The sequence below is a fragment of the Nocardioides proteolyticus genome (assembly GCF_051280635.3).
Taxonomy (GTDB): Bacteria; Actinomycetota; Actinomycetes; order Propionibacteriales; family Nocardioidaceae; genus Nocardioides.
The window spans coordinates 1-111,681 of the sequence record NZ_JBNBPO030000001.1; the positions used below are offsets into that span (position 1 = coordinate 1).

Sequence of the window (111,681 nt, forward strand, 5' to 3'; positions counted from 1 at the left end):
CCCCTCGCGGCCCCTGCCGCGGCCGGCCCGGCTCCCGCAGTCCCCGCCGTCGTACCCGCCGCTCCGGCGCCGGCCCCGGCCCCGGATGCGTCCCCGGCCGCGGCCGCCGCACCCCCTGCCCCGGCCGCGACGCCGAGGGAGCGCATCGAGGCGGCATGGGACGACGCCACCGTCGACTTCGACGCGCTCGTCCTCGGCGTCGCCGAGAGCGACCTCAACGCTCTCGCGGGCGACGCCACCTTCTGGTCGGCGATCCCCGGCTCGGCGGCCGCCGGGCGGATCGCCCTCGTCGCGGCGGCAGCGGTCCTGAACTCCAGCCACACCCCCGCGGCTCGCCCCGAGGCGCTCCGGATCCTGCGCACCCAGATGGCCAACCGTGAGGTGGCGCTCACGCTGATCCGCCGCCAGGTCCGCGTGGTGATCGTCCCGCGTGCCGTGCGGATGACCGACCTTCCGGAGTTCATGAGCCTGCGCACCGACGACTCCGGCGCCGGACCCGGCAAGACGTTCGACGGCCGGTGGTGGGCGCACGTCCGCGGCGTGGGCGACGTGACGGTGGGGGCATACCACTACCTCGCGATGACGGAGGAGAACCTGTTGGGCGGCAGCCCCGATCCGGCCATCTTCGAGGCGACCGCCTACGGCGTCCCGGCCCGGACCGCCGAGGGCGGGTACGCGGCGGGCTACTCGACGTCCTCGCACGAGTTCGCGCACATCCTCTTCCGCCAGGGCATCGACGCTGCGGACAAGGCCACGATCAACGGCGCCTACGCGACCAAGTCGGGTGGCGACTGGAGGACGACCGAGTGGACCGACGGCTTCACCTGCACGCCCACCGTGCCCCAGAGCTGGGCCGCCATCGGGTGGACGCAGCAGAATTACGAGGACCACATCAACGGACTGGCGGACCGCAAGTCGCTGCAGAACTACGCCTCCCAGTCCGCCGACGAGTACTGGGCACAGATGTCGAACTCCTACCTGGGCACGAACGCGGGCACCGACCCGGCCACCGGCCAGCCGCGGCGCAACGGCCGCGACTGGATCGCCGCCCACGAGCCCGCCGACGTCGTGGCGGTGCTCGACAAGGTCTACGACCGGGGCACCCTCAACCAGGTGACCAACGGAGTGATCACCGGCTGCACCACCAACCCCGCTCCACCTCCGGCACCTCCCATGCCGGCGGGCGGCGCGGCAAGGACGACGACGTGAGCGGGGGCATCGCCCGCCGACAGGTGGCGGTACGACGAGGCGGGCAGCTGGTCCTCCTCGCCAGTGACGCTCCCGGCGCCCTGCGCTCCACCGCCGGGCCACCGCCCGACGCCGGCCCTCCGCCGCCGCCCCCGCCACCGGGATCGCCCCCGGGATCGCCTTCGGGCTCGCCGGGTGGTGATGCTGCTCCGGCGCCCGGCACCCATCCCTTCCTGAGCGGGCAGGCCTTCGACCCGAGCAGCGAGGCGACGCTGGGGCGGCTGCTCGGGGAGTCGTCCTCGTTCGACGACTACCTCCGGCGTCTGGTCACGGCCGGCTTCGACATCGAGCTGACCGAGGAGGCTGCTCCCCCGTTCGAGCACGTCGGCGGCGGTCGGATCCGTTCCGGCCCGGAGGTCGTCGGCGTCTACTGGCTCGCGCCCGGCCTGGTCGGCGACCTCCCGGGCGACGCCGCCCGGCCGCATCCGTTCGCCACCGCGACGGCGTACGCCGCTGAGTCCGCGACGAGGCTGGTGGCGTCGATCGGGGCCGCGCAGTCCGCCGGCGAGCTGCCGGGCCGGCTCGAGGACGCCGGCTTCGCCGTGGAGGAGTTCCGCGCGGGCGCGTGACCGGCGCGGACGACGCCTCACACGGCGTACGCCGACAGCTCTCCTGCGAGCGCCTCGGTGGCGCGACCGGTCACCCGCGTGCCCTCGGCGGTGTGCTCGAGGGTGCCGATCTCGCCGTCCCGGTGGATCCGGTCGATCAGGTCGCCGCGCGCGTAGGGCACCAGCGCGGTGAACTCCACGCGGGGCCGCGGCAGGTCGGCCTCGATCGCCGCGATCGCCTCGGCGATGCCCTCGCCGGTGCGGGCGGAGACTGCCACGGAGTGCGGCTCGCGGCGCCGGATCCGGTCGACCACGAGCGGGTCGGCGGCGTCGATCTTGTTGATGATCACCAGCTCGGGGATGTCCCCGGCCTCGATGTCGGCGAGCACCTCGCGCACCGCGGTCAGCTGGCCCTCCGGGTCGGGGTGCGACCCGTCGACGACGTGGACGATGAGGTCGGAGTCGGCGACCTCTTCCAGCGTCGAGCGGAACGCCTCGACCAGCTGGTGCGGCAGGTGCCGGACGAAGCCGACGGTGTCGCTCATCGTGTAGACGCGGCCGTCGGCTGTCTCCGTGCGCCGCGTGGTCGGGTCCAGGGTCGCGAACAGCGCGTCCTCGACGAGCACGCCCGCACCGGTGAGCCGGTTGAGCAGCGAGGACTTGCCGGCGTTGGTGTAGCCGGCGATCGCGACCGACGGGATCTCGTTGCGCCGCCGCTCCTGCCGCTTGGTCTGCCGGGTGCCGCGCATCGTCTTCAGGTCACGGCGCAGCTTGGCGATCTTGTCGTTGATCCGCCGCCGGTCGGTCTCGATCTTGGTCTCACCGGGGCCGCGGCCACCGATGCCGCCGCCGTCGGCGCCGACCCGGCCACCGGCCTGACGCGACAGGTTGCCGCCCCAGCCGCGCAGCCGCTGCTTCATGTAGTTGAGCTGCGCCAGCTCGACCTGCGCCTGGCCTTCCTTCGACTTCGCGTGCTGGGCGAAGATGTCGAGGATCAGCGCGGTCCGGTCGACCACCTTGACCTTGACGCGGTCCTCGAGGTTGCGCAGCTGGGAGGGCGCGAGCTCGCCGTCGCAGATCACCGTGTCGGCGCCGGTCGCCTGCACGATCTCGCGGAGCGCGTCCACCTTGCCGCGCCCGATGTACGTCGCCGGGTCGGGCGACTGCCGCCGCTGGTAGATCGCGTCGAGCACCTCCGAGCCGGCCGTCTCGGCCAGCAGGGCGAGCTCGGCGAGCGAGTTCTCGGCGTCGGAGACGGTGCCCTCGGTCCACACCCCGACGAGCACGACCCGCTCCAGGCGGAGCTGGCGGTACTCGACCTCGGTGATGTCCTCGAGCTCGGTCCGCAGCCCGGCCACCCGGCGCAGGTCGTGGCGGGCGGCGAGGTCGAGGTCGCCGGTGGTGGGGTCGTCGGCGTACCCGGACACGAAGCCCTCGACGCCCTCCTCGCCGGTGTCGACCACGAGGTCCCTCGCGGCGGGATCGGCCGGGTCGAGCCCGTCCGGCCCGTCGGAGTAGTCGGGGTCGTCCCAGCCCTCGGTGGCCCGGAGCGCGGCGGCGAGGGTGAAGTCGGAGGAGAGGTCTTCGGCGCGGTTCGTCATGTGGCTCTCAAGCCTAGGTGTCTGCATACGAGAGTCGAAACGCGTTTTCGGCTCCGGGTGTTCCCCGGTGGAGACTCTGACCCGTGTCCCGACCCTCGACCGAGCCCCCCGCAGCCTCCCGGCGATGGCCACGACGCGGTCGAGGAGGCGCGGCCGGCGTCGTTCTGGCCGTCGCGATCGTCGTGCTCGCGCTGTCGCTGCGGTCGGCGATCGGCAGCCTGGGGGTGCTGCTGCCGACCGTCCGGGAGGCCCTGGGCCTGTCGGTCGCCGGCGTCAGCGTGCTGACCACCCTCCCGCCGCTGTGCTTCGCCCTCGTCGGGCTCGGCACCGGCCGCCTGGTCCTGCGGTACGGCGTCCACCGGGTCACCGTCGGCCTGCTGGTCGCGATCGTGATCGGCCTGGCCGGCCGGGCGGTGACCGACTCCTGGCTGGTCTTCGTGCTGCTGACCGTGCTGATCATGGGCGGCGCGGCGATCGGCAACGTGGTGCTCCCGCCGCTGGCGCGGCACCACTTCCCGACCCGGGTCGCGCTCATCAGCGCGCTGTACGGCGCCGCCGTGGTCGGTGGCGGCACGCTGTCCTCGGCCCTGACGGTGCCCATCAGCGATGCGGCGGACAGCTGGCGCCTCGGCCTCGGCATCTGGGCGGTGACGGCGCTCGTGGGCATCGCGCTCTGGCTGCCGACCGCCTTCCGCGAGGAGCGCCCGGTCGAGGATCCCGAGACCGCACCGGACACGGTGACGCTCGCCGACGTGGCGCGCACCCGCCTGGGCGTCGCCTTCGTGGTCTGCTTCGGCGCCCAGTCGTCGCAGGCCTACGTGCAGTTCGGCTGGTGGGGCGAGATCCTCACCGGGGCCGGTGCTGACGCCGCCCACGCCGGAGCCCTGCTCGGCCTGATCACCGGCATCGGCATCCCGGTGACGCTGTCGCTCCCGGCGCTGATCCGGCTCACCCGCGGCGGCATCGCGCTCCCGCTGCTGTTCGCGGCGTTCACCGTCGCGGGGTGGACCGGCGTGATCGTCGCCCCGCTCGCCCTCGGCGGCTGGCTCTGGGCGGTGTTCCTGGGCCTCGGCGGCGGGGCCTTCACGTGGGTGCTGGCGATGATCGCCTCGCGCAGCCGCACCCGTGCCGGCACCTCGCAGCTGTCGGCCCTGACCCAGGGCATCGGCTACCTGGTCGCCGCCGCAGCCACCTTCGGCACCGGCCTCGCCCACGAGCTCACCGGCAGCTGGCGGCCGCCGCTCGTCGGCGTCGCCCTGCTCGCCGTACTGATCGGCGTGAGCGGCGCGGTCATCGCCCGGTCGGCGCCGCTCGAGGAGCACCTGGCTCCCCGACCGGCGACCTGACGACCGCTACTTCGGAGGCATCCGGATGCCGCCGTCGACCCGGATCACCTCGGCGTTCATGTAGGGGTTGGTGATGCACTCGACGACCATGCTCGCGAGCTCGTCGGGCTTGCCGAGGCGCTTGGGGAACAGCACGCTCTCGCCGAGCTTGGCCTTGAACGCCTCGGCCTGCTCGCCCTCGCCGTAGATCGGGGTGTCGATCAGGCCGGGGGCGACGGTGTTGAGACGGATGCCGGCTGCCGAGAGGTCCCGGGCCACCGGCAGCGTCATCCCGACCACCCCGCCCTTGGACGCGGAGTACGACGCCTGGCCGATCTGGCCGTCGAACGCCGCCACGCTCGCCAGGTTGACGATCGCGCCGCGGCAGCCGTCCTCGTCGGCGTCGTTCTGGCTCATCACCGTGGCGGCCTGCCGCACCATGTCGAAGGTGCCGATCAGGTTGATCTGGATGACCTTGGTGAAGGCCTCCAGCGAGTGCGCGGACTCCAGCGTCCCGTCGCGGCCGATGGTGCGCTGGGCCCAGCCGATGCCCGCCGAGTTCACGACCGCGCGCAGCGGCGCGATGTCGGCTGCCGCCTTGACCGCGGCCGCGATCTGCTCGGTGTTGGTGACGTCGACCTGGGCGAAGACGCCCTTGATCTCGGCGGCGAGGGCCTCGCCCTTGTCGGCCTGCAGGTCGGCGACGACGACGGTCGCACCCTTGGCGGCGAGCTGGCGGGCCGCGGCGGCGCCGATGCCCGACGCCCCACCCGTGACGATGGCGGAAGATCCGGTGAGTTCCATGCTGCGGACTCTAGCGAGGCCCACCCCTCCCCCGAGTTGGGGCTTCCGCCCCGCGAGTTGGGGGTTCCGTCCGCCGAGTTGGGGCTTTCGCCCGCCGAGTGGTGGGTTCGGTCCCACAGCCGGGACTCAAGGCCCAAGTCGCGGGGCCGAAACCCCAACTCGGCGGGGGTCAGAGGGTGGTGGTGCCCTCGGCGACGAGGACGGCCGGGCCGGTCATCAGGATCCGGTCGTCGGAGGTCCAGGCGATCCGGAGGGTGCCGCCGGGGAGGTCGACGCGGTAGCGGGTGTCGCGGGGCGCCCGGTCGGCCAGCGCCGTGGCGACCATGACCGCACACGCGCCGGTGCCGCAGGAGCGGGTCTCCCCCGAGCCGCGCTCGTGGACCCGCATCGCGACGTGCCCCGCGCCGCGTCGTACGACGAACTCGACGTTGACGCCGTTGGGGTAGGCGGCCGGGTCGTGCACCGGCGGGTCGAGCAACGGCCCCACGTCGGCGAGGTCGGCGCCCTCGTCGAGGAACACCACCGCGTGCGGGTTGCCCATGTCGACGTGCAGGGCCGGCCAGGTCCGCTCGCCGACGGACACGGCGGTCTCCTCGAGCACCTTGGGCGTGCCCATGTCGACGGTGATCTCGCCGTCGGCGGCGCCACCGGCGAAGGTCAGCATTTTCAGCCCGGCGCGGGTGCCGACGGGTACCGGCGCGGCGGGGTCGGCGAGGCCGTGCTCGACGAGGTAGCGACCGAAGACCCGGACCCCGTTGCCGCACATCTCCGAGAGCGAGCCGTCGGAGTTGCGGTAGTCCATGAACCAGGTCGCGTCCTGGCCGCCGCCGTCGGGCACGAACGCGGTCCGGATGACGCGCAGCACGCCGTCGCCGCCGATGCCGGCGCGCCGGTCGCAGAGCGCCCGCACCCGCTCGGCGGTGAGGTCGCCGTGCAGCGAGCCGTCGTAGTCGGGCAGCACGACGAAGTCGTTCTCGGTGCCGTGCCCCTTCAGGAAGGGGTACGGCGCCGCGTGGTCAGCGCTGGACATAGAGCCCCTCCTGATAGCTGGGCCCGTAGTAGGCGTCCAGCTCCTCCACCGGGGTCTCCGGGCGCTCGAGCCGGTGCGCGATCACCGCGCGACGCGGCACCCGCGCCTCCGGCTCCCACGACCCCGGCTGCCACAGCCGCGAGCGCAGGAATGCCTTGGCGCAGTGGAAGAACACCGTCTCGATCTCCACGACGACAGCCAGCAGGGGCCTGTGCTCCTTAACCACCATCACATCGAAGAACGGCGCGTCGCTCACCAGCCGGGCCCGGCCGTTGATTCGCAGCGTGTCGCCGCGGCCCGGGATCAGGAAGTTCAGGCCGACGTGGGGGTTGGCCAGGATGTTGCGGTAGCCGTCGGCACGCCGGTTGCCGGGGCGCTCGGCGATCGCGATCGTGCGGTCGTCGATCACGTGGACCAGCTGCCCGGCCGGGTCGCCCTTCGGGGAGACGTCGCACCGGCCCTCGGCGTCAGCGGTGGCGAGGGCGCAGAACGGCGAGGCCGCCAGCCAGGCGCGGTCGACCTCGGTCAGCGCGGAGCGCTCCTTGGCCGCGGCAGCCGCGGTGGGCTCGCCGAGCAGCGCGGTCAGCTCCTCGGCCGTGGAGATCTCGGTCCAGTCCGGTGCGGTCACCCGACCAGCGTAGGTGTCACCGTGGATCGACGACCATCGCGGAGCCCCCGCCGCGCCGCCGTGGCTCGGCGACCGCGGTGAGCACGCCGTCGGGTCCGATCTCGATCGCGGCGACGGCGCCGATCTCCGAGGCACTGGTGCCCGGCGGCCCGGCCACGGAGAAGCGGTGCCCGTAGCCGGTCAGCGCCGCGCCGTGGGCGTCGACGAACGCCTGCTCCGCCGTGACCGCTGCCGTGTTGCGCTGTGACGCGCGCGGTGCGGCGACGGCCTCCGGCAGCGCCATGCCCCGGTCGAGCCGGTTGAGCAGCACCTGCAGGACGGTGGTGATGATCGTGGAGCCGCCGGGCGAGCCGAGCGCGAGCACCGGGTCGCCGTCGTGCAGCACGATCGTCGGCGACATCGAGCTGCGCGGCCGCTTGCCGGGCTGGATGCGGTTGGGGTCGGCCGGGTCGTAGACGGTCGAGAAGTCGGTCAGCTCGTTGTTGAGGATGAACCCGCGGTCGGGCACCACGATCCCGGAGCCGCCGGTCTGCTCGATGGTCAGCGTGTAGGACACGACGTTGCCCCACCGGTCGGCCGTGCTGAGGTGGGTGGTCGAGATGCCCTTGGTGTCCGTCTCCTGCGCGTCCGCGCCAGCGGCGTCGCACATGCCGTCGTACGACGTCACGTCGCCGGGCGGCACCGGCTTGGCGGCCGCCGAGTCCGGGTCGATCTCGCAGGCACGCTCCTTGGCGAAGGTGTCGTCGAGCAGCGCCTCGGTCGGTACGTCGACGTAGGCCGGGTCGCCGACGTACCGCCCGCGGTCGGCGAAGGCCAGGGCCGTCGACTCGAGGTAGTGGTGCAGTGCCTGGGCCGGCGTCATCGCGGACAGGTCGTACTGCTCGAGGATGTTGAGGGACTCGCCGACGGTGGTGCCGCCGGACGAGGACGGCGCCATGCCGTAGACGGCGTAGCCGCGGTAGCCGACCCGGGTGGGCGCCTGGATGAGCGCCTCGTAGCCGGCGAGGTCGGCCGGCGTCATGCTGCCCGGCGGGACCGGGAGATCGGTGTCGCCGCTCAGCGGCGGCTCCTGGACGGTGGCGGCGATCTCCTCGGCGAGGCGGCCGTCGTAGAACCAGTCGACGCCCTTGGCACCCAGCTGACGGTAGGTGCGGGCCAGGTCCTTGTTGCGGAACGTCGTGCCGACCGCCGGCAGACCTTCGTCGAGGAACAGCTCGCTGGTGCTGGTGAAGGTGCGGAAGCGCTCCGCGTTCTCGCTGGTCTGCAGCCGGAAGGTCTCGTCGACGACGAACCCCCGCTGCGCCAGCCGGGCCGCCGGCGCGAGGGCGTCGGACAGCGACAGCGTGCCCCAGCGGTCGAGCGCCTCGTCCCAGGTGGCCGGAGTGCCGGGGACGCCGACCGACACGCCGCTGGTGACCAGGTCGGGGCTGAAGGGGTACGGGCGCCCGGTGGCCGGGTCGATGAACGCGTCCGGCTCGATGCCGGCCGGCGCCGTCTCGCGGCCGTCGATCGTGGTCACCTCACCCGTCGCCGCGTCGTAGTGGACGAAGTAGCCGCCCCCGCCGATCCCGGCGCTGTAGGGCTCGGTGACCCCGAGCGCCGCCGCGGTCGCGACCGCCGCGTCCACCGCGTTGCCGCCCCGCTCGAGCACCGCCAGGCCGATCGCCGAGGCGTAGGGGTCCACCGAGCTCACCGCTCCCCCGGTGCCGACCGCCGTCGGCGTCTTCGGCGGCGAGGGGTTGGGCGGGTCGGCGCTCGCCGGAGCGCCCGCGCCCGCCAGGGCGAGAGCGGCGGCAGTGGCGGTGGCGCTGGCCGTCAGCGCGGCGAGGGTACGACGCATGGTGACCTCCCGAGATCGAAGTCGTCACCTCCACCATGCCGCGGTTGTCAAGGTGCGGGAGGGTCCGCGAGGCCTTGCGCCGGGAGGTGACCGTCAGGTGGCTGCGGTTGCGTAGGTGGTACAGGTCCGAAAGGCAGCGAGAGCGGGACGGTTGGATCTGTGGCTGGGTTGGGTTGCCGGCCTCCGTTGCGTAGGGCGCGGGGGCGGGTGCCGTGGGGCCGCGATCGCTGCTGCGGCGACCCGGTTTGCGCCACCTTTCGTCCACAGCGCTGGATGGGGAATCGCCTGTCCCCAGGCGGGTTTCGGGCTCGGGGTTGTGTCGGTGGCTGGTGGTTGGATGGGTGTCATGGAACAGCGGATGGGCACCGACGAGGGAGGGCAGTACGACCGCTGCTCGACCGTCGAGCTGCTCGCCCACGCGGCGAGTGAGGTCCGGGCCCGACGCGCCTCGCTGATCCGGGAGTGGCAGGTGATCACCGCCTGGGCCGACCAGAACATCGTGGACTGCGAGGAGGGTGCCGCGACCCTGGTCGAGGGGTATGTGGACACCGGGATCCCGATCGCCGGTCCGGGTGCACCGCTGGTGTCGGAGTTCGCGTTGATGGAGCTGATCGCCACCCTGGAACGCACCCCCGACGGTGGCCGCGCCTACGTCGGCCGGGTCATCGGGTGTGCGTGGCGGCTCAAGCACATCTACGCCGCCGTCCTCGCCGGACGCTGTGCGCCGTGGAAGGCCGAACGGGTCGCCGACCTCACCCACGACCTCAGCCCCGAGGCCGCTGCGCACGTCGACCGCAAGCTCGCCCCACACATCCGGTCCTGCTCGTGGCGGGAGGTCGAGCACCACATCGACGAAGCCATCACCCTCTACGACCCCGAGGCCGCCGAGGCCCGGCGTGAGGCGTCGTCGGACTCCCGGCGGTTCGACGTCCACCTCGACCACGTCACCGACGGCGTCGTGCACGTCGACGGGGTCCTCGACGCCGCCGACGGTGCCGACCTCGACACCGCCGTCAACCGCCGCGCCGTGCTGCTGGGGAAGCTCGGCCACGACGGGTCCCTCGACGTCCGGCGGGCCGTCGCCGTCGGCGACCTCGCCCGCAACGACCTCACCCTCGACCTCGAGACCGTCGACGAGTCCACCGGCGAGATCACCACCGCATCCCGCGGCCGGCGAGCCGTCCTCAACGTGCACGTCTCGGACACCGCCATCACCAGCGAAGCGGCTGGCGGTGGTGATGAGACTGCTGCGCCGGTGGGGCGGTGGGAGGACCAGCAACGCCCGATCACCGTCGCGCAGATCAAGGAGTGGCTGTCCGCGGCCGGGACGACGGTGGTCGTGCGGCCGGTGATCGACCTCGCCGGGCACATCCCGGTGGACTCCTACGAGATCCCCGACCGCCACCGCCAGCAGGTCGAGCTGCGCGACCACCACTGTGCGTTCCCCTGGTGCGGCCGCCGCGCCAGTCGCTGCGACCTCGACCACGCCCTCCCGCACAACCGGGGTGGGGTGACGTGTCCGTGCAACCTCGTCCCCGCCTGCCGCGCCCACCATCGGGCGAAGACCTTCTCCGCCTGGCGCTACGTCATCGTCCAACCCGGCACCTACCTGTGGATCACCCCCAACGGGCGGCACTTCCTCGTCGACCACACCGGCACCCGCACCCTCGACCCACCCGTCACCGTCGACCAGGCCGTGCACGGCCCGCCGCCCGACCACGACACCCGGCCCTGGCCCATCCAGACCGGCCCACCCTGCCCCAGCTAGGCACCACGCCCCACACCCCACCGCCAGGTGGGGCCGAAGGCATGCCATCAGGCCTCGACCGCGAGGCCACGGCGCCCGCGGGCTACGCCGGAGCCTTGTCCCGGTCCTCCTTCAAGACCCCGACCACCTTGTAGCGAGCGGCGACGAACGCCTTGTTCTGCGTCGCCTCGACCAGCTCGAGGTCCAGGCGTCGCGGCAGCAGGGGGCGGCCGGCACCGAGGGTGACCGGAGCGATGTAGGTGATCACCTCGTCGAGGAGCCCCGCGTCGGCGAACTGACCGGCGAGGTCTCCCCCGCCGACCACCCAGACGTCCTTGTCACCGGCGGCGGCGACGAGGTCGTCGTACACGGTCGTGACGTCACCCTTCGCGAACCGCACGTCGGCACCCTCGACGACGGGCAGCTCGCGCGAGGTCATCACCCAGGTCGGCTGGGAGTAGAACCACGCCTCGCCGGAGCTCCGGATGTGGTCGAGGACCCACTCGTAGGTCGTCGAGCCCATCACGAGCGAGCCGACGTCCTTGATGAAGTCGTCGTAGTTGAGCGCCCCGTCGGCGTCCTGGTCCTGGCGCATCAGCCAGTCGAGCCGGTCGTCGGGGTCGGCGATGAAGCCGTCGAGCGTGGTGGCGGTGTAGAACCGGACCTTGGTCATGGACGTCCTCCAGGGATCTCGCCGCGTCGTGCGCGGAACCAGTTGATGGGGTCGCCGTCGTCGACCTCGACGCCGGCCAGGCGGAGCAGGTGGCGTGCGAGCTGGCGGCGATGGGCGCCGAAGCTGAGCACGTGGGCGACGACGCTGCTGAGCACGAAGCTCTCCGGCGGGTCGCAGAGCGCGTCGATGAGCCGGTCCTCCCAGCCGCCGCGGCGGTCGATGTCGCGGACGGTCGCCAGCCAGCGCGGCGCCACCGCGTCGTGCACCTCGAGCAGGTCGGCGGGTCCGGCGTGCTCCGCGCGCACGGGTAGGTCGGCGCCCTCGATGGCGGCGAGCCACACCTCCTTCGTGTGCACGTGGTGCTGGAGCACGGCGGCGATCGACGCCTCCTCACCGTCCCAGCTGGTCACGCTGAGACCGGTCAGCCGATCCCGGCGCAGCTCCTCGGCGGGCAGACCCTTCGCCAGCTCGATCAGGTGCCGGGTGTCGTCGAGGTCGTGCTCCACGAGCTGCTCGGTCACCGGGTTCATGCGCTGCTCCTGGGCGTGCACCCACAGGTTCATGGGCGGGTGGAAGTGGATGCCGTTCGGCGCGGGGAGCCAGTGGCCGGTGCCCGTGTCGGTGGCCGCGGCGCTCGGCGGCCTGCCGAAGGCCCGGGTGAACGCGCGGCTGAACCCCTCGACCGACTCGTATCCCGCCTCCCAGGCGGCGTCGGTGACGCTCGAGCCGTTGCGGATCTGCCAGGCGGCGCGCTCCAGCATCACCCGGCGCCGCATCGCGACGGGTGCCTCACGGGCGTCGCGCGAGAGCACCCGTGTGAAGTGGTACGGCGACGCGTAGGCGTCGTCCGCCATCTGCTCGAGCGTGCGGTTGTCCTCGTCGAGCACCGCGTCGAGCAGCTCGCGGAGTCGGTCGCGACCGGGTCGGGTCATGGACCCAGTGTGTCTGCGATCAGCCGGCCGCTGCTTGACCGATCTTGCTCTCGACCGCCTCGAGGGCCTTCGCGACCCGGTCGGGGTCGTCGTGGCGCACCCAGTGGATGCGCGGGTCGTCCTTCCACCAGGCCAGCTGCCGCCGGGCGAACCTACGGGTGGCGACCACCGTCCGCTCCTGGGCCTCCTCCAGCGACATGACCCCGTCCAGGTGGGCGATCACCTGCCGGTAGCCGATGGCCGCGGAGGCCGTTCGTCCCTCGGTGAGTCCCTCGTCCAGCAGCCGCCGCACCTCCTCGACCAGACCGGCGTCGAACATCTGCTGCACGCGCGCCTCGATCCGCCGCTCGAGCGTCTCCCTCTCGATCGCGACGCCGATCTGCACGGTGAGCGGGTCGTCGTACTCACGCACCGGAAGGCGGGCGCTGAAGGGCTCGCCGGTGAGCTCGATGACCTCGAGTGCGCGTACGACGCGGCGGCCGTTCTCCACCTCGATCCGCTCGGCGGCGGCGGGGTCCAGACGGCTCAGCCGCTCGTGCAGCGCGCGCGAGCCCGCGGCCGCCAGCTCCGCCTCAAGCCTCGCGCGGACGTCCGGGTCGGTGCCCGGGAAGTCGAAGCGGTCGAGGATCGCCCGGGTGTAGAGCGCCGATCCCCCGACCAGCACCGGCGTCACGCCGCGCACCCGCAGCGCCGAGATCGCCTCCCTCGCCCACCCCTGGAACTCCGCGACCGTCGACGGGTCGCGGACCGACAGGGTGTCGAGCAGGTGGTGCGGGATGCCACGTCGCTCCTGGACCGGCAGCTTCGCCGTACCGATGTCCATGCCGCGGTAGACCTGCATCGCGTCGGTGTTGACCACCTCGCCGCCCAGCGCCTCGGCCAGGTCCAGCGACAGGCCGGTCTTGCCGCTGGCGGTCGGGCCGACGATGGCCACGATCGGCGGCACGCTCGGCGGCGTGCCCGGCGTCGGGGCGGGCATGGCACCAGTGTGGCGGGTACGACGCGGATAGGGTGCGGCGGTGACCGTGCACGACCCCGCGACCGGCAAGGAGCGCTTCGTCGTCGTCCCTGCCGCCTACGTGTTCCTCCTGCGCGCGTCGGCGTCCGGCGGCATCGAGGTGCTGCTCCAGCTGCGCCAGGGCACCGGCTACATGGACGACCACTGGGCGGCCGCCGCGGCCGGTCACGTCGAGCGCGGCGAGACCGCGGAGGTGGCCGCCCGCCGGGAGGCGCGCGAGGAGATCGCCGTCGACGGGCTGGCACTCGAGTTCGCGACCGCGCTCCAGCGCACGGCCCGCGACCTCCCGATCGACGAGCGGATCGACTTCTTCTTCACCGCCCGGTCGTGGCGCGGTGAACCCCGCATCGTGGAGGAAGCCAAGTGCGCGGCCCTGCGCTGGTTCGCGCTCGACGCGCTGCCGGAGCCCGTGGTGCCGCACGAGCTGTTCGTGCTCGACGGCCTGCGTCGCGGTGACCTCCCGCCGCTCACTCACTTCGGCTTCTGACGCGTCACCGCCGCCGCCAGCGCGCCGTCTCCGCCCCTCGCGACCGGATGAAACCGGCGGTGGCGGATACCACCTCTTCAGGTGCTCCAGGCGTCCGACCGCGCCACACCGGGTCGAGAGGGAGGAACGAGCAGAAGATGACGGAGCAGACCGAACGACCCACTGGGCAGGCGGAGCAGCCTGACGCGTCGGGCCGGATCGACCCCAACGAGGACACGGGCCAGAAGCTCCCGCCCCCGCCCGAGCCGACCGCCGAGCCGCAGGCGCCGCCGCCAGGAGGCCCGCACGCGGTGCCCGGCGTGGGCGGCGAGGGTGCGTACTCGACCGCGGCGCGCGACCTCGACCCGGACCGCAACCCGGCCACCGACCACGAGCTGCCGCAGGAGGCCAAGGAGCCGGAGGACACCGACACCGAGGCGACCAAGGGCGGGGACGGCGTCGACCCCGCCGACGAGTCACCCGCCTGACGGCTCCCCGCTGTCCCGGTGACCGCCGTCAGCGGAGGAGGCGGACATCGAGCCGGGTCTCCACCACCGCGCCGTCGGCGCCGCGCTCCACGAAGTAGGCGGCCTTGCCCTCCTCCTCGGTGAGCGCCTCGACGAGCTCGGTGCCGCGATAGAGCAGGCCGACCCCGTCGTCGGTTGCGTAGCCGGGCGGCAGCTGCCCCGAGCCCACCAGGGACTGGAACAGCGGCCGGCGCTGCTCCTCGCTGTCGTAGTGGACGCCGTTGGAGAACGGCAGCAGCCCGAGACCGTTGGTCACCGGCCGCAACTCGGGACCGAACGAGTCCGTCGTGCCGCCGACGTGCCAGCAGAGGGAGCCGGCGGAGACGCCCGTCAGCACGACACCCGCCTCCCACGCCTCGCGCATCAGCTCGCCGACGCCGTGCAGCTCCCACATGGCGAGCAGCCCGGCGACGCTGCCGCCCCACACCCAGATCACGTCCTGCGCCAGCAGGTGCTCGCGCATGTCGTCGACGTTGGGCATCGGGAACAGCTGGAGGTGGTTGCCGTGGAAGCCCGCCTCCTGCGCCATGTCGTAGAAGTCGCGCACCACCGCCGGCTGGTCGCCGCACGCGGTGGCGAGGAAGCAGACCCTCGGCGCGCGTCTGTCGACCCCGGCCAGCTCGACGGCATGGTGGGTCAGCGGACCGACGGACCACCGGTTGCGAGCACTGGGTACGACGCCACCGGACGTGGCGAGGATGGTGGGAGCGTCTGCGGGCACGGCCCCGATGATCCCAGTCGGCGTGAAACCGTCAGCCGCAGACCGGGGCGTCCGGCAGCGGCGCCGGCACGCCGACCGTCGGCATGCCGAGGGTCACCCCCTGCGGGGCGGAGGCGTCCGCCGGCGCCGTCGTGCGCCGCTCCCAGGCGTCGCCGGCCCGGGTGCGTCGTACTGCGAGCAGGTCGCCGTCGGCCTCGAGGTAGTGGGGCGCGCCGCGGGTGACCCGGACCGTGACCACGTCGCCGGGCCGCAGCGGCCCGGTGACGCCCGCCGGCAGGGCGGTGCCGTTGAAGTGGACCAGCCGGTTGTCGGGCGCGCGGCCGGACATGCGGCCGGTGCCGGTGTCCTTGCGCCCCTCGCCCTCGGAGACCATCAGCTCGAGCTCCCGGCCCTCGAGGCGCTGGTTCTCCTCCCAGCTGATCTGGTTCTGCAGCTCCACCAGCCGCTGGTAGCGGTCCTTGACCACCTCGGGCGGCACCTGGTCGGGCAGCTCGGCGGCGGGAGTGCCGGGACGCTTGGAGTACTGGAACGTGTAGGCGTTGGCGAACCGCGCCTCCCGCACGACGTGGAGCGTCTCGAGGAAGTCCTCCTCGGTCTCACCCGGGAAGCCGACGATGATGTCGGTGCTGATCGCGGCGTCCGGGATGGCGGCGCGGACCTTGGTGATGATGTCGAGGAACTTCTGCTGCCGGTAGGAGCGGCGCATGTCCTTGAGCACCTTCGACGACCCCGACTGCAGCGGCATGTGCAGCTGCGGCATCACGTTGGGGGTCTCGGCCATCGCCTCGATCACGTCGTCGGTGAACTCGGCCGGGTGGGGCGAGGTGAACCGCACTCGCTCCAGGCCCTCGATGTCGCCGCACGCCCGCAGCAGCTTGGAGAACGCCTGCCGGTCGCCGAACTCGACGCCGTAGGCGTTGACGTTCTGGCCGAGCAGGGTGACCTCCGAGACGCCCTCGGCGACGAGCGCCTCCACCTCGGCCAGGATCTCGCCGGGGCGCCGGTCCTTCTCCTTGCCGCGCAACGACGGGACGATGCAGAACGTGCAGGTGTTGTTGCACCCGACGCTGATCGAGACCCAGGCCGCGTAGGCGGAGTCGCGCTTGGTCGGCAGCGTGGAGGGAAACACCTCGAGCGACTCGAGGATCTCGACCTGCGCCTCCTCCTGCACGCGGGCCCGCTCCAGCAGGACCGGCAGCGAGCCGATGTTGTGGGTGCCGAAGACGACGTCGACCCACGGCGCCTTCTGGGTGATCGTCGCCCGGTCCTTCTGCGCCAGGCAGCCACCGACGGCGATCTGCATGCCCGGCCGCTTCGCCTTGACCGGCGCGAGGTGGCCCAGGTTCCCGTAGAGCCGGTTGTCCGCGTTCTCACGCACGGCGCAGGTGTTGAACACGACGACGTCGGCCTGCTCACCATCCGGGGCGACGACGTACCCCGCGCCCTCCAGCAGCCCGGAGAGCCGCTCGGAGTCGTGCACGTTCATCTGGCACCCGTAGGTGCGGACCTCGTAGGTGCGGGGCCGGTGCTCGGCGGCCGTCTGGGCAGTGCTCATGACCGGTCAAGAGTACGGCGACCGCTGGGCGCCGCCCGAATCCGAGCCCGCCGCCCGGGGCGGGCGCGGCGCCGCGCGAGTAGTCTGCGTGACCATGGCCGACAGCGCTCCCGTGGAGCACGACCCGCAGCAGGGGTTCCTCGCGCGCAACAACGAGGTCGTCGGCAGCGTGCTGAGCCTCGTGGGACTCGCCGTCGCCATCGCGCTCGGCGCCCTCATCATGCTCGGCACCGGCACCCGCGGCATCTCCGCGATCCTGACCGTCGTACTGATCGCCGGTGGCACCTTCACCCTGCTGCTGCTGGCCATCGCGGCGTGCCTGAAGGCGGTGACGCCGGCAGACGCCTGGGACCGTCAGGAGCTGGAGTGGCGGGAGGGCATGGGGTTCGATGCACCCACCCCCGAGTCGGAGGCCCGGTCGCGGCGCCACCGCTCGCTGGTCGCGGCCGCGGCCGTGGTCGCGATCCTGGTCGGACTGTCCCTCAGCGTGCTGCCCGCCTCGCTCTGACAGGGGTCGGCTCCGGCGGCCGAGGCGATTGAAGCGTTTCAGGAATTAACGGCGTGGGCCCTGCCGTCACCGGAGCCGGCGCCGACGGCAACACCGGCGTAACGGGCGGCAACGAGGCTTCGGGGCGCCGGGTCGCGCTCTGCGACCACTCGGGCGGCAGTCCTTCCGCTGAGAAGAAAGCGCCTCATGTCACCACTCTCCCGCCGCGCCCGGCGGACAGCGGCGGCCACAGTGCTCGCACTGCCGCTGTCGCTCGCCGCCCTGGTTCCCGTCGGCACGCTCCTCCCCTCCGCGTCCGCTGCCGAGCCCGTCGCCGAGGGCGACGACTGGTCGGTCGCCGTGGCGCCCGGTGGCTACGAAGTCACCCTCGAGCTGGACAAGCGCCTGCCGGTCGTGTCCGACGCTCCCACGCTCGAGGTCGACGGCGAGCCCATCGGCATCGCGACCGAGTCCGCCGACGGACGGACGCTCACCGTCTTCACCTCCGAGCGCTCCGTCGCGCGAGCGGCGAGCGTCGAGCAGGGCTGGGCCAGCCGCTCCTCCGCGTCCGCCTCGTCCGCCACCGAGGAGGTTCTGCCGGAGGCCAGCGCGGCAGAGCCCCTGGACACCGACCCGGCGAGCCTCGGGACCTACGAGTGGACCGAGTCGATCTACAAGTTCGGCGACCAGGCGATCGACCTGGCCGCCATCGGCGGCATCCGCGGTGAGCTCGAGGGCAAGCTGTACCTGCCCGAGACCGGCGGCGAGCGACCGGTCGTGCTGCTGCTGCACGGCCGCCACAGCTACTGCTACGGCACCGGCCCGGCCAACCCGCTGCGGTGGCCGTGCTCAGCCACCCAGCTGTCGATCCCGAGCTACCTGGGCTACGACGGCACCGCCCGCGCACTGGCCAGCCACGGCTACTCCGTCGTGTCGATCTCCGCCAACGCCATCAACGCCAACGACAACCAGCTCGCGGCCGACCAGGGAGCCCAGGCGCGCGGCCAGCTGATCCTGGACACCCTCGACATGCTCGCGGCCGCCAACGCCGGCGAGCACGTCGAGGTCCATGACCAGGCCACCGACCAGGACGTCGACCTCGACGAGGCGCTCGCCGCCGGCACCGCCGCGCTCGCCGAGCGCGCCGGTGGCTTCACCACGCCGCCCGAGCCGCTCGACGCGGTGTCGGCGACCGACCTGGTCGGGAGGTTCGACCTCAACCACGTCGGGATGATGGGCCACTCCCGCGGCGGCGAGGGCGTCACCTACGCCGCGACGCTCAACACCATGCGCGAGGAGCCGTTCGGCCTCGAGACCATCCTGCCGCTCGCTCCCGTCGACTTCGCGCGGATGACGGTGCCGGACGTCGCGATGAACGTCGTCCTGCCGTACTGCGACGGCGACGTCTCCAACCAGCAGGGCCAGCACATGCTGGACGACAGCAGGTACGCCTTCGGCGACGACTCGCTGCGCTCCGGCACCTGGGTGATGGGCGCCAACCACAACTTCTACAACACGGTCTGGACGCCGGGTCAGTACCTGTACTCGGTCAGCGACGACTGGAGCGGCTCGACCGCTCGCCGTACCGAGCCGATCTGCGGGACGGATCCCTCCGTGGCGGAGACGTCGATCCGGATGACCGCCCAAGAGCAGTACGACCAGGGCACCGCCTACATGGCGGGCTGGTTCCGCCTGACCCTCGGCGGAGAGGAGCAGTTCCTCCCGATGTTCGACGGCACCGGCTCGGTCCCCGAGGCCCTCGGTGACGAGGACATCCGCACCCAGGCGACCGCGCCGTCGTCGGCACGGTCGACCATCGCCACCTTCGAGTCCGGCAGCTCCCTGATCCGGCCCTCGGGCACGATGTCGGCCACGGTGTGTGCGAGCCTGGCCGGCCGGACGGTCTCCCAGACGCTGCCCGCCTGCGCGTCCAGCGCGATGCCGTCCTCGACGGTGCCGCACTGGACCCCCGCCAGCAACGGGGGGAACGTGCCGGCCACCCCGGTGACCCAGCTGGCGTGGACCGACACGACCGGCGAGCTGCGGGTCGCGGTGCCCACGGCGCAGCGCAACGCCGCGTCCTACGACCACCTCGCGGTGAAGATGGCGGCTGCCGAGTCGGTCGCGGTCGACACCGACCTGCAGCTCACCGTCCTCGACGGCAAGGGCGGCTCGTGGACCTCGCCGGCCTCGACGGTCAACCCGCAGGCCCTGCGCCGGCTGCCGTCGTCGGAGACCGCCGCCAGTGCCTCCGCGCTGAAGAAGCTGGTGCTGCAGCAGGTCGTCGTGCCGACCGCCGACCTCGCCGCGGCCGGCGTGGACCTCACCGACGTGCGCGAGATCCGGTTCACCGGTGGCGTCGGGAGCGACGGCACCACCACGGGCGCCGCCTACCTGTCCGACCTCGCCTTCGAGCGGTCGGCCGTGGGCACCCCCGCCGCCGGCCCGGAGCCGGTGCTGGGCGTCTACGCGCCGTACGTCGACGAGGGCAACGGCCCGGGCACCTACGACCTCGCCGTGGTGCTGGACGAGCCGGCGGACCGGCCGGTCACCGGCTACGTCTCCCTGCTGGGCTCGACCACCAGCCGGGCCGGGGCGGCGATGGAGAAGGTCACCTTCGCGCCCGGCGAGACCTGCAAGGTGGTCACCGCGACGCTCAACGGCGACACGCTTGCGAGTGCGACGAACGGCACGACCCTCAAGGCCAGCGTGATCAACACGCGGGGTGCCGTGATGGGGCGGTCGGCCGTCGTGTTCACGACCGTGCGCGAGGACGACGGCGTCACCAGCGGTCAGCCGCTGCCGCCGTACGGCGTGCCGGGCGACGTCTGTGCGGAGTTCGCCGCGCTCGACGAGGTCGGGGCCGTCACGGCCAGCGACGCGACTCCCCTGCCCGGCGACACGATCACCCTGTCGGCCGGCGGCTTCCGTCCCGGCGAGTCGGTGACCTTCACCGCGAAGGGGCTCGACCCCGTCGCCGGCGTCGCCGACGCCGCCGGCCTGGCCAGCGCCCCGCTGCCGGTGCCGGCCGGGATCACTCGTGGCACCACCGCGGTGCGGGCGGTGGGCGCCGCCACGAGGAGGACCGCCGAGGGCGAGTTCGCGGCGCTCGACGCGACCACCACCAGCCTGGGCTGGTCACCGGACCAGATCGAGATCGGCAAGCCGGTCGAGCTGATCGCCACGGTGGCGGGTCCCGACGTCGACGGCGAGGTCGAGTTCCTCGACGGCGAGACGTCGCTCGGCAGCGCGCCGACGGTCGACGGCGTCGCGACACTGACGGTCCCGGCGTTCAAGGCCGGCACGCACCACCTGTCGGCGGTGTTCGGCCGGACCGAGACCGCGCAGGCCTCGACCTCGAACGTCGTCACCTTCGTCCTCAGCCGGGCCGAGTCCTCGATGGCGCTGTCGCTGTCGTCGGGAAGCGCGTCCTACGGCACCCGGTCGTCGGTGACGGTGCTGGTGCCGGGCGGTGAGGGCGGCACCGTCACGGTCGGCATCGACGGCAGCGCGGCGTCGTACCCGGTGCCCGCTGACGGCAAGGTCGCGGTCGACCTGCCGCCGACGCTCGCGGTCGGCAGCCACGAGGTGACCGCGGAGTTCTCGGGCACCGACGAACTGGCACCGAGCGCGCCGGTCACGGCGACCTACACGGTGACCAAGGCCGCGCTCCGCATCAAGGCACACGCGCGGTCGGCCGTTCGCCGAGGCGCGGCGCTGCCCGTCCTGGTGAAGGTCGGCGGCACCGTCGCCGGCACACCCGCCACGGGCAGGGTCGCGATCCAGGTGGCCGTGGGCAACGGGAGGTTCACCACCGTCGAGCGGGTCCCACTCCGCGGGGGCAAGGTGCGGGTGACCGTGCGCGCCACGACCAGCAGGAAGGCTTCGTTCCTGCGGGTGAGGGCGGTGCTGCCCTCGGGCGCGGTCTACGCGAAGGCCGTGTCGTCGGTGGACGTGGTGGGCCTGCGCTGACCAGACACGGGTGAACCGTCGCCGGGCGGGCGTGGCTCTCGGGCCACGCCCGCCCGTGCTCGTGGCCCCCGGCGGTCCCGTCCGCCCTGGCCCGATCGGGTGGCCCCGCGCTAGTCACAGAATGGTCTCGGGAGGTATGTCGCTCTAGCCGCAGCGGGCCATCCCCGGCTAGCGTCCAGCGACATGACGGCCTACGAGGAGTACCAGACCGGCAGCCGTGGGGGCACCGCGACGTCGGAAGCGCTGGTCTCCTTGCAGGGCGTGCAGAAGTGGTTCGGCCAGCTCCACGTGCTGCAGGACATCGACCTGCAGGTCGACCGGGGCGAGGTCGTCGTCGTGATCGGTCCCTCCGGCTCCGGCAAGTCGACGCTGTGCCGGACGATCAACCGGCTGGAGCCGATCGACGAGGGCACGATCCTGATCGACGGGGATCCGCTGCCGGCCGAGGGCAAGGCGCTCGCCCGCCACCGGGCGGACGTCGGCATGGTGTTCCAGAGCTTCAACCTCTTCGCGCACAAGACGATCCTCGAGAACGTCACGCTCGGCCCGATCAAGGTGCGAAAGACCCCGAAGGCCGAGGCCACCGACCGGGCCATGCAGCTGCTCGACCGGGTCGGCGTCGCCCATCAGGCCGAGAAGTACCCCGCCCAGCTGTCCGGTGGCCAGCAGCAGCGGGTCGCGATCGCCCGGGCGCTCGCGATGGAGCCGAAGGTGATGCTCTTCGACGAGCCCACCTCCGCGCTCGACCCGGAGATGATCAAGGAGGTCCTCGACGTCATGGTCGACCTCGCCGAGCGCGGGATGACGATGATCGTGGTGACCCACGAGATGGGCTTCGCCCGTACCGCCGCCAACCGGGTGGTGTTCATGTCCGACGGTCGGATCGTCGAGACGGCGGACCCCGAGACCTTCTTCACCAACCCAGAGAGCGATCGCGCCAAGGAGTTCCTCGGCAAGATCCTCAAGCACTAAGAAGGAGAGACGCATGCGTTCGATCAGGTTCAAGGCCGCAGCCGCGGCCGTCATGCTCGCTTCCGCTCTTGCCGCCTGCGGCGACGCAGGCGACGAGGGCGGCGAGGGCATCGACGTCGACGTCCAGGAGAACGCCGCGGAGGACTTCGAGGAGGGCACGCGGATGCGTGAGCTGGCCGAGGCCGGCTCCATCAAGATCGGCGTGAAGTTCGACCAGCCCGGCATCGGCTTCAAGGGTGCGACCGACGACGCGCCGGTCGGCTTCGACCCCGAGATCGGCAAGATCCTCGCCGCCGACCTGGGCATCGCCCCGGAGGACATCGACTGGGTGGAGACCATCTCCGCGAACAGGGAGGCCTTCCTGCAGGAGGGCGAGGTCGACCTCGTCATCGCGTCGTACTCCATCACCGACGACCGCCGCAAGGTGGTCGGCCAGGCCGGGCCCTACTACGTCACCGGTCAGCAGCTGCTCGTCCGCTCCGACAGCGACATCGAGACGCTCGCGGACGTCGAGGGCACCGAGGTCTGCTCGGTGACCGGCTCGACCTCCCTGGACAACATCGAGGCGGAGGGAGCCACGCCGCGCGGCTTCGACACCTATTCCGAGTGCGTCGACCAGGTGCTCAACGGCACGGTCGACGCGATGACCACGGACGGCGCCATCCTGCTCGGTTACGCAGCCGACCACCCGGACGAGCTGAAGGTCGTCGTCGAGCCGTTCTCCGAGGAGCGGTACGGCGTCGGCTACCCCAAGGACCAGCCGGAGATGTGCGAGTGGATCGTCGAGACGCTCGAGGAGGCGCAGGAGGACGGCAAGTGGGCCGAGGCCTTCGAGGTGACGCTGGGCAAGTCAGGCGTCGAGACGCCGGAGCCCCCGACCATGGACCCCTGCTCCTGAGCTGACCCAACTGCAGGACCCGGCACGGGCACACCCGCCCGTGCCGGGCCTGCATGTCCAGCCGTCGATCATCCCTGAGCCGGAGAGGAGGAACCGTGCGTGGATGACGTGCTTGCCAACTTCGACCTGGTCCTGAAGGCGTTCTGGGTCACCATCCAGCTGGCCCTCTACTCCGGGATCGCGTCGCTGGTCCTCGGCACCGTGCTCGCCGCGATGAGGGTCGGCCCGATCGCGGTCGCCCGCAGCGTCGCCGCCCTCTACGTGACGCTCGTCCGCAACACCCCGCTGCTGATCGTCGCCGTGTTCATCTTCTTCGCGGCGCCCAACGTCGGGCTGTTCGTCGACACGCCGTACCTCCTCAAGGGCGTCATCGCGGTCAGCTTCTACACGTCTCCGTTCGTCGCCGAGGCGCTGCGCTCGGGCATCAACGCCGTCGACCTCGGCCAGGCCGAGGCGGCCCGTGGGATCGGCATGACCTTCGGTCAGAACATGCGATACGTCGTGCTGCCGCAGGCGTTCCGAGCCTCGGTGCCGCCGCTCGCCAGCACGCTCATCGCGATGACCAAGAACACCTCCGTAGTCGCGGTGTTTGGGCTCACCGAGGCCACGTTCCGAATGCGGTACTTCGTGAACCGCAACTCCGACGAGACCATTCCGCTCTTCATCATCTTCGCGATCGGCTACATCATCCTCGTGGAGCTGATCTCGCTCGGCGCCTTCCGCCTCGAGCGGCACTGGAAGGCGGCCCGCCGATGACTGGATCCGTCCTCTTCGACACCCCCGGTCCCAAGACCGTCGTCCGGCACCGGATCTACACCGCGGCCGTCACCGCCGCCGTGGTCGCCGCGCTCGCGGGAATCGCGCTGTTCCTTGAGTCCGAGGGCGAGCTGGCGTACGAGAAGTGGGAGCAGTTCGTCACCCCCAAGTACGTCGAGGCGCTCCTCGTCGACGGGTTGCTCAGGACCCTGCAGATGGCGGCCACCTCGGTGCTCTTCGCGGTGGTCTTCGGTGTGATCTTCGGCGTCGGCAAGCTGTCGGACCACGGCTGGGTCCGCTGGCCTGCGGCTCTCGTCGTCGAGTTCTTCCGGGCGGTCCCGGTGCTGCTGCTGATGATCTTCGTCTTCTTCACCTGGGGCGTGGGCGACGGCTTCGGCGCCTACTGGTCCGTCGTCATCGCCCTCACCCTCTACAACGGATCCGTCCTCGCCGAGGTGTTCCGCGCCGGGATCCTCGCGGTGCCTCCGGGCCAGGCCGAGGCGGCGTACGCCATCGGCATGCGCAAGAGCCAGGTAATGACCACCATCCTGCTGCCGCAGGCGGTCAAGATCATGCTGCCGGCGATCATCAGCCAGTGCGTCGTGGCCCTGAAGGACACCAGCCTCGGCTACTACATCACCGCGCCGGGCCTGACCTACATCGGCAAGGCGATGTGGACGGAGTTCCCCGGCACACACCTCCAGACAGCGATCGTCCTGGCCGCGCTCTACATCATCGTCAACCTCATCCTCACCTGGCTGGCGACCTGGGCGCAGAAGAAGTTCGTCGGAGAGAAGAACCCGATCGAGTCCGCCGGGATCGGCAACCTCGACGGCGGCCGCAACGCCTGAGCGACGCGGTCACCGCTTCTTCGTCGTCACCCACAGGTTGATGGTGCCCTCGATCACGACGGTGCCGTCGTCGCGGACGCCCTTGACCCGGACCGGCAGGTCTCCCTCGGCGGTGTCCCACTGCTCCTGGTCGGTCTCCGCCGAGCAGGTGATGTCGCTGGTCGCCTTGGCGGTGTAGGCGACCTCCATCCCCTTCGGGATCCACCGCTTGTCACCGGGCACGGTGGCCTCCGCGAGGGCGCCCATCGCCATCTCCAGCCCGTTGCAGAGCGCGATGGCGTGCACCGTGCCGATGTGGTTGTGCACCCGGCGGCGCTTGGGGATCACGACCTCGGCGTAGTTGGGGCGGAGCTCGGTGACCCGCGGGCGGATCGTGGCGAAGTACGGCGCCTTCTGGCTGAACGCGACGGAGAACAGCCGCTTGCCCAGGGTGCTGCCGATCACGGGCAGTCCGGTGGTGGTCTTCCAGAGGCTGTGGACCTGGCTCATGGGCTCGAGATTACTGGTCGGTAACCCTCGGCGCCGAGTCGGCTCAGCCCTCGGTGAGTGCCAGCCGGGCCCACACGGCGCGGTGGTCGCTGCCCGGCACGGCTGCCGAGCCGGACTCGACGGGCGCCAGGCCGCGGGCGAGGACGTGGTCGATCCCGACGAACCGGGGCAGCCAGCCCTCCTCGGGCCAGGTCCGCGACGCCACACCCGGCGACACGGTGAACCCGTCGGCCACCTCCCGGAAGGCCGGGTGCACCCGCGCGGAGTTGAGGTCGCCGGCGAGGACCAGGGCGGTGTCGGCGGGCACCCGGTCGACCCACGCGTCCAGCGACCGCAGCTCGGCGCGCCAGGTGGGGCCGGGGATCGGGGCCGGCGGCACCGGGTGCGCTGCCCGTACGACGACCTCGCGCCCGCCGAGGTCCAGCCGGACGACCGGCATGTCGAAGCGGTAGTCGGTCGGGTCCGGCCACCGCGTCTCCTCCTCGTGCGGCGAGCGGGTGAGGATCGTCGTACCGCCGGCGCCGCCGGCGACCGGGCGCTGCCAGCCGTGGGGCAGCTCGTCGGCCACGCCCGCGCCGCGCAGCCGCTGGAGGTAGGGTTGATCGACCTCGAGCAGCACCAGCACGTCGGCGTCGACGTCACGGACCAGGTCGGCGACGGCGGCCGGGTCGCCCTGGCTGTACTCCACGTTGGCGGCCACCACGGTGAGCGTCTCGTCGGACGCACCGGGCTCGGCTCCGCTCCCGGTCAGCACGATGGGGAGCAGGCCGGCGACCACGGCGACGACCAGCACGGCCGCGGCCGCCCACTGGCGCAGGCCCAGCCACACGACGAGGGTCACCACCGCGACCAGCAGCCAGACACCCCACAGCGCCTGGACCACCGGCAGCAGCGAGTGGAACGAAAGGTCGGCGAGCGGCAGCAGGAGCAGCAGCGACACGGCCGTGGTCCAGAGCAGGACGGCAGCGCGGAGCCATCGATTTCGCACGCGCGGAAGTCAAGCAGCCCGGCGGGCGACGACGAACACGCGGCGGAACGGCAGCACGACGCCGTGGCCGTCGTCGGGGTACGCCGCCCGCAGCCGCGCCTTGAGCTCCTCCTCGAACCGCGGCCGCAGGTCGTCCGGAAGCGCCTGGAGCGTCGGGCGGGCACCGGTGCCGGAGATCCAGCCGAACACCGGATCGGGTCCGCGCAGGACATGGAGGTAGGTCGTCTCCCACGCGTCGACGTCGCAGCCCAGGCCCTGGAGGGCGCGCAGGTAGGTCGCCGCGTCGTGGGCGTCGGGCGCGGCGACGCCCGCCGTGTGCGCGTCGTACGGCGGCTCCGCGGCGAGCCGGGCGCGGAGGGTGTGGCTTGGCTCGCCGAAGTTGCCGGGCACCTGGAAGGCGAGCCAGCCGCCGGGCGCGACGGCCTCGACCAGCGACGGCATCAGGTCGAGGTGGCCGGGGACCCACTGCAGGGCGGCGTTGGAGACCACCACGTCCACCGGCTCGGCGCGCGTGGCGAGCCACTCCCGCAGGTCGGCCCTGTGGAAGACGACCCGCTCGGACGCCGAACTGTCGGTGGCCGCCTCGATCATGGCAGCACTGGAGTCGACACCGGCGACCGCGGCGTCCGGCCAGCGGTCGGCGAGAAGGGAGGTGAGGTTGCCGGGGCCACAGCCCAGGTCGACGACGGTGCGTGGCTGCTCGGCCCTGATCCGCGCGACGAGCTCGACGAACGGCCGGCCGCGTTCGTCGGCGTAGGCGAGGTAGTGCTGGGCGTCCCAGGTGTGGCTCACGCATGTGCTCCCACGTGGTCGAGGATCCGCTGGTTCACGACGTCGGGCCGCTCGAGCTGGAGGAAGTGCCCGGCGCCCTCGACGACCGCGACCACGCTGCCCGCGGGCAGTCGGCCGCCGATCCGTCCGGCCCACCGGGGGTCGAGGCAGCCGTCGTCGGCGCCCTGGAGGTAGAGCAGCGGGACCTTCGGCTCGGCGACCCAGTCGTGGGCGAACGGCTGGTAGCGGCCCGGGAGCCGGCGCTGCCGGGGCTGGGCGCGGTAGTAGCCGATCGCGGCCGCCTTGTGCGCCTCGTCGGGCAGGGCCGCGGCCAGGTGAGCGAGGTCGGTGCGCGCGTCGTAGCCGGGCGACCAGGTGCGCCACAGGTGGGCGACCAGGCGGTCGAAGCTGCGCTCGGGCAGCGTCGGCAGCTGGTTGAAGACGGTGTACCAACTCATCGCGGCCTGGCGCGGCAGGATCCGCAGCCAGCGGGTCAGGTCGTCGCGGCGCGGGTTCATCACGGAGAACGGCGGCACCGCCATCGTCACGATCGCGCCGAACGGGTTGGCGTCGGAGGCGGCGATGCCGTTGGCCGTGATCGCGCCCCAGTCGTGGCCGACGAGAAGGGCGCGGTCGTCGCCGTCGTACGCCCGGTGGAGGGCGAGCGCGTCGTCCATCAGCGCCGGCACGTGATAGCTGCCGTCGCTGGGGATGGTGCTGGGCGCGTAGCCGCGGGTGAACGGCGCCACGACGCGGTAGCCGGCGTCGGCCAGCGCCGGGCCCAGGTGGCGCCAGGTGTGGGCGGTGTCGGGGAACCCGTGCAGCAGCACGGCGAGCGGGCGGCCCGCGTCGTCGACGTCGCCCCAGACGAGGCTGGTGAGGCTGACCCGGTCGAGGTGCGTCACGCGCTGGTCCACGGCGCGACCCTAACGCCCCCTCTATCTTGACATCAAGATTCTCGACCGGTCCGATAGGCTGCCTCCATGCGCGACGAGGTCGACGAGCTGCTCGAGGCGTGGGCCCGCGAGCGCAGCGACCTCGACCTGGCGCCGGTCGCGGTCTTCAGCCGCATCTCCCGGCTCGGGCACCACGTCGACCGGGCGCGCCGCCAGGCCTTCACCGCGCACGACATCGAGCCGTGGGAGTTCGACGTGCTGGCCGCACTGCGCCGGGCCGGGACGCCGTACGAGCTGTCGCCGGGCCGGCTGCTGCGCGAGACGCTGGTGACCAGCGGGACGATGACCAACCGGGTCGACCGGCTGGCGGCGCGCAACCTGGTCGAGCGCCATCCCGACCCGATGGACCGTCGTGGCGTGCTCGTGCGGCTCACCCCCGAGGGCAAGCAGGCGGTGGACGGCGCGTTCGGAGCGCTGCTCGACGCGGAGAAGGAGCTGCTGGTGGGCATGTCGGCCGCGGAGCAGCGCCAGCTCGCCGAGCTGCTGCGGCGGCTGCTGGTGCCGTTCGGCACCTGACCGACGCTCACTCGAGGAGCTCGGCGGCCTCCAGCCACTCCAGCTCGGCGGCGTCCTTCTCCTCCTGCAGCGCGGTCAGCTCGGCCGCGACCTCGGTCAGCCGCTCGGGGTCGCTGGCGTGCTCGGCCAAGGCCGCCGTCAACTCCGCCTCCCGTGCCGCGAGCCGCGCCAGCTGCTTGTCCAGCCGCGCCACCGTCTTCTTCGCCGCCCGCTCCTCCGCGGACCCGGCCCGCGCCGCTCGTCGATCCTCGGGTTCCGGCGCGTCGACCTGACGGGCCTCCGGCCTGGACTCGCTGGCCAGGGCCGTACGACGCCGCTCGAGGTACTCGTCGACGCCGCGGGGCAGCATGGAGATCTGGCCGTCGCCGAGCAGCGCCCACACGGAGTCGCAGACGCGCTCGAGGAAGTAGCGGTCGTGGGAGACGACCACCAGTGTGCCGGGCCAGCCGTCGAGGAAGTCCTCCAGCACGTTGAGGGTCTCGATGTCGAGGTCGTTGGTGGGCTCGTCGAGCAGCAGCACGTTGGGCTCGGTCAGCAGCAGCCGGAGCAGCTGGAACCGGCGCCGCTCGCCGCCGGAGAGGTCGCCGATCCGGGCGGTCAGCCGGTCGCCGGTGAAGCCGAAGCGCTCGAGCAGCGACGTCGCCGACAGCTCCCCGTCGAGGGTCTTCGCGACCCGCCTGATCGACTCCACGGTCGCGAGCACCCGCGCCTCCGGGTCGTCGACCTCGACGCTCTGCGAGAGGTGCTGCAGCGCCACCGTGCGCCCGTGCCGGACCCTGCCCGCACTGAGGTGCGCCTCGCCGGCCAGCAGCGAGAGCACCGACGTCTTGCCGGCGCCGTTGACCCCGACGAGACCGACCCGGTCGCCGGGCCCGAGCCGCCAGGTGGCGTGCTTCAGGAGCACCCGGTCGCCGCGGGCGAAGTCGACGTCCTCGAGGTCGACGACGTCCTTGCCGAGCCGCTGCGTCGCGAACCGCTCCAGCTCGAGCCGGTCGCGCGGAGGCGGCACGTCCTCGATGAGCGCGTTGGCGGCGTCGATCCGGAACTTCGGCTTCGAGGTGCGAGCCGGAGCGCCGCGCCGCAGCCAGGCCAGCTCCTTGCGGACCAGGTTCTGCCGCCGGGCCTCGGACGCCGCGGCCTGTCGCTGACGCTCGGCCTTCGCCAGCACGAAGGCGGCGTAGCCGCCCTCGTAGGTGTCGACCACCCCGTCGTGCACCTCCCAGGTCTGCTGGCACACCGCATCGAGGAACCACCGGTCGTGGGTGACCACCACGAGCGCGGACTGGCGGTTGGCGAGGTGGCCGGCCAGCCAGGCGACCGCCTCCACGTCGAGATGGTTGGTCGGCTCGTCCAGGACCACCAGGTCGTGCTCGTTGAGCAGCAGGCCGGCCAGCGCGCACCGGCGGCGCTCGCCGCCGGAGAGACCTAGCACCGCGCGGTCGAGGTCGACGCCCGCCAGCAGCACCTCGACGATCTCGCGCAGCCGCGAGTCCGCCGCCCACTCGTGGTCGGCCTTCCCCTGCAGCACCACCTCGCGGACCGTGTGGGTGTCCTCGAAGTCGTCCTGCTGCGCCAGCACGCCGACGAGCAGCCCCCGCTGGCGCGACACGCGCCCCGCGTCGGGCTCCTCGGCACCCGTCATGATCCGCAGCAGCGTGGTCTTGCCGTCGCCGTTGCGACCGACGATGCCGATCCGCTCACCGGCGCCCACGCCGAGCGACACGTCGGTGAGGAGCGGGCGGACGCCGTACGACTTGGAGACGCGCTCGAGGTTGAGCAGGCTGCCGCCCTGGCGCGGGTCAGGCATAGGTCACCACGTGCGCGCCGGCCACCGGCCCCGGCGCGAGGGTGCAGCGGTGGCCTCGGGCGGTCAGCTCGGCCGCCGCCCGGCGTGCCGCCTCCACCGTGTCGTGCAGCATCAGCAACGTCGGGCCGGAACCGGAGAGCAGCACGCCCTCGGCGCCGATGCCGCGGAGCTCGGCCTCCACCTGCACCAGGTCCGGCCGCAGGTCGCGCGCGGCGTCCCACAGGTCGTTGTCGAGGAGGTCGCCGACCTCGCCGGTGTAGCCGTCGGCGAGCGCGTCGAGCAGGTCCTCCGGCACCGGCGGCTGCACCGGCGCGTCCGGCGAGAGCTCGTCGAAGTGGCGGTAGACCGCCGGCGTGGACAGCCCCTCGTCGGAGAGCACGACGACCCACCACACCGAGGTCTCGTCGGTCACCGCGCTGACGAGCTGGCCGTGGCCGGTGCCCATCGCCGTACCGCCGAGCAGTGCGAACGGGACGTCGCTGCCGAGCGTGCCGGCGATCCGGAGCAGCTCGTCGTCGGGGGTCTGCAGGTCCCAGAGCCGGTCGAGTGCGAGCAGCGTGGCCGCCGCGTCGGCCGAGCCGCCGGCCATCCCGCCCATCACCGGGATCCCCTTCGCGATGGTGATCCGAGCGGCGCGGTCGATGTCGTGGTGGGCGACCAGCGCCCGGCCAGCCCGGATCGCGATGTTGGTGTCGTCGAGGGGCACGCCGTCGATGGGGGCGGTCAGCCCGACCGACCAGTCCGGGGCGTCAGTGACCGTGACGTCGTCGTACAGCCCGACGGCCTGGTAGACCGTCGACAGCGGGTGCAGGCCGTCGGGGCGCGGGCGGCCGACGCCCAGGTGCAGGTTGATCTTCGCTGGCGCGCGGACGGTGACGCGCGGCGCCGGCGCAACCCTCGCCTCAGACATCGTGCGGCTCCCCCTCCCGCTCGGACGTTCCCGAGTCTGACAGGGCGACCGTGACGGCCACGAACTCGTCGATCCCCAGGGACTCCCCGCGTGCCAGCGGATCGACGCCCGCGCGCCGCAGCGCGGCCTCGGCGGCCTCGGCACTTCCGGCGAGCCCGCGCAGCACGCCGCGGAGCGCCTTGCGGCGCTGGGCGAACGCCGCGTCGATCACGGCGAACACCTGCTGCCGCGTCACCGCGGTCGTCGGCGGCTCGCGGCGGGTCCACGCGACCAGCCCGGAGTCGACGTTGGGCGCGGGCCAGAACACGTTGCGGCCGATCGCCCCGGCGCGTCGTACGTCGGCGTACCAGGCGGCCTTCGCCGACGGGACGCCGTAGGTGCGCGAGCCCGGAGGGGCAGCCAGCCGGTCGGCGACCTCGGACTGCACCATCACCAGGCCGTGCTCCAGCGACGGCAGCAGCGCCATCAGGTGCAGCAGCACCGGCACCGAGACGTTGTAGGGGAGGTTGGCGACCAGCGCCTGCGGCGCCGGTCCGGGGAGCTCGGTGACGGTCATCGCGTCGGCGAGCACCACGCGGAGACGGTCGGCGTGGCCGGGCGCGAACGCGCGGACGGTCGCCGGCAGCTCCTCGGCGAGCAGCGGGTCGACCTCGACCGCAGTCACCTCCGCGCCCACCTCGAGCAGCGCGAGGGTCAGCGACCCGAGCCCGGGACCGACCTCGAGCACCACCTCGCCGTCCACCACGCCGGACTCGCGGACGATCCGCCGTACGGTGTTGGCGTCGATGACGAAGTTCTGCCCCCGCTGCTTGGTCGGGCGCAGGTCGAGCCGCGCGGCGATCTCCCGAACCTCCGCCGGGCCCAGCAGCCGCGGCGCGGAGGTGTCAGCCATGCGCCCACCCTAGTGATGCACGAGGTGGCAGGTTCTGGCGCACGAAGTGGGTGGTTTCGGCGCGGCGAGCCGGCCGGCCCGGCGCGCGAGGTGTCAGACCTGCCACCTCGCGCGCCAGAACCTGCCACCTCGCGCGCCGGAACCTGCCACTTCGCGCGCCGGAACCTGCCACTTCGTGGGGTGGGTCAGCGGAGGCCGAGCTGGGCGGAGCAGTGGGGCCACTGGCCCCAACCGGCGCGGGACTGGAGGATCTGGCCGCGCCTGATCTGCTCCTCGCGGCTGTGCTGGTGCGGGAGGCCGGAGCCGCCGACCGAGCGCCAGGTGGCGGCGCTGAACTGCAGGCCGCCGTAGTAGCCGTTGCCCGTGTTGGTGGCCCAGTTGCCGCCCGACTCGCACTGCGCGAGGCGGTCCCAGACGGTGCCGCCGCCGGCGTAGTTGGGTGCCGGCTCGGGAGCGGGCTCCTTGGTGCCGACCCGCACGACGCGGGCCTGCGGCTGCTTCGTGACGTCCTGGCGGACCACGACGCGGCGTACGACGTCGCCGTTGCGGACGGTCAGCCGGTAGGTCACGTCGCGGCGACCGTCGGCACCCTCCTCGACCACCTCGGAGCGGCCCTCGAGCATGGAGTCGTCCTCGACCCGGCGGACGGGAGCCTCGACGGCCTCGCCCTCGACGTCGCGCTTCTTCACCTCGATGTCGGTGAAGACGATGCGGTCGCCGTCGGCGACGGTCTTCCCCGGCTTCGGCCGTACGACGTCGTGCCGGTCGAGCTCGACGCCGACCTGGTCGAGCGCCTCCTCGACGGTCAGGGCGGTGACCTCGCGCTTGACCGGCTTCTTGCCGGCGAGGCGGAAGGTCAGCTTCTTCGGGGTGACGACCTCGATCGACGCGCCGTCGCGGCTCAGCGTCATGCCGCGGCTGGTCGAGAGGCGGCTGTCGCGGTGGACGGTGCCGATCTGGGCGAGCGCGCCCTGGACGTCGGTCGCGGTGACCCAGTGGGTGCTGGTCTCGCCGTCGACGGTCAGCTCGATCGGCTTGGCGAAGACCACGGCGATCTTGTCGCCCTCGTCGATCTCCTCGTCGAGCTCGGGCTGCACGAGGTCGCGCTCGCCGACGTCGACGCCCTCGTCGCGGAGCACGTCCTCGACGGTGTCGCCCATCGTGGTCACCGAGCGCTCCTCACCGTCGACGGCGAGGGTGACCTCGTTGCTCATCGAGGTGTAGCCGTAGGTCACTCCGGAGACGGCCAGCAGGATCGCGGCCAGGGTCGCGACGATCGCGACGCGGCTGCGGGTCAGCTTGTGGAACAGGGAAAGGGTCGGGTGTGCAAGTCGCACGATTCTCCGATGGTCGTACTCCCCGGGCCTCGGGAGACCAGCGTGCGCCCAGGACGCAGCGCACTGTCCAGCACACCTCCCCCAGGCCCCGGGGAACCCGCGACGGGCTCCCGGAGCTGGTCGGAATCAACCCCCGATCCCGGCCTTCTGGTCTCTACCAGAACCGACGCCGGCACCGAATTGCAAACCGTCGGCGCTGCTGACGCGGGCGACGTGACCGGACTCACCACGAGCCGCCGAACGCCTCCTCGGTGTTCCGGTCGATCGCCGCGCACAGCTCGGCGAGGTCCTCGCCGCGCTCCTCGGCCATCGCCCGCACGGTCAGCGGGACCAGGTACGACGCGTTGGTGCGGCCCCGGTGCGGGTGCGGCGTGAGGTACGGCGCGTCTGTCTCGACCAGGATCCGGTCGCGCGGCGCCAGGCGCAGCGCCTCCCGCAGCGGCGCGGCGTTCTTGAAGGTGACGGTGCCGGCGAAGGACAGCCACGCCCCGCGGTCCAGGCAGGCCCGGGCGAAGGCGGCGTCGCCGGAGAAGCAGTGCATCACCCACCGGTCCGGGGCGCCCTCGGCGTCGATCACCTCGAGCACCTCGTCGTGGGTGTCCCGGTCGTGGATCACCAGGGCCCGGTCGAGCCGCTTGGCGAGGTCGACGTGCCACCGGAACGACTCGACCTGGACCGCGCGCCCCTCCGGCCCGGTGCGGAAGGCGTCGAGGCCGGTCTCGCCGACCGCGCGCACCTTGTCGTGCGCCGCAGCCAGCTCCTCGATCTCGGCCCACGCCGCCTCCAGCTCGCCCCGCTCGGCCAGCCGCGGCGCCTCGTTGGGGTGCAGCGCGACTCCCGCCACGAGCTCCGGCCGGGCCGCGGCCGCCTCCACCGCCCACCGGGCCGCCTCCCGGTCGCAGCCGATCTGCACGATCCGGGTGACGCCGACGGACGCGGCGGCAGCGATGGCCTCGTCGACGTCCCACGGCTCGCCGTCGCGTCCCACGTCGAGGTGGCAGTGGTTGTCCACGACCGGGTGCGGCAGCGGCTCGGGGACGGGCGGACGGTCAGTCATCGACGTGCACCACCTGGTAGACCTCCCGTTTCGGCAGTCCTGCTTGCGCGGCGACCGCGGCGATCGCCTCCTTGCGCCGCATCCCGGTCGCCTCCAGCTCGGCGACCGCGGCGCGCAGGCTGGCGGGGTCGCTCGCCACGCCGGCTCCTGCCTCCGCGCCGGACACGACGACCGTCACCTCGCCGCGCACGCCGGCGGCGGCCCAGCCGGCGAGCTCGGCCAGCGGCCCGCGGCGTACCTCCTCGTGGGTCTTGGTCAGCTCGCGGCACACCGCCGCGGGACGGTCGTCGCCGAACGCGGCCCGCATCGCCTCGAGCGCCGCGAGCGTGCGGTGCGGCGCCTCGAAGAACACCATGGTCCGCTCCTCGGCCGCCAGCGCGGCGAGCCGGCGCGAGCGCTCCCCCGCCTTGCGGGGCAGGAAGCCCTCGAAGCAGAACCGGTCGACCGGCAGGCCGGACACGGCCAGCGCGGTGAGCACCGCGGACGGGCCGGGTACGGCGGTCACCCGCACTCCCGCGTCCACGCAGGCCGCGACCAGGCGGTAGCCGGGGTCGGAGACGCTGGGCATGCCGGCGTCGGTCACCAGCACCACCCGCTCGCCGGCCAGCAGCGACTCCAGGAGCGCCGGCGTGCGGGCGGCCTCGTTGCCCTCGAAGTAGGACACCACCCGCCCGGCGAGCTCGATGCCGAGGTCGCCCACGAGCCGGCGCAGCCGCCGGGTGTCCTCGGCCGCGACGACGTGGGCGGACGCCAGCTCGGCCGCCAGCCGGGGCGGTGCGTCGCCCACCTGCCCGATGGGCGTGCCCGCCAGCACCAGCACTCCGCTCACGTCCCGATCCTCGCATCCCGACGGGGATGCTCTCCTGACGGGCGCCGCCTTGCGTAGGCTTCCCGATCGTGACCGCGGTGGAGGAGGGGACGGGGCGGCCCGAGCGCCTCACCACCCTCTCGACCACCGCGACGGGACGCCGCGTGCCTCCCGCCGCCGAGCGCGCGCTGGGCCCGCTGCGCCGGCTGGGGCGCCGCCGGCGGCTGCTCGGCTGGCTCGGACCCCTCGGCGTGACCCTGCTCGCCCTCGGGCTGCGGCTGGTGGGGCTGGGCAACCCGAACCGGTTCGCCTTCGACGAGACCTACTACGCCAAGGACGCGTGGTCGCTGCTCAACAACGGCTACATCCAGACCTACCTCAAGGACGTCGACGGCAACCCCGACAACGAGATCAACGACGACATCCTCGCCGGCCGGACCGACGGGCTGTGGACCGGCGACCCGTCCCTGGCGGTCCACCCCGACGTCGGCAAGTGGCTGATCGCGGGCGGTGAGCACCTGTTCGGCATGGACCCGTTCGGCTGGCGGATCGCCTCCGCGGTGGCGGGCGCGCTGATGGTGCTGGTGATGTGCCGGCTGGTACGACGGATGACCGGCTCCACGCTCCTGGGCTGCGTCGCGGGCGTGCTGCTGATGCTCGACGGGCTGCACTTCGTGCTGTCCCGGTTGGCGCTGCTCGACATCTTCCTGGCCCTGTTCCTGCTGTGCGGGGTCGCCTGCCTGGTCGCCGACCGGGACTGGCACCGGGCCCGGCTGGCGGCGCGGTGGGGCGGGTCCCACCGGCGCTGGGGACCGCGGATCCTGTTCCGGCCGTGGCTGCTCGCCGCGGGCGTGTGCTTCGGTCTCGCCGTCGGCACGAAGTGGACCGCGCTCTACCCGCTGGCGGCGTTCGGCCTGCTGTGCTGGATCTGGAGCGCGGGCGCCCGGCGGTCGCACGGCATCCGGTGGCCGGTGCTGAAGGGCGCGGTCGCCGACGGCATCCCCGCCTTCGTGCACCTGGTCGTGGTCGCGGCGCTGGTCTACATCGCCACCTGGGGAGGCTGGCTGGCGCACGCCGACGAGTACGAGGAGCACCTCAGCGCCACCCAGTACCGCCAGTACACCGGCCAGGGGCACTGCGCCGAGGACGACGACTCCTACGTCGCCACCGACCTCGACGAGGACCGGCGCTGGCCCACCGCCACCGAGAAGGACGCGGACGGGCCGGGCGAGATCGTCCAGTCCCTGCGGTCGCTCTGGTACTACCACCAGGACGTCTACACCTTCCACACGCACTTCCTGAACTGCTCCGAGCACTTCTACGCGTCCAAGCCCTCGGGCTGGCTGCTGGTCAACCGCCCCGTCGGCGTGGCCGTCACCAACGACATCCCGCCCGACAAGCCGGGCTGCGACGCGCCCGCGGACAGCCACTGCATCAAGCAGGTGCTGCTGGTGCCCACGCCGGTGCTGTGGTGGGGCGGCGCGCTCGCGCTCATGTTCGCGGTGCTGATGTGGCTCGGCGCCCGGGACTGGAGGTACGGCGTCGCCGTGGTCGGCGCCCTCTCGACCTGGCTGCCCTGGCTGCTGTACGACGACCGCCCGATCTTCCTCTTCTACGCCGTCGCGATCCTGCCCTTCACGGTGATCGCGACGACGCTGACGATCGGCACCTTGATCGGGCCCTCCCGGCTCCCGTCGGCCCGCCGCACCGCGGGGGTGGTGGTCGGCGGCGCGTTCGTGATCCTGACCCTGGTGAACTTCGCCTGGTTCTGGCCGATCTGGACCAACCAGATGCTCACGCACAGCGAGTGGCTCGACCGGGTCTGGTTCTCCCGCTGGGTCTAGCGGACCCGCTCGTCGGCGCGGAGCGCCGCGCGAGCCGCGCGGAGCACGTCGTCGACGCCGATCCGCAGCAGCCGCTCGTCGGTCTCGGCGCCGTGCGGGTCGCCGAGCTCGCCCGGTTCGGCGTGCCAGAGCGCGACGTGCGGCCCGGAGGCCGGCGGACCCCACCAGTCGGGCGGGATCGGGCCGAAGAGGACGACCGACGGGGTCGCGAAGGCGGACGCGAGATGCGCGATGCCGGTGTCGCCGCTGACGACCAGCCGCGCCCCGGCCACCACAGCCGCCAGGCCCGCCAGGTCGGTCCGCCCGGCCAGGACCGCGTCGGCCGGCAGGCCGGCCTGGCGTCGTACCGCCTCGGCGAGGGGCAGCTCCGCAGTGGAGCCGGTGACCACGACCGGTGCATGGGTGGCGAGCTCGGCGGCGACCGCGGCGAAGCGTTCGACGGGCCAGCACCTGCTCGGGAACGCCGCGCCGGGGTGGATCACGACCGGGCCGGCGGCCGGGTCGGTCGCCGGGGAGGGGCGGGCCAGCAGCAGGTCGTCGGGATCGGCCGGAACGCCCAGCCCCTCGCCGACCAGCCGGCACCACCGCACCCGCTCGTGCTCGTCGCGCCGCCACTGCGGCCCGTCCACCGCGAGCCCGCCGCGGCCGGGGCCGGCGAAGGCGAGCAGCCGCGTGGGACCGAGCTCCTGCAGCGGGATCTTGCTCGCCGGCCCGTTGCCGTGCAGGTCGACGGCGAGGTCGGGCGGCGGCCCGTCCCAGGCGATCGGGCCGAGGTCCGGCGTCGTCAGCAGCCGGTCGACGGCCCCGGACAGCGCCACGAGCGGCGAGAGCGCCGCCGGTGCGGCCAGGGTGATCTCGGCGCCGGGCAGCGCCCGCCGCAGCGCGCGCAGCGCCGGCACGCCGGTGAGGAAGTCGCCCAGGCCGATCGCGCGCAGCACCAGGCAGCGGCGCACGGGCGCGCCGGTCACCCGACCGCGGCCGCCACGCGCGACACGATGCCGGTCGTGGACCGCCCCTCCAGGTAGGGCAGCACCACGGCGACGCCGCCCCAGCGCTCGAGCACCGGCGCCTCGGGGAGCGCCGTGCCGGAGTAGTCGCCACCCTTCGCCCAGACCGCGGGCTGCAGCTCCTCGAGGGTCGGGATCGGGGTGTCGTCGTCGAAGAGCACCACCGCGTCGACGCAGTCGAGGGCCGCGAGCACCTGCACCCGGTCGGCCTCGGGCACCACCGGGCGGCTCGGCCCCTTGAGCCGGCGCACCGACGCGTCGGAGTTGACCAGCACGACCAGGCAGTCGCCCAGGGCCCGGGCCGCGCGCAGGGTCGCGACGTGGCCGGCGTGCAGCAGGTCGAAGCAGCCGCCCGTCGCGACCACGGTGCCGCCGCCCTGCCCCACCCGGGTCGCGACCGCACGGGCGGCGTCGAGACCGGTCGCCGCGCCGGCGGCCCGGACCGCCTCCTCCTCGGCGGAGCCGTGCACGCCGCCGGAGCGCACGAACGCCGACGCCGCGGCGACAGCCCGCTCGACGGCCTCGGAGACCAGGGCGCCGTCGGCCAGCGCGAGCGCCGCCGCACCGGCGAAGCAGTCACCCGCGCCGCACGGGTCCACGGGACCGGCCGCCCCACCCGGCGGCGGTGGTACGACGCTCGGCGGGCCGCCCGCGCTCAGCAGGGCACCGCGGCTGCCGAGCGTGACCGTGACGGCCCGCGCCTGCCAGCGCTCGCGCAGCAGGTCGGCGCGCGTGGCGACCGCCCGCAGGCCGGTGCCCTCGACCCCGGCACCGAACGCGGTGGCCTCCTTGTCGTTGGGTGTCGCCAGGTCGACGCCGGCCACGGGCGCGGCACCCCGCGGGTGGGGGTCCCACACCATCCGGCCGCGGACCCCGGCGAGCGCGTCCCGGACCTCCGGCGACGCCGTGGTGCCCTGCCCGTAGTCGGCCACGAGCACGGCATCGGCCGCGGCCAGCGCTCGCGCGGCGTCGGCCGGAAGCGGACCGGCGCAGGCACCGCCACCCTCGTCGAGCCGCAGCAGGGGGCGACCGTCCTGGGCCAGCACCCGCCGCTTGACGGTGGTGCGGCCGGAGTGGGGCAGCGCCACGACGGTCACGCCGGCCTCGGCCAGCAGGTCGCGCAGCCGCTGCCCGGCCTCGTCGTCGGCCAGTGGCGCGACCAGCACCACCTCGCGCCGGTCCCCGGCGAGCCGCGCCGCGAGCACGGCTGCGAGCCCGGCGCCTCCGGGGCGCTCGGACTGGCCGGCGACGTCGACGACGGGCACGGGGGCGTCGGGCGCCAACCGCTCGGCGCTGCCGCGGACGTCGACGTCGAGGAGCGCGTCACCGACCACCACGAGGGGACCGGTCATCCGTGGGCCCCGATCACGCCGAGCTCGCGGTCGACCGCCGCGCACATCATGTGCACGGCCACCAGGTGCAGCTCCTGGACGGTCGCGGTGTAGTCGGAGTCGACCGCGCAGACCTCGTCGGCGACGTCGGCCAGCGGGTTCGGGGCGGGGCCGGTCAGCGCCCACACCTTCGCCCCGACCTCCCGGCCCCGCTCGGCGGCCGCGACGACGTTGGGGCTGCGGCCGCTGGTCGACAGCAGCACCAGCACGTCGCCGGGGCGGGCGTGCGCCTCCACCTGGCGGGCGAAGAGCTCCTCGGGCGGGTAGTCGTTGATGATCGCGGTGAGGCTCGAGGTCTCGGCGCTGAGACACAGCGCGGACAGCGGTCGGCGGTCCTCGCGGAACCGGCCCACCAGCTCCGCGGTCAGGTGCTGCGCCTGGGCGGCGCTGCCGCCGTTGCCGGCCGCGAGCAGCCGCCCACCGGAGCGCAGCACGGGCGTGAGCCGGACGCCCCAGTCGTCGACGACGTCGACGCAGCGGCCGAACGCCGGCAGGGCGGCGGACAGGCTGGCGAGGTGCTCGTGGGCGCAGCGGGTCCCGGGACGGGAGGCGAGCATGCTCATCGGCGCACCCCCCGCTGTTCGCGCACCGCCATGGTGGCGGCCGGACGGGGAGCCCCGTGCGCCGCTCGATAGACCACTTCCGTGCGTTCCACCACGGTCCTCCAGTCGTAGAGCTCCTCGGCACGGCGCCGACCGGCGGCGCCGTACTCCTTGCGTTCGCGGTCGTCGGCCAGCAGGCCGCGCAGCGCGGCGGCCATCGCCGCCGGGTCCTTGGGCGGCACCAGCTCGCCGGTCGTCCCGGGGACGACGGTGTCGCGGTGTCCGCCGACGTCGGTGGCCACGACCGGCAGGCCGCACGCCATCGCCTCGACCGGCACGATGCCGAACGGCTCGTACCACGCGCCGGTCACCGCGACGTCGCTGGACGCGAGCACCCGCGGCATGTCCTCCGGCGGCAGGGCGCCGACGAAGCGGACGCGGTCGGTGACGCCGCAGGAGGCGGCCACCTCGGCCAGCCGGCGGACCTCGGGGTCGGTGTCGAGCAGCTCGGCCGGCGGCCCGCCCACGACCAGCAGCTCGGCGTCGGGCACGCCGGCCAGCGCCTCGATCACGGTGGCGAAGCCCTTGCGTGGGACCAGCCGGCCGACGGCGACCAGGCGGGGGCGCCGGCCGCGTCGCCGGGAGCCCGACCCGGAGGCGGGCAGGAAGCGCCGGGTGTCCACACCGCACGGGATGACGCTCGCCCGCCCGGCCGGCAGACCGAGCTCGCGCAGCTCGCGGACCTCGTCGGAGCAGGTCGCGATCACGTGCTGGGTGTCGTGCAGGAGGCGGCGCTCCATCTCGATCCGGCACGGGGGGCTGGTGTCGGCGGCCCCCTGGTGGCGGCGCTTGACCACGCCCAGCGCGTGGAAGGTCTGCAGCACCGGCACCGGGCGGCCGAGCGACCGGGCGACCGACCCGGCCGCCTCCACCGACGCCACGCCGCTCATCCAGAAGTGCGCGTGCACGACGTCGGGCGGCCGTGCCGTCCACCGGTCCGCCAGCCCGGCGGCCAGCTCGTCGAGGTGGTGGGCGATCTCGTCCTTGGGGATCGGCACCGCGGGTCCGGCGGCGACGTGGTCGACGACGTAGCCGCCCGGCGCGCGGACCCGGTCGGGTCCGTCCGCGCGGTCGCGGCGGGTGTGCACGACGACCTCGTGCCCCCGCGCGGCGAGGCCGGCGGCGAGCTGGGCGACGTGCACGTTCTGCCCGCCGGCGTCCTCCCCGCCCAGCGCAGCGAGCGGGTTCGCGTGCTCGGAGACCAGTGAGATCCTCATGAGGCAACCCCTTCCGCGGGTCGGAGGTCCTCGGCGCCGAGCCGGAGCCGGTGGACCGCATCCACCACGTCGGCCGCGGTGACCGACGAGAGACAGGGGTGGCCGGGGACCGGGCACGAGGTGGCGCGGGTCCCGGCGCACGGGGCGTCCTGGTCACCGAGGAGCACCAGCGGCACGCCGTACGGCGCCCAGCGGGTCGGGGGGACGGTCGGCGCGAACAGGGAGACCACTGGGGTCCCGACGGCCGCGGCGAGGTGGGCGGGGCCGGTGTTGCCGACCACGACGACGTCGGCTCCGGCGAGCACCGCACCGAGCCCCGCGAGGTCGGTGCGCCCGCCGAGGTCGACGACGCCGGGCGTGCCGGAGGCGACCTCGGCCGTGAGCTCCGCCTCGTCCGGTGCGCCGGTGACCACCACCAGGAAGCCGTCGGCCACGAGCGCCTGCGCCGCCTCGCGGAACCGCTCGACCGGCCATGCGCGGGCGGCCACCGACGTGCCCGGGTGCAGGACGACGTACGACGCCGAGCGGACCTGCTCCGGGAGGACGCCGGGGTCGATCCGCACCTGCAGGCCGCCGTCGTCGCCCTCGGGGAGCCGGCCGCCGCACGCGACCGCCAGCCGCAGCTGCGCCTCGGCCTCCGGGATCACGTCGGGCTCGCGGAGCCGCAGGTCGAGCAGCGACCCGGGGTAGTCGCGGCTGACGGCGCCGACCCACGGCACGCCCGCCAGGCGCAGCACGAGCGCGGTCGGCAGCGCGGACTGGTGGAAGGAGGTGAAGACCACGGCCCGGTCGACGCCGAGGCCGGCCACGTGGGAGCGCAGCGCCTCGACGTGCTCGGGGTCGACCGCGTCGGGCTCGGGGTCGATCCAGGGAGCCTCCCAGCAGACCACCTCGTCGACGCCGGGGAGCAGCTCGGCGGCCGCCCGGCCGCGGGGACCGCAGAGCAGGGTGAGCCGGTCGCAGGTCTCGCGCAGGGCGCGGATCGCCGGGCCGGTGACGAGGACGTCACCGAGGCTGTCGAGCCGGACCGCGAGGCAATGGGTCACCACTGCCCCCCGAGGATCAGATCGGCCGCCTGGCGCAGGTCGTCGGCGACGATCGGGGCCTCGAGGACCTCGTCGCCGAGGGTCACCGGCGTGGGGACCAGCACGGCGGCCGCGCCCGCCGCCTGCGCCGCCCGGACGTCGGAGCCGATGTCGCCCACGACGACGACCCGGGACGGGTCGACGCCGAGGTCGGCGCAGGCCTTGAGCACCATGCCCGGCGCCGGCTTGCGGCACTCACAGTCGTCCTGCGGACCGTGCGGACAGACGTAGAAGCCCTCGAGCGGGCCGAGCAGCTCCTCGACACGGCGGTTGACGCTCTCGACCTGCGCGGGCTCGAGCATCCCGCGGGCGATGCCGGACTGGTTGGTGACCACCGCGACGCGGACGCCCTCGTCGCGCAGCCGGTCGAGCACCTCCCGCGCCTGCTCCATCGGACGCACGCGCGCCGGGTCGCCGTTGTAGGGGACGTCGTGGACGAGGGTGCCGTCGCGGTCGAACAGCACGGCGTCCGGGGCGCCCTTCCACGGCGTCTGGTGGCGGTGCTGCACGCGCCCGCGGACCGCGTGCCAGACCGCGACCGGAGGGATCACGGCGCTGGTCAGCGTCATCCGGGCGAGCTCGGTGGCGTCGCGGGGACCCGGAAGCACCCGCACGGCGGTGAACTCGGCCGTGCCGGCGAGCCAGCCGAGACCGGTGAGCGCAGCGATGCGACGGTGACCCGTGGCCGTGGCGACGCCGGCGGCGAGGCCCAGGGCGGTGACCGCGACATGGCGGCCGAAGCGGCCCTTCGGCGATCGACCGCGCTGCCACCAGTCGCGGCCGTGCAGCCGACGCATCAGCTGGTCGTCGGCGTTGCCGCGCTGGCGCTTCACGCTGGCCCAGAAGCCGTCCTGCCGGACCGGGTGGACCGTCTGCCGCGCGCCATAGCCGATCGTGCCGCGATCGGCGCCCAGCCGCAGGGCGATGTCGGTGTCCTCCCGGAACGCCCGTCCGAACCGCTCGTCGAAGCCACCGACCTCGGCCAGGGCGTCCCGGCGGAACGACATGTCGGCGGTGATCCACGCGGCGTCCGCGAGGCCGAGCGTCGAGCGCTCGTCGTCGGTGGGCCGGCGGCCCTCCGGCCGCGGCACCACGATCCGTGCCTGGCTGCCGACGAGGGCGCCGGCCTCGGCACGCTCGAGGTCCACCAGCAGCCTGCCGAACCAGTCGGGCGGGACGACGACGTCGTCGTCGAGGAAGCTCACCCACGGCGTGCGGGCCCGGCGCCAACCGAGGTTGCGGGCGCGGGCGGGGCCGCCTCCTCCCGACCGGGCGACGCGGACGTCGAGGGTGCCGGTGGGGTCGAGCTCGGCCGGGTCGAGCGGCGGGCCGGACGGCCGGTCGTCGACGACCACGACCGGCGCAGTGACCGGCTGGTCCTGGTGCGCCAGCGCGGCCAGGAGGTGGTGCAGGCTCGCCCGCCCGATGGTCGGCACCACGATCGTCGTCGACGACGTCATGCGAGCGCCTTGCGTCGTACGACGAAGGGGCCGATCGCAAGCATCGCGATCGGAGCGCTGCCGAACACCTCGAGCGCGTCGTGCGGTGTGTCGACCATCGGCCGGCCGGCGGTGTTGAAGCTGGTGTTGACCACGACCGGCAGGCCGGTGCGGCGCTCGAACGACGCGAGCATCCGGTCGAGGAGCGGGTCCTTCTCGGGATCGACGGTCTGCGCACGGGCGGTGCCGTCGACGTGCACCACGGCGGGGATGCGGTCGCGCCACTCGGGCTTGACGTCGTGGACGAAGAGCATGTGCGGCGACGGGATGGGGCCGCGCTCGAGGATCTGCGGGGCCCGCTCGAGACGCACCATCGGCGCCACGGGGCGGAACTCCTCGCGGCCCTTGACGTCGTTGAGCCGCTCGACGTTGTGGGCGTGGCCGGCGTGCGCGAGCAGCGAGCGCCGGCCCAGGGCGCGCGGGCCGTACTCGCTGCGGCCCTGGAACCACCCGACGACCCCGTCGTCGGCGAGCACCTCCGCCACCGCCTCCGCCACGTCGTCGGGCCGCTCGTAGGGCAGCTGCGCGTTGCGCAGGACCGCCTCGATCTCCTCGTCGCTCCAGCCGCGGCCGAGGTCGGCGCCCGGCATCGGGTGCACGCTGTCGCCGCGGTCGGCGACGAGGTGGAGCGCCGCGCCGAGCGCGGTCCCGGCGTCGCCCGCGGCCGGCTGCACCCACACGTCGGAGTAGCCGCTGCGCTCGAAGACGCGCGTGTTGGCCACGCAGTTGAGCGCGACGCCGCCGGCCATCGTCAGCCGGTCGCCGCCGGTGCGGTCGCGCAACCAGCGCGCGAGGTCGACCAGGACCTCCTCCAGCCGCGCCTGCACCGACGCGGCGAGGTCCGCGTGCTCGGAGGACCACGGGTCGCTGGACTCGCGCCGCTTCACCAGGGCGCCCCACTCGATCGGGTCGATTCGGAACCCGCCGTCCTCACCGGCGGCGACGGCCTCGCGCAGCTCCGGCAGGAACCGCGGCGTGCCGTACGACGCCAACGCCATCACCTTGTACTCGTCGCTCGACCGCTTGAACCCGAGGTGTGCGGTGACGTCCTCGTAGAGCAGACCGAGCGAGTGCGGGAGGCGCTGGCCCGCGTGGACGGTGAGCCGTCCGCCGTCGTACCGCCCGGCGAGGTGGCTGCCGCACTCCCCTCGTCCGTCGAGGACGAGCACGTCGGCGTCCGGCACGGGGGCCGCGAGGGCGGCGGAGCCCGCGTGGGCCATGTGGTGCGGCACGAAGACCACGTTGGCGGGGTCGAGCCCGGGCAATTCCTCGGCGAGCATCGTGGGCGCGTGCCGGGCGTAGGTCTGGCGCAGGTGGTCCCACGGGTCGTGGACGCCCAGCGCCTCCGGCGGCTCCGCCAGCGACGGGTCGTAGGAGTAGGCCACGGCGTCGAGGTCGGACGCGGCGAGGCCCGCCGTCGCGAGGCACCAGCGCGCGGCCTCCCCGGGCAGCTCCCAGCCGGCGAAGGCGACGTTGGCGTGCCCGTGCTTGCGGCGGGTGAACCGCTCCTCCTCGGCGGCCGCGACGCACCGGCCGTCCACCACCAGCGCGGCCGCGGGGTCGTGGAACAGCGCGTTGATGCCGAGGACCTTCACGAAACCTCCCGAGGTGGAGCAACATTGAGGAAACCAAGCAACATCCACTGCGGTGCCCTAAAGCACTTCCGACAAACGGTTCTCCGACAGATCGTTTGCGCGGGCGCATGGAACGGGCGCTGGTGGGCACTGACCGAGGCATGCGCGTCCTGCTCTGGCACGTCCACGGCTCCTGGGCGACCGCCTTCGTCCAGGGCCCGCACGAGTACGTCGTACCGGTCACGCCGGACCGTGGACCGGACGGCCTCGGTCGGGCACGGACCTGGGACTGGCCCGCCAGCGTCGTCGAGGTCCCTCCCGAGCAGCTGGCCGAGGAGCCGATCGACGTCGTGCTCCTCCAGCGCCCGCACGAGGTCGAGCTGGCCGCGCGCTGGCTGGGCCGGCGCCCGGGCATCGACGTGCCGGCCGTCTTCGTGGAGCACAACACGCCGGTCGGCGACGTGCCGTGCACCCGCCACGTCCTGGCCGACCAGCGGGCCATCCCGATCGTCCACGTCACCGCCTTCAACGAGCTGATGTGGGACTGCGGCGACGCCCGCACCACGGTCATCGAGCACGGGGTGATCGACCCCGGCGACCGCTACACCGGCGAGGTGCCGCGCGCCGGCGTCGTCGTCAACGAGCCCGTGCGGCGCGGCCGGTTCGTCGGCACCGACCTGATCCGCGAGGTCTCCCGCCAGCACGGGATCGACCTGTTCGGCATGAAGGTCGACGAGCTGGCGACCGGCGGCGAGGACGAGCGCTCCCCCGGCATCCGGACCTACGAGGACCTGCCGCAGTCCCGGCTCCACGAGGAGCTCCCCCAGCGAGCCGTCTACCTGCACACGCCGCGGTGGACGTCGCTGGGGCTGTCGCTGATCGAAGCGATGATGCTCGGCATGCCGGTCGTCGCGGTGGGCACCACCGAGGCGCCGGTCGCCGTGCCCACAGACGCGGGGGCGTTGGCCTCGCGCGCCCAGGACCTGTCCCGGGAGGTACGCCGCTTCCTCCGCGACCCCGAGCTCGCCCGGGCCAGCGGCAAGGCCGCCCGGGCACACGCGCTCGAGCGCTACGGCGTCGACCGGTTCCTCCGCGACTGGGACGAGCTGCTCGCCGACGCCACCCGATGATCCTCAACCTGACTGGAGGTCTCGCATGACTGAAGAGATGAACGGCCGTACCGCCCTGGTGACCGGCGGAGGCAGCGGCCTCGGCCGCGCCACCTGCCTCGACTTCGCCGCCGCTGGCGCCCACGTGCTCGTCGCCGACATCGACAAGGCCGGTGCCGACGAGACCGTGGAGCAGGTGAAGGGCCGCGGTGGCAGCGCCGAGGCGGTGTCGCTCGACGTGACCGACCGCGGGCAGGTCGACTCGGTGGTCGAGGCGGCGTTCGACCAGCACGGCGCCGCCTTCGACTGCCTGGTCAACAACGCCGGCACCGACCGGGGAGCCGACCTCGTCGACATCGACGACGACCAGTGGCACTCGGTGTTCGGCGTCAACCTGCACGGCCCGATGTATCTCAGCCGCGCGTTCGTCCGCGGCCGGCTCGCCGTCGACGCACCGGCCGACACCGTCGCGGACCTCGTCTTCGTCGTGTCGATCAGCGCCGTCACGGTCGGCTCCGGAGCCGCCGCCTACAACGCGTCCAAGGCCGCGGTCGGCAAGTTCGCCGAGATCGTCCAGACCGAGTGCCGCGAGCGTGGCTGGCCGGTCCGCGTCACGTCCATCCACCCGGCCGCGATGGCCACGCCGATGATGGACCAGTGGAGCCTCCCGCCCGAGCGGATGATGGATCCCGCCATCGTCGCCGGGTTCATCCGCCACGGCGTCACGCTTCCGCCCGAGGCCGTGCTGCAGAACGTCGTACCGACGCTGCGAAACGAGTACTACCCGCGCTGATCGCTTCTCTGGCGGTGGGTGGGTGTCCGTTGGCTGCGGTTGCGTAGGGGGTGCCGGGCCGTAGGGCTTTTACGGCCGGGGCGGTTCTGGTTGGGGTCGGGTTGCGTTGCCGGCCTCCGTTGCGTAGGGCGCGGGGGCGGGTGCCGTAGGGGTCGCGATCGCTGCTGCGGCGACCCGGTTGCGCCACCTTTCGTCCACAGTCGCGGATAGAGAATCGTCAGTCCACAGGCGGGTTTCCGGCTCGTGGATGTGTCGGTGGCTGGTGCTTTGATGAGTGTCATGGAACAGCGGACCGGCACCGACGAGGGAGGGCAGTACGACGGCTGCTCGACCGCGGAGCTGCTCGCCCACATCGCAGGTGGAGTCCGTGCTCGCCGGTCGCTGATGATCCAGGAATGGGTCGCCATCGTGGCCTGGGCCGACCAGAACATCGTGGACTGCGAGGAAGGCGCCGCCACCCTCATCGAGGACTATGTCGACACCGGGATCCCGATCGCCGGCCCAGGTGCACCACTGGTGTCGGAGTTCGCGCTGATGGAGCTGATCGCGACCCTGGAACGCACCCCCGATGGTGGCCGCGCCTACGTCGGCCGGGTCATCGGATGTGCGTGGCGGCTCAAGCAGATCTACGCCGCCGTCCTCGCCGGCCGCTGTTTGCCGTGGAAGGCGGAGCGGGTCGCCGACCTCACCCACGACCTCAGCCTCGAGGCCGCTGCGCACGTCGACCGGAAGCTCGCCCCGCACATCCGGTCGTGTTCGTGGCGGGAGGTCGAGCACCACATCGACGAAGCCATGACCCTCTACGACCCGGAGGCGGCTGAGGCCCGGCGTGAGGCGTCGTCGGACTCCCGGCGGTTCGACGTCCACCTCGACGACGTCACCGACGGCGTCGTGCAGGTCGACGGGGTCCTCGACGCCGCTGATGGTGCCGACCTCGACACCGCCGTCAACCGCCGCGCGGTGCTGTTGGGCAAGCTGGGGCACGACGGGACGCTCGATGTGCGGCGGGCGGTCGCCGTCGGCGACTTGGCCCGCAACGACCTCACCCTCGACCTCGAGACCGTCGACGAGTCCACCGGCGAGGTCACCACCGCATCCCGCGGCCGGAAGGCCGTGCTCAACGTCCACGTCTCGGATGCCGCCATCACCAGCGCGACTGGTGAGACTGCTGCGCCGGTGGGGCGGTGGGAGGACCAGCAACGCCCCATCACCGTCGCACAGATCAAGGAGTGGCTCGCCACTTCTGGGACGACGGTGGTCGTGCGTCCGGTGATCGACCTCGCCGGACACATCCCGGTCGACTCCTACGAGATCCCCGACCGCCACCGCCACCAGGTCGAGCTGCGCGACCACCACTGCGCGTTCCCGTGGTGCGGCCGCAGGGCGTCGCGCTGCGACCTCGACCATGCCCTCCCGCACAACCGGGGCGGGGTGACGTGTCCGTGCAACCTCGTCCCCGCCTGCCGGTCCCATCACCGGGCGAAGACGTTCTCCACCTGGCGCTACGTCATCGTCCAACCCGGCACGTACCTGTGGATCACCGCGAACGGGCGACACTTCCTCGTCGACCACACCGGCACCCGCACCCTCGACCCACCAGTCCACGTCGACACCGACGTGCACGGCCCGCCGCCCGACCACGACACCCGACCCTGGCCCATCCAGACCGGCCCACCCTGCCCCGGCTGACTCCCCCGCCCCACACCCCACCGCCAGGTGGGGCCAGCGGCATGCCCGGCGCCGGTCAGAGGAACTGGGCCGGGTCGAACTCGTCGATCGGGATGATCCGGACGCGGGGCAGGCGCTCGTTGAACGCCTGCACGTCGTACTCGAGGTCGAAGAACTCCAAGCCGTCCTCGACGAGCTGCTGAAAGCCCTGATTGCGGTACTCGACGAAGCCGACCACGCCCACGCGGCGGCCGTCGAGCAGCTCGCCGACCTGGTCGAGGAAGTCGCCGTCGTTGCTGACCAGCACCACGTCGGCCTCGCGCGACCGGAGCTCCTCGAGGGTGCGCTGGATGGCGATGTCGACGACCTTCTCGCCGGAGCCGCCGGAGAGGGGCACGGGGCGGTAGCCGATGGCGATCAGGGCCTGCACGAACGACATGGGGAGCTCGTTGTTCGCGGCCAGGAAGAACAGCCCGCGGGGCTCGTTGCCCCACCGCTCGCGCGCGAACTGCAGCAGCCGCTCCCAGCGCGGGCGCTCCTCCGGGCGCGGGCGGCGGCCCAGGATGCCGGTGCCGAGGGTGGCGTCGATGTTCTCGCCGTCGACCAGGACGTACGTCGGACGCGATGCCTCGGCCATGTCGGAAGACTACGGGGCCAATGCGGTCGGCGCGCGGCGGAGCCGGCCTCGGCCGGCCTGCTTGGCCTCGTAGAGGGCGGCGTCGGCGGCGGAGTAAAGCGCGCGGAGGTCCGTCGCGTGGGTGGGCAGGTGCGCGCATCCCATGCTGACCGACACCGCGAGCAGCTCGCCGTCGGCGAGCCGGAACGGCCGGGCCAGGACCGCGGCGAGGATCTCCTCGGCCCGAGCGAGCGCGACGTCCTCGGCGCAGGCGGTCATCAGCACCGCGATCTCGTCGCCACCCAGCCGGCACACCACGTCGCTCTCCCGGCTGTGCTCCCGGAGCAGCCGGGCGATCTGGATCAGCACCTCGTCGCCGGCCGGATGCCCGTGACGGTCGTTGATGGCCTTGAAGTGGTCGACGTCCATCAGCAGCAGTGCGGTGCCGGCCTCGCTGCCCGCACCCATCAACGCGGAGCTCGCCGCCTCGTCGAGCACGCGGCGCGTCGCCAGGCCCGTCAGCGGGTCCACGGCGGCCAGCTGCTCCAGTCTCGACACCAGGCGTGCGTGCCGCTCGCTGGCGACGGTCAGCAGCACGCTGGTCGTCACCAGCGCCGCGGTGACGTAGCCCGCCTCGACGACCGCCTGACGGAGCGGCAGCTGCGTGCCGACGACGACGATCTCACCGGCGACCGCGGCCGCCGCGACCACCGCGGCGCCTGCGGGGCGCAGCTGGGAGGCGCCGTAGAGCACCGGGAAGAGGAAGAAGATCTGCGCGGAGACCGACGCGTCGTCGGTGAGCAGGTCGATGGCGGTCACCGCGACCACACCCAGCAGCGGCCCCAGGGCCCAGGCCACCCGGTGCTCGGCAGTGAAGCGCCGCGACACGATGCTGAGCGCGACCACTCCGCCGACGAGCGCCGCCGCGGCGACCAGCCCGGGGGCGGCGACCGCGTCGCTGCCGTGCTGCAGCGGTGCGGCGACGATGGTGACCGCCGCGGCCACGGCGGCCAGGACCGACACCGAGCGGGCCGCGGGACGCGGGTCACGCGGCTGCATGCACGAGAGGAGCTCCATCGCAGACCTGGGTGGTGAGAGGTGGCGCCTCACACGGAGGAGGCCCGACTCGTCGACGATAGGACCGCCGGCGCGGGCCTCCGGGCCGAACCGGCGGAGCGAGCCCTCCTGCGGCCGGATCCGGGACGGTCGCTCGGGCGGCGTGGTCCGCAATGACCAGCACCTGGGACCCGAACGGTTCCCGGCTGGCCGGGGACCGCGGCGGCGGTCGCTGGCTGGGCGTCGTTCACCGATCGCGGCTCCTCTCGGAGAGGGGCACCGCGCCCCACAGGCCGGCGAACGCCAGCGCGACCGCCGCCGCGGCGATCGATGCCCCGGTCGGCCCGAGGACGATGTCGAAGACGAGGTAGATCACCGAGACCGAGACCACGGCCAGCCCGGCGAGGCCGGTCAGCATGCAGGTGTGCGCCGCGGCGACCAGCCACTCCCGTCGCCCCTGCCGGAACAGCAGCCGGTGGTAGCAGACGGGAGCGACGATCACGAGCGTCGTCAGCACGGCGACGACCAGGATCGCCAGGTAGATCTTGCGCTGGTGGTCGGCGAGGTCGTCGAACCGGGCGCTGAACGGCACCGTCAGGAGGAACCCGGTGAGGATCTGCACGCCGGTCTGCATGACCCGCAGCTCCTGCAGCAGCTCGTTGAGGTTGCGGGTGATCTGCTGCGGGGGCCGGTCGTGCGTGTCCTCGGAGCCGGACGGCTCCTGCTCAGGCGCCGCCCCGGCGGTGGTCACGCCGGACCTCCTGGACCCAGCGGCGGCAGCAGTCGGTCACCGCGGCTCCTTGTCGGTGTCCTGGTTGCCGGTCCGGGCGTCGGGCCCGGTCGCGCCCTCGTCGACGCTGTCCTCGCCCTGGTCGGTGGGGTGACCCGCCACGGAGTCGCCCGGCGTGATCGTCCCGCCAGCGTCGTCGAGACCGCTCACCTCGGAGACCTGGCCGCCCTCGTCGCTGTCCTTGTCCTTGCTGTCACCGATGTCCACGATCATCCCTCCTGGTCGGCAGTCACGGACTGCCACGACGGCGTGGTCCGGCCAGTGCCGGGCCACGTGCTCCTTGACCTGCGTCAGCTGCGCCTCGTCGCCGATCTGCACCAGCAGGTGCCCGCCGGCGGCGAGGTGGCCGAGGCCGACGTCGATGCAGGCGCGGATCAGCTCGCAGCCGTCCGCTCCCCCGTCGACCGCGCTGTGCGGGTCCTCGGGGAACAGGACGACGTCCTTGCTGCGCAGCCACGGCGGGTCGGCGATCACGATCCCGAAGACCTCGCCCTCGGCGAGCGCGGAGGCCAGCGGTCCGCAGCGGACCTCGGCGTCCACTCCGGCAGCCTCGGCGTTGCGGCGCGCGTAGGCCACGGCCACCGGGTTCCGGTCGACCTGCACCAGCGGACGGCCGGCATCGCGCGCGGCGAGGATGCCGATGTGGCCGGCCCCGGAGCAGAGCTCCAGGATCGGTCCCTCCGGTGCGGTGGCCGCCAGCTCGGCGGCCCACCGGCCCTGCTCGGCCGTCCACGGACGCGGGCGCAGCACCCGGTCGTCCCACTCGATGGTCAGTCCCGCGAAGTCGGCGTGCTCGGTCTGGGCGTCGAGCCCCGTCACAACGCTCATGGCCCGCTCAGTACCCGCCGGACCGGCGGGCATCCGGTCCGGCCGCGGGGTGCACCGCCGACCGAGGTCAGAAGACCGGCTTGCCCCCCGTCACCCCGAGCACCGTCCCGGAGACGTACGACGCCTCGGCGGGCGAGGCCAGGAACACGAAGGCCGGCGCCACCTCGGCCGGCTGACCGGCCCGGCCCAGCGGGGTGTCGAGGCCGAACTTCTCGATCTTCTCCACCTCCTGGGTCGCGGGCTGCAGCGGCGTCCAGATCGGACCGGGCGCGACGGCGTTCACCCGGATGCCGTCCGCCCCGAGGGACGCCGCCAGGTTGACCGTCATGTTGTTGATCGCGGCCTTCGTGGCGGCGTAGTCGATCAGCGTTGTGGAGGGCTCGAACGCCTGGATGGAGGTGTTGTTGACGATGCAGCCGGGCCGCCGGCGCAGGTGCGGCACGGCGGCGCGCACCAGCCACAGCAACGCGTAGAGGTTGGTCTTGAACGTGCGGTCGATGCGGTCGTCGTTGAGGTCGTCGACCGCGTGGTCCCGCGCCATCTGGAAGCCGGCGTTGTTGACCAGGACGTCGAGCGCGCCCAGCTCCTCGACGGTGCGGGTCACCGCCTCGTCGCACGCCGGGCGGTCCGTCAGGTCGAGCGCCAGCGGTAGCGCCCGGCGGCCCTCCGCCTCGACGAGGCGGGTCGTCTCGTCGGCGTCGGGCTGCTCCTCCGGCAGGTAGGTGAAGGCGACGTCGGCGCCCTCACGGGCGTAGGCGATCGCCACCGCGCGCCCGATCCCGGAGTCGGCACCGGTGACGAGGGCCACCTGGCCCTCGAGCCGGCCGTGCCCGACATAGCTGTCCTCGCCGTGGTCGGGCTGCGGTTCCATCTCGCCCGTCAGGCCGGGCGGCGTCTGCTGCTGCGGGGGGAACTGGGTGTCGTCGCTCATGCCCGGTGCGTTACCCGGATGCCGGCCGGCGACCCGGGTAACGCCTCGGGTGAGCCGGACGGGACGTCCGGAGGAAGGCGGGCTGACATGAACGACCGACTGCACACCGACTCGAGCGTCGAGGAGACCCCGAAGTCGAGCCGACTCCCGTTCGTGATCGGCTTCCTGGTGCTTCTCGGGATCGTGCTCCTCACGATGCTGGTCATCGGAGGCGCCGTCCTCTGAGGGCCTACTCGGTGCGACCGGCGGTGAGGTCGTCGAGCAGCGCGTCCAGCAGGCGGCGCAGCCCCGGGTGGCTCACGTGTCCCTCACGGGCCACCTGGATCAGCCGGTCGGCGATCTCGCGCACCTTCACGTTGCGGTTGCGCGACCACCACTTCAGCATCGCGAACGCCGCGTCGGCGTCGAGGCCGTAGCCCAGCATCAGGATGCCCTTGGCCTGCTCGATCGTGTCGCGGGCGGCCGCGGAGGCCGCGACGGCGGCGTCGGCGGCCGCAGCGGTCTCGGCCTGCATCTCGGGCGTCAGGTTGAGGTAGTAGCCCACGAGGCGGTCGACCTTGCCCTCGGGGAGCCGGCCGGCGTCGTACTCGCCCTCGCCGACGAGGACCACCCGCCGCTCCTCGGCACCCACCACGATGCGGTAGTAGATGTTGAACGGCGCGCCGCCCTCCACCGCCTCGCGCAGGGTCTCCTCCACCCGCTCACGGTCGTGCTCGTGCTTGTGCCGCATCACCAGCTCGGTGGTGGGCTCCACCTCGCCGGGCCGGTAGCCGTGGATGACGTAGACGTCGTCGTCCCACTCCCAGGACTGGCCGGCGACGTGGTAGACGAACCGACCGGTCTGACGGGGCAGGGACGGATCGAACTCCGGGCCGTCGTGGTCGAGCGGTGCCTCGGTCACCAGTTCCCCCTCTTCGTCGGCGTGCCGAGTGGACGGCACCGGGCCCGTGCGGCCCGTATGCCGGCTGACACCTCGGGTACCGCCGCAACCACCGGAGGAGGTCGCACATGAACCGTCAGGACATCCGCGCTGGTCATTATTCCGAACCGCGCGGCCGTCACACAATCTCGCGTCCGTTCCACGTGCTGGTCCGCGACGCGCTGGCCCGCCTGATCCTGGGCGACCTCCGCGGAGGCACCGCCTGATGCGACTGCCTGAACCCTGCGGCCCCCTCAGCGAGGGAGTCGTCCGGGCACTCACGGCCCAGCCCGACGGCCCCCACCCCGTGCCGCAGTCGCGGGCGATGGGCGAGGTCACCGACCCGCTGACCGACCGCGACTTCCAGCTCGCGCTGTGGATCCTCTACGAGCTGCACTACCGCGGCTTCGAGGGCGTCGCTCCCGACGCCGAGTGGGACCCCCTGCTCCTGGTGAGCCGTGCCGCGCTCGAGCGCACGTTCGAGCACGCCGTCCGCGCGCTCGTCGGCGAGCGGACGGAGGCCGACGAGCTCGGCCACCTCGGTGAGGACGCCGCGGACCGCGTGACCACGGCCCTGATCCGGATGACGATCGCCGACGGCGGCTCCGGCGTGTCCGGGTTCCTCCAGCGCAAGGCCACCCGCGACGAGTACTGCGAGTACCTCGCCGAGCGGGCCGTCTACCACCTGCGCGAGTCGGACCCGCAGAGCTTCGTGCTTCCCCGCCTCGGCGGGGCGGCGAAGGTGGCCCTCGCCGAGCTGCAGTACGACGAGTACGGCGGCGGCCGCCCCGACCGGCTGCACCAGGCGCTCTTCGCCCGGGCGCTCGAGTCGCTCGACATGCCGACCAACCTGGCGTCGTACATCCCGGAGGCGGAGGGCGCCACCCTCGCCTCGGTGAACGTGATGAGCCTGTTCGCGCTGAACCGCCGGTTGCGGGGCGCGGCGATGGGCCACCTGGCCGCGTTCGAGGCGACCAGCTCGCTGCCGTGCGACCGGATCCTGCGCGGGGCGCGGCGGCTGAGGCTGCCCGAGGCGGTGCAGGACTACTACGACGAGCACGTGGAGGCGGACGCCGTCCACGAGCAGCTGGCGATCCGCAACATCTGCGGCAGCCTGGTCGCCGAGGAGCCCGAGCTCGCCGACGACGTGCTGTTCGGGGCGATGGCCTGCCTCGCCGTCGACGGCCTCGCCGCCGAGACGATGCTGCGTCGCTGGGAGGAGCGCCGGGCGGGCAGGCCGAGCGCCGACCGGCGGCCGACGAAGGCGGCGGGATGAGCAAGCGCAGGGTCACCGTGCAGGAGTGCCCGGGAGGTCCGCTGCTCGTCCGGGGCGCCGACGAGGTGGTCGGCGCGGACGGCTCCGTCGCCGAGGCGACGCGCTCCGTGGTGGCGGTCTGCCGCTGCGGCCGGTCCGCGCGGATGCCGTTCTGCGACGCCAGCCATCGCGCGCGGCGGCAGAAGAAGCGGGACGACTGACCCGACTGACCCGACTGGCCGCCCGGTCGACTGCGCCGACTGCGAAGCGGTCGGGCACACGACAACGGTCCACCGACTTGGTCCCTCTGAGCGTATCGAGGGGACCGATATCGGTGGACCGTCGTCGTGACCGTGGTGGCGGGCCGTCCGCCGGGTCGGGCCGGCCCGCCACGGTCACGGGTGGCTCCGGCCGCAGCCGGAGCCCGTCTCTGTCAGGCCGCCTTGACGGGCTTGTGCTGCTCGGCGCCGATGGACCTGCGCAGATCGGTGAGGATCCGCTGGAGCAGGCGCGAGACCTGCACCTGGGTCACGCCGAGCTCGTCGGCGATCTCCTGCTGGGTCATCTGGTCGTAGAACCGCATCCGGAGGATCCAGCGGTCCCGCCGCTTGAGGCGGCGGCACGCCGGGCCCAGGATCGCCACAGCCTCGCTGTGGTCGAAGCCGGACTCGGTGTCGGGGAGCAGCTCGGCGAGCGTGCCGCCCGACTCGGCGACGGGCTCGTCGAGGGACGAGGAGCGGGCGAGGTCGCCACAGGCCATGGCCTCCTCGATCTCGCTCTTGGGGCAACCGAGATGCGCGGCGAGCTCGTCGGGGCTCGGCGCGCGGCCGAGCTCCTGGGTCAGCTCCTCGTCAGCCTCGGCCAGCCGCGGGCGCAGCTCCTGCACGCGGCGGGGCGGACGGACGGACCAGCTGGCGTCACGGAAGTGACGCTTCAGCTCGCCGAGGATGCTCGGCACGGCGAAGACGAGCAGGTCGTCGCCCCGTTCGGGGTTGAACGCCTGCACCGAACGGGTCAGTGCGAGGCAGGCGACCTGCTCGAGCTCCTCCAGCGACTGGCCGCGGTTGCGATACCGCGCAGCCAGGGAGCGGGCGACCGGAATGTTGACGACGATCACCTGCTCCAGCAGGGCGTCGCGCTCGGGGCCGGAGACCTCCTGCGCACGAGCCAGCAGCTCGGCGGTCGTGGCCTTCCGGTCCTCAGAGGAGAGGACCGGGTGAGAGCCAACAGGGCCTGCGGTCGAGACGGACGGTGTGGATGGTGGTACTGCAGTTGCAAGGGACACGGACAACACAACTCCCGAGTTCGAGAGCGACGTGGCGGTTGGCTGGGCCACGGGGTCAAGCGTCTGACGCGTCTGTACCCACGCTACTCCAGATCCATACCGCTTGGCTACCCGGACTAGCCATGCGATCTAGTCCAGAATGACTAGAGCCAAATCGGGACGTCGTCCCGGTAACCGGAGCCACCCGATCGAGTTGTAACAGCAGCACGTCCTTCGGACATGTGCAAGCAGTAGATCCCCCCAAGGAGCAGTCGTGGAGCAGATCCAAGCAGGGCTCAGCCCGTTCACCCGGCGCAGCCGCTCGCTCGCCGTGAGCCACGTCGAGCAGGGCCTGAGCCGCGGGCTGGAGCCGGGCGAGCACGTGCTGGTCCACGACCCGGTCGCCGACGAGCACTTCACCGCGGTCGTCGCCGACATCCACTTCGAGCTCCACGACACCGGCTACCGGCTCGAGCTCGGCACCCGGATCACCGCGGGCGAGGCCGCCGAGTGGCTCGAGCCGCGGCCGGCGGCGGACGAGGACCGGCCCACCACCCGCGACATCGTCGACCTCCTCGCCGAGCTTCGGCGCAGCGAGCGGGACGTCTCCGCAGCGATGGCCGACCTCAAGGCCCGCTGAGGCACGTCGTCGCACGAGGCCCCAAGCACCGTTCGGCCACCGGTCCCTAGTCCGTTCGGGCCATGCCCACCTGACCACCGTCCATTGCTGGGTGAATCGTCAACAAACGCACTGTAAAGACATCCAGAATCTCCGCGTGGCCAATGAGAACCTGATCCGCGTCTACCTCGTCGACGACCACGAGGTCGTCCGCCGTGGCGTCGCCAGCCTCCTCGGGGGCGACCCGTCGATCCAGGTCGTCGGCCAGTCCGGCAGCGCCACGGTCGCCCTGCGCGAGATCCTCGCCCTGCGCCCCGACGTCGTCGTCCTCGACAACCACCTCCCCGACGGCAGCGGCATCGACGTCTGCCGCGAGATGCGCGCCACCGACCCCGCCATCAAGGCCCTCATCCTCACCACCTACGACGACCCCGAAGCCATCTCCGCCGCCATCCTCGCCGGCGCCTCGGGCTACGTCCTCAAACGCATCGAGGGCAACTCCCTGGTCAGCGGCATCCGCCTCGTCGCCGGCGGCCACTCCCTCATCGACCCCACCGTCGCCAGCCGCGTCGTGGAGCAGATGGAGATGCAGAAGAAGTCCCTCGACGTCATCACCGAGCTCACCCCCCAACAACGCAAGATCTTCTTCCTCATCGCCGAAGGCATGACCAACCGCCAGATCGCCGAACAGCTCTACCTCGCCGAGAAGACCGTCAAGAACCACGTCACCGGCCTCCTCGCCCGCCTCGGCCTCCAACACCGCACCCAGGCCGCCCTCCTCGCCGTCCGCCTCAAGGGCGCCGAGCGCGCATCGGCACCGATCCCGGTGCCCGCCACCGGCAGCACCTCCGGTCGCGTCCCGGGCAACCCCGAGACCGAGCGCCTCGCCATCCGGCACGCCGCAGGCGGCCGGCGCGCGGGCTGACCCGCCGACCCACGACGAAGGCCACGCAGCGCGACGAAGGCCCCGCAGCCGGGAGGACTGCGGGGCCTTCGTCGTTCCTGCGTCGGGTTCCCTCAGAGCGAGAACCTGCCGACGAGGTCCTTGAGCTCGGCGGCCACGCCGGTGACGCCGGTGGCCGAGCCGAGGGTCTCGCGCGCGCCCTCGCTGGTGGCGGCCGCGGCGGCAGCGACCTGCGTGACGTCCTCCGCGATGCCGTTGGCGCCGGCCGCGGCCTCGGTCACCGACCGCGCGATCTCGTTGGTGGTCGCGGTCTGCTCCTCCACCGCGGAGGCGATCGTGGACTGGATGTCGTTGATCTTCGCGATGACGTCGGTGATCCGGCTGATGGCCGAGACCGCGCCGTGCGTGTCGCTCTGGATGGCCTCGATCCGCTGACCGATCTCCTCCGTCGCCTTCGCGGTCTCCTTGGCCAGCTCCTTCACCTCGTTGGCCACCACCGCGAAGCCCTTGCCGGCGTCGCCCGCACGGGCCGCCTCGATCGTGGCGTTGAGTGCGAGGAGGTTGGTCTGCTGGGCGATGGAGGTGATCACCTTGATCACCTGGCCGATCTCGGCGCTGGACTCGCCGAGGGACGCGACGGTGCCCTGCGCCTCGGAGGCCACGCCCACCGCCTCGGTGGCCACGGTCGCCGCCTCGGTCGCGTTCTTGGCGATCTCGCGGATGGAGGCGGTCATCTCCTCGGCCGCGGTGGCGACGGTCTGGATCGAGGCGGAGACCTCCACCGACGCGCTGGATGCGGACGCGGCGCGGTCGGAGGTCGTCGCCGCCCCCTCGCCCATCCCCTGGGCAAGGGACGTGAGCTGGTCGGCGGCGGCGGACAGCGTGTCGGCCGTGCCGCCGATCTCGCCCATGCTCGTGCGCAGCGTCGCGATGAGGCTGCGCAGGGCCTCGGCGACGCGGCCGACCGCGTCGTCCCCCTCGACGGTGAGCTGGCGGGTCAGGTCGCCACGGGCGGCGGCGGAGACCACCTCGAGGATCTGGTCGACCTTGGTGGCCACCAGCGCTGCCGCCTCGCGGTCGGCGGCGTCGCGCGCCTCCTTCTCCTCGGCCATCCGGATCTTCTCGGTGACGATGTCCCAGGTCGCCATCGCACCGACGTAGCTGCCGTCGGCGTCGCGGATCGGCGAGACCAGCAGGTCCAGCACCTCGGGGCCGACGTTGATGTTGGCGCGACGCGGCAGGTTCTTGTCGTCGGCGAGGATCCCCCGCTGGTAGCCGGGGTTCTTGTGGAAGATGTCGAGGCTGGAGCCGACCACCTGGTCGGCCCGCACCGGGAGATGCTGCTCGAGCCGGCTCAGCGTCTGCAGCGACGCGGGGTTCATGTAGCGGATGACGAACTCCCGGTCCGCGAACATCATGTTCGTCGGGCTGTTCTCCATCATGGAGGTGATCCGAGCCGCCTCCCGCTCCGCGGCCACCCGCTCGGTCACGTTCACCACGACGACCAGCGCCCCGATATAGGCGCCGTGGTCGTCGTACACCGCGGTGGTGGTCGACTCGAGGACGTCGCCACCCACCTCGACGTGCGCGTTGTGCGGCAGGAAGGTGGCGTCGCGCACCAGGTCACGGCCGAGCTCGGGGTGGCTGTAGAGCAGCTCGAACGACTCCCCGACCAGCTTCTCCCCACCCTCGACGCCGAGCCGGGCCATGCCCTCGAGCGCCGCCTTGTTGACGTGGCGCACGACGTAGTCGGGCGAGAGGAAGAACGCCGTCAGCGGCAGCGCGTCGACGAAGGCGTACGACGGCGCGGCGGGCTCGCTGTCGGGCGCAGGAATGGGCCCGCTGTTGGGTGCCGTGGTGGGCGCGGACAGGGTCTCGGTCACGAGGGTCCTCCGGTTCGGGGCGCCGCCGAGACGTCGACGGCGCGGTCTGCATCGAGCACGAGCAGGATGGCTTCGGGAAGCGGGCGGACGCCGCGCACGACGTCCTTGACCCGCAGGGGCATGTTGGAGGGCGGCGGCTGGACCTCCACGCCGGCGGCGTCGATGACGTCGCCGATGTCGTCCACGAGGAGGCTGACCACCTCGCCGCGACTGCGCACGATGACGTTCATCGGCAGCTGACCCTCGGCGCGCGGCGGCAGGCCCAGGCGCACCCGCAGGTCGACCGCGGTGACGATCTGCCCGCGCAGGTTGATCAGGCCGGTCACCGCGTCGTCCGCCTGCGGAACCGGCGTCATCGGCTGGTGCCGCAGCACCTCCTGCACCTCGGCGACGGCGACCCCGAAGAAGAGGTCGGCGACCCAGAACGTGCAGTACTGCTCCGCGGTCAGCTGGACCTCGGACTCGGCGACGGTGCTCATGCGGGGACTCCTGACCTGGCGACGACGACATCCAGGTCCACCAGGTCGGTGACCCGGTCTTGGACCACGGTGCTGCCGGTGACGCCGGCGCGGCCGCCCACGTCGCTCGCGGTGATCGCCACCTCGACCACGTCGAGGACCCGGTCGATCACGATGCCCACGGCGCGGCCGGAGCCGGCCTTCTCGTGCACGACCACGCTCACCTGGGTGCCGCGGTCGCTGGTGTCCGGGAGGCCGATCGCCGGGGCCAGTCGCACCAGCGGCAGGATCCCGTCGCGGTACTGCACCACCTCGGTGGGGCCGCTGCGCTCGATCCGGCTCCGCTCGAACTCCTCGAGCCGGGCGACGGCGTCGAGCGGCAGCGCCGCCCGCCGGCCGTCGGCGATCTCCAGCACCAGGAGCTGGGTCGCGTCGCCCTGGGAGCCCGCGCGCGAGTCGGCGAGCTCCTGCTGCACGGCGTCGATCCGCTGGCTCGCGGCGACTCCGGCGACGTCGAGGATCAGCGCGACGCGGCCGTCGCCCATGATCGTGGCGCCGGCGTACATGGCCAGCCCCTTGAGCTGCCGGCCGATCGGCTTCACCACGATCTCCTGGGTGTCGTGCACGGTCGAGACGCACAGCCCGAAGCGCACGTCGTCGGACTGGAGCACGACCACGGTGAGCGCCTCGCTCTCGGGCGCGGCCCCTCCGAGCGCCTCCGCGAGCGAGACCAGCGGCAGGAGCCGGCCGCGGAGCCGGAGCACCGGGCCGTCGGCCAGGTTCTCGACCTGCCGCCGGAGGTCCTCGCCCTCGATCCGCACGAGCTCGACGAGGTTGGCCTGGGGGATGGCGTAGCGCTCGCCACCCTCGCCCACGACGAGCGCCGGGATGATCGCGAGGGTCAGCGGGATCCGCACGCGTGTCGTCGTCCCGCGGCCGACCTCGGAGGCGACATCGACGCTGCCGCCGATGCGCTCGATGTTGGTGCGCACGACGTCCATGCCGACCCCGCGCCCCGAGATGTTGGACACGGCGGCCGCGGTCGAGAAGCCCGGCCGGAAGATCAGGCCGAGCACCTCGCGGGAGTCCATCCGGGCGAGCTGGTCGCGGGTGACGACGCCGCGCTCGACGGCGACCGCACCGATCTTGTCCGGGTCGATCCCCTTGCCGTCGTCGGCGATCTCGACGACGACCTGTCCGGACTCGTGGTAGGCGCGGAGGGTCAGCGTGCCCTTGGCCGGCTTGCCGGCGCCGACGCGGTCCTCCGGCCGCTCGATCCCGTGGTCCATCGAGTTGCGCACGAGGTGGGTCAGCGGGTCCTTGACCGCCTCCAGCAGGCTGCGGTCGAGCTCGGTGTCGTGTCCCTCCATCACCAGCTCCACCTCGCGGCCGAGCTGGTGACCGAGGTCGCGGACGACCCGCGGCATCTTGGACCAGACCTGCCCGATGGGCTGCATGCGGGTCTGCATCACCGACTCCTGCAGCTCGCTGGCGACGAGGTCGAGCCGCTGGCTGGCGCGCACGAGCTCGATGTCGTCGGCAGCGCCGGTCCGCTGGAGGATCTGGTTGCGGGTGAGCACCAGCTCGCCCACGAGGTCGACCAGGTTGTCCAGGAGGTCGACGTCCACGCGGACGGACGAGTCGACGACGGTACGGCGCTCGGCGCCGTCCGACGCCTCGGCCGGCGCCTCGGCGGCCGGCTCCGCCCGGGGGGCGGGTGCCGGCGCGGCCTTCGCCTCGACGGGCGGCACCACCTTCTCCTCGGTCTTCGGGGCGGACTTCGGGGCCGCCTTCGACCGAGGCTTGGGCTTCGCCCGCGGCTTGGCCCTCGGCTCGGCAGGGGCCTCGACAGCGGGCTCCGCCGGGGCCTCGTCGGCCGCGACGCGTGCCGCGGCGGGCTCGGCAGGCTCGACGGGCGTCGGCTCCGCGGCAGGCGGCTCGACCGGCGCCGGCTCGACAGGTGCCGGCTCGGCGGCGGACCCGGTGGCCAGCAGCCCCTCGATGACCGCGACCACCGGCGCCACGTCGACCGACGGGTCCACGTCCTTGCCGGTGCGCTCGATCACCTCGAGCAGCGCCCGGGTGGTGTCCACCATCGTCAGCAGCGCCTCGGCGACGGTCGGCGTCATCACCGCCTCGCCGTCCCGCAGCCGGGACAGCAGGGTCTCCCCCACGTGGGTCAGCTGCTCGAGGCGGTTGAAGGCCAGGAAGCCGCTGGTGCCCTTGATCGTGTGGATCGTGCGGAAGATGCTGGACAGGCGCTCGCGCGAGTCCGGCTGCTGCTCCAGCTCCACGAGGTCCCGGTCGAGCTGGTCGAGGTTCTCGTGGGACTCCACGAGGAACTCGGCGATGATCTCTGCGTCGTCGTCCACGCATCCCCCTTCAGGTTCGTCCCGACTATCGGCGGGCGAGGGGAAGGGATGAGCGGCGGAGGGTGATCTGGGACCAGGTCCCGGGTGACCCTAGTACATCTAGCCCTTGCGGGAGCGCAGCGCCTCGGTCAGCGAGGCGACGGCGTTCTCGGGCGGGGAGGCGGCGTCGGCGTTGGCGTCGGCGAGCTGCGCCAACAGCTCCGCCCGGTGCACGGCGACCGAGCGGGGAGCGTCGATGCCTATCCGGACGACGTCACCGCGGACCTCGAGGACGGTGACCGTCACCTTGTCGGAGCTGTCGCCGATCACGATCGACTCGCCGACACGGCGGGAGAGAACCAGCACGCGAGCGAGGCTACAGGCTCGGCCGCGGGAGGGGCCGCCGCACTCCGCCGGTCACACCAGCGGAGCGGCGAGCGGCAGGTCGGCGTCGTCGAGGATGACCTGGCTCGCGCGCCGGGTGGCGGTGTTGACCACCAGCGGAGCCCGCAGGTTGACCGTGGTGTCGGCGAGCGACTGCCCGGCGCGGACCACGAGCAGCACGAGCACGTCCTCGATGGAGTCGATGCCGAGCTCGCCGACGACGTCGTCCCCGATCTCCGGCGTGTAGTCGGGGTAGAACGGGGCCGGCGGCACCACCACGAACTGCAGCCCGTCGCTGTCGAGCGACTTGAAGCCGTGGAGGACGCCGTCGTCGTCGAGGCGCACGAGGGCGAACCGCTCGTCCTCGGGGAACCCTGGCATCGGGTGGACGAGCTCGATCACGGGGATGTCGACGGTGGCCATGTTCACCGCTCGATCATCGCAGGAAGTCCAGCAGGCTCGGCTGCATGACCCGTGACGTCGCGGCCAGCGCCGCCTTGTAGGCGACCTCCTGGAGCTGGAGGTCGACCGTGGTCGCGGCCAGGTCGGCGTTCTCGATGGTGCTGAGGTTGTTCTTGAGCGACATCTGGGTGTCCGCCGCGGCGAGGTCGGCCTGCTCGATCCGCTGGAACCGGGTGCCGGCGGCGGTGCGGGCCGCGGTGACGGTGTCGGTCCTGGTGCGGAGCGCGTCGACCGAGGCCCGCATCGCCGTGGCGTCCCCGGCGCGGAGCGCGGCCGCCAGGGCGTCGAGCTCGGCAAAGACCGAGGTCGGCCCGTCGCCGAACACGTCGCGGCCGTCGAGGTCCACCTTCACCACCACGCCGTCGGCGATCCTCCGGTTCACATCACCCGGCGTGCCGATCCAGGTGCCCGTGGCGTCGTACGCCTTGGCGCCCGCGGTGACGCCGCCGAAGACGGGGCGCTCCAGGTAGGTCGAGTTGGCCTGGGAGATCAGCGCCTCCCGGATGCCCTCCACCTCGATCGCCAGCGCCTCGCGGGCGACCGGCCCCATGGACCCGGTGTTGGCGCCCTGGAGGGCGAGGTCCCGCGCCCGACCCACGGTCGTCGTCACCGACGCGAGCGTGCTGTCGATCTGGGTGAGCCAGCCGAGCCCGTCCTGGGCGTTCCGGCCGAACTGCGCCTGGTCGGCCATCGAGCTGCGCAGCCGCATGGCGGCCGTGGTGCCGGTCGGGTTGTCGGAGGGCCGGTTGATGACGCGGCCGGTGGACAGCTGCTCCTGCACCCGGGCGAGGCGACCGAGGCCTCGCTGGAGGTTGTCCAGCGACCCCTCGGTCAGCATGCGCTGGGTGACGCGTCCGATGCTCATCGTTGCTCTCCTCAGCGGCCGACGAGGCCGGTCCGGTTGATCAGGGTGTCGAGGACCTCGTCCAGCGTGGTCAGCAGCCGCGCGGCGGCTTCGTAGGCCCGCTGGGCGGTGACCATGTTGACCGTCTCCTCGTCGAGGTTCACGCCGGCCTGCTGCTCCCAGGCGGTGGCGAGCGAGCCGGCGAGCGAAGCCTGGTTGGCGGTCTGCCGCTGGAGGGCCGCCACCTGGGTGCCGAACCCGTTGACCAGCCGCTGGTAGGCCCCGGTGTAGCTGCCGGCCGTGCTGAGCGCGTCGGCGTTGCCACCGTCGCGGGCACCGCCGGGCACCGCCGACGCGGCGACCAGCGCCGGGTCGGTGATCGCCACCTGGAGGCTCGCCGCCCCGACCGCGGGGTCGTAGGAGAAGAACGCGCTGCCGGGGTTGCCGGCGGCGTCGTACCCGAGGGCATGCTGGGCGTTGACGTCGGCGGCGAGGTCGGCGGCGATCGCGTCCAGCCCGGCCTGGTAGGACGGCAGCGTGGTCGTGAGCAGCTCGGTGACCGCACCGAGCTCGCCACCGGGCCCGGCGGCGCCGGTGGGCAGCGTCGCGCTCCCCCAGCTCGCGTCGATCCGGAAGGTGATCGGCGCACCGTCGGCGTCGCCGGTCGGCGTCACACCGGAGGCGACCACGAAGGTGCCCGCCTCGCGGCCCTGGACCAGGCTCTCGCCGGCGACGGCCACGTCGAACTGGCCGTCGGGCCGGACCGTGGTGACGGCGCCGGCGAGCTCGGCGAGGCGCAGCGCGAGGGCGTCGCGGCGGTCCCGCAGGGTGCCCGCGTCGGTGCCGTTCTGCTCCGTCGTCAGGATCTGGTGGTTGAGGGCGGCCAGGTCGGTGGCGGCGGTGTTGACCTCGCTCGCGAGGTTGAGCACGTGCACCCGCTGGTCGGCCTCCTCACCGCTGATGTTGGCGACCTGCACCCGCAGCGCCTGCGCCAGCGTCTCGGCCCGGCCGAGCACCTGCTGGCGGGCCGCGTCACCGCCGGGGTTGTTGGAGAGGTCCGACCAGGCGTTCCTGAAGTCGAGCATGGCCTGGTAGGCGCCGTTGGCGCCGGGCTCGCCGATGCCCTCCTCGACCCGGCCCAGCACCACGGTGCTGGTCTGGAGATAGGCCAGGCCCGCGTGCTCCCGGCGCACCCGCGCGTCGAGGAGCGGGTCGACCATGCGGCGCACCTCGCCGACGCCGACGCCGTCGCCGTGACCGACGTAGCGGGACCACATCGCCGGAGCGGCGCTGCTCACCGACTCGCCAACGACGCGGCGGCGGACGTAGCCGTCGGTGCTGGCGTTGGCGATGTTGTTGCCGGCGATGTCGAGCGCGACCTGGTTGTAGCGCAGGCCCGAGAGTGCCGTGCTGATCGAGCCGAAGGAGCCGGCCACGTCACAGGCTCCTGTCCAGCAGGCGCCGCCGAGGCGCCTCGACCACAGCGCCGCCGGAGGGCGTGTAGCCCTCGGTGCTGCTGCCGCCGATGGCGAGCAGCGTCTCGCGGGCGGAGCGGTAGCCGGCCGTCAGCAGGCCCTTGGCGTCCTCGGAGGTCTCCGCGATCTCCCGCGCGATGGAGATCAGCGTGTCCCGGTGGTCGAGCAGGATGCCGCGCCACGGCTCGTCGGCGGCGTCGGCGAGCGCGGTCAGCGACGGGTTGGGCGTGAGGCCGGCCTGCTCGGCCGCCTCGTCGGCGGCGACGGCGCGGAGCACCTCCGTCTCGCGGAGCGACTCGAGCACGTCCTCGATCTCGCGCGTCGCGTTGACCAGCCACTTGGTGCGGCCGCTGGCGAGCACCAGCCGCTCGACCTCGAGCTTGTACGACAGCGTCTCGAGCAGCTCGCGCTCTCGCCACAGGATCTGCGACAGCTTGTCCATGTCGTCGTCTTGACCTTTCCGTCCACCGCGTGGGCATCCGCCCCGGAGTCGCGGCGTTCTCTCCGGTTCCCTTCGCCCGGAGCCGCGCGGATCTGAGGCATTGGTCCCGAATGGGCGAACCGGGGCCGGTCCAGACCACCTGACCGATCGGTCAGCGGACGATGACGCGGCGGGTGACGGTGACTAGTCACGAGGGGCCTGCGGGGACTAGGACCGCCAGGGACCCTGGTCCTGTATTCGGCCCGGTCAGGGGCCTGACTGGTCCCTGTTTCCAGCCGACACGCCGACATCCGGCACCAATCTCGTCCTCGTGAACGAGAACACCAGCACTCTCCGCGGCGAGGCCGACGAGCTGATCACCAGCCACATGCCCCTCGTCGGCCACATCGTCCGGGAGATGATGAGTCGGGTGCCATCGCACGTGAGTCGTGACGACCTGACCTCGGCGGGCCTGACCGCCCTGGTGCTCGCCGGGAGGGCGTACGACGCCGACCGCGGCGTCCCGTTCGACCGCTACGCCGCGACGCGGATCCGTGGCGCGCTCCTCGACGAGCTCCGCTCCGTCGACTGGGCGTCGCGGTCGGTGCGCCGCCGTGCACGGGACCTCGCGGAGACCCGCAGCCGGCTGGCGAACCTGCTGGGCCGCACGCCCACCGTCGCCGAGGTCGCGCAGGCCGCGGGCATGTCGGAGGAAGAGGTCGTCGCCAACGACGACGACGTCTCCCGGGCGCAGGTGCTCTCCCTCCAGGGCTCGACGACCACGCCGATCGACGAGCTGGTGCCGACCCGTGCTCCGTCCCCGGAGGACCTCGTCGAGCAGGCCGAGCGGCTCACCTACCTGCGTGAGGCGATCGAGGAGCTGCCCGAGCGGCTCCGCGTCGTCGTGCAGGACTACTTCTTCGCCGAGCGCCCGATGGCCGACATCGCGGCCGAGCTGGGCGTCACCGACTCCCGGATCTCGCAGATGCGGGCCGAGGCCCTCGCCCTCCTGCGTGACGCGCTCAACCACGCGCTCGAGCCGTCGCTGGTCAAGCAGACCGGCAAGGCGGGAGGCGTCGCCCAGCGCCGCCGCGAGACCTACTTCGCCGCCGTCGCGGCGCGCCACGCGGAGGGTGCCCGTCGCGGCGTCCTGCGCCCGCTCGACGCGGTCGGCTGACCGGGCCGCACGCGGCACCACAGCTCGGCGGAAATCTTCCGCCAAAACCCTTCGGTAGGTCGCCGACCCGGCCGAAGGACACTCCGACGGGCGACCACGGACGGACGCCCCGGAACACACACCCATAACTCCAGGAGGGAACCATCATGGGTCTTCGCATCAACCAGAACATCGAGGCCACCAACGCGTACCGCAACCTGTCGGTGACGCAGAACCAGCTCTCCAAGTCGATGGAGAAGCTGTCGTCGGGCTTCCGGATCAACCGGGCCGCCGACGACGCCGCCGGCCTCGCGATCTCCGAGGGCCTGCGCTCGCAGGTCGGTGGCCTCAAGGTCGCCGTCCGCAACGCGCAGGACGGCATCTCCGTCGTGCAGACCACGGAGGGTGCGCTCACCGAGGTCCACTCGATCCTGCAGCGCATGCGTGACCTCGCGGTCCAGGGCTCCAACGACAGCAACAACGCCGAGGCGCGGGCCAACATCCAGGCCGAGGCGGACCAGCTGGCGTCGGAGCTCACCCGGATCGGCAACTCGACCAACTTCAACGGCACCGCGCTGCTCGACGGCTCGGCGACGCTGAACTTCCAGGTCGGTGCCGACGGCGACGCCAACTCCGTCATCACCGTCGACCTGACCACGGTCGACGTGCTGGCGGTCGGCACCGCTGCCGCCGCGTTCGACGTGACCGACCACACCGCGGCGCAGACCACCATCGAGGCGCTCGACACCCAGATCGCGTCGGTCTCCACCGCTCGCGCGACCCTGGGTGCCTACCAGAACCGCCTCGAGCACACCATCTCGAACGTGAACGTCGCGATCGAGAACCTGTCGGCGTCGGAGTCGCGGATCCGCGACACCGACATGGCGCAGGAGATGATGAGCTTCACGCGCGCTCAGATCCTCTCCCAGGCCGGCACCGCGATGCTCGCCCAGGCGAACTCCGCGCCGAACGGCGTGCTGCAGCTGCTCCGCGGCTGATCCGCCGACACAGCAGGACACCAACCGAGTGCCGGGGGGGGGGGGGGGGCCCCCCGCCCGCCGGGCGTTGTCACCCCCGTTAACGGGGGGGGGTGGGCCCCCCACGCGCCCCCGCGCCCCCGCGGGCCCCCCCGCGGGGGGGGGGGCGCCCCCCCCCCCCCCCCCCCACTCGGGCATTTCACATCCGATTGAACGGCTGAGGGAGGACCACCATGGCGACCGCGAGCATCGGCGGCCTGGCGAGCGGGCTCGACACCGCGAGCATCATCAGCCAGCTCCTCGCCCTGGAGTCCCTCCCCCAGACCAAGCTCAAGACCCAGGTCAGCACCGAGCAGAGCAAGGTCACCGCGCTCCAGCAGCTGAACACCCGGCTGCAGACGCTGATGACCAACGCCGGCAAGATGGCCGGCACCACCGCGAGCACCGCGGCGACCAGTGTCTGGTCCAGCCTCTCGGCGACCTCCAGCAACTCCGGCGTCGCCGTGACCGCGTCGAGCACCGCCACGCCCGCGACGTACACCGTGACCGTGGGCGCGACCGCGCTGTCCCACCAGCTCGCCTTCACCGACGCCCACGCCCGGACCGACGTCGTCACCGGCGCGAGCAGCTCGGTGCTGCTCAAGCGCGACGGCCAGCCCGACGTCTCCATCGCGACCGCCGGCGGCACGCTCGAGGAGCTCGCCTCCGCCATCAACGCCGCCGACGCCGGCGTCCGCGCCACGCTCGTCAAGACCGGCACGAGCGGCGGCACCGACCAGTTCCGCCTGCTCGTGGAGTCCACCTCGACCGGTGCGGCACAGGGCTTCCAGCTCACCGACTCGGCCGGCGACCCGCTGCTCGGCGGCGCCACCGTCCGCGCCGGGCGCGACGCCAGCATCACGATCGGCGGGATCACCTCGACCTCCGCCAGCAACACGTTCACCGACGTCACCCCCGGGGTGACGCTCACGCTCGCGGCCTCGGCGACCGGCAGCGCCGACATCACGGTGAGCCGCGACGCCGGCGCCCGCAGCGCCGCGGTGAAGTCCTTCGTCGACGAGCTCAACGGGATCCTCACCCAGATCTCGACGCTGACCGCGACCGGCACCACCGCCAAGGGCGTCCTCGCCGGCGACGGTGCCGTCCGGCGCGTCGCGGGCGACCTCCAGCACACCCTCTACCCCACCGACGGCAGCTCCCTGGCCGCGTTCGGCGTGGAGATCGACCGGTTCGGCAAGTTCACCTTCGACGAGGCCGCGTTCGCCGAGGCGTACGCCGCCGACCCGGCCGCCGTCGCAGCGGCGTTCACCGGCGCGACCGGCTTCGCGGCGCGCGTGGAGGCTGCGGCCAAGCTGGCGAGCGACAAGTACGAAGGCACGATCACCAGCGCCATCACCGGCCGCACCAAGACGATCGAGCGGCTGAACAAGAACATCGAGGCCTGGGACGACCGGCTCGCGCTGCGCCGTACGACCCTGGAGCGCCAGTACACCGCCCTCGAGACCACCCTGTCCCAGCTCCAGGGCCAGTCGGCCTGGCTGTCCAGCCAGCTGGCGTCCCTGTCCGCCTCGAGCGAGTGAGGAACCTTCCATGCACACGACCAGTGCTCACGCCGCATACCGCGACAACGCGGTGGTCACCGCCTCCCCGGCCCGCCTCCTGGTGATGCTGGTGGAGCGTCTCGTCCTCGACGTCGAGCGCGGTCTGGCCGCCCAGCGGCGCTCCGACTGGTCGGAGGCGCACAACCACCTCGTGCACGCACAGGACATCGTCATCGAGCTCGAGTCGAGCCTCGACGTCGACCGGATGCCCGGCGGACGCGAGCTGGCCTCGCTCTACGAGTACCTGCGCAACCGCCTGGTCCTCGCCAACGTGCGCCGCCACGCCGGCGCGACGCAGCAGGCGCTGATCATCTCCCGCCACCTGTGCGACACCTGGCGCCAGGCCGCGCTCGCGGCGGCAGTCCAGTGACGCGGGGCAGCGAGCCGATCGAGCCGGACCGGCCCGCCACCTGGCAGGAGGCCCTCGACCGGCTGGAGGCGCATGCCGACCGCGCCGAGAAGGTGATCCGCGGCATGGCGGTGGACAAGGAGCTTCCCTGGTCGCCACCGACCCACCTCGGCCCGATCCCCGAGGAGTTCCTGGCCCGCGCCCGGCGGCTCCTCGAGCGTCAGCAGCGGCTGATGGGGATGATCCCCTCCGTCCTCGCCGACACCCGCCAGCAGCAGCGGGTCGCCGACCGGGTCAGCGACGCGACGACCGCCCGCGTCTCCCCCGTCTATCTCGACGTCATCGCCTGACCGGGTCGAAACCCGCCACCTCGCGCGCCGAAACCCGCCACCTCGCGCGCCGAAACCCGCCACCTCGCGCGCCGAAACCCGCCACCTCGCGCGCCGAATCCCGCCACCTCGCGCGCCGAAACCCGCCACCTCGTGGGTTCGGTCGGACCTCGCGGTCAGGCGGCGCGGGAGCGGCGGACCGTGGAGGTGATCCGGTCGCCGAGGGTCTCGAGCGGCAGCACGTCGTCGGCCAGCCCGGCGCCGGCGATCGCGCCCGGCATCCCCCACACCACGGAGCTCTCCTGGTCCTGCACCAGGATCCTGGCCCCGGCCGCGGCCAGGTCACGGGCGCCGGCCAGGCCGTCCTGACCCATGCCGGTGAGCACGGTCGCCAGCACGCCGCCGCCGTAGATCTCGGTCGCGGAGCGGAACAGGACGTCGACGGCGGGGCGGCAGAAGTTTTCCTGCGGCCCCTGGTCGAGCGCCACGTGCACCTGGCCGCCCGTCTTGCGCAGGCGCAGATGGAAGTCGCCGGGAGCGAGCAGCACCTCTCCGGCGCGCACCGCGTCGCCGTCGGCCGCCTCGCGCACAGTGAGCGCCGAGACCTTGTCCAGCCGCTGGGCCAGCATGGTCGTGAAGACCGGTGGCATGTGCTGGACCACCACGACGGGAACGCCGAGGTCGGCGGGCAGCCGTGGCAGCAGCCGGGCGAGCGCGTCGGGCCCGCCGGTCGAGCAGCCGATCAGCAGCGCCTGCACCGCGGCCGCCGGTGCGGCCGGCCGCTGGCGTCGTACGACGGGAGCGGCCGTGGCCGGCGTCAGCCGTCGCATGCCGGCGAGCGCCCGGATCCGGGGCACCAGCTGGTCGCGGATGGCGGCGATGCCGTCGGCGATCTGCCCGGTGTTGGAGGGCTTGGTGACGTAGTCGGAGGCGCCGCGCGAGAGCGCGTCGAGCGTGGCGGTGGCGCCCCGCTCGGTCAGCGTCGAGAACATGATGATCGGCAGCCGCGGGTGCCTCTCGCGGATCCGGGTGAGCGCACCGAGCCCGTCGAGGTTCGGCATCTCGATGTCGAGGGTGACCACGTCGGGCTTGATCTCCTCGACCATGGCGACGGCCTCGAGGCCGTCCCGGGCGACCCCGGCCACCTCGATGTCGGTCGCCTGACCGAGCGCGGTGGTCACCAGCCGACGTACCAACGCGGAGTCGTCGACGACGAGCACCCTGATCCGTGTCACGGACGCTCCATCGGCCTGTGGGACGGTGTCCTGAGGTTCCCGGAGAGACCTCAGGACCGGACCCCGCTGACCGATGGAGCGGGCATGACCTCCGCGACCTCGTCCACCTTCGCATCGGTCTCCGCCCTCGTCCGGCGCGAGACCTCGATGGTGTACGACGAGGGCAAGGAGTATCTCGTCGAGGCCCGACTGGCCCCGCTCGCGGCGGCCAAGGGCCTCCCCCTGCCGGAGTACGTCGCCAAGCTGGCCTTCGACGCGGTGGAGCGGCGCAAGGTGATCGACGCCCTCACCATCAACGAGACCAGCTGGTTCCGGGACCACTCGCCCTACCAGGCCTTCGCGGAGGTCATGCTCCCCGACCTCGTCGAGCGCCGACGGCTGACCAAGCGGCTGCGGATCTGGAGCGCGGCCTGCTCCAGCGGGCAGGAGGCGTACTCGATCGCGATGCTGCTCGACCAGCACCTGCCCTCCGACTGGACCTACGAGATCGTGGCGACCGACGTCTCGACCGCGATGCTCGACCGGGTCCGCGCCGGCCGCTACAGCCAGGTCGAGGTCAACCGCGGCCTGCCCGCCGCCAACCTGGTGCGCTACTTCAGCCGCGTCGGCCGGGACTGGGAGATCGCCGAGCACCTGCGCGAGCGCGTGTCGGTCAAGCACCTCAACCTCGCCTCGCCCTACGCCGGGCTCGGGATGTTCGACGTGATCTGGCTGCGCAACGTGCTCATCTACTTCGACGCCGAGACCAAGCAGGACATCCTGCGCCGGATGCTGCCGATGCTGATGGCCGACGGCTACCTGCTGCTCGGCGCGTCGGAGACCACCCTCGACCTGCCCGCCGACCTCGCCGAGGCGTGGCGCCGGGACCAGATCGGCCGCGTGCAGGCCCACCGCCGGGCCGACGCGCCGGTCGTCGCGGCGGGTGCGCCCGCCGCCGTACCCCCCCACCCCCTGAGCACCCCCGGGCCCGAGCCCCGGCGTGACCTGACCATGACAGGAGCCTGATCTGTGCGCGCGATGATCATCGACGACTCCCGGGCGATGCGGAGCATCCTGCGCCGCATCGTGACCGGGCTGGACTTCGAGACCGCTGAGGCCGGGCACGGCCAGGAGGCGCTGGACCAGATGCGGTCCGGGCCCGTCCCCGACGTGTGCCTGGTCGACTGGAACATGCCGGTGATGGACGGCTACACGTTCATCACCGAGGTCCGCGCGAACCCGGAGTGGCGCAACGTGACGCTGATGATGGTCACCACCGAGAGCGAGCAGCGGCAGATCGTCCGCGCGCTCGCCGCGGGTGCGCACGAGTACGTCATCAAGCCGTTCACCCCGGAGGCGATCACCGAGAAGCTCGAGCTGCTCGGCCTGGTGCCGGCGAACGCGGGGAACGAGGTGCTCGCATGAGCGCCACCTCCCTGGGGACCACCGGCGACGGCGTCGCCGTCCCGGAGCTCGACGACGTGCGCTCGGTGACCGAGGACGTGTGGAGCGCGCTGCTGGGTGACTCCGAGCCGCTGCTCCCCCGCGCCGTGCCCGCCGACGCACCGTTCGACGCCGCCGGCGCCTGGTCGGCAGCGGTCACGGTGAGCGGTGGCTGGCAGGGCGTGGTCACCCTCGAGCTCGAGGAGCAGGCCGCCCGCCGGCTCACCGCGGAGATGCTCGCCATCCCGGCCGTCGACGAGGTGTCCGACGGCGACGTCGCCGATGCCGTGGGCGAGCTGGTCAACATGGTCGGCGGCAACCTCAAGGGGATCATGCCCGGCCCCAGCGACCTCTCGCTCCCGGCGGTGGCCGCCGGCCGCGCCGCGTTCGGCGCCGATGTCCGCGAGGTCTCGCGGCTCGACGTGGCGTGGCGGGGAGAGCCCGTGCGCGTCTGCGTGCACGTCCCGGTCCGCTCCTGAGCCCTGTCCACACCTGCACAACCACTGAGGGACGTCCCATGAAGATCCTGATCGCCGACGACAGCCGTGTGATGCGGCAGATCGTCATCCGCACCCTGCGCCAGGCCGGCCACGGCGGGCACGAGATCGTCGAGGCCGAGAACGGCCGGCAGGCGCTGGAGATGGTGCAGACCGAGGCGCCCGACCTCGTGCTCTCGGACTGGAACATGCCCGAGATGAACGGCATCGACTGCCTCTCGGCGCTGCGCGCAGCGGGCTCGACGGTGGCGTTCGGGTTCGTCACCTCCGAGGGCTCCGACGAGATGCGCCAGCGGGCCGAGTCCGCGGGTGCGTCGTTCCTGATCGCCAAGCCGTTCACGCCGGAGGCGTTCGACGACGCGCTCCGCAGTGTGCTGTGACGGTGCTGTCATGACCGTCCACCTGCCCCAGCCCAAGCAGCTGCGCGACCTGCTGACCGACCTGCTCGACCGCGAGGTCACGCTCGAGGCCGCGGCGCCGTACGCCCCCGGCCCGGAGACGCCCGCCTCGATCGCGGTGTACGTCGACGACCAGCTCCGGATCTGCGCCCTCATGGTGTGCGACCTGGCGTTCTCCGCCCACGCCGGCGCGGCCATCGGCCTGGTGCCGGTGGGCGGCGCCGAGGCGGCCATCGAGGAGGGCAAGCTCGGCGACACCATCGCCGAGAACCTCTACGAGGTGCTCAACATCGCCGCCTCCACGTTCAACGTGCCCGGCGCCGACCACCTCAAGCTGCACGCCCTGCACCCCGCCGGACCCCCGCTCGACCCCTCGCTGCGGATCAGCGCCCTGACCCTGGGCCGCCGCGAGGACCTCGCCGTGGACATCGCCGGCTACGGCTCCGGCCACCTCTCCGTCGTACTGCTCTGACGCCGAGCGCGCGTGGCGCAGTCGGGCGAAAGTCCTGCCGCCGCGCCGCTCAGGTACGACGCCCGCTGACCGATCAGCACCTCGAGCACGGACTGCTCGCCCCCGCCGAAGGACCGGCACCGATCCCGTAACCGCCCCCAGGGCGGTTCTCACGAGGAGACCCGCTTCGTGTCCTTCGCATCGTCCGATGCCGTCGGCTTCGTGCTGCACTCCGCGATCAACGGGCTGTCCACGCGACAGCAGGTGATCGCCGACAACATCGCCAACGTCGACACGCCCGGCTTCCGCGCGCGCAGCGTCGAGTTCGAGTCGGCCCTCTCGCAGGCGGTCGAGCGCGGCAGCGCGTCGGCCACCTCGGTCGGCGTCACCGTCTCCCCGACGCAGACGCCGGTCGGTGCCAACGACAACAACGTCGACCTCCGCAAGGAGTCGATCGCCGCCATCCAGACCCAGTACCAGTACCAGGTCATGGGCCGGGCGATCAGCGACCGGCACTCGCGGCTGGGCACCATGGGCGGCGCGTTCTGATGGGCGCCTTCGAGACGCTGCGCATCGCGAATACCTCGCTGGGCGCCCACCAGGTCTGGCTGGACGCACTGGCCGGCAACATCGCCAACGCCAACACGATCACCTCCACCGACGAGGACGCCTTCCAGGCGACGTTCGTGGTGATGAACCCGCGCGAGGGTGGCGGCGTGGACGTGGCCGGCTTCGCCAAGTCAGACCCGGAGGGCCGGATGGTCCACGACCCGGGCCACCCGCTGGCTGACGAGGACGGCTACGTGCGGGCGCCGGAGCTGGACATGTCCGCGCAGATGGGGCAGCTCGTGATGGCCCAGCGCGGCTACCAGGCGTCGGTGCAGGTCACCAAGAGCGCCCAGGACACCTACACGGCCGCCCTCCAGATCGGGAGCAGGTGACCGCGGCGATGAGCATCTCGCCCCTCGAGTTCCCCTCGCTGCCCTCCGTCGGCGGTGCCCAGCAGCTGGCCGGTGTCTCGCTCGCCCCGGCGACCGGCGTCCAGGCTCCCTCCGGCGTGCAGGGTCCGGACAGCGAGTTCGGCTCCCTCGTGCTCGACGGCCTCGACCGGCTCGAGGGCCTCACCGACCGCGCCGACGACCTCGCCGTCAAGGCGGCCACCGGCGACCTGGAGAACATCCACGACTACACGATCGCCGCGAGCGAGGCCTCCGTCGCGAGCCAGCTCACCGTCGCCCTGCGCAACAAGGCGGTCGAGGCCTTCAACGAGATCATGCGGATGCAGGTCTGAGGACTGATCACCGATGCAGCAGAGACTCAACAGCCTCCTCTCGCGCGGTCGCGAGACGTTCGGCTCCTTCACCACCGGCCAGAAGGCCGTCGCCCTGATCGGGACCGCCGCGCTGCTGATCGCCGCGTTCATGGTGTTCCGCTGGGCGTCCGCGCCGAGCTACTCCCCGCTCTACTCCAACCTCTCCGGCGAGGACGCCAGCGCCGTGATCGAGGAGCTCGACGCCCAGGGTGTCCCCTACGAGATCACCGGTGGCGGCGGCACGATCATGGTGCCCCGCGCCGAGGTCTACACGACCCGGATCGCGCTGTCCGGCAAGGGCCTGCCCGCCAGCACCGACTCGGGCGGCTACCACCTGCTCGACGACCAGGGCCTCGACACGTCGGAGTTCCAGGAGCAGACCGACTTCAAGCGAGCCATGGAGGGCGAGCTCTCCAGCACCATCGAGGCGATCGACGGCGTGGAGACCGCAGTGGTCCACCTCGCGCTGCCCGAGAAGCAGGTGTTCAGCGACCAGCAGGACCCCGCCACCGCCTCCGTCCTCGTCGACACCGCCACCGGCACCACCCTCGACGAGGAGCAGGTGCAGGCGGTCGTCCACCTCGTCGCCTCGAGCATCGACGGCCTCGACCCCAAGAAGGTCACCGTCGCCGACTCCACCGGCAAGGTGCTGTCGAACGACGGCACCGACTCCGGCGCCGGCGCCGCGTCGGCGCGGGCCAAGCAGGTGCAGGCCTACCAGGACCAGATGCAGTCGGAGATCCAGGCGGTGCTCGACCGGGTCGTCGGCCCGGGCAACTCCACCACCACCGTGACCGCCGACCTGGACTTCGACAAGGCGGTCACCGAGAGCCGCACCTACGAGCCGGCCGAGGACGTCCCGCCGTCGTCGGAGACCCGCTCGGAGGAGACCTACACCGGTCCTGCGGGCGCCGGTCCCAACGGTGCCGGCGGCGTGGTCGGACCCGACGGCCAGATGGACCCCGGGGCCGCAGGCGCCGGCGAGGGCAACTACCAGAAGTCCAGCCGCACCCGCGACAACCGGGCCAACGAGACGGTCGAGCAGCGGGAGAAGGCCCCCGGCGAGGTCGACAGCCTGCACGTGGGCGTGGTGCTCGACGCGACCGCCGCCGCCGCCATCCAGCCGGAGGCCCTCGAGGACATCATCAGCAGCGCGGTCGGCATCACCGCCGACCGGGGCGACACCATCGAGGTCTCGGCACTGCCCTTCGACCGGTCCGCCGAGGAGGCGGTCGCCAAGGAGCTCGCCGCGGCCGAGGCCGCCGAGGCCGCCGCCCGCAAGAACGCCCTCCTGCGCAACATCGCCATCGGCGGCGGGATCGCCCTGATGATCCTGCTGGCCTGGCTCCAGGCCCGGCGCCGCGCGGCGGCCCGCGAGGAGGCGACGTCGTACCTCGTCGAGCAGCTGCGCGCCGACGCCGCGAAGCGGACGCCCGAGCTCGAGAGCCCCGCACTGGTGGCGCTCGAGTCCACGGAGCCCGAGGAGGACGACACCTTGCGTGACGACCTGATCGCGCTCGTGGAGAAGCAGCCCGAGGACGTCGCAGCCCTGCTGCGCGGCTGGCTCGTGGAGCCGCGGCCATGACCCTGATGACAAACGGCGTCAGCAGCTCGGCCCTCGCCACGCTCGGGGTGCGCAAGGCCGCGATCCTGCTCATCCAGCTCGGCAAGGACCGCGCCGCCCAGGTGATGGCCCACCTCGACGACACCGAGGTCGAGAACATCTCCGCCGAGATCGCCCGGCTGGACGCGGTGTCGGCGGCCGAGACCGAGCAGGTGCTCACCGAGTTCCGCGACCTCGCCACGGCCCACGCGCACATCACGCAGGGCGGCTTCGGCTTCGCCCAGCAGCTCCTCGAGCAGTCCCTCGGCCCCGAGCGGGCCAAGGAGATCATGGAGCGGCTGCACGCGGCGGCGGTGCAGATGCCGTTCCAGTTCCTGCACCGGGCCGACCCGGCGCAGCTGCGCAGCTTCATCGCCGACGAGCACCCGCAGGTGATCGCGCTGGTGCTCGCCCACATGCCGGCCGACAAGGCCTCCATGCTGCTCGGCGGGCTTCCCGCCCACCAGCAGGCCGTGGTCGCGCACCGGATCGCGGTGATGGACCGCACGTCACCCGAGATCGTGCGCACGGTGGAGTCGGTCCTCGAGCGCAAGCTCTCCTCGATGCTGCAGCCGGCCGAGGTCTCCCGCGTCGGGGGCGTCGACCCGCTGGTCAACATCATCAACCGCTCCGACCGGCCCACCGAGCGCCAGATCGTGGAGGGCCTGGAGGGCCTCGACCCGTCGCTGGCCGACGAGGTCAAGAGCCGGATGTTCATGTTCGAGGACATCGTCGGCCTCGACGACCGCTCCGTGCAGCAGGTGCTGCGCCAGGTCGACACCGCCGAGCTGGCCCTGGCCCTCAAGGGCGTCAGCGACGCGGTGCGGTCCAAGATCACCGGCAACCTGTCCGAGCGTGCCGCCGAGAACCTCCTCGAGGAGGTCGACCTGCTCGGCGCGGTCCGGCTGGCCCAGGTCGAGGAGGCGCAGCAGAGCGTCATCCGCACCATCCGCCAGCTCGAGGAGCAGGGCCAGATCATGGTCCGGCGAGGGAACGACGATGAGTTCATCGTCTGACGCGCGGATCGCGCAGCACATGGTGCCCGGGCTCGCCCCGGTCGTGGTGCTCCCGGCCGACGCAGCCGGGGACGCCGCCGGACTCGAGACGCCGGAGCTGCGAGTCGGGCAGTGGACCCGCCTCGGTGGCCGGAGCGTGCTCGGCGACGCCGTCACCGAGTCGCTGCTCGCCGGCATCGCCGCCGAGGCCCGCGACGCCGCCCGCGCCCAGGGCTACGCCGTCGGCTGGGCGGAGGGACGCCGCGCCGCCGCGGAGGCGGCCGCCGAGGAGGAGGCGCGTCGCGCCGCCGTACACGCCGAGGCGGAGGCTCGCCGCGAGGCCGAGCACCGCGCGGCCGTGGACCTGCTCGGTCGAGCCGGCGAGGAGGTCCGGTCGCTGCTGGCCCAGCTGGCCGCCCGGATCGAGGACCAGGCCGCCGCTGTGGCGTGGGCCGTGACTCGCGAGGTCGTCGGCCACGCCGCCGCAGGGCTCCCGCCGGCGGACGTCGTCGCCCGCGTGCTCCAGGTGCTTCCCGCCACCCCGGTCGCGCGGGTCCGGCTGCACCCCTCGGTCGCCGGCGATGCCGCCGTCCGTGAGCTCGGCGACCGTGGGCTCGAGATCGTGGCCGACGCGTCGCTCGACCCCACCGACGCGCTCGTCGAGGGCACCGACGGCTCGGTGACCGACCTGCGCGTCAGCGAGGCGCTGGAGCGCGTGCGGGAGGTGCTCTCGTGACCACCACCCTCGGCGAAGCGCGTCCCGTGGCGATCGACGAGGTCGTCGCGGCCGCGCGGCCGCTGCGGCTCGGCACGGTGTCCGAGCTGGTGGGCCTGCACCTGGAGGTGCGCGGACTGCGCGCCGCCGCCGGCGATTTGCTGGAGGTGCGTACGGCGTCCGGGCCGCTGCTGGCCGAGGTCGCCGCTCTCCGGCCCGCCTCGGCGATCTGCCTGCCGCTCGGCGCGACGACCGGCGTCCGGATCGGCGACCACGTCCGGCACACCGGCGGGCCGCTGCGGATCAGCGTCGGTGACGCCCTGCGCGGCCGGGTGCTCGACGGCCTCGGCCGGCCCGTCGACGGCGGTCCGCCGCTCGCGTCGCTGCCCGGTCTCGAGGTCGTCTCCACCGAGCTCGACGCACCGTCCGCGCTGTCCCGGCCGCGGATCTCCGAGCCGCTCGGCACCGGAGTGCGGGCACTGGACTCCCTCGTGCCCGTCGGACGCGGCCAGCGGCTCGGCATCATGGCCGGCTCCGGCGTCGGCAAGTCGTCGCTGCTCTCCATGATCGCGCGCGGGACCGATGCCGCCGTCAACGTGATCGCCCTCGTCGGCGAGCGCGGGCGCGAGGTGCGCGAGTTCATCGAGGGCGACCTCGGCGCCGAGGGCCTCGCCCGCTCGGTGGTCGTGGTGGCCACCTCCGACGCGCCGGCGGTCGAGCGGCTCCGTGCCGCGTTCACCGCCACCCGGATCGCGGAGTGGTTCCGCGACGCGGGTCGTGACGTCGTACTCATGATGGACTCGCTGACCCGGGTCGCCATGGCGCAGCGCGAGATCGGCCTGTCCGCGGGCGAGCCGCCCGCGACCCGCGGCTACCCGCCCAGCGTCTTCGGCCTGCTGCCCCGGCTCCTCGAGCGCGCCGGCACGTCCGCGACCGGCTCCATCACCGGCCTCTACACCGTCCTCGTCGAGGGCGACGACCTGCAGGACCCGATCGGCGACACGGCGCGGTCGATCCTCGACGGCCACGTCGTGCTCTCCCGCGAGCTCGCCACCTCCGGCCACTTCCCCTCCATCGACGTGCTGGAGTCTATCTCCCGCGTGCACGGCGCGGTCACCACCCGCGAGCAGCAGGACTCCGCCGCGCTGCTGCGACGGATGCTGGCCGCGCACCGCTCGGTCAAGGAGCTCGTCGAGATCGGCGCGTACGTCGCCGGCGCCGACGCCTACGCCGACGCGGCCCTGGCCCGGCTGCCGCGGATCGAGGAGTTCCTGCGGCAACGGATGGACGACGTCACGCCGCGTGACGAGACCTGGTCCCGCCTCGGGCAGCTGGTGGCGTCATGAGCACCGCCCGACGGCACCCCGACGACCGCGGCCTGGCCGCCGTCGCCCGCGTGCGTGAGGTGCGCGAGACCGACAGCCGGATCGGCCTGCAGCGCGTGCTCGCCGACGAGGCAGCCGTCGTCGCCCGGCTCACCGACCTCGAGTCCCGGCTGCAGGCGGCCCCGACCGTCGGGCAGGAGTCGACCAGCGAGCTGCTCGGCCGCCGGGCTGCGCTCGCCGGAGCCGGTGTGCTGATCCAGGAGTCCCGCGCCGATGCCGCGCTCGCGGCCGGCATCACCGCGGAGGCCCGGGTCCGCTGGGGCGCCGACAAGGCCCGGCTCTCGGCCGTCGAGCACCTGCTGGACCGGCGGGCCGCGCGGCGTCGTACCGACGCGCAGCGGCGGGCCGACCGCGAGGCCGACGACATCGCCGCGCAGCGCTGGGCGCGGGAGCGCGCCGGCAGCCACACCGGCCACGACAACCACCACGACGATCCCCACGGAGGAGCCGCATGAGCGTGGACCAGGTCACCGCGCGGATCGCCCAGATCCAGGCACAGCTGGCGCAGTTCGCGCCGGCACGCGCGACGAGCTCCTCGAGCAGCGGGTTCGCGACCGAGCTGGCGTCCGAGACGACCGCCATCGACCCGGCCACCGGGCTGCCGGTGGCAGCCCCGGCCGACGGCGCGACCGGCACCGGCGGCGCTGGTGGAACCGGCGGCGCTGGCGGCGCAGGTGGGGTCAGCGGCGAGGACGTCGTCGCCGAGGCGAGGAAGTACCTCGGCCTCCCGTACGTGTGGGGCGGCACGTCGCCCACCAAGGGCATGGACTGCTCGGGCCTCGTGCAGGTGGTCTTCAAGAACCTGGGCTACGAGCTGCCCCGCGTCTCCTACCAGCAGGCGGCCTCCGGACGACCGGTGAGCAGCATGGCCGAGGCACAGCCCGGCGACCTGCTCGCGTGGGACAACTCCAGCCGCAACAACGGCGTCGACCACATCGCGATCTACATCGGCAACGGCAAGATGATCGAGGCGCCGCGGACCGGGCTGAACATCCGGATCATCGACGTGCCCTCCACCCCGGACGTCATCCGACGGGTGATCGGCGACGCGCCGGCCACCGCCCGGGCCTCCGCCGCCGCCGGACCCGGCATGGCCGCGCGGGTCGGCGAGAGCACGCCGTACGCCGGACTGATCAACGCCGCCGCCAACCGCACCGGCGTGCCTGCCGAGCTGATCGCGGCCGTCGCGAAGCAGGAGTCGGGCTTCAACCCGCGGGCCGTCAGCCACGCCGGCGCGCAGGGGATCATGCAGCTGATGCCGGCCACCGCCCGCGGCCTCGGCGTGGGCAACCCGTTCGACCCCGCACAGGCGATCGACGGCGGCGCTCGGCTGCTGAAGTCGCTCCTCGACCGGTTCGGCCGGACCGAGCTCGCACTCGCCGCCTACAACGCCGGTCCCGGGGCCGTCGCCCGCTACGACGGCATCCCGCCCTACCGGGAGACCCAGAACTACGTGCGGAGCGTGATGGCGATGGTGAGCAACTGATGAGCATCGCTCCGTTCCTGCCGGGACCCGCGCCGGCTGCCGGGCCTGCCGGACGTGCCGGCGGTGCCGGCGCTGCGGGCGCCGACCCCGGTGCGACCGACGCGTCCGCCGGCGGCCAGCCCGCGCCCGGCTTCGTCGACGCACTCGCCGCTGCGCTCGGAGCGATCCCGCCGGTGGCGGGCGCGACAGCTGCCGGCCCGCCCGCCGAGGGGACTGCTCTGGGGGGAGCCCCCTCGGCGGCGGGCGAGCCCGGACCGGTCTCCACGAACGGTCCGGGGACCGGCGTCGCGCCTGGTCTCGGGGTCGGTGTCGGGGCCGGCGGGGGCGGTGCTGCGGCCGGCGTGCTCGTCCCCGTGTCCGCCGAGTCGGGCCTTCCGACCGCCGACTTGGGGGTTGCGTCCCCCGAGCCGGGCGTTCCGACCCCCGAGTCGGGACTTGCGTCCCCAGAGCCCGGGCTGCCGACCGACGACTCGCTCGTGGGACCGCGCCAGCACGGCGCGGCGACCGCCGCGCCGGGGACTGCATCGTCCGAGCCGGCGGCGTTCGGTCCCGCCGGCGGACCGGCCACGGGCCGGCTGCCGCTGGAGACCGCGAGCGTCGGCGGACCGACCGGCGACCCGTCGTACGACGAGCTCGCCGGCCCCGCCGCGTCGCGCGCCGCGACGGCCACCGGTCCCGGATCGACCGGCCCGAGTGCCGACTCGATCAGCGCAACCACCAACTCGGCGGTCGCAACTCCCAACTCGGCGGTCGCGAGCGCCAGCTCGGCGGGCGGAAACCCCAACTCGGGAAGTGGGGTGCAGCGGGCCGTGGTGCAGCAGGTGTTCCCGGAGGTGACCCGGCTGTCGACCACCGGCAACGGCGCCCACCGGATCACCCTGAGCCTCCAGCCGGCGCAGCTCGGCGAGGTGCGGGTGACCCTCGTCGTCCGGGACGGCGCCGTGACGGTGAGCCTCGGCGGCGAGGCGGGCAACAGCGCCGTCCAGCAGGCGCTCTCGTCCGGCGCGTCGGAGCTGCGCCGGATGCTCGAGCTCGCCGGCGCGACGGATGCCCGGATCTTCGTCCGCGACGCACAGAGCGGCACCGCGGCGAGCCAGGGGAGCCACCAGCAGACCGGCCAGCAGCTCGGCCAGCAGCTCAGCCAGCACGCAGACCAGCAGCCCGGCCAGGGGGCCGGCGCAGCCCGGCAGGACGCGGAGGCACGGGACCGCCGGCAGGGCCGCGACCAGCAGCCGCACCCGGCTGCCCCGTCACGACCCGGTGCCGCGGACGGCGTCGCCGGCACCACGCAACCACGAACGACGGCATCCGGTCGCCTCGACCGGAGCCTGTGAGGAGGGATCGATGTCGATCAACGCCACCGAGGCGGTGGGCTACGGCGTCACGTCGGGCGCCAAGAGCTCGGCGAGCACGAGCGGGTTCGGGGACCAGCAGGTCTTCCTGGAGCTGATGGTCGCGCAGATGCGCTACCAGGACCCGCTCAACCCCAGCGACTCCAGCGAGTTCATGGCCCAGACCGCGCAGTTCACGGCGCTGGAGAAGATGCAGGCGGTCGCCGACCAGACCGCGATGCTGCTCAGCACCCAGCTCGCGTTCGGCGCCAGCGCGCTGATCGGCCAGACCGTGCGCTGGAACGACGCCAGCGGCGTCGAGCAGAGCGGAACCGTCCAGGGCACCACCTACCTGTCCACCGGCCCGGTGCTCAGCGTCGACGGCAAGGAGGTGCCGATGACCGACGTCACCAGCGTCGGCGACGCGCCGACCATCCAGGGCACCGCACCGCAGTCCGGCACCGGCACCTGGCAGCCGCCCGTCGGCACCCCCGGCACGACCGCCTGACCACCAACCGCACCATCGAACCAGCACCTCGAGGAGAACCCCATGCTTCGCTCGCTCTTCGCCGGCATCTCCGGCCTCCGCACCAACCAGACCATGCTCGACGTCACCGGCAACAACATCGCCAACGCCAACACCACCGGCTTCAAGTCGAGCACCACCGTGTTCGCCGACACGCTCAGCCAGCAGCTGACGGCGGCGTCCGGCGGCAACGCCGAGCGCGGCGGCACCAACCCGATCCAGATCGGCCTCGGCGTCCAGCTCGCCGCGACGACCACCAACTTCAACCAGGGCTCTGCGCAGACGACCGGTCGCCCCACCGACCTGATGCTCCAGGGCGACGGCTTCTTCGTGCTGCGCGACGGCGGCGAGAACGTCTACACCCGCGCCGGTGCGTTCACCTTCGACCAGACCGGCACCCTCGTCGCGCCCAGCGGCATGCGGGTCCAGGGCTACGAGCTCGACGGTGCCGGCCTTCCCGTCGGCGCCCCCGTCGACGTCACCCTCGACATGGTCGTGCCGCCGCCGGGCGTCGAGCTGACGTCGTACTCCATCGCGGCCGACGGCAAGGTGCGCGGCGTCTACTCCGACGGCGTGCAGCGCGACATCTGTCAGCTGGCGGTGGCCGACTTCAACAACCCCGCGGGCCTGGACAAGATCGGCGACACCGCGTTCCGCGAGTCCGCCAACTCCGGCGCTGCCGAGCTCGGCGTCGCCGGCGAGGGCCAGCGCGGCCAGATCATGGCCGGCGCGCTGGAGATGTCGAACGTCGACCTGTCGGCCGAGTTCACCAACCTGATCCTCGCCCAGCGCGGCTTCCAGGCCAGCTCCCGGGTGATCACCACCAGCGACCAGGTGCTCGAGGAGCTCGTCAACATCAAGCGCTGACCGAAGGCCACGTCGTCGGCCGCTCAGGCTCGGGCCCGAGCGGCCGATAGGACGCCCGAAGGGCCACGGACGGCCCGGAAACACCACGCACGCACAGGGAGGTGCACCCGTGATCTCGTTGACCCGTCTCTCCGGCACGACGTTCCTGCTGAACGCCGACCTGATCGAGCGCGTGGACTGCACGCCCGACACCGTCGTCACGCTCGTGGACGGCACGAAGTACGTCGTCTCCGACTCGCTGGAGGCCGTGCTCGACGCCGTCCTCGGCTACCGGGCCGCGATCGTGGCGCGGGCCGCACTGCCCGACGCCGCCGTCGTGGCACCCGTGCGCCCCCCCACACCGCCGACCCGCCTGGCCGCCGTGCCGCAGCCCGACCAGGGGTCCGACCGACACCGCGGAGGAACGCCGTCATGAAGGACCTCGCCACCGCGATCGGCATCGGCGGCGCCCTCGGCGTCATCATGCTGGCCAACATCCTCGAGGGCGGCAGCCCGGCCAGCCTGTTCCTGCTGCCGCCGCTGCTGCTGGTCTTCGGCGGGACGCTGCTCGTCTGCGTCGCCGGCGGGACGCTGTCCGACGCGAAGAACGCGATCGTGTCGGTGAAGACCGCCCTCACCGGCAAGGTGGCGACCTCGGCTGACGTCGTGCCGGTCGTCGTCGAGCTCTCCGACGCCGCTCGTCGGGAGGGCATGCTCGCCCTCGAGAGCCGGCTCGCCGACATCGACGACCCGTTCCTGGTCAAGGGCGTGACCCTCGCCGTGGACGGCATCGACCCCGAGGAGCTGCGCGAGATCATGGAGGCGGAGGTGCACGCCAAGCGCTCCACGGACAAGCACTCCGCCAAGTTCTTCACCGACGCGGGCGGCTATGCGCCGACGATCGGCATCGTCGGGACGGTGATGAGCCTGGTCCACGTGCTCGAGAACCTCGCCAAGCCCGACGAGCTGGGCCACATGATCGCGGCAGCGTTCCTCGCCACGCTCTGGGGCGTGCTCTCGGCCAACGTGCTGTGGCTGCCGATCGCCGCGCGGCTCAAGCGGCTCAGCGAGCTCGAGTGCACCCGGATGGAGATCGTGATCGAGGGCGTCGCCGCGATCCAGGCGGGCTCCAACCCGCGGGTCGTCGCGCAGAAGCTGCGCTCGCTGCTCCCGCCGCAGGAGCAGGTCGAAGAGGCAGCCTGACATGACCCACAAGGCGGGCGGCAAGGGGAAGCGCAAGGGCCACGAGGAGGAGCACGAGAACCACGAGCGGTGGCTCGTCTCCTACGCCGACATGATCACCGTGCTGATGGCGCTGTTCATCGTCCTCTACGCGATGAGCCAGGTCGACGAGACCAAGTACGAGCAGCTCAAGGAGGGCCTCGCCGTCGGCTTCGGCCGCGAGCAGTCCATCCTCAACGGCGCCGACCCGGTCAGCAGCGCCAAGGGCGTCGACGACCCCGGCGAGACCACCAACAAGGTGATCCTGCAGGAGGTGCCCGAGGGCCAGCGCCAGGTGGTCGAGCAGATCGTCGCGGAGACGGAGCGGCTGCGCCGCGACCGGCAGTACGGCGAGGCGGAGGAGGAGGTCGAGCGGCTGCTCCGGGTCTGGAAGCGGATCGACCGCCAGCTGCGCGAGCAGGGCCTGCGCGACGACGTTCGGGCGACCATCGACGAGCGCGGCCTGGTCGTCAGCCTGGTGTCCCAGCACGTGGTGTTCCTGCCCGACGTCGCCGAGCTGACGGCCCGCGGACGCCGGGTGGTCGACACGCTGGCACCCGTGCTGCAGGACCTCACCGAGCCGGTCGAGCTGGACGGCCACACCAACCAGGAGAAGGTCAAGCCGAAGTACTTCCCCACCGACTGGGAGCTCTCGCTGGCCCGCGCGGCCCACGTGCTCCGCCGGCTCGAGGAGGTGCACGGCCTGCCCGCCAAGCGGCTGCGGGCGACCGGGTTCGGTCACACCAAGCCGCTCGTCGACCCCGACCTCAAGGGCTCGCAGCGCATCAACAAGCGCGTCGACATCGTCGTGCTGAGCCAGGCCCCGGCGGAGACCAGGGCCCTGATGGCCGAGGCCTACGCAGAGGTACGCCGCAAGGCCGGCCTCGACGACCCGCCCGCCCCCTCCGCCGCCGTACGCGGCGACACACCCGACCAGGAGACCCCGTGAGCACCACCGTCGCACCGCCGGAGACCGAGGCGTCCTCGAAGGGGGGCAAGAAGAAGCTGCTGATCATCCTCGTGCTGGTCGGCGCGCTCGGCGCCGCCGGCTGGTTCTTCTTCCTCAAGCCCTCGAAGGCCGCCGAGCCGAAGCCGGGCGAGGTCGTCCTGATCGAGCCGATCCAGGTCAACCTGGCCGGCGGCCACTACCTGCGTCTGGGCCTCGCGCTGCAGCTGACCGACAAGGCGCACGGAGCCGACGGCAGCAAGGCCGCCGACGCGGCCATCACCGTGTTCAGCGGTCGGCCGGTCGCCGAGGTCAACAAGCCGGAGGTGCGCGAGAAGCTGCGTCACGAGCTCGACGAGGAGCTGCACCACCGCTATCACGGCGAGGTGATGGGGGTGTACTTCACCGAGTACGTCACCCAGTAACCAGCCCACCTGGGACCCCACCCGGGACCCCACGTAGTCAGTTCGGGCCAGGCAGGGCTGTCCGCACGGCGCCGTACCGACCCCTCAGGTCGTCGGGCGGCGCGACGATGGGCCAGCCGTGACCCTCGCCCCGCAACGGCCTCGTCGCCGTGCCCGCACGGCCGAGCCCACGCCGTACGACTTCCGGAGGCCGATCCAGCTCTCCCGCGAGCACCAGCGCACCCTGCAGCTCGGGTTCGACGGCTTCGCGCGGCAGGCCACGACGGTGTTCACCAGCTCGCTGCGCACGGTGTGCTCGGTGAGCCTGGTCGACATCGAGCAGCGCACCTACGCCGAGTACGTCGACAGCCTCGGCCCGTCGACCTACATGACGCTGTTCTCCGCGGACCCGATGCCGGGCACCGGCGTGCTCGAGATCCCGCTGTTCGCGACGATGTCGTGCATCGACCACATGCTCGGCGGCCCGGGGAGCGACGAGCAGCCCGACCGGCCGCTGACCGAGATCGAGGACGGCGTGATCCGCGGGCTCGTCGAGCGCCTGCTCGGGGAGATGCGGTACTCCCTCGGCGGGATCGTTGCCCTGGAGCCGACGGTGAGCGGCGTCGAGTACAGCCCGCAGTTCGCACAGGTGGCCAGCGCAGCCGACGTGATGGTGGTCGTCAACCTCGACCTGCGGATCAACGAGCGCGCGCACCGGATGACGGTCTGCCTGCCCTTCACCGGGCTGCTCCCCCACCTCGCCACCGCCAGCGGCAGCGGCGACGTGTCCGACCGCGAGCGCGCCCAGCGGGCACAGTCGGCCCAGCTGCTCCAGGAGCAGTTCAACCGGGTGCCGGTCTCCGTGGCCGTGCGGTTCCGGCCGATCTCGCTGGACCCGGCGACCCTGGCCGGCCTCGAGCCCGGCACCGTGCTCCGGCTGACCCACCCTGCCTCCGCGCCGCTCGACGTGACGGTCGCGGGCGACACCTTCGCGCACGCCACCCCCGGTGCCCGCGGCCAACGCCTGGCCGCGCTGATCGTCAACACGCCTGAGGAGAACTCATGACCACCACCGACCCGACCGCGCTCGCCGAGGCCGTCGCCGAGGCGGCCGCCGCGTCGCTGCCTGCGGTCACCCCGCTCAGCATGGGTCCGGTGCAGCCGGGCTCCCCGCACGTCACCGCAGCGTTCGCAGGCGGAGCCGTCGCCGACCTCGACGGTGGCGTGCCCGGATGCGTCGTCGTGCTGGTCGGCAAGGAGCTCGTCGACGCCCTGGCGTCGAGCCCGCTCGGCGGACTCGACGTCGCAGCGGCCGTCCAGCCCGCCCTCGACGCCGCCGCCCTCCGGCTGGGCGCTCGGGCCCGCAGCGGCCGCGTCCTCGACCTCGGCGCCGACGGCTTCGACATCACCGCCGAGCTGGGCGGCGGGTTCAGCACCGTTCCGCTCATCGGCACCGGCATCGCGGCCGCCGTGCTGCTGCCCGAGGAGACCCTGGCCGGCGCCAAGGAGCCGCTGACCGCCGAGGAGGCCGCCGCCACCTCCGTGGAGGCCTCCCCCGTGGTCGGCCCGGAGGAGCCGTTCGTGCCCGCCTTCAGCGCTCCGTCGGCTCCCCCGCGCGGCCTCGAGCTGCTGCACGGCGTCGACATGGAGGTGACCGTCGAGCTGGGCCGGACCCGGATGACGGTGCGTGACCTGCTGGCCCTGACCCCGGGCGCCGTACTGGAGCTCGACCGCGCCGCCGGCAGCCCCGCCGACCTGCTGGTCAACGGCCGCCTCGTGGCCCGCGGCGAGGTCGTGGTGGTGGACGAGGACTTCGGGCTGCGCGTCACCGAGATCGTCGACGCGACCGCGACGGCCTGAGGCTCGCGATGTCCTCGGGAGACACCAGCCTCGCCGAGCTGGGGGTGCGCCTCGTCGGGTCGTTGGCGCTGGTCGTGGGGCTGATGCTCCTCATCGCGCGTGCGGTCAACAAGCGCTTCAAGGCGCCCGCCGGAGCGGCGATCCAGGTCGTGCACCGCCAGGCGCTGGGCCGCGGCACCGGCGTCGCGGTCGTCTCCGTGGGGACCCGCGTGCTCGTCGTCGGCACCACCGAGCACCAGATCACCCTGCTCACCGAGGTGGAGCCCGACGAGGTCGGGCTGGACCTCGACGCGGACCTCGGAGCCGGCCTCGATGCCGGCCCCGAACCCGGCTCCGCAGCCCGGCGTCGGAAGGGCTCGGCCCGGCCCGCACCGCTGGGACAGCAGTCCGGTCCGCTGGCCGGCTCGGTGCTCTCCAAGGCGACGTGGAAGCAGACGTTCGCCGCCTTCACCGGCCAGGCCGCCGACGAGGTCCCCGCACCGGTGGACCAGCCCGCTGTCGAGCCCTCCACCGAGCCGGCCGCCGAGCCCGTCGCCGAGGCGGGGGCCGAGCCCGCCGCCGAACCCACCGCCGAACCCACCGCCGAGGCGGGGACCGCCACGGGCGAGGCCGGCGCCGAGGACACCGCGGCGGCGAAGCCGCGGTCCGCCAGGACCCGGACCACCTCGCGTCCCGCCGCGAAGACGGGCACCGGCGCGAAGGCCAGCGGCCCCGCGAAGGCGGCCGACCCCGCCAAGCCAGCCACTCCCGCCAAGCCAGCCGCCCCCGCCAAGTCAGCCACTGCGACCAAGCCGCGCACGACCGCCAAGTCGGGACCCCCGGCGAAGACCGCGGCCGCGAAGCCGAAGCCGCCGGCCAAGCCCCGCACCCCGGCGAAGTCGCGCGCCGCCGCCACCGCTGCCGCACCCGCCGAGGCCACGCTGGTGGCGCCCCCGGAGCCCGTGTCGTGACCATCCTCAAGCGGCTGATCGTCGTCGTCCTCGGCACGGTCGGCCTGGTGCTCCTCGCCCCGGCGGCGTACGCCGACCCGCTCGGTCCCGGCGGCCCCCAGGGCCCCGACGGGCCCACCGGCGGGGGCGGCGGGGGCAGTGTGGAGATCGACCTGGGCGGGATGACCGAGAACCCCAGCAACAGCCTGCTGGTGTTCCTCGCGCTCACGCTGCTCAGCCTGCTGCCCGCGATCCTGCTGACCTGCACGAGCTTCACGAAGATCCTCGTGGTGCTCGGGCTCACCCGCAACGCGCTCGGCCTGCAGCAGACGCCGAACAACCAGGTCCTCGCGGGACTGGCGCTGTTCCTGAGCCTGTTCATCATGGCGCCGGTGCTGTCGGAGATGAACGACGCGGGCGTCCAGCCCTATCTCGACGGCGCCAAGAGCACGTCCCAGGCCTACGACGACGGCATCGAGCCGCTGCGCAGCTTCATGCTCGACAACACCGGCGACGAGGAGCTCCAGCTGCTGACCTCGGTCGCCGACCGGGAGCTGCCCGAGAACCGCGACGACGTCTCCACCGCGACGCTGATCCCGGCCTTCGTCCTGTCCGAGCTCAAGGACGCCTTCATCATCGGCTTCATCATGTTCATCCCGTTCCTGGTCATCGACATCGTGGTGAGCGGGGCGCTGATGAGCCTGGGCATGATGATGATGCCACCGGTGATGGTGTCGCTGCCGTTCAAGCTGCTGCTGTTCGTGATGGTCGACGGGTGGGCCCTGGTGATCAAGTCACTGGTGGCGTCGTACGGCGGCGGGGGCTAGCGCGATGACTGACACCGCCATCATCGAGATCGCGCTGAAGACCATGATGGTCGCGCTCAAGCTCTCCGCGCCCATCCTGGCCACGTCGCTGGTCATCGGCTTCGTGATCTCGCTCTTCCAGTCCATGACACAGATCCAGGAGTTCACGCTCTCCTTCGTGCCCAAGCTGGTGGCCGTCGGGGTCGCCCTGCTCATCTGCGGCAACTGGATGCTGCACACGCTGATGACGTTCACGCGGGAGCTCTTCGAGATCCTGCCCGGTCTGCTGGCCTGATCGGCTCGTGTCGTGACCCTCTCCGTCGACGGTGCCGCCTTCACCGCGCTGCTCCTGGCGTCGGTGCGGGTGGTCGCGTGGATCGCCGTCGTGCCGCCGTTCGCGACCCGCGGCATCCCCGCGATGGCGAAGGTGGTCCTGGCGCTCGGCCTGTCCTTCGCGATGGCTCCGGTCCTGGCCACGCAGGAGCTGCCGTCGACGACGCCGGCGCTGCTCCTCGCGACCCTCTCGCAGGCGCTGATCGGGCTGGCGATGGGCTACGTCACGATGCTGCTCTTCGCCGCGGTGGGCGCCGCGGGCGCCCTGATCGACCTGTTCGGCGGCTTCGCGCTGGCCGCGGCCTGGGACCCGCTCGGGATGAACATGAACACCGTCTTCGGCCGGTTCCACCAGATGCTGGCCACGGTGCTGCTGCTGGCGACCGGTGGTCACCTGCTCGTGATCGGCGGCCTGCTGTCGACGTTCCACCACCTGCCGCTGACCGGCCTGCCGAAGGTCTCCAGCTGGGACGGCGTGGTCGTCACCGCCTTCTCGATGTTCTTCACGGTGGCGGTGCAGATGGCGCTGCCGATGATCGCGGTGCTGTTCGTCGCCGACCTCGCGCTGGCGCTGCTGACGAAGGTCGCGCCGCAGCTCAACGCGCTCAACGTCATGTTCCCCGCCAAGGTCGGGCTGACCCTGCTGCTGCTGGGGCTCTCCTTCCCGATGCTGCCCAACGCCGTCGAGCGCCTGGTGGGCCTGGCCAACGAGGCCATGGCCACCATGGCCGGCGTCGGATGAGGGGGGTGCGCCGATGACCGACCAGGAGAAGACCGAGAAGCCGACTCCGAAGCGGAAGAAGCAGGCCCGCAAGGACGGCCAGGTCCCCCGCACGCCCGAGCTGGGCGGCTGGCTGGGCCTGCTCGTGGTCTCCCTCGCGATGGGTCCGCTGCTGGACCGCGAGATCGACCAGCTGCAGGCGATGCTGGCCACCCACCTGCGCGCGGCCGAGCGGCCGTCGGTGCCCCTGGCGCTCACCCTGCTGGGCGACGCGTTCCAGCACGTCTTCGTCGTGCTCATCATCCTCGGCGCCATGGTGCTGGTGATCGGCGTCATGTCGGCGCTGGCACAGGGCGGCTTCTACCTCTCGCCGAAGCTGGTGAAGCCGGACGCGAAGAAGCTGGACCCGATCAAGGGCGCCAAGCGGATCTTCGGCCCGCAGGCGGCCTGGGAGGGCATCAAGGTGCTCGCCAAGAGCGCGGTGGTCGGCTTCCTCGCCTACGGTGCCGTGCAGGCGATGATGCCCCTGGTCGGTGGGCTGGTGCCGATCGACGTGGTGCTGGCGAAGGTCGCCGACGAGGTGTCCAGCCTGATGGTCTCGGTGTCGGTCGCCGGCCTGGTCATGGCCGCCGCCGACTACGCGATGATGCGCCGACGGATCGGCAAGCAGATCCGGATGAGCCACAGCGAGATCAAGCAGGAGCACAAGCAGGCGGAGGGCGACCCGCTGGTCAAGAGCGCCATTCGCTCCCGGCAGCTCGCCGCCGCGCGCAACCGGATGATCGCCGACGTCCAGACCGCCGACGTGCTGCTGGTCAACCCCACCCACGTCGCGGTGGCGCTGCGGTACGACGCCGAGCAGGGCGCGCCGCGGGTGGTCGCCCGCGGGGCGGGGGCGATCGCCGCGAAGATCCGGGAGGTGGCGACCGAGGAGCGGATCCCGCTCGTCCGCGACGTCCCGCTCGCCCGCGCGCTCTACCGCCACTGCGAGGTCGGCCAGGAGATCCCGCGCGAGCTGTGGGCGGCCGTCGCGCAGGTCCTCGCGTTCGTGCTGAGTCGCCGCAACCAGGGTCAGTACGGCGGCGAGCACCGCACCCCGCGTCGTACCGACGAGCTGCCCGAGGTGCTGGACGCGGCTCGGCGCCGGCGGGCGGGCGCTGCTGCAGGAATCACCGGCTAACCCCCTCAGGACCGCGCAGGACGCGCCGATCAGGACGTACGACACCAGGACGGCGTCACCCCCTTACGTGCCACGGACGGCGCTCCCGCTGATGCGAGAGGCTGAACCCGCCGCATGCCCGTGAAGTCGCTGACCAAGCTCGGTGTCCCGCTCGGCATCGTGCTGATCGTCGTGATGCTCGTGGTGCCGCTGCCCGCGGTGCTGCTGGACCTGCTGATCGCCCTCAACATCACCGGGGCGCTGCTGGTGCTCATGGTGGCGATGTTCATCCACAAGCCGCTGGAGTTCGCCGCGTTCCCGTCGGTCATCCTCGTGATGACGCTGTTCCGGCTCGCGCTCAACGTGAGCGCGACGCGGCTGGTGCTGCTCGACGGCTACGCCGGCAAGGTCATCGACACCTTCGGCCACTTCGTCGTCGGCGGCTCGCTGATCGTCGGCCTGATCGTGTTCGCGATCCTCCTGGTCATCCAGTTCATCGTCATCACGAACGGCGCCGGCCGGGTCGCCGAGGTCGGCGCCCGATTCACGCTCGACGCGATGCCGGGCAAGCAGATGGCGATCGACGCCGACCTCAACTCCGGCCTGATCGACGAGGAGGAGGCTCGGCGCCGGCGCGCCGAGGTGCACGCGGAGGCGGACTTCCACGGCGCGATGGACGGTGCGTCGAAGTTCGTCAAGGGTGACGCCATCGCCGCGATCGTGATCACCCTGGTCAACCTCCTCGGCGGTTTCGCGATCGGCGTGGCTCAGCACGGCATGCCGTTCGGCGAGGCGATCCAGACCTACTCGCTCCTCTCGATCGGCGACGGCCTGGTCTCCCAAATCCCGGCACTGCTGCTGTCGGTGGCGACCGGTCTGATCGTCACCCGCTCCGTGGCCGACTCCGACATGGGCTCCGACATCGTCGGCCAGATCTTCCAGCGCCGGATGCCGTTGCGGGTCGCCGGCTTCGGCGCCCTCGCGCTGTGCCTCATCCCCGGCCTCCCGAAGCTGCCGTTCCTCGTCGCCGGAGGCCTGATGCTGATCGCGGCCAGCCGGATCGACGAGTCGGCGGCGGCGAGCGCGGCCGCTCCCGAGCACGCCGCGGGAGAGCCGGTCGAGTCACCGGACTCCCCGGAGGCCCTCGCCGCCGAGATCCGCGTCGACCCGCTCGGCCTCGAGCTCTCCGCCGACCTCATCGACCTCGTCGACAGCCGCTCCGGCGGCGACCTGCTCGACCGGGTGAAGGCCCTCCGGCGGAAGGTCGCCGGTGAGCTGGGCATCGTCATCCCGCCGGTGCGGACCCGCGACAACCTCGAGCTCCCGGCCAACACCTACGCCATCACCCTCTTCGGCGCGGAGGTCGCGCGCGGCGAGGCGCCGCGCGGCACGGTGCTCGCGATCGGCGACTTCCTCGACTCGCTGCCCGGCACGCCGACCCACGAGCCGGTGTTCGGGCTGGACGCCAAGTGGATCCCCGCCGAGCTGCGCCACCAGGCCGAGATCGGTGGCGCCACCGTCGTGGACCGCGCGTCGGTCGTCACCACCCACCTGGCCGAGGTCGTGCACTCCCACGCCAGCCGCCTGTTGGGCCGCGAGGACGTGCGCCTGCTGACCGACGTGGTCAAGCGCTCCCACCCGGTCGTGATCGAGGAGCTCACGCCCACCCAGCTGCCGCTCGGCGAGGTGCAGCGGGTGCTCCGCGCCCTGCTCGACGAGCGCGTCCCGATCCGCGACCTCGTCCGGATCTTCGAGGCGCTCTCCGTCCGCGCCGCGGCCACCAAGGACCTCGACGCCCTCGTCGAGGCCGCACGGGCCGCGCTCGAGCCGGCCCTCGCGGCGCCGTACGTCGTGGGCGGGGTGCTCCACGCGATCAGCTTCGAGCCGATGCTCGAGCAGCAGATGCTCGAGGGCCTCCGGCAGACCGAGCAGGGCGCTGTCGTCGTGCTCGACCCCGACGTGGCGCAGAACGTGCTCGTCGGGCTGGCGCGGGCGGTGAACGCCGCCGAGAACACCGACACCCGCCCGGTGCTGGTGTGTGCGCCCCAGCTCCGCGCCGCCGTACGACGCCTGGTGGCGCCCGCCGTCGAGCGGCTGCCCGTGTTCTCCTACTCCGAGCTCGGCGCGGCCCGCCAGGTCCGCTCGGTCGGTGTCGTCGGCGCGACCGGGTCGTCGACCGGTGCGCTCGCCGCGGTGGGTGCCTGATGGCCCGCCGGCACCGTCACCTCGACGGCACGGAGCACACCGGAGAGCCGGCGCTGACGGCCGACGCGCTGCTGGTGCGCCGGCCCACGGCCCCACCGCCCGCCCTGGTCGACGTGCGCGTGCTGCTGGTCGCCGCCCTGGTCGCCTCGCCGGCGGCGTACCGGACGGCGCAGGGACTGCTGTCGGTGAGCGAGGCGATGACCCGGTACCTGCTGGTCGCCCTCGGCTGCGTCGTGGTCTCGGTGGTGATCCGCGCGCTGTGGCCGCTGGTGATCGGCACTGACGTCACCGACAGCAGCCCCGGCTCCCTCGGCACCGATGCTGCCGGCGCGGGTGCACTCGGCTCGACGGCTGGGCTCGACGGGCTCGACGGGCTCGGCTCGATGGATGGCCTGGACGGGCTGGACGGGCTCGGCGCTCTCGACGCCGGCCCGGCCGCGGGGACGGGGCTCGAACAGCTCGGACAGCTCGGACAGCTCGACGAGCTCGACGGGTTCGGCGGCTTCAGCGCGTTCGACGACCTGGACTCCCTCGAGCTGTCACCCGGCACGCGCGAGGGCTGAGCGCCGAAACCCGCCACCTCGCGCGCCGAAACCCGCCACCTCGCGCGCCGAAACCCGCCACCTCGCGCGCCGAAACCTGCCACCTCGTGCGGTCAGGAGACGGCGGGGATGACCCAGTCGAGGGTGGTGCCGCAGCCGGGGGTGGAGGTGACGGAGAGGTGGCCGCCGAGATCCTCGGCGCGGGTGCGGAGGTTGGTGGAGCCGCCGCCGGCATGGGCGGTGGCGGGGTCGAACCCGGTGCCGTCGTCGGTGACGCGGAGCCGGAACCAGGCCGAGGAGGCGGTGATCTCGACCGAGACCGCGCTCGCCCCGGCGTGCCGGGCGACGTTGGACAGCGCCTCGCGCAGCGTGCTGAGCACGTGCGTGCCGGCCTCCGGGACCAGGGCGCGGTCGACCGGGCCGGTCACCCGCAGCACCGGCTGGAAGCCGAGGACGGGGCGGTACTCCGCGAGCAGGGCGCGCACCTCCTCGAGCAGGGGACGGCCGTGGCCGGTGCCCAGCTCGAAGATCACGGCGCGCAGCTCGGTGATGGCCGCGTCGAGCTCGCCCACCGCGCCGTCGACCCGAGCCCGCAGCTCGGCCGGGTCCAGGCCGCGGGCGCCCTGCAGCTGCATCCCGGTGGCGAACAGCCGCTGGATGACGAGGTCGTGGAGGTCGCGGGCGATCCGGTCGCGGTCCTTGGCGACGAGGAGCTGTGCGCGGTCGCGCAGGGCCTGGTCGCGGTCGAGGATCAGCCCGAGCTCGTCGGCGGTCACCGAGACCAGGTCCAGCATCACGTCGCGCAGGGACGGTGTCTCCCGCGCCTGCTCCACGACGATGACCCCGGAGCCGGCCAGCCGCGAGCGCACCGGCACCACCAGGGTGACCAGTCCGCGCGCAGCCCGGAGCCGTTCGGGCACGCCCTCGTCGACCACCTCGTGGATGCAGTCCGCGAGGGCCTCGACGACCTCCGGTGCCGCCTCGGACGTGCCGGCGACCTGACGGATCTCGAGCAGGTCGCCGTCGCGCCGGACGAAGGCCGTGAGCCGGGCGTCGCACAGGTCGCGCAGCGACGTCATCAGGTCGTCGAGCGCCTCCTCCACCTCGACCGAGCCGGCCAGGTCCCGTCCGACCTTGGCGATGGTCGACACCCAGCGCCGGCGCCACACCGTCTGCTCGTAGGCGCTGGCGTTGCCGATCATCGTGCCGGCGGCGCGGGCCAGCGCCTCGACCAGGGCCTGGTCGGTCGCGGTGAACGTGGTGCCGTCGCGCTTGTTGCCGAGATAGAGGTGGCCGAAGGCGCGGTCGCCGATCAGCACCGGCGCGCCCAGGAACCGGTCGATGGTGGGGTGCCGGTCCGGGAACCCGCCGGTCGACACCGGGTGGTCCGCCACGTGCGCCACCCGCACCGAGCGGCGCTCGCGCGGCACCAGGCCCAACAGCCCGTGACCCTTCGGCATCCGGCCGATCCCGGCGAACTGCTCGGCCGCGACGCCGTTGGCGACCAGGTCGACGAACTCCCCCTCGTCGTCGACGATGCCGAGCACGCCGTACTCGGCGTCGGTGAGCGTGCAGGCCGCCTCGACGATCCGCGACAGCACGCCCCGCAGGTCCAGGTCGGAACCGATCGCGATCACCGCGTCGAGCAGGGCGCGCGCCTCTGGTGGCAGCTCCAGGTCCATTCCCGGGACCCCCCTTCCCGTCTCCACCTCAGGCTAACCCCAGAGGTGCGACGAAGCGGAAGTCCCGGGGCGCGCTCAGAGCCGGCGCAGCTGGTAGGTGCCGCGGGTGGTGGCGACGACGGTGCCCGCCTCGTCGGTGACCTCCGCCTCGAGGAGGTACTCCGCCTTGCCGTCGCGGAGCGTCTCGGCCAGCACCCGCTCGGCCTCCTCGTCGGACATCGACGCCCGCGCGACGACGGCGGTCGACGCCGGGCGCCGGAAGTCGATCGTCAGCGACTTGACGAGGGGCACCGCTCCCTCCAGCACCAGGGCGGTCTGGGCGAACAGCCCGCCGAGGACCTCGGCGACCGTGAAGAGCGAGCCGGCGTAGACCGACCCGAAGTGGTTGACGTTGGGCGCGGCGGGGATCCGCGCCGCGACCGTGTTGCGGCCGGCCTCGACGACCTCGACGCCCATCGGCTCGAAGATCGGGATCAGCTGGCGGATCTGCGCGGTGAGCTGGGCCGGGTCGGTCACGGCGCCAAACTATCCGGCGGCGGTACGCCGGCGGGCCGGCAGCCGGGTGACGAACGTCAGCAGCACGGATGCGATCGCGATCGCGCCGATCACCGTGTAGGCGGTGGTGTAGGCGGCGTCCGGCCCGATGAGGCTCGCCGCGACGACCGGCCCGATCACGCCGCCGAGGCTCCAGCCGACGAGCATCAGCCCGTAGATGGCGCCGGCGTTCGCGACGCCGAAGAAGTCGCCGGCCGTCGCGGGCATCGTGCCGAAGCCGCCGCCGTAGCAGAGGTAGATCACCGAGGCGAGCACCACGAAGAGGACCGCGTTGCCGGCGTGCGGGATCAGCAGCAGGCAGACGCCCTGCAGGCCGAGCATGGCGGCGAACGCCGGCATCCGGCCGATCCGGTCCGAGGCCGCCGCCCAGACGATCCGGCCGGCGCCGTTGAAGATCGCGAGCACGCCGACGACGGTCGCGGCGGCGGCGACGCTCATGCCCGCGATGTCGGCGGCACTCGCCTTGGCCTGGGAGATCAGCGCGATGCCGGCCGTCACGTTCAGGGTGAGGATGGCGGTCAGCAGGTACCACTGCCGCGTCCGCAGCGCCTCCCCCTGCGTGTAGTCGCCGCCGGTCGCCCGCCGCGGCTGACCGGGCGCGGCGGGTGCCGCGGGCGCGACGTAGTCGGCCGGCGGGTTGCGGAACACCGACGCCCCGACGAGCGACATCACCAGGTAGGCCAGCCCGAGCGGGAGGAAGGCCGCCGTCGGGTCGTCGGGGTCGGCGTCGATCAGCGCCTGGGCGACGGGCGAGGTCAGCACCGCCCCGAAGCCGAAGCCGCCGACGGCGAGACCGGTGATCAGGCCCGGCTTGTCGGGGAACCACTTCTGGAGCATCGCGATCGGCACGATGTAGGCGAACCCGAGACCGAAGCCGCTGATCACGCCGTAGCCGAGGATCAGGAGCCAGTAGTCGTCCCTCCCACCGGCCAGCGAGGCCAGCAGGATGCCGACGGCGTAGACGACGCCGCCGACCAGGGCGACCAGGCGCGGCCCGCGCCGGTCCTGCAGCCGCCCGCCCACGTAGCTGCCGACGAAGATCATCGCGATGGTGACGGTGAACGGCAGCGACGCCCGCACCTTGCTCAGCTGCCACGGCTCGGCCTTCTCCAGCGCCCCGCCGAACACGCTCCAGGCATAGACCGCGCCGATGGAGAACTGCAGCAGCAGCGCTCCCGCGACCAGCAGCCACCGGTTCCCCCTCATCGCCGGTCCTCCGCCCGCTCCGAGTAGCGCACCGGGCCCTCACGCTGCAGGCGCTCCCGCTGCGGCACGACGGTGTACTTCGGGTCCCGCGCGGAGGCCTGCCCCGCCTCGAACACCGCGAACCGGGTGCACCACGACCCGGCCAGCAGGGCGGCCCCGGACAGCGCGGCGACGGTGCGGCTCCGCCCGGCGACCAGCGCGCCGGTCGCGCCCGTCAGGGTGAGCGCCTTGGCCGCGCGCAGGTAGCGGCCGGCGCGGCCCTCGTGCAGCGGCTCGGCGGTCACACCCATCGACCGCTCCATCCGGTGCTCCATCGCGAGCTCGAGGACCGCGCCGCCGACCGCGAGCCGGCGCACCGGACCGGTCTCGTCGAGGGGCGCGGCCAGCAGGCCCAGGCCCGCCGAGGCGGCGGCCGCCGAGCCGACGAAGACGAACGGGAGCTCGCTGTAGGCCTCGTGCCACGACGGCGTGGAGGTGTCGGAGAGCAGCACGGCGGTGTACGACGCCACCGGCGGCGCCAGCAGCGCGGCGGCGAGGCCGGCCGGCCGGTCGACGTACGACACCAGCCGCAGCGGTCCGCGACCCGCACCGGGCGGCAGCATCCGCACCAGCTCCGCCGCTGCGGCGGCGCCGGCGAACGGCCCGTACAGGGAGAGGATCCAGGTCCCGACCGACATGGGCGAGGTCAGCTTCGCGACCCGCAGCATGTTGAGGAAGCGGGACGGCTTGCCGAGGTCGTGGACGAGCGCGGCCATGGAGAAGGAGAGCCCGCCCAGGGCGCCCAGGCGCGCCGCGCGCCGCAGCACCGGGCGACCGGTCAGGTCGGCGCCCGCCGCGATCAGCGACGACCCGGCCGCGAGCCCGCCGGCGAAGAAGTACGCCGGGATGTCGGCTTCCCACGGCGACGGCTTGACGATGGGACGGCCGTAGTACGACGTGAACTCCGCCTCCGGCACCATCGACCGCTCACCGCGGCCCCGGCCGCCGCGCGACCTCCCGCCGCGCCGCCTTGCCACGCCCCTGCCGGCTCCGGGCAGCCGGCCCTGCCCGACCGCCTCGGTCTGCTGCTCGGTCTGCTGCTCGGTCATCGGCGCCTCCCGAGGAAGGCCACGGCCGCTCCGGCCAGCAGCGTGACCGCGGCCGCCCCGGCACGCCGGAACATGTCCGGCAGGTCCCGCGTCGGGACCACGGGGTCGGGCGGGAAGCCGTAGACCTCGGGCTCGTCGAGCAGGAGGAAGAACGCACCGGTCCCGCCGACGCCGTCGTCGGGGTCGTTGCCGTAGAGCCGGGCGTCCAGCACGCCGGCGTCGTGGAGCCTGGCGACCCGCTCGTTGGCGCGCTCGCGGAGCTCCTCGACGTCGCCGAACTGGATCGACTGCGTGGGACACGCCTGCGCGCACGCGGGGGTCCGGCCCGCCTCGAGGCGGTCGTAACAGAGCGTGCACTTCTGGGCGATGCCGACGTTGTTGGCGCCCTCGGGCCCCTTGCGCCGCTCGATCACGCCGTAGGGGCACGCCGGCACGCAGTAGCCGCACCCGTTGCAGACGTCGGGCTGGACGACCACCGTGCCGTACTCGGTGCGCAGCAGGGCGCCGGTCGGGCACACGTCGAGGCAGCCGGCGTGGGTGCAGTGCTTGCACACGTCGGAGGACATCAGCCAGCGGAACTCCATGTCCGTCGCGTCACCGGCGGGCGCCGCGCTGCCCGCCTCGGCGTCGGGTGGGTGCAGTCCCGGCATGCCGAGGTCGACCGGCGGCGGGAGCGAGGAGCCCGGCCGCGCGGGCTGCTCGATGAACGCGACGTGGCGCCACTGGTTGGCGTTCAGCGAGTGGCTGTTGTCGTAGGAGGAGCCGAGCATGTCGAAGTGGTCGGCGGGGACGTCGTTCCACTCCTTGCAGGCGACCTCGCAGGCCTTGCAGCCGATGCAGATGCTGGTGTCGGTGAAGAACCCCTTCCGCTGGGGCCGGTCCGCGTCGTACCCCGCCTCCTCGGCCGGGTCGAGCGGGCCCCACAGGTCGTTCTCCCTGAACAGGCTGGTCATGCTGCTCCCCCGTCGGTCGGCTGGTCATCGGGCACCGCGGTGACGATGTCGGCGTGGGCGTCCTCGGCGACGCCGGAACGGCGGACGTAGTCGGCGACCAGCTCGCGCAGCGCGCGGCCGGTCGGGCGGCGCCCGGCGCGGACGTCGCAGGTGCCGACCTTGGACTCCTGGATCAGCACGTTCGGGTCGAGGGTGATCCCGAACAGGTCGTTGGCGGAGTCGCCGGTGACCAGACCGCCCTCGCCCCAGTGGTAGGGCAGCCACACCTGGTGCACCACCCGGTCCTCCACGCGCAGCGGCCCCAGCCGCTCGGTGACCAGGACCCGGGCCTCGATGGCCGAGCGAGCGGTGATGATCGTCGCCCAGCCGCCGTGGTCGAGCCCGCGCTCGGCGGCCAGCTCCGGGGAGACCTCGACGAACATCTCCGGCTGCAGCTCGGCCAGCCGGTGCACGAAGCGGCTCATGCCGCCGGCGGTGTGGTGCTCGGTGAGCCGGCTGGTGGTGAAGATGAACGGGAAGACGTCGGAGCGGCCTTCCTGCGGGACCGGGTTCATCGGGTTGTCGTCGCGCAGGTACTCCTTGCGCGTCGGGTTCGACTGCTGGCCGTGGACCGGGTTGCGGAACGGCGACTCGACCGGCTCGTAGTGGGTGGGCATCGGCCCATCGATCAGCCCCTGCGGCACGTAGAGGGCACCCTTGCCGTCGCCCTGCATGATGAACGGGTCGTTGCCGGCGATGCCCGCCACGCCGTGCGCGCCGTCGGGAGGGACGTACGACGGCGGCTTGGTCTTCTCGAAGTCCGGGACGTCGAGGCCCGTCCACTCCCCGGCCTCACCGAGCGAGGGATCCCACCAGACGTAGGCCTTCCGCTCGCTCCACGGCGTGCCGTCGGGCCGGGCCGACGCCCGGTTGTAGAGCAGGCGGCGGTTGGCCGGCCACGCCCAACCCCACTCGGGCGCGACGTAGCTCTGCTCGCTGCCGGGCTTGCGCCGGCGGGCCTGGTTGACGCCGTCCTTGTAGACGCCGGTGTAGATCCAGCAGCCGCCCAGGGTGCTGCCGTCGTCCTTCATCTCCACGAAGCTCGAGAGGGGCCGGCCCGTCGCGACCTCGTAGCCGTTGATCTCCTTCAGCACGGCCTCAGCGCTGGGCTCGTCGTGCTGCCCGTGGGTCGGGTAGTCCCAGGTCAGCTCCAGCAGCGGCCGGTCCCGCTCGTCGGCGGAGTCCTTCAGCCGCTCCCGGACCATCCGCCCGAGGTGGTAGAAGAACCACAGCTCCGAGCGGCAGTCGCCGGGCGGCTCCACGGCCTTGTCGCGCCACTGCAGCATCCGCTGGGTCTGGGTGAAGGTCCCCTCCTTCTCGACGTGGGAGGCGGCCGGGATGAGGAACACCTCGGTGCGGCAGGTCTCGGGGGAGATCTCGCCGGTGGCGACCTCGGGGGCGCTCTTCCAGAAGGTCGCGCTCTCGATCTCGAACAGGTCCCGCACGACGAGCCAGTCGAGGTTGGCCATGCCGAGCCGCTGCGCACGGCCGTGGGCGGAGCCGACGGCGGGGTTCTGGCCGAGCAGGAAGTAGCCCTTGACCTTGCCGTCGATCATGTCCATCACGGTGCGGTAGGTGCCGTGGTCGCCGGTGATCTTGGGGATGTAGTCGAAGCAGTAGTCGTTGTCGGCCGTCGCGTGCTCCCCCCAGTAGGCCTTGAGCAGGTTGACGCCGTAGGCTCCGGCGTTGGCCCAGAACCCCTTCGAGCCGGGCTTCCGGACGGCGTCGATCCAGTGCTCGAGGCTCTGGTGCTGGTCGGCGTTCGGCATCGGCAGGTAGCCGGGGAGGATGTTGAACAGCGTCGGGATGTCGGTGGACCCCTGGATGCTCGCGTGGCCACGCAGGGCCATGATCCCGCCGCCTGGCCGGCCCATGTTGCCGAGCAGCAGCTGGAGGATGGCGCCGGTGCGGATGTACTGCACGCCCACGCTGTGCTGGGTCCAGCCGACGCTGTAGACGAGCGCGGTCGTCCGGTCGGCCCCGGAGTTCTCGACCCAGGCCCGGCACACCTCGAGGAACTGCTCCTCGCTCACGCCGCACGTGCGCGCCACCATCTCGGGGGTGTAGCGGGCGTAGTGGCGCTTGAGGATCTGGTAGACGCAGCGCGGGTGCTGCAGCGTCAGGTCGCGCGGCGGGTCGCCGGTCACCTGGATGCCGTGGGCCTCGTGCTGCAGGCCGGCCGCGGTCTCCCGCTGCTCCTCGGTGTCCTCGGCGTCGTCGGCCTGCGACTCGTGCAGCGACCCCTCGTCGTCCTCGGAGGCGTACTGCCACGACGTCGGGTCGTAGGTGCGGGTCTCCGGGTCGAAGCCGGAGAACAGGCCGTCGAGGTCCTCGGTGTCGCGGTAGTCGCTGCTGACGATGGTCGCGGCGTTGGTGTAGTTGACGACGTAGTCGCGGAAGTCGAGACCGTTGCTGAGGACGTAGTTCACGATGCCGCCGAGGAAGGCGATGTCGCTGCCCGCGCGCAGGGCGACGTAGGAGTCAGCAAGCGCGCTGGTCCGGGTGAACCGCGGGTCGACGTGGACCACCTTGGCACCGCGCGCCTTGGCCTCCATCACCCACTGGAAGCCCACCGGGTGGGCCTCGGCCATGTTGGAGCCCTGGATGACGATGCAGTCAGCGTTGGCCAGGTCCTGGAGGAACCCGGTGGCGCCGCCGCGCCCGAACGAGGTCCCCAGACCGGGGACCGTGGCGGAGTGTCATATCCGCGCCTGGTTCTCGATCTGGATCGCCCCCATCGCCGTGAACAGCTTCTTGATGAGGTAGTTCTCCTCGTTGTCGAGGGTCGCGCCTCCGAGGCTGGCGATGCCGAGGGTGCGTCGTACCCGACGACCCTCCTCGTCGATCTCCTGCCACGTGTCGTTGCGGGCCTTGACCACGCGGTCGGCGATCATCTCCATCGCCGTGCCGAGCTCGAGCTCGCTCCACTCGGTGGCGTACGGCGCGCGGTACTTCACCTTCGTGACCCGGAGGTCGCTGGTGACCAGGTTCTTGCTGGCCGCGCCCTTGGGGCACAGCCGCCCGCGGTTGACGGGGCTGTCGGGGTTGCCCTCGATCTGGACGACCTTCTCGTCCTTGACGAAGACGTCCTGCGCGCAGCCGACGGCGCAGTAGGGGCAGACGCTCTTGACCACGCGGTCGGCGTCCTCGGTGCGGGCGAGCGTCTCGTCGGTCCGGCGCGACCGCACCGCGGCCCCGCGGCCGAGCCGGTCGGTGCCGCCCAGCTGCCGCAGCACGGGCCAGGACAACCAGGTCTTCGCCACGAGCTCACCCCTCTCGCAGACGCAGGTACCCGACGTGGCCCAGCACACACCCGGGAAGCGCGGCGTGTCCAGGGACCCGGGTCAGCGCACGGCGATGACGTGCTCGCCGCGCGCGACGACCTCGCCGACGACGGGGTGCCCGGGAAGCTCGCCGACGACGAGCAGGCCGCCGGAGGTCTGGGCGTCGGCAAGCAGCACCAGCTCCTCCTCCTCCACGGCGGCGGTCACGTGGGGCCGGACCCACTCGAGGTTGCGGCGGCTCCCGCCGGGCACGTAGCCGTCGCGGAAGGCGTCCAGGGCGCCGTCGACGTAGGGCACGGCGGCGGCGTCGACGACCGCGCTGACGCCGCTGGCGCGGCACATCTTGTAGAGGTGGCCGAGCAGGCCGAACCCCGTCACGTCGGTGGCCGCACGCAGACCGGCCGTCACGGCCGCCCGCGCGGCGTCGCGGTTGAGCGTGGTCATCACCGCCACCGCCTGCTCGAACCGCTCACCGGTCACCTTGTGCCGGTTGTTCAGCACGCCGAGCCCCAGCGGCTTGGTGAGGGTCAGCGGCGTGCCGGGCTCGGCGGCGTCGTTGCGCAGCAGCCGGCGGGGGTCGGCCAGGCCGGTGACCGCCAGGCCGTACTTGGGCTCCGGGTCGTCGATGCTGTGCCCCCCGGACAGGTGCGCGCCCGCGGTCGCGCAGACGTCCGCCCCGCCGCGCAGCACCTCGTGGGCCAGCTCGAACGGGAGCCGGTCACGGGGCCACGCCAGCAGGTTCAGCGCGACGAGCGGCTCGCCGCCCATCGCGTAGACGTCGGAGAGCGCGTTGGCCGCGGCGATCCGGCCCCAGTCGTAGGGGTCGTCGACCACGGGGGTGAAGAAGTCGGTCGTCGCGATCACCGCGCGGTCGCCGTCGATCCGCACGGCCGTGGCGTCGTCGCCGTGCTCCAGACCCACCAGCAGCTCCGCGGTGCCCGACGAGGCGGGGAGGCCCGCGAGCACCTGCTCCAGCTCACCCGGCGGCACCTTGCACGCGCACCCGCCGCCGGCGGCGTACTGGGTGAGCCGGGGGACCTCGGGTGCGGCGACCATGCTCGCCACGGTACTGGCCCCTGACTGGCCCGACGGCTGGCGGAGGCGGACGGGAATCGAACCCGCCTGGCCGAGGTGCTCGGCCACTACGGTTTTGAGGACCGCGCCCGTCACCAGACGAGAAACGCCTCCCCACACCAGCCCGACCACCGTAGCAACGCCGCGGGCGCCGACTGCGTGACAATGGGGGTTCCGGTGCGGCGCGAAGGAGACAGCGATGGAGCTCGACCCGCGGCGTACGACGCCCCGGACCGACCGGGTGCTCGCGGACCCGCGGCTGCAGCGGGCGGCGGAGCGACTCGGCATCGCGCTCGTCAAGCAGGTCGTCGCCGCGACGCTCGACCGGTGCCGCGCCGGCGAGGTGCCGGCCGACGAGGTGGTCGAGGCCGCCGTCGCCGCACTGCCCGCCACGGCCACGCGGATGCGACGGGTGCTCAACGCGACGGGCGTGGTGGTGCACACCAACCTCGGTCGAGCGCCGCTCTCCGGCGCCGCCGTCGACGCGCTGGGCGTCGCGGCCGGGCCCACCGACGTGGAGCTCGACCTGGCCACCGGACGCCGCGGACGGCGCGGCCGGTCCGCCCTGGCCGCCCTCGCGTCGCGCGTGCCCGAGGCCGAGGCGGTCCACGTGGTCAACAACGGGGCGGCCGCGCTGGCGCTGGCCGCCTGCGTGCTGGCGCGGGGTCGCGAGGTGGTCGTCGCCCGCGGGGAGCTGGTGGAGATCGGCGACGGGTTCCGGATCCCCGAGCTGCTGGAGTCGGTGGGTGCGGAGCTCGTGGAGGTCGGCACGACCAACCGGGTCCGCGCGGCGGACTACGCCGACGCGGTGCGGCCGGAGACGGCGTTCGTGCTGAAGGTCCACCCCTCCAACTTCGTGGTCAGCGGCTTCACCTCGACCGTCCCCGTGCGCGAGCTCGCCGCGCTGCCGGTGCCGGTGGTGGTCGACATCGGCTCCGGTCTGCTCGAGCGCCATCCCCGCCTGCCCGACGAGCCGGACGCCGCCGGCGCGCTGCGGGCAGGGGCGGACCTGGTGACGGCGTCGGGCGACAAGCTGCTCGGCGGACCGCAGTGCGGCCTGGTGCTGGGGCGGGCCGAGCTGGTCGAGCGGCTCCGGCGGCACCCGTTCGCCCGGGCGCTGCGCGTCGACAAGCTGACCCTCGCGGCGCTCGAGGCGACGCTGGTCGGGCCGGTCGCGCCGGTGCGGGCGGCGCTCGACGCGGACCCGGCCGACCTGATGACGCGGGCGGCGAAGCTCGCCGCCGACCTCGGCGACGTGGTGGCCGCGGAGGCGGTGGCCTGCACCGCGGCCGTCGGCGGCGGGGGCGCGCCCGGCGTGGAGCTGCCCAGCGCCGCGCTGGCCCTTCCCGCGGCGCTGGCCGGGCCGCTGCGCGAGGACCCGGACCTGCCGGTCGTGGGGCGCGTCGAGCGCGACCGGCTGCTGCTCGACCTGATCGCCGTCGTACCGGACGACGACGCCGCCCTGGCGCAGGTCGTACGACGCGTCGCGAGCCGGGACGGCTGAGCGTGCACGTCGTCGCCACCGCCGGTCACGTCGACCACGGCAAGTCGACCCTCGTCGCCGCACTCACCGGCATGGCGCCGGACCGGCTGGCCGAGGAGCGCAGACGCGGGCTGTCGATCGAGCTCGGCTACGTGTGGACCTCGCTCCCCGACGTGGGCGACGTCGCGTTCGTCGACGTCCCGGGTCACGAACGCTTCGTCTCCACGATGCTGGCCGGCGTCGGCCCGGTCCCGGCCGCGCTGCTGGTCGTCGCCGCGGACGACCCGTGGATGCCGCAGGCCGCCGAGCACCTCGCCGCGCTCGACGCCCTCGGCGTGCGCCACGGCGTGGTCGCCGTGACCCGCAGCGATCTCGCGGACCCCCGCCCGGCCGTCGAGCGCGCGCACGCGGAGATCGCCGGCACCTCGCTCGCCGGGTCGCCGGTCGTGTCGGTGAGCGCACGTCACGGCACCGGCCTCGACGAGCTCCGCACGGCCCTGGTCGCGATGGTCCGGGCCCTGCCGCGACCCGACCCCGACGCGGACCTCCGGCTGTGGGCGGACCGCCGCTTCACCGTCCGCGGCGCGGGAACGGTCGTCACGGGCACGCTGCCGGCCGGCACCGTCCGGCGCGGCGACACGCTGTCCGTGATCGGCGAGTCGGGGTCGGGCACCGTGCGGGTGCGGCGCGTGCAGGCTTTGGGCGGTGACGCCACCGAGGTCAGCGGGGTCGCCCGGGTGGCGCTCAACGTCGTCGGCGACGACGCGCTGCTCGACCGAGGGGCCGCGCTCGTCACGCCGGGAGCGTGGCATGCCACCGACGTCGTCGACGCGGCGGTGCTCGCCGACATCGACGGACTGCCGGAGCGGCCGCTGCTCCACGTCGGGGCCGCCTCGGTCCAGGTGCGGGTCCGACCGCTGGGCGGGTCGGCCGTCCGGCTCGCGCTCCCCCGCCGGCTCCCGCTCCGCGTGGGAGACCGGGCGCTGCTGCGCGACCCGGGGAGCCGGCGGGTGTGGGGTGTCCGTGTGCTCGACCCGGCCCCGCCGCGCCTGCGGCGGCGTGGCGCGGCAGCGGCGCGGGCCGCCGCCCTCGCGGGGAGCGAGGGACCGGACCTCGGTGCGGAGGTACGCCGCCGCGGCCTGGTGTCGGCCGAGCTGCTCCGCCGGATCGGCGTCCCCGTCGACCGGCTGCCCAGCGACATGGTGGCCGCGGACGGTTGGCTGATGAGTGCCGAGGCGCGGGCTCGCGTCGCCTCGGACGTCGCTGACGCGGTCCGGGTCCACGCGGCGGAGCGGCCGCTCGACGCCGGAGTGCCGCTGCCCGCACTCGCCGAGCGGCTGGGGCTCCCGTCCCCCGCGCTCGTCGCCGCGGCGGTGGACCCGCCGCTGGTGGTGCGCGACGGCCGCGTGCACGCCGTCGGCGTGGCCCGGCTGCCTGCCGAGGTGGAGGAGGCCGTCGCCGCGCTGCACCGCGACCTCGTCGACGCCCCGTTCGCCGCGCCGACCGCCGACCGGCTGGCGGCGCTCGGCCTCGACGACCGGCGCGCGGCCGCGGCCGCGAAGGCCGGCCGCCTCCTGCGTGTGGCGCCCGGCATCCTGCTGCTCCCGGGCGCGGACCGGCTCGCGGCCGACCGGCTCGCCGGGCTTCCTCAGCCGTTCACCACCAGCCAGGCCCGCGAGCGGCTGGGCACCAGCCGCCGGGTCGTGCTGCCGCTCCTGGAGCACCTCGACCGCACCGGGGTGACGCGTCGGCATCCCGACGACAGGCGGGAGCTGCGGGGTGGTGGGTGAGGGGCGGCGGGTTCGGCGTTAGGAGCCGTCGACGGGTCGTGGTGAGCGGGATGAAGGCTGCGGTCGCGTAGTGGTGCCGGGCCGTAAGGGCTTTTACGGCGGGAGGCTTCGCGTTGGGGCTGGGTCGCGTTGCCGGGTCGGCTTCCGTAGGCGGTGAGGCGGGTTCCGTAGGTCGGGATGGGCGGGCGGTGGGGCTGGTTTGCGCCACTTTCCGTCCACAGCGCCGGATGGGGAATCGCCTGTCCCCAGGCGGGTTTCCAGCCCGGGGTTGTGTCGGCGCGTGGTGCTTTGATGGGTGTCATGGAGCACGAGAACGACAGCGACACGGAAGGGCAGTTCGACCGCTGCTCGGACCGTGAGCTGCTCGAGCACCTCGCCGGCGGCCTCCGCGCTCGCAGGTCCCTCCTGATCGACGAGTGGAGGGCGATCGTCGCGTGGGCCGACCGCAACGTCGTGGACTGCGAGGAAGGCGCCGCGACGCTGATCGAGGACTATGTCGACACCGGGATCCCGATCGCCGGCCCAGGTGCACCCCTGGTGTCGGAGTTCGCGTTGATGGAGCTGATCGCGACCCTGGAACGCACTCCCGACGGTGGCCGCGCCTACGTCGGCCGGGTCATCGGGTGTGCGTGGCGACTCAAGCAGATCTACGCCGCCGTCCTCGCCGGGCGGTGTGCGCCGTGGAAGGCCGAACGGGTCGCCGAGCTCACCCACGACCTCAGCCCCGAGGCCGCTGCGCACGTCGACCGGAAGCTCGCCCCGCACATCCGGTCGTGTTCGTGGCGGGAGGTCGAGCACCACATCGACGAAGCCATCACCCTCTACGACCCGGAGGCGGTTGAGGCCCGTCGTGAGGAGTCGTCGGACTCCCGGCGGTTCGACGTGCACCTCGACCATCTCGCCGACGGCGTGGTGCAGGTCGACGGGGTCCTGGACGCCGCTGACGGCGCGGACCTGGACACCGCCGTCAACCGTCGTGCGGTGCTGCTGGGGAAGCTGGGGCATGACGGGTCGCTCGATGTCCGGCGGGCGGTCGCGGTCGGTGACCTGGCCCGTGCGGACCTGACCCTCGACCTCGAGACCGTCGACGAGTCCACCGGTGAGGTCACCACCGCATCCCGTGGCCGGCGAGCCGTGCTCAACGTCCACGTCTCCGACACCGCCATCACCGGCGGCACGACCAGCGGTGGCGATGAGCAGGGTGCGCCGGTGGGGCGGTGGGAGGACCAGCAACGCCCCATCACCGTCGCACAGATCAAGGAGTGGCTCGCCACTTCTGGGACGACGGTGGTCGTGCGGCCGGTGATCGACCTCGCCGGCCACATCCCGGTGGACTCCTACGAGATCCCAGACCGCCACCGACACCACGTCCAGCTCCGTGATCATCACTGTGCGTTCCCCTGGTGCGGCCGCAGGGCGTCGCGCTGCGACCTCGACCACGCCCTCCCGCACAGCCAGGGCGGGGTGGCGTGTCCGTGCAACCTCGTCCCCGCCTGCCGCGCCCACCACCGGGCGAAGACGTTCTCCACCTGGCGCTACGTCATCGTCCAACCCGGCACCTACCTGTGGATCACCCCCAACGGGCGGCACTTCCTCGTCGACCACACCGGCACCCGCACCCTCGACCCACCCGTCCACGTCGACGAGACCGTGCACGGACCGCCGCCCGACCACGACACCCGACCCTGGCCCATCCAGACCGGCCCACCCTGCCCCGGCTAGGCACCACGCCCCACACCCCACCGCAAGGTGGGGCCAGAGGCATGCGCGGAGCAAGGAGACCGGGTCAGCGACGCCGGAGGCCCACCACGTCGTGGCGCGGGACCGGGTTGTCCCGCGACGCCTTGCAGGTCAGCCGCGTCGCCGACTCGGCCGCGACGACCGTGCGCACGCGCACGTCGTACTCGCTGTCGCCGGCGGCGAACCGCGCCACGGTCACATCGCCCTGGGCGTCCCGCTCGACCGTCCGGCGCGCCAGCCGCACCGCGTCGATGCCGGGCAGGCCGAGCTCGCGGCGCAGGGCGATCTCCGCTGCCTGCACGGGCATGGGGTACGACGACCGGCCGCGGAGGTGGGCGAGCTCGAGTTCGCCGGCGAGATGCCGGCCGGCGACGTCGACGGCGGTCTGCGGCGTGAGGCGGCCGTAGTAGAGACCGTGCGGCAGGACCACCATGTTGCCCGCGAAGCGGTCGCCGCCGATGTGGGACACCTCCCAGGTGACGTCCGGGTGGGCGTCGGCGAGGGCGAGCGCGGCGGGGCGGCCGTACTCCGCACAGCACGCGTCGTGACGGCCGTTGGTGCACACCGCGAACAGCGGACCCGGGGCCGGCGTCAGGCCCGTCGATCCTCCTTCGCGGAAGGACAGCAGGTCGAGGTCGAGCACCTCGCGCAGGTCCGCCACCGTGCCG

The 111,681-nt window shown here is 73.0% G+C and carries 112 protein-coding genes, 1 tRNA gene and 1 pseudogene (1 of these 114 only partly in view); 61 read left to right on the forward strand and 53 right to left on the reverse strand.

The window, feature by feature from the left end:
- Positions 1–1,209 (forward strand): hypothetical protein (locus ACPOLA_RS00005; RefSeq protein WP_435768292.1); only part of this gene is annotated, 1,209 nt, incomplete at its 5' end.
- Entirely contained in the window at positions 1,206–1,817 is a 612-nt protein-coding gene (locus ACPOLA_RS00010; RefSeq protein ID WP_435768293.1) for a hypothetical protein, read from the forward strand. The genes ACPOLA_RS00005 and ACPOLA_RS00010, both read left to right, overlap by 4 nt.
- A gap of 17 nt (positions 1,818–1,834) precedes the next feature.
- Here the strand turns inward: ACPOLA_RS00010 and hflX are convergent, their stop codons facing one another.
- Positions 1,835–3,397 (reverse strand): GTPase HflX, encoded by a 1,563-nt coding sequence (gene hflX, locus ACPOLA_RS00015; RefSeq protein ID WP_435768294.1) that lies wholly within the window; start codon positions 3,395–3,397, stop codon positions 1,835–1,837.
- An 83-nt stretch (positions 3,398–3,480) separates the two neighbouring features.
- Between hflX and ACPOLA_RS00020 the strand changes: the two genes are divergently transcribed.
- Complete coding sequence (locus tag ACPOLA_RS00020) at positions 3,481–4,743, forward strand: MFS transporter (RefSeq protein WP_435768295.1); 1,263 nt, start codon at positions 3,481–3,483, stop codon at positions 4,741–4,743.
- Between the two features lie 6 nt (positions 4,744–4,749).
- Here the strand turns inward: ACPOLA_RS00020 and ACPOLA_RS00025 are convergent, their stop codons facing one another.
- From ACPOLA_RS00025 to ggt, 4 genes are all read right to left on the reverse strand, one after another.
- Positions 4,750–5,526, reverse strand: a complete 777-nt coding sequence (locus ACPOLA_RS00025) for an SDR family NAD(P)-dependent oxidoreductase (protein ID WP_435768296.1) — start codon at positions 5,524–5,526, stop codon at positions 4,750–4,752.
- A 169-nt stretch (positions 5,527–5,695) separates the two neighbouring features.
- On the reverse strand, positions 5,696–6,556 hold the full coding sequence (gene dapF, locus ACPOLA_RS00030) for a diaminopimelate epimerase (protein WP_435768297.1): 861 nt from the start codon (positions 6,554–6,556) through the stop codon (positions 5,696–5,698).
- Positions 6,543–7,184, reverse strand: coding sequence for a pyridoxamine 5'-phosphate oxidase family protein (locus ACPOLA_RS00035; protein ID WP_435768298.1), 642 nt, complete (start codon positions 7,182–7,184; stop codon positions 6,543–6,545). The genes dapF and ACPOLA_RS00035 overlap by 14 nt, the downstream gene beginning before the upstream one ends.
- Positions 7,185–7,200: 16 nt before the next feature.
- On the reverse strand, positions 7,201–9,024 hold the full coding sequence (gene ggt, locus ACPOLA_RS00040; protein ID WP_435768299.1) for a gamma-glutamyltransferase: 1,824 nt from the start codon (positions 9,022–9,024) through the stop codon (positions 7,201–7,203).
- Between the two features lie 346 nt (positions 9,025–9,370).
- Between ggt and ACPOLA_RS00045 the strand changes: the two genes are divergently transcribed.
- Positions 9,371–10,792, forward strand: a complete 1,422-nt coding sequence (locus ACPOLA_RS00045) for an HNH endonuclease signature motif containing protein (RefSeq protein ID WP_435768300.1) — start codon at positions 9,371–9,373, stop codon at positions 10,790–10,792.
- An 82-nt stretch (positions 10,793–10,874) separates the two neighbouring features.
- Here ACPOLA_RS00045 and ACPOLA_RS00050 read toward each other — a convergent pair whose 3' ends face one another.
- From ACPOLA_RS00050 to miaA, 3 genes are read right to left on the reverse strand one after another with little or no spacing between them, the layout of a single operon-like run.
- Positions 10,875–11,444, reverse strand: a complete 570-nt coding sequence (locus ACPOLA_RS00050) for a dihydrofolate reductase family protein (protein WP_435768301.1) — start codon at positions 11,442–11,444, stop codon at positions 10,875–10,877.
- A complete protein-coding gene (locus ACPOLA_RS00055) occupies positions 11,441–12,376 on the reverse strand; it encodes a helix-turn-helix domain-containing protein (protein ID WP_435768302.1) in 936 nt (311 codons plus the stop codon). Before ACPOLA_RS00055 ends, ACPOLA_RS00050 begins: the two co-directional genes overlap by 4 nt.
- Positions 12,377–12,395: 19 nt before the next feature.
- On the reverse strand, positions 12,396–13,355 hold the full coding sequence (gene miaA / locus ACPOLA_RS00060; protein ID WP_435768303.1) for a tRNA (adenosine(37)-N6)-dimethylallyltransferase MiaA: 960 nt from the start codon (positions 13,353–13,355) through the stop codon (positions 12,396–12,398).
- A 40-nt stretch (positions 13,356–13,395) separates the two neighbouring features.
- On the opposite strand from miaA, the gene ACPOLA_RS00065 reads away from it, so the two are divergent.
- Positions 13,396–13,881, forward strand: coding sequence for an NUDIX domain-containing protein (locus ACPOLA_RS00065; protein ID WP_435768304.1), 486 nt, complete (start codon positions 13,396–13,398; stop codon positions 13,879–13,881).
- Positions 13,882–14,018: 137 nt separating this feature from the next.
- On the forward strand, positions 14,019–14,348 hold the full coding sequence (locus ACPOLA_RS00070; RefSeq protein ID WP_435768305.1) for a hypothetical protein: 330 nt from the start codon (positions 14,019–14,021) through the stop codon (positions 14,346–14,348).
- Between the two features lie 28 nt (positions 14,349–14,376).
- Here the strand turns inward: ACPOLA_RS00070 and ACPOLA_RS00075 are convergent, their stop codons facing one another.
- Positions 14,377–15,108 (reverse strand): Type 1 glutamine amidotransferase-like domain-containing protein, encoded by a 732-nt coding sequence (locus ACPOLA_RS00075; RefSeq protein WP_435768306.1) that lies wholly within the window; start codon positions 15,106–15,108, stop codon positions 14,377–14,379.
- Between the two features lie 31 nt (positions 15,109–15,139).
- On the reverse strand, positions 15,140–16,663 hold the full coding sequence (gene miaB / locus ACPOLA_RS00080) for a tRNA (N6-isopentenyl adenosine(37)-C2)-methylthiotransferase MiaB (RefSeq protein WP_435768307.1): 1,524 nt from the start codon (positions 16,661–16,663) through the stop codon (positions 15,140–15,142).
- A 94-nt stretch (positions 16,664–16,757) separates the two neighbouring features.
- Between miaB and ACPOLA_RS00085 the strand changes: the two genes are divergently transcribed.
- From ACPOLA_RS00085 to ACPOLA_RS00110, 6 genes are all read left to right on the forward strand, one after another.
- On the forward strand, positions 16,758–17,171 hold the full coding sequence (locus ACPOLA_RS00085; RefSeq protein WP_435768308.1) for a hypothetical protein: 414 nt from the start codon (positions 16,758–16,760) through the stop codon (positions 17,169–17,171).
- 186 nt (positions 17,172–17,357) lie between these two features.
- Positions 17,358–21,122 carry an Ig-like domain repeat protein gene (locus ACPOLA_RS00090; protein ID WP_435768309.1) on the forward strand — a complete coding sequence of 1,255 codons (3,765 nt, stop codon included), beginning with the start codon at positions 17,358–17,360 and terminating at the stop codon, positions 21,120–21,122.
- 183 nt (positions 21,123–21,305) lie between these two features.
- Entirely contained in the window at positions 21,306–22,094 is a 789-nt protein-coding gene (locus ACPOLA_RS00095) for an amino acid ABC transporter ATP-binding protein (protein ID WP_435768310.1), read from the forward strand.
- A gap of 13 nt (positions 22,095–22,107) precedes the next feature.
- Positions 22,108–22,992, forward strand: a complete 885-nt coding sequence (locus tag ACPOLA_RS00100; RefSeq protein WP_435768311.1) for a glutamate ABC transporter substrate-binding protein — start codon at positions 22,108–22,110, stop codon at positions 22,990–22,992.
- 99 nt (positions 22,993–23,091) lie between these two features.
- Complete coding sequence (locus ACPOLA_RS00105) at positions 23,092–23,748, forward strand: amino acid ABC transporter permease (protein ID WP_435768312.1); 657 nt, start codon at positions 23,092–23,094, stop codon at positions 23,746–23,748.
- On the forward strand, positions 23,745–24,599 hold the full coding sequence (locus ACPOLA_RS00110; RefSeq protein WP_435768313.1) for an amino acid ABC transporter permease: 855 nt from the start codon (positions 23,745–23,747) through the stop codon (positions 24,597–24,599). Before ACPOLA_RS00105 ends, ACPOLA_RS00110 begins: the two co-directional genes overlap by 4 nt.
- A 9-nt stretch (positions 24,600–24,608) precedes the next feature.
- Here the strand turns inward: ACPOLA_RS00110 and ACPOLA_RS00115 are convergent, their stop codons facing one another.
- The 4 genes from ACPOLA_RS00115 to ACPOLA_RS00130 are packed head-to-tail and all read right to left on the reverse strand — an operon-like array spanning position 24,609 to position 27,764.
- Entirely contained in the window at positions 24,609–25,088 is a 480-nt protein-coding gene (locus ACPOLA_RS00115; RefSeq protein ID WP_435768314.1) for a hotdog fold domain-containing protein, read from the reverse strand.
- Positions 25,089–25,131: 43 nt separating this feature from the next.
- Positions 25,132–26,076 carry an endonuclease/exonuclease/phosphatase family protein gene (locus ACPOLA_RS00120; RefSeq protein ID WP_435768315.1) on the reverse strand — a complete coding sequence of 315 codons (945 nt, stop codon included), beginning with the start codon at positions 26,074–26,076 and terminating at the stop codon, positions 25,132–25,134.
- A gap of 9 nt (positions 26,077–26,085) precedes the next feature.
- Positions 26,086–26,868: a methyltransferase domain-containing protein gene (locus ACPOLA_RS00125; RefSeq protein ID WP_435768316.1), complete on the reverse strand. Its 783-nt coding sequence runs from the start codon at positions 26,866–26,868 to the stop codon at positions 26,086–26,088.
- Positions 26,865–27,764, reverse strand: coding sequence for an alpha/beta fold hydrolase (locus tag ACPOLA_RS00130; RefSeq protein WP_435768317.1), 900 nt, complete (start codon positions 27,762–27,764; stop codon positions 26,865–26,867). The genes ACPOLA_RS00125 and ACPOLA_RS00130 overlap by 4 nt, the downstream gene beginning before the upstream one ends.
- Before the next feature lie 66 nt (positions 27,765–27,830).
- On the opposite strand from ACPOLA_RS00130, the gene ACPOLA_RS00135 reads away from it, so the two are divergent.
- Positions 27,831–28,319, forward strand: a complete 489-nt coding sequence (locus ACPOLA_RS00135; protein ID WP_435768318.1) for a MarR family winged helix-turn-helix transcriptional regulator — start codon at positions 27,831–27,833, stop codon at positions 28,317–28,319.
- Between the two features lie 7 nt (positions 28,320–28,326).
- Here the strand turns inward: ACPOLA_RS00135 and ACPOLA_RS00140 are convergent, their stop codons facing one another.
- From ACPOLA_RS00140 to rsmI, 6 genes are all read right to left on the reverse strand, one after another.
- Entirely contained in the window at positions 28,327–30,126 is a 1,800-nt protein-coding gene (locus ACPOLA_RS00140; RefSeq protein WP_435768319.1) for an ABC-F family ATP-binding cassette domain-containing protein, read from the reverse strand.
- The gene (locus ACPOLA_RS00145; RefSeq protein WP_435768320.1) at positions 30,119–31,036 is read right to left on the reverse strand and encodes a 4-(cytidine 5'-diphospho)-2-C-methyl-D-erythritol kinase; all 918 of its coding nucleotides are present in this window, start codon (positions 31,034–31,036) and stop codon (positions 30,119–30,121) included. The genes ACPOLA_RS00140 and ACPOLA_RS00145 overlap by 8 nt, the downstream gene beginning before the upstream one ends.
- The gene (gene rsmA / locus ACPOLA_RS00150; protein ID WP_435768321.1) at positions 31,029–31,928 is read right to left on the reverse strand and encodes a 16S rRNA (adenine(1518)-N(6)/adenine(1519)-N(6))-dimethyltransferase RsmA; all 900 of its coding nucleotides are present in this window, start codon (positions 31,926–31,928) and stop codon (positions 31,029–31,031) included. The genes ACPOLA_RS00145 and rsmA overlap by 8 nt, the downstream gene beginning before the upstream one ends.
- 185 nt (positions 31,929–32,113) lie before the next feature.
- Positions 32,114–33,265, reverse strand: a complete 1,152-nt coding sequence (locus ACPOLA_RS00155) for a resuscitation-promoting factor (protein ID WP_435768322.1) — start codon at positions 33,263–33,265, stop codon at positions 32,114–32,116.
- Between the two features lie 223 nt (positions 33,266–33,488).
- Complete coding sequence (locus ACPOLA_RS00160) at positions 33,489–34,322, reverse strand: TatD family hydrolase (protein ID WP_435768323.1); 834 nt, start codon at positions 34,320–34,322, stop codon at positions 33,489–33,491.
- The gene (rsmI, locus tag ACPOLA_RS00165; RefSeq protein WP_435768508.1) at positions 34,315–35,142 is read right to left on the reverse strand and encodes a 16S rRNA (cytidine(1402)-2'-O)-methyltransferase; all 828 of its coding nucleotides are present in this window, start codon (positions 35,140–35,142) and stop codon (positions 34,315–34,317) included. Before rsmI ends, ACPOLA_RS00160 begins: the two co-directional genes overlap by 8 nt.
- Before the next feature lie 77 nt (positions 35,143–35,219).
- On the opposite strand from rsmI, the gene ACPOLA_RS00170 reads away from it, so the two are divergent.
- A complete protein-coding gene (locus ACPOLA_RS00170) occupies positions 35,220–36,974 on the forward strand; it encodes a dolichyl-phosphate-mannose--protein mannosyltransferase (protein ID WP_435768324.1) in 1,755 nt (584 codons plus the stop codon).
- Here the strand turns inward: ACPOLA_RS00170 and ACPOLA_RS00175 are convergent.
- From ACPOLA_RS00175 to ACPOLA_RS00205, 7 genes are read right to left on the reverse strand one after another with little or no spacing between them, the layout of a single operon-like run.
- On the reverse strand, positions 36,971–37,942 hold the full coding sequence (locus tag ACPOLA_RS00175; RefSeq protein ID WP_435768325.1) for a glycosyltransferase family 9 protein: 972 nt from the start codon (positions 37,940–37,942) through the stop codon (positions 36,971–36,973). The two genes, ACPOLA_RS00170 and ACPOLA_RS00175, sit on opposite strands and share 4 nt — an antisense overlap.
- Positions 37,939–39,333, reverse strand: a complete 1,395-nt coding sequence (locus ACPOLA_RS00180) for a PfkB family carbohydrate kinase (RefSeq protein ID WP_435768326.1) — start codon at positions 39,331–39,333, stop codon at positions 37,939–37,941. The genes ACPOLA_RS00175 and ACPOLA_RS00180 overlap by 4 nt, the downstream gene beginning before the upstream one ends.
- The gene (locus tag ACPOLA_RS00185) at positions 39,330–39,935 is read right to left on the reverse strand and encodes a D-sedoheptulose-7-phosphate isomerase (protein WP_435768327.1); all 606 of its coding nucleotides are present in this window, start codon (positions 39,933–39,935) and stop codon (positions 39,330–39,332) included. Before ACPOLA_RS00185 ends, ACPOLA_RS00180 begins: the two co-directional genes overlap by 4 nt.
- Positions 39,932–41,191 (reverse strand): glycosyltransferase, encoded by a 1,260-nt coding sequence (locus ACPOLA_RS00190; protein ID WP_435768328.1) that lies wholly within the window; start codon positions 41,189–41,191, stop codon positions 39,932–39,934. Before ACPOLA_RS00190 ends, ACPOLA_RS00185 begins: the two co-directional genes overlap by 4 nt.
- On the reverse strand, positions 41,188–42,237 hold the full coding sequence (locus ACPOLA_RS00195; protein ID WP_435768329.1) for a glycosyltransferase family 9 protein: 1,050 nt from the start codon (positions 42,235–42,237) through the stop codon (positions 41,188–41,190). The genes ACPOLA_RS00190 and ACPOLA_RS00195 overlap by 4 nt, the downstream gene beginning before the upstream one ends.
- Complete coding sequence (locus ACPOLA_RS00200) at positions 42,234–43,736, reverse strand: HAD-IIIA family hydrolase (protein ID WP_435768330.1); 1,503 nt, start codon at positions 43,734–43,736, stop codon at positions 42,234–42,236. Before ACPOLA_RS00200 ends, ACPOLA_RS00195 begins: the two co-directional genes overlap by 4 nt.
- On the reverse strand, positions 43,733–45,370 hold the full coding sequence (locus tag ACPOLA_RS00205) for a carbamoyltransferase family protein (protein ID WP_435768331.1): 1,638 nt from the start codon (positions 45,368–45,370) through the stop codon (positions 43,733–43,735). Before ACPOLA_RS00205 ends, ACPOLA_RS00200 begins: the two co-directional genes overlap by 4 nt.
- A 140-nt stretch (positions 45,371–45,510) precedes the next feature.
- On the opposite strand from ACPOLA_RS00205, the gene ACPOLA_RS00210 reads away from it, so the two are divergent.
- The 3 genes from ACPOLA_RS00210 (at position 45,511) to ACPOLA_RS00220 (ending at position 48,940) form a co-directional block, all read left to right on the forward strand.
- Positions 45,511–46,479, forward strand: coding sequence for a glycosyltransferase (locus ACPOLA_RS00210; RefSeq protein WP_435768332.1), 969 nt, complete (start codon positions 45,511–45,513; stop codon positions 46,477–46,479).
- A 25-nt stretch (positions 46,480–46,504) separates the two neighbouring features.
- Entirely contained in the window at positions 46,505–47,251 is a 747-nt protein-coding gene (locus ACPOLA_RS00215) for an SDR family NAD(P)-dependent oxidoreductase (RefSeq protein ID WP_435768333.1), read from the forward strand.
- A gap of 279 nt (positions 47,252–47,530) precedes the next feature.
- Positions 47,531–48,940 carry an HNH endonuclease signature motif containing protein gene (locus ACPOLA_RS00220; RefSeq protein ID WP_435768334.1) on the forward strand — a complete coding sequence of 470 codons (1,410 nt, stop codon included), beginning with the start codon at positions 47,531–47,533 and terminating at the stop codon, positions 48,938–48,940.
- Between the two features lie 55 nt (positions 48,941–48,995).
- Here the strand turns inward: ACPOLA_RS00220 and ACPOLA_RS00225 are convergent, their stop codons facing one another.
- The 5 genes from ACPOLA_RS00225 to ACPOLA_RS00245 all read right to left on the reverse strand — a co-directional run bounded on the left by ACPOLA_RS00225 (position 48,996) and on the right by ACPOLA_RS00245 (position 53,140).
- Positions 48,996–49,556: an NYN domain-containing protein gene (locus ACPOLA_RS00225; protein ID WP_435768335.1), complete on the reverse strand. Its 561-nt coding sequence runs from the start codon at positions 49,554–49,556 to the stop codon at positions 48,996–48,998.
- 9 nt (positions 49,557–49,565) lie between these two features.
- Entirely contained in the window at positions 49,566–50,612 is a 1,047-nt protein-coding gene (locus ACPOLA_RS00230) for a GGDEF domain-containing protein (protein ID WP_435768336.1), read from the reverse strand.
- A gap of 226 nt (positions 50,613–50,838) precedes the next feature.
- Entirely contained in the window at positions 50,839–51,342 is a 504-nt protein-coding gene (locus ACPOLA_RS00235; protein WP_435768337.1) for a DUF6328 family protein, read from the reverse strand.
- A gap of 36 nt (positions 51,343–51,378) precedes the next feature.
- A complete protein-coding gene (locus ACPOLA_RS00240) occupies positions 51,379–52,209 on the reverse strand; it encodes a methyltransferase (RefSeq protein WP_435768338.1) in 831 nt (276 codons plus the stop codon).
- A 67-nt stretch (positions 52,210–52,276) separates the two neighbouring features.
- Positions 52,277–53,140: an SDR family oxidoreductase gene (locus ACPOLA_RS00245; protein WP_435768339.1), complete on the reverse strand. Its 864-nt coding sequence runs from the start codon at positions 53,138–53,140 to the stop codon at positions 52,277–52,279.
- An 87-nt stretch (positions 53,141–53,227) separates the two neighbouring features.
- Between ACPOLA_RS00245 and ACPOLA_RS00250 the strand changes: the two genes are divergently transcribed.
- Positions 53,228–53,365 (forward strand): hypothetical protein, encoded by a 138-nt coding sequence (locus tag ACPOLA_RS00250; RefSeq protein ID WP_435768340.1) that lies wholly within the window; start codon positions 53,228–53,230, stop codon positions 53,363–53,365.
- 4 nt (positions 53,366–53,369) lie between these two features.
- Here the strand turns inward: ACPOLA_RS00250 and ACPOLA_RS00255 are convergent, their stop codons facing one another.
- Positions 53,370–54,041 carry a PAS and ANTAR domain-containing protein gene (locus ACPOLA_RS00255; protein WP_435768341.1) on the reverse strand — a complete coding sequence of 224 codons (672 nt, stop codon included), beginning with the start codon at positions 54,039–54,041 and terminating at the stop codon, positions 53,370–53,372.
- Positions 54,042–54,148: 107 nt separating this feature from the next.
- Here ACPOLA_RS00255 and ACPOLA_RS00260 point away from each other — a divergent pair, with 107 nt between their 5' ends.
- The 3 genes from ACPOLA_RS00260 to ACPOLA_RS00270 are packed head-to-tail and all read left to right on the forward strand — an operon-like array spanning position 54,149 to position 55,535.
- On the forward strand, positions 54,149–54,286 hold the full coding sequence (locus ACPOLA_RS00260; RefSeq protein ID WP_435768342.1) for a hypothetical protein: 138 nt from the start codon (positions 54,149–54,151) through the stop codon (positions 54,284–54,286).
- Entirely contained in the window at positions 54,286–55,335 is a 1,050-nt protein-coding gene (locus ACPOLA_RS00265) for an iron-containing redox enzyme family protein (RefSeq protein WP_435768343.1), read from the forward strand. The genes ACPOLA_RS00260 and ACPOLA_RS00265 overlap by 1 nt, the downstream gene beginning before the upstream one ends.
- Positions 55,332–55,535 carry a CDGSH iron-sulfur domain-containing protein gene (locus tag ACPOLA_RS00270; protein ID WP_435768344.1) on the forward strand — a complete coding sequence of 68 codons (204 nt, stop codon included), beginning with the start codon at positions 55,332–55,334 and terminating at the stop codon, positions 55,533–55,535. Before ACPOLA_RS00265 ends, ACPOLA_RS00270 begins: the two co-directional genes overlap by 4 nt.
- A 212-nt stretch (positions 55,536–55,747) precedes the next feature.
- On the opposite strand, the gene ACPOLA_RS00275 is transcribed toward ACPOLA_RS00270, so the two are convergent.
- Positions 55,748–56,599: a sigma-70 family RNA polymerase sigma factor gene (locus ACPOLA_RS00275; RefSeq protein ID WP_435768345.1), complete on the reverse strand. Its 852-nt coding sequence runs from the start codon at positions 56,597–56,599 to the stop codon at positions 55,748–55,750.
- 253 nt (positions 56,600–56,852) lie between these two features.
- On the opposite strand from ACPOLA_RS00275, the gene ACPOLA_RS00280 reads away from it, so the two are divergent.
- Positions 56,853–57,218 (forward strand): hypothetical protein, encoded by a 366-nt coding sequence (locus ACPOLA_RS00280; protein WP_435768346.1) that lies wholly within the window; start codon positions 56,853–56,855, stop codon positions 57,216–57,218.
- Between the two features lie 136 nt (positions 57,219–57,354).
- Complete coding sequence (locus ACPOLA_RS00285) at positions 57,355–58,122, forward strand: response regulator (RefSeq protein WP_435768347.1); 768 nt, start codon at positions 57,355–57,357, stop codon at positions 58,120–58,122.
- A gap of 92 nt (positions 58,123–58,214) precedes the next feature.
- On the opposite strand, the gene ACPOLA_RS00290 is transcribed toward ACPOLA_RS00285, so the two are convergent.
- The 8 genes from ACPOLA_RS00290 to ACPOLA_RS00325 all read right to left on the reverse strand — a co-directional run bounded on the left by ACPOLA_RS00290 (position 58,215) and on the right by ACPOLA_RS00325 (position 66,400).
- On the reverse strand, positions 58,215–59,984 hold the full coding sequence (locus tag ACPOLA_RS00290; RefSeq protein ID WP_435768348.1) for a methyl-accepting chemotaxis protein: 1,770 nt from the start codon (positions 59,982–59,984) through the stop codon (positions 58,215–58,217).
- Entirely contained in the window at positions 59,981–60,463 is a 483-nt protein-coding gene (locus ACPOLA_RS00295; protein ID WP_435768349.1) for a chemotaxis protein CheW, read from the reverse strand. Before ACPOLA_RS00295 ends, ACPOLA_RS00290 begins: the two co-directional genes overlap by 4 nt.
- The gene (locus ACPOLA_RS00300) at positions 60,460–62,814 is read right to left on the reverse strand and encodes a chemotaxis protein CheA (RefSeq protein ID WP_435768350.1); all 2,355 of its coding nucleotides are present in this window, start codon (positions 62,812–62,814) and stop codon (positions 60,460–60,462) included. The genes ACPOLA_RS00295 and ACPOLA_RS00300 overlap by 4 nt, the downstream gene beginning before the upstream one ends.
- A gap of 99 nt (positions 62,815–62,913) precedes the next feature.
- Complete coding sequence (csrA, locus tag ACPOLA_RS00305; RefSeq protein WP_435768351.1) at positions 62,914–63,159, reverse strand: carbon storage regulator CsrA; 246 nt, start codon at positions 63,157–63,159, stop codon at positions 62,914–62,916.
- Positions 63,160–63,210: 51 nt separating this feature from the next.
- Complete coding sequence (fliW, locus tag ACPOLA_RS00310; protein WP_435768509.1) at positions 63,211–63,600, reverse strand: flagellar assembly protein FliW; 390 nt, start codon at positions 63,598–63,600, stop codon at positions 63,211–63,213.
- A 13-nt stretch (positions 63,601–63,613) separates the two neighbouring features.
- Positions 63,614–64,504, reverse strand: coding sequence for a flagellar hook-associated protein FlgL (flgL, locus tag ACPOLA_RS00315; RefSeq protein ID WP_435768352.1), 891 nt, complete (start codon positions 64,502–64,504; stop codon positions 63,614–63,616).
- Positions 64,505–64,515: 11 nt separating this feature from the next.
- Positions 64,516–65,919: a flagellar hook-associated protein FlgK gene (flgK, locus tag ACPOLA_RS00320; RefSeq protein ID WP_435768353.1), complete on the reverse strand. Its 1,404-nt coding sequence runs from the start codon at positions 65,917–65,919 to the stop codon at positions 64,516–64,518.
- Position 65,920: 1 nt separating this feature from the next.
- A complete protein-coding gene (locus ACPOLA_RS00325) occupies positions 65,921–66,400 on the reverse strand; it encodes a flagellar protein FlgN (protein ID WP_435768354.1) in 480 nt (159 codons plus the stop codon).
- Between the two features lie 310 nt (positions 66,401–66,710).
- Between ACPOLA_RS00325 and ACPOLA_RS00330 the strand changes: the two genes are divergently transcribed.
- From ACPOLA_RS00330 to ACPOLA_RS00350, 5 genes are all read left to right on the forward strand, one after another.
- Entirely contained in the window at positions 66,711–67,556 is an 846-nt protein-coding gene (locus ACPOLA_RS00330) for a sigma-70 family RNA polymerase sigma factor (RefSeq protein WP_435768355.1), read from the forward strand.
- Between the two features lie 146 nt (positions 67,557–67,702).
- Positions 67,703–68,533 (forward strand): flagellin N-terminal helical domain-containing protein, encoded by an 831-nt coding sequence (locus tag ACPOLA_RS00335; RefSeq protein ID WP_435768356.1) that lies wholly within the window; start codon positions 67,703–67,705, stop codon positions 68,531–68,533.
- 212 nt (positions 68,534–68,745) lie between these two features.
- Entirely contained in the window at positions 68,746–70,092 is a 1,347-nt protein-coding gene (gene fliD / locus ACPOLA_RS00340) for a flagellar filament capping protein FliD (protein ID WP_435768357.1), read from the forward strand.
- A 10-nt stretch (positions 70,093–70,102) separates the two neighbouring features.
- On the forward strand, positions 70,103–70,483 hold the full coding sequence (gene fliS / locus ACPOLA_RS00345; protein WP_435768358.1) for a flagellar export chaperone FliS: 381 nt from the start codon (positions 70,103–70,105) through the stop codon (positions 70,481–70,483).
- A complete protein-coding gene (locus tag ACPOLA_RS00350) occupies positions 70,480–70,812 on the forward strand; it encodes a hypothetical protein (RefSeq protein WP_435768359.1) in 333 nt (110 codons plus the stop codon). Before fliS ends, ACPOLA_RS00350 begins: the two co-directional genes overlap by 4 nt.
- A 155-nt stretch (positions 70,813–70,967) precedes the next feature.
- Here the strand turns inward: ACPOLA_RS00350 and ACPOLA_RS00355 are convergent, their stop codons facing one another.
- Entirely contained in the window at positions 70,968–72,026 is a 1,059-nt protein-coding gene (locus tag ACPOLA_RS00355; protein WP_435768360.1) for a protein-glutamate methylesterase/protein-glutamine glutaminase, read from the reverse strand.
- 84 nt (positions 72,027–72,110) lie between these two features.
- Between ACPOLA_RS00355 and ACPOLA_RS00360 the strand changes: the two genes are divergently transcribed.
- The 30 genes from ACPOLA_RS00360 (at position 72,111) to ACPOLA_RS00505 (ending at position 96,140) form a co-directional block, all read left to right on the forward strand.
- Positions 72,111–73,031 carry a CheR family methyltransferase gene (locus ACPOLA_RS00360; protein ID WP_435768361.1) on the forward strand — a complete coding sequence of 307 codons (921 nt, stop codon included), beginning with the start codon at positions 72,111–72,113 and terminating at the stop codon, positions 73,029–73,031.
- Between the two features lie 12 nt (positions 73,032–73,043).
- The gene (locus ACPOLA_RS00365) at positions 73,044–73,430 is read left to right on the forward strand and encodes a response regulator (protein WP_435768510.1); all 387 of its coding nucleotides are present in this window, start codon (positions 73,044–73,046) and stop codon (positions 73,428–73,430) included.
- Positions 73,427–73,927 (forward strand): chemotaxis protein CheX, encoded by a 501-nt coding sequence (locus ACPOLA_RS00370; protein WP_435768362.1) that lies wholly within the window; start codon positions 73,427–73,429, stop codon positions 73,925–73,927. Before ACPOLA_RS00365 ends, ACPOLA_RS00370 begins: the two co-directional genes overlap by 4 nt.
- Positions 73,928–73,965: 38 nt before the next feature.
- On the forward strand, positions 73,966–74,325 hold the full coding sequence (locus ACPOLA_RS00375; RefSeq protein WP_435768363.1) for a response regulator: 360 nt from the start codon (positions 73,966–73,968) through the stop codon (positions 74,323–74,325).
- 10 nt (positions 74,326–74,335) lie between these two features.
- The gene (locus ACPOLA_RS00380) at positions 74,336–74,815 is read left to right on the forward strand and encodes a hypothetical protein (protein ID WP_435768364.1); all 480 of its coding nucleotides are present in this window, start codon (positions 74,336–74,338) and stop codon (positions 74,813–74,815) included.
- A gap of 168 nt (positions 74,816–74,983) precedes the next feature.
- Positions 74,984–75,343: a flagellar basal body rod protein FlgB gene (locus ACPOLA_RS00385; protein WP_435768365.1), complete on the forward strand. Its 360-nt coding sequence runs from the start codon at positions 74,984–74,986 to the stop codon at positions 75,341–75,343.
- Positions 75,343–75,735: a flagellar basal body rod protein FlgC gene (locus ACPOLA_RS00390; protein ID WP_435768366.1), complete on the forward strand. Its 393-nt coding sequence runs from the start codon at positions 75,343–75,345 to the stop codon at positions 75,733–75,735. The genes ACPOLA_RS00385 and ACPOLA_RS00390 overlap by 1 nt, the downstream gene beginning before the upstream one ends.
- An 8-nt stretch (positions 75,736–75,743) precedes the next feature.
- Positions 75,744–76,085 (forward strand): flagellar hook-basal body complex protein FliE, encoded by a 342-nt coding sequence (gene fliE / locus ACPOLA_RS00395; RefSeq protein ID WP_435768367.1) that lies wholly within the window; start codon positions 75,744–75,746, stop codon positions 76,083–76,085.
- Positions 76,086–76,098: 13 nt separating this feature from the next.
- Positions 76,099–77,691 carry a flagellar basal-body MS-ring/collar protein FliF gene (gene fliF / locus ACPOLA_RS00400; RefSeq protein WP_435768368.1) on the forward strand — a complete coding sequence of 531 codons (1,593 nt, stop codon included), beginning with the start codon at positions 76,099–76,101 and terminating at the stop codon, positions 77,689–77,691.
- The gene (gene fliG, locus ACPOLA_RS00405; RefSeq protein WP_435768369.1) at positions 77,688–78,725 is read left to right on the forward strand and encodes a flagellar motor switch protein FliG; all 1,038 of its coding nucleotides are present in this window, start codon (positions 77,688–77,690) and stop codon (positions 78,723–78,725) included. Before fliF ends, fliG begins: the two co-directional genes overlap by 4 nt.
- Positions 78,709–79,440, forward strand: a complete 732-nt coding sequence (locus tag ACPOLA_RS00410) for a FliH/SctL family protein (RefSeq protein ID WP_435768370.1) — start codon at positions 78,709–78,711, stop codon at positions 79,438–79,440. Before fliG ends, ACPOLA_RS00410 begins: the two co-directional genes overlap by 17 nt.
- A complete protein-coding gene (locus ACPOLA_RS00415) occupies positions 79,437–80,765 on the forward strand; it encodes a FliI/YscN family ATPase (RefSeq protein WP_435768371.1) in 1,329 nt (442 codons plus the stop codon). The genes ACPOLA_RS00410 and ACPOLA_RS00415 overlap by 4 nt, the downstream gene beginning before the upstream one ends.
- On the forward strand, positions 80,762–81,259 hold the full coding sequence (locus ACPOLA_RS00420) for a hypothetical protein (RefSeq protein ID WP_435768372.1): 498 nt from the start codon (positions 80,762–80,764) through the stop codon (positions 81,257–81,259). Before ACPOLA_RS00415 ends, ACPOLA_RS00420 begins: the two co-directional genes overlap by 4 nt.
- Positions 81,256–82,290, forward strand: a complete 1,035-nt coding sequence (locus tag ACPOLA_RS00425) for a transglycosylase SLT domain-containing protein (protein WP_435768373.1) — start codon at positions 81,256–81,258, stop codon at positions 82,288–82,290. The genes ACPOLA_RS00420 and ACPOLA_RS00425 overlap by 4 nt, the downstream gene beginning before the upstream one ends.
- 476 nt (positions 82,291–82,766) lie before the next feature.
- Entirely contained in the window at positions 82,767–83,624 is an 858-nt protein-coding gene (locus ACPOLA_RS00430) for a flagellar hook-length control protein FliK (RefSeq protein WP_435768374.1), read from the forward strand.
- A 10-nt stretch (positions 83,625–83,634) separates the two neighbouring features.
- Positions 83,635–84,129 (forward strand): flagellar hook capping FlgD N-terminal domain-containing protein, encoded by a 495-nt coding sequence (locus ACPOLA_RS00435; RefSeq protein ID WP_435768375.1) that lies wholly within the window; start codon positions 83,635–83,637, stop codon positions 84,127–84,129.
- 42 nt (positions 84,130–84,171) lie between these two features.
- Positions 84,172–85,014, forward strand: a complete 843-nt coding sequence (locus ACPOLA_RS00440; RefSeq protein WP_435768376.1) for a flagellar hook-basal body complex protein — start codon at positions 84,172–84,174, stop codon at positions 85,012–85,014.
- 109 nt (positions 85,015–85,123) lie between these two features.
- Positions 85,124–85,429, forward strand: coding sequence for a flagellar FlbD family protein (locus ACPOLA_RS00445; RefSeq protein ID WP_435768377.1), 306 nt, complete (start codon positions 85,124–85,126; stop codon positions 85,427–85,429).
- Complete coding sequence (locus tag ACPOLA_RS00450) at positions 85,426–86,196, forward strand: motility protein A (RefSeq protein ID WP_435768378.1); 771 nt, start codon at positions 85,426–85,428, stop codon at positions 86,194–86,196. Before ACPOLA_RS00445 ends, ACPOLA_RS00450 begins: the two co-directional genes overlap by 4 nt.
- Position 86,197: 1 nt before the next feature.
- A complete protein-coding gene (locus ACPOLA_RS00455; RefSeq protein ID WP_435768379.1) occupies positions 86,198–87,163 on the forward strand; it encodes an OmpA/MotB family protein in 966 nt (321 codons plus the stop codon).
- The gene (locus ACPOLA_RS00460; RefSeq protein WP_435768380.1) at positions 87,160–87,585 is read left to right on the forward strand and encodes a flagellar basal body-associated FliL family protein; all 426 of its coding nucleotides are present in this window, start codon (positions 87,160–87,162) and stop codon (positions 87,583–87,585) included. The genes ACPOLA_RS00455 and ACPOLA_RS00460 overlap by 4 nt, the downstream gene beginning before the upstream one ends.
- Before the next feature lie 118 nt (positions 87,586–87,703).
- The gene (locus tag ACPOLA_RS00465) at positions 87,704–88,630 is read left to right on the forward strand and encodes a flagellar motor switch protein FliM (RefSeq protein ID WP_435768381.1); all 927 of its coding nucleotides are present in this window, start codon (positions 87,704–87,706) and stop codon (positions 88,628–88,630) included.
- Positions 88,627–89,424, forward strand: coding sequence for a flagellar motor switch protein FliN (gene fliN, locus ACPOLA_RS00470; RefSeq protein WP_435768382.1), 798 nt, complete (start codon positions 88,627–88,629; stop codon positions 89,422–89,424). Before ACPOLA_RS00465 ends, fliN begins: the two co-directional genes overlap by 4 nt.
- Positions 89,425–89,432: 8 nt before the next feature.
- Positions 89,433–90,374 carry a FliO/MopB family protein gene (locus tag ACPOLA_RS00475; RefSeq protein ID WP_435768383.1) on the forward strand — a complete coding sequence of 314 codons (942 nt, stop codon included), beginning with the start codon at positions 89,433–89,435 and terminating at the stop codon, positions 90,372–90,374.
- Positions 90,371–91,180, forward strand: coding sequence for a flagellar type III secretion system pore protein FliP (gene fliP, locus ACPOLA_RS00480; protein ID WP_435768384.1), 810 nt, complete (start codon positions 90,371–90,373; stop codon positions 91,178–91,180). The genes ACPOLA_RS00475 and fliP overlap by 4 nt, the downstream gene beginning before the upstream one ends.
- 4 nt (positions 91,181–91,184) lie before the next feature.
- Entirely contained in the window at positions 91,185–91,454 is a 270-nt protein-coding gene (gene fliQ / locus ACPOLA_RS00485; RefSeq protein ID WP_435768385.1) for a flagellar biosynthesis protein FliQ, read from the forward strand.
- 12 nt (positions 91,455–91,466) lie between these two features.
- A complete protein-coding gene (locus ACPOLA_RS00490; RefSeq protein ID WP_435768386.1) occupies positions 91,467–92,234 on the forward strand; it encodes a flagellar biosynthetic protein FliR in 768 nt (255 codons plus the stop codon).
- 13 nt (positions 92,235–92,247) lie between these two features.
- Complete coding sequence (locus ACPOLA_RS00495; protein WP_435768387.1) at positions 92,248–93,393, forward strand: EscU/YscU/HrcU family type III secretion system export apparatus switch protein; 1,146 nt, start codon at positions 92,248–92,250, stop codon at positions 93,391–93,393.
- Positions 93,394–93,507: 114 nt separating this feature from the next.
- Positions 93,508–95,577, forward strand: coding sequence for a flagellar biosynthesis protein FlhA (gene flhA / locus ACPOLA_RS00500; protein ID WP_435768388.1), 2,070 nt, complete (start codon positions 93,508–93,510; stop codon positions 95,575–95,577).
- Positions 95,577–96,140: a hypothetical protein gene (locus tag ACPOLA_RS00505; RefSeq protein WP_435768389.1), complete on the forward strand. Its 564-nt coding sequence runs from the start codon at positions 95,577–95,579 to the stop codon at positions 96,138–96,140. The genes flhA and ACPOLA_RS00505 overlap by 1 nt, the downstream gene beginning before the upstream one ends.
- 92 nt (positions 96,141–96,232) lie before the next feature.
- Here ACPOLA_RS00505 and ACPOLA_RS00510 read toward each other — a convergent pair whose 3' ends face one another.
- The 9 genes and pseudogenes from ACPOLA_RS00510 to ACPOLA_RS00550 all read right to left on the reverse strand — a co-directional run bounded on the left by ACPOLA_RS00510 (position 96,233) and on the right by ACPOLA_RS00550 (position 106,114).
- Positions 96,233–97,801 carry a GAF domain-containing sensor histidine kinase gene (locus ACPOLA_RS00510; protein WP_435768390.1) on the reverse strand — a complete coding sequence of 523 codons (1,569 nt, stop codon included), beginning with the start codon at positions 97,799–97,801 and terminating at the stop codon, positions 96,233–96,235.
- Between the two features lie 75 nt (positions 97,802–97,876).
- A complete protein-coding gene (locus tag ACPOLA_RS00515) occupies positions 97,877–98,317 on the reverse strand; it encodes a PaaI family thioesterase (protein ID WP_435768391.1) in 441 nt (146 codons plus the stop codon).
- Positions 98,318–98,326: 9 nt separating this feature from the next.
- A complete protein-coding gene (locus tag ACPOLA_RS00520; RefSeq protein ID WP_435768392.1) occupies positions 98,327–99,562 on the reverse strand; it encodes an L-lactate MFS transporter in 1,236 nt (411 codons plus the stop codon).
- The gene (gene nrfD, locus ACPOLA_RS00525) at positions 99,559–100,650 is read right to left on the reverse strand and encodes an NrfD/PsrC family molybdoenzyme membrane anchor subunit (RefSeq protein ID WP_435768393.1); all 1,092 of its coding nucleotides are present in this window, start codon (positions 100,648–100,650) and stop codon (positions 99,559–99,561) included. Before nrfD ends, ACPOLA_RS00520 begins: the two co-directional genes overlap by 4 nt.
- Positions 100,647–101,603, reverse strand: coding sequence for a 4Fe-4S dicluster domain-containing protein (locus tag ACPOLA_RS00530; protein WP_435768394.1), 957 nt, complete (start codon positions 101,601–101,603; stop codon positions 100,647–100,649). The genes nrfD and ACPOLA_RS00530 overlap by 4 nt, the downstream gene beginning before the upstream one ends.
- Positions 101,600–104,329, reverse strand: a pseudogene (fdh, locus tag ACPOLA_RS00535) (formate dehydrogenase); the annotation flags it as partial. The pseudogene fdh and the gene ACPOLA_RS00530, both read right to left, overlap by 4 nt.
- A gap of 12 nt (positions 104,330–104,341) precedes the next feature.
- Positions 104,342–104,905, reverse strand: a complete 564-nt coding sequence (locus ACPOLA_RS00540) for a hypothetical protein (RefSeq protein ID WP_491483265.1) — start codon at positions 104,903–104,905, stop codon at positions 104,342–104,344.
- 81 nt (positions 104,906–104,986) lie between these two features.
- Positions 104,987–105,982 (reverse strand): selenide, water dikinase SelD, encoded by a 996-nt coding sequence (selD, locus tag ACPOLA_RS00545; RefSeq protein ID WP_435768396.1) that lies wholly within the window; start codon positions 105,980–105,982, stop codon positions 104,987–104,989.
- A 37-nt stretch (positions 105,983–106,019) separates the two neighbouring features.
- Positions 106,020–106,114: transfer RNA gene (locus tag ACPOLA_RS00550), tRNA-Sec, on the reverse strand.
- A gap of 85 nt (positions 106,115–106,199) precedes the next feature.
- On the opposite strand from ACPOLA_RS00550, the gene selA reads away from it, so the two are divergent.
- From selA to ACPOLA_RS00565, 3 genes are all read left to right on the forward strand, one after another.
- Positions 106,200–107,504 carry an L-seryl-tRNA(Sec) selenium transferase gene (selA, locus tag ACPOLA_RS00555; RefSeq protein ID WP_435768397.1) on the forward strand — a complete coding sequence of 435 codons (1,305 nt, stop codon included), beginning with the start codon at positions 106,200–106,202 and terminating at the stop codon, positions 107,502–107,504.
- A 2-nt stretch (positions 107,505–107,506) separates the two neighbouring features.
- Positions 107,507–109,273, forward strand: coding sequence for a SelB domain-containing protein (locus ACPOLA_RS00560; RefSeq protein ID WP_435768398.1), 1,767 nt, complete (start codon positions 107,507–107,509; stop codon positions 109,271–109,273).
- A 300-nt stretch (positions 109,274–109,573) separates the two neighbouring features.
- Positions 109,574–110,995 (forward strand): HNH endonuclease signature motif containing protein, encoded by a 1,422-nt coding sequence (locus tag ACPOLA_RS00565; RefSeq protein ID WP_435768399.1) that lies wholly within the window; start codon positions 109,574–109,576, stop codon positions 110,993–110,995.
- Between the two features lie 64 nt (positions 110,996–111,059).
- Here the strand turns inward: ACPOLA_RS00565 and ACPOLA_RS00570 are convergent, their stop codons facing one another.
- On the reverse strand, positions 111,060–111,681 hold the 3' portion of the coding sequence (locus tag ACPOLA_RS00570) for a ferredoxin family protein (RefSeq protein WP_435768400.1). The gene runs 299 nt beyond the window's last position; only the last 622 of its 921 coding nucleotides appear in the window; its start codon lies off the right edge, out of view; the stop codon is at positions 111,060–111,062.

Excerpts from the sequence above, each read along its gene's own strand:
- ACPOLA_RS00210 (WP_435768332.1), top strand. The coding sequence starts at position 45,511 with ATGCGCGTCCTGCTCTGGCACGTCCACGGCTCCTGGGCGACCGCCTTC.
- fliQ (WP_435768385.1), top strand. The coding sequence starts at position 91,185 with ATGACTGACACCGCCATCATCGAGATCGCGCTGAAGACCATGATGGTC.
- ACPOLA_RS00215 (WP_435768333.1), top strand. The coding sequence starts at position 46,505 with ATGACTGAAGAGATGAACGGCCGTACCGCCCTGGTGACCGGCGGAGGC.
- hflX (WP_435768294.1), bottom strand. The coding sequence starts at position 3,397 with ATGACGAACCGCGCCGAAGACCTCTCCTCCGACTTCACCCTCGCCGCC.
- ACPOLA_RS00140 (WP_435768319.1), bottom strand. The coding sequence starts at position 30,126 with ATGCCTGACCCGCGCCAGGGCGGCAGCCTGCTCAACCTCGAGCGCGTC.
- ACPOLA_RS00220 (WP_435768334.1), top strand. The coding sequence starts at position 47,531 with ATGGAACAGCGGACCGGCACCGACGAGGGAGGGCAGTACGACGGCTGC.
- miaA (WP_435768303.1), bottom strand. The coding sequence starts at position 13,355 with ATGCCCGCCCCGACGCCGGGCACGCCGCCGAGCGTGCCGCCGATCGTG.
- ACPOLA_RS00505 (WP_435768389.1), top strand. The coding sequence starts at position 95,577 with ATGGCCCGCCGGCACCGTCACCTCGACGGCACGGAGCACACCGGAGAG.
- flgL (WP_435768352.1), bottom strand. The coding sequence starts at position 64,504 with ATGAGCATCGGACGCGTCACCCAGCGCATGCTGACCGAGGGGTCGCTG.
- ACPOLA_RS00440 (WP_435768376.1), top strand. The coding sequence starts at position 84,172 with ATGCTTCGCTCGCTCTTCGCCGGCATCTCCGGCCTCCGCACCAACCAG.
- ACPOLA_RS00245 (WP_435768339.1), bottom strand. The coding sequence starts at position 53,140 with ATGAGCGACGACACCCAGTTCCCCCCGCAGCAGCAGACGCCGCCCGGC.
- ACPOLA_RS00565 (WP_435768399.1), top strand. The coding sequence starts at position 109,574 with ATGGAGCACGAGAACGACAGCGACACGGAAGGGCAGTTCGACCGCTGC.
- fliE (WP_435768367.1), top strand. The coding sequence starts at position 75,744 with ATGAGCATCTCGCCCCTCGAGTTCCCCTCGCTGCCCTCCGTCGGCGGT.
- fliG (WP_435768369.1), top strand. The coding sequence starts at position 77,688 with ATGACCCTGATGACAAACGGCGTCAGCAGCTCGGCCCTCGCCACGCTC.
- ACPOLA_RS00230 (WP_435768336.1), bottom strand. The coding sequence starts at position 50,612 with ATGGAGCTCCTCTCGTGCATGCAGCCGCGTGACCCGCGTCCCGCGGCC.
- ACPOLA_RS00295 (WP_435768349.1), bottom strand. The coding sequence starts at position 60,463 with ATGAGCACCGTCGCCGAGTCCGAGGTCCAGCTGACCGCGGAGCAGTAC.
- ACPOLA_RS00250 (WP_435768340.1), top strand. The coding sequence starts at position 53,228 with ATGAACGACCGACTGCACACCGACTCGAGCGTCGAGGAGACCCCGAAG.
- ACPOLA_RS00185 (WP_435768327.1), bottom strand. The coding sequence starts at position 39,935 with ATGAGCATGCTCGCCTCCCGTCCCGGGACCCGCTGCGCCCACGAGCAC.
- ACPOLA_RS00160 (WP_435768323.1), bottom strand. The coding sequence starts at position 34,322 with ATGACTGACCGTCCGCCCGTCCCCGAGCCGCTGCCGCACCCGGTCGTG.
- ACPOLA_RS00025 (WP_435768296.1), bottom strand. The coding sequence starts at position 5,526 with ATGGAACTCACCGGATCTTCCGCCATCGTCACGGGTGGGGCGTCGGGC.
- ggt (WP_435768299.1), bottom strand. The coding sequence starts at position 9,024 with ATGCGTCGTACCCTCGCCGCGCTGACGGCCAGCGCCACCGCCACTGCC.
- miaB (WP_435768307.1), bottom strand. The coding sequence starts at position 16,663 with ATGAGCACTGCCCAGACGGCCGCCGAGCACCGGCCCCGCACCTACGAG.
- ACPOLA_RS00510 (WP_435768390.1), bottom strand. The coding sequence starts at position 97,801 with ATGGACCTGGAGCTGCCACCAGAGGCGCGCGCCCTGCTCGACGCGGTG.
- ACPOLA_RS00380 (WP_435768364.1), top strand. The coding sequence starts at position 74,336 with ATGACCGTCCACCTGCCCCAGCCCAAGCAGCTGCGCGACCTGCTGACC.
- ACPOLA_RS00390 (WP_435768366.1), top strand. The coding sequence starts at position 75,343 with ATGGGCGCCTTCGAGACGCTGCGCATCGCGAATACCTCGCTGGGCGCC.
- fliD (WP_435768357.1), top strand. The coding sequence starts at position 68,746 with ATGGCGACCGCGAGCATCGGCGGCCTGGCGAGCGGGCTCGACACCGCG.
- ACPOLA_RS00135 (WP_435768318.1), top strand. The coding sequence starts at position 27,831 with ATGCGCGACGAGGTCGACGAGCTGCTCGAGGCGTGGGCCCGCGAGCGC.
- ACPOLA_RS00365 (WP_435768510.1), top strand. The coding sequence starts at position 73,044 with ATGATCATCGACGACTCCCGGGCGATGCGGAGCATCCTGCGCCGCATC.
- flhA (WP_435768388.1), top strand. The coding sequence starts at position 93,508 with ATGCCCGTGAAGTCGCTGACCAAGCTCGGTGTCCCGCTCGGCATCGTG.
- ACPOLA_RS00420 (WP_435768372.1), top strand. The coding sequence starts at position 80,762 with ATGAGCACCGCCCGACGGCACCCCGACGACCGCGGCCTGGCCGCCGTC.
- ACPOLA_RS00375 (WP_435768363.1), top strand. The coding sequence starts at position 73,966 with ATGAAGATCCTGATCGCCGACGACAGCCGTGTGATGCGGCAGATCGTC.
- fliN (WP_435768382.1), top strand. The coding sequence starts at position 88,627 with ATGACCACCACCGACCCGACCGCGCTCGCCGAGGCCGTCGCCGAGGCG.
- ACPOLA_RS00265 (WP_435768343.1), top strand. The coding sequence starts at position 54,286 with ATGCGACTGCCTGAACCCTGCGGCCCCCTCAGCGAGGGAGTCGTCCGG.
- ACPOLA_RS00110 (WP_435768313.1), top strand. The coding sequence starts at position 23,745 with ATGACTGGATCCGTCCTCTTCGACACCCCCGGTCCCAAGACCGTCGTC.
- selD (WP_435768396.1), bottom strand. The coding sequence starts at position 105,982 with ATGGTCGCCGCACCCGAGGTCCCCCGGCTCACCCAGTACGCCGCCGGC.
- ACPOLA_RS00070 (WP_435768305.1), top strand. The coding sequence starts at position 14,019 with ATGACGGAGCAGACCGAACGACCCACTGGGCAGGCGGAGCAGCCTGAC.
- ACPOLA_RS00085 (WP_435768308.1), top strand. The coding sequence starts at position 16,758 with ATGGCCGACAGCGCTCCCGTGGAGCACGACCCGCAGCAGGGGTTCCTC.
- ACPOLA_RS00370 (WP_435768362.1), top strand. The coding sequence starts at position 73,427 with ATGAGCGCCACCTCCCTGGGGACCACCGGCGACGGCGTCGCCGTCCCG.
- fliS (WP_435768358.1), top strand. The coding sequence starts at position 70,103 with ATGCACACGACCAGTGCTCACGCCGCATACCGCGACAACGCGGTGGTC.
- ACPOLA_RS00090 (WP_435768309.1), top strand. The coding sequence starts at position 17,358 with ATGTCACCACTCTCCCGCCGCGCCCGGCGGACAGCGGCGGCCACAGTG.
- ACPOLA_RS00095 (WP_435768310.1), top strand. The coding sequence starts at position 21,306 with ATGACGGCCTACGAGGAGTACCAGACCGGCAGCCGTGGGGGCACCGCG.
- fliW (WP_435768509.1), bottom strand. The coding sequence starts at position 63,600 with ATGGCCACCGTCGACATCCCCGTGATCGAGCTCGTCCACCCGATGCCA.
- ACPOLA_RS00180 (WP_435768326.1), bottom strand. The coding sequence starts at position 39,333 with ATGACCGGTCCCCTCGTGGTGGTCGGTGACGCGCTCCTCGACGTCGAC.
- ACPOLA_RS00325 (WP_435768354.1), bottom strand. The coding sequence starts at position 66,400 with ATGGACAAGCTGTCGCAGATCCTGTGGCGAGAGCGCGAGCTGCTCGAG.
- ACPOLA_RS00410 (WP_435768370.1), top strand. The coding sequence starts at position 78,709 with ATGAGTTCATCGTCTGACGCGCGGATCGCGCAGCACATGGTGCCCGGG.
- ACPOLA_RS00200 (WP_435768330.1), bottom strand. The coding sequence starts at position 43,736 with ATGACGTCGTCGACGACGATCGTGGTGCCGACCATCGGGCGGGCGAGC.
- fliF (WP_435768368.1), top strand. The coding sequence starts at position 76,099 with ATGCAGCAGAGACTCAACAGCCTCCTCTCGCGCGGTCGCGAGACGTTC.
- ACPOLA_RS00475 (WP_435768383.1), top strand. The coding sequence starts at position 89,433 with ATGTCCTCGGGAGACACCAGCCTCGCCGAGCTGGGGGTGCGCCTCGTC.
- ACPOLA_RS00055 (WP_435768302.1), bottom strand. The coding sequence starts at position 12,376 with ATGACCCGACCCGGTCGCGACCGACTCCGCGAGCTGCTCGACGCGGTG.
- ACPOLA_RS00520 (WP_435768392.1), bottom strand. The coding sequence starts at position 99,562 with ATGAGGGGGAACCGGTGGCTGCTGGTCGCGGGAGCGCTGCTGCTGCAG.
- ACPOLA_RS00425 (WP_435768373.1), top strand. The coding sequence starts at position 81,256 with ATGAGCGTGGACCAGGTCACCGCGCGGATCGCCCAGATCCAGGCACAG.
- ACPOLA_RS00360 (WP_435768361.1), top strand. The coding sequence starts at position 72,111 with ATGACCTCCGCGACCTCGTCCACCTTCGCATCGGTCTCCGCCCTCGTC.
- ACPOLA_RS00100 (WP_435768311.1), top strand. The coding sequence starts at position 22,108 with ATGCGTTCGATCAGGTTCAAGGCCGCAGCCGCGGCCGTCATGCTCGCT.
- ACPOLA_RS00455 (WP_435768379.1), top strand. The coding sequence starts at position 86,198 with ATGACCCACAAGGCGGGCGGCAAGGGGAAGCGCAAGGGCCACGAGGAG.
- ACPOLA_RS00450 (WP_435768378.1), top strand. The coding sequence starts at position 85,426 with ATGAAGGACCTCGCCACCGCGATCGGCATCGGCGGCGCCCTCGGCGTC.
- ACPOLA_RS00050 (WP_435768301.1), bottom strand. The coding sequence starts at position 11,444 with ATGACCAAGGTCCGGTTCTACACCGCCACCACGCTCGACGGCTTCATC.
- nrfD (WP_435768393.1), bottom strand. The coding sequence starts at position 100,650 with ATGACCGAGCAGCAGACCGAGCAGCAGACCGAGGCGGTCGGGCAGGGC.
- ACPOLA_RS00335 (WP_435768356.1), top strand. The coding sequence starts at position 67,703 with ATGGGTCTTCGCATCAACCAGAACATCGAGGCCACCAACGCGTACCGC.
- ACPOLA_RS00530 (WP_435768394.1), bottom strand. The coding sequence starts at position 101,603 with ATGACCAGCCTGTTCAGGGAGAACGACCTGTGGGGCCCGCTCGACCCG.
- ACPOLA_RS00145 (WP_435768320.1), bottom strand. The coding sequence starts at position 31,036 with ATGTCTGAGGCGAGGGTTGCGCCGGCGCCGCGCGTCACCGTCCGCGCG.
- ACPOLA_RS00260 (WP_435768342.1), top strand. The coding sequence starts at position 54,149 with ATGAACCGTCAGGACATCCGCGCTGGTCATTATTCCGAACCGCGCGGC.
- rsmA (WP_435768321.1), bottom strand. The coding sequence starts at position 31,928 with ATGGCTGACACCTCCGCGCCGCGGCTGCTGGGCCCGGCGGAGGTTCGG.
- ACPOLA_RS00115 (WP_435768314.1), bottom strand. The coding sequence starts at position 25,088 with ATGAGCCAGGTCCACAGCCTCTGGAAGACCACCACCGGACTGCCCGTG.
- ACPOLA_RS00495 (WP_435768387.1), top strand. The coding sequence starts at position 92,248 with ATGACCGACCAGGAGAAGACCGAGAAGCCGACTCCGAAGCGGAAGAAG.
- ACPOLA_RS00435 (WP_435768375.1), top strand. The coding sequence starts at position 83,635 with ATGTCGATCAACGCCACCGAGGCGGTGGGCTACGGCGTCACGTCGGGC.
- ACPOLA_RS00270 (WP_435768344.1), top strand. The coding sequence starts at position 55,332 with ATGAGCAAGCGCAGGGTCACCGTGCAGGAGTGCCCGGGAGGTCCGCTG.
- ACPOLA_RS00045 (WP_435768300.1), top strand. The coding sequence starts at position 9,371 with ATGGAACAGCGGATGGGCACCGACGAGGGAGGGCAGTACGACCGCTGC.
- ACPOLA_RS00190 (WP_435768328.1), bottom strand. The coding sequence starts at position 41,191 with ATGAGGATCTCACTGGTCTCCGAGCACGCGAACCCGCTCGCTGCGCTG.
- dapF (WP_435768297.1), bottom strand. The coding sequence starts at position 6,556 with ATGTCCAGCGCTGACCACGCGGCGCCGTACCCCTTCCTGAAGGGGCAC.
- selA (WP_435768397.1), top strand. The coding sequence starts at position 106,200 with ATGGAGCTCGACCCGCGGCGTACGACGCCCCGGACCGACCGGGTGCTC.
- ACPOLA_RS00240 (WP_435768338.1), bottom strand. The coding sequence starts at position 52,209 with ATGAGCGTTGTGACGGGGCTCGACGCCCAGACCGAGCACGCCGACTTC.
- ACPOLA_RS00225 (WP_435768335.1), bottom strand. The coding sequence starts at position 49,556 with ATGGCCGAGGCATCGCGTCCGACGTACGTCCTGGTCGACGGCGAGAAC.